The 115343-nt window shown below is 75.7% G+C and carries 9 protein-coding genes and 1 pseudogene (1 of these 10 running past the window's edge); all 10 read right to left on the bottom strand.

Annotated features, from left to right (window positions below):
- A pseudogene (locus tag GA0070560_RS17120) lies at positions 1-4526 on the bottom strand (type I polyketide synthase); its annotated part reaches 961 nt to the left of the window's first position; the annotation flags it as partial.
- A gap of 25 nt (positions 4527-4551) precedes the next feature.
- The gene (locus GA0070560_RS17115) at positions 4552-13989 is read right to left on the bottom strand and encodes a type I polyketide synthase (RefSeq protein ID WP_091298294.1); all 9438 of its coding nucleotides are present in this window, start codon (positions 13987-13989) and stop codon (positions 4552-4554) included.
- A gap of 46 nt (positions 13990-14035) precedes the next feature.
- On the bottom strand, positions 14036-19027 hold the full coding sequence (locus tag GA0070560_RS17110) for a type I polyketide synthase (protein WP_091298291.1): 4992 nt from the start codon (positions 19025-19027) through the stop codon (positions 14036-14038).
- A 36-nt stretch (positions 19028-19063) separates the two neighbouring features.
- Positions 19064-30007, bottom strand: coding sequence for a type I polyketide synthase (locus GA0070560_RS17105; RefSeq protein ID WP_091298287.1), 10944 nt, complete (start codon positions 30005-30007; stop codon positions 19064-19066).
- Positions 30008-30054: 47 nt separating this feature from the next.
- Positions 30055-44259, bottom strand: a complete 14205-nt coding sequence (locus tag GA0070560_RS17100; RefSeq protein ID WP_091298285.1) for a type I polyketide synthase — start codon at positions 44257-44259, stop codon at positions 30055-30057.
- A 46-nt stretch (positions 44260-44305) separates the two neighbouring features.
- On the bottom strand, positions 44306-55504 hold the full coding sequence (locus GA0070560_RS17095) for a type I polyketide synthase (RefSeq protein WP_425412662.1): 11199 nt from the start codon (positions 55502-55504) through the stop codon (positions 44306-44308).
- 20 nt (positions 55505-55524) lie between these two features.
- Entirely contained in the window at positions 55525-70329 is a 14805-nt protein-coding gene (locus GA0070560_RS17090; protein ID WP_091298279.1) for a type I polyketide synthase, read from the bottom strand.
- 43 nt (positions 70330-70372) lie between these two features.
- Positions 70373-80671: a type I polyketide synthase gene (locus GA0070560_RS17085; protein WP_091298275.1), complete on the bottom strand. Its 10299-nt coding sequence runs from the start codon at positions 80669-80671 to the stop codon at positions 70373-70375.
- A gap of 357 nt (positions 80672-81028) precedes the next feature.
- Positions 81029-110752, bottom strand: coding sequence for a type I polyketide synthase (locus tag GA0070560_RS17080; RefSeq protein WP_091298273.1), 29724 nt, complete (start codon positions 110750-110752; stop codon positions 81029-81031).
- A 26-nt stretch (positions 110753-110778) separates the two neighbouring features.
- Positions 110779-115343: type I polyketide synthase (locus GA0070560_RS17075; RefSeq protein WP_139131508.1), on the bottom strand; the 4565-nt coding region annotated here is incomplete at its 5' end.

Genomic DNA, 115343 nt, shown 5'->3' with positions numbered 1-115343 from the left:
CCGGTGTCCTGCCGCAGCGCGTCGCGCAGTTCCAGCGCGGTCAGCGAATCGAAGCCCAGCTCCAGGAAGTCCCGGTCGGCCTCGATCGCCCCGGGCGAGGCGTGCCCGAGCACGGTGGCCACGTGCGCCCGGACCAGGTCCAGCAGGATGCGGTGCCGGTCGGCGGCGACGCTGCCGGCCAGCCGGTCGCGCAGCGCCCGGGCCGGGTCGGCCGGCTCGCCGCCGTCGCGCCCGTCCGGGTCGGCGGCCGCCTCGGGCACGCCGCGCAGCAGCGCGCTGGGGCGTACCACGGTGAAGGCCGGCACGAACGTGGGCCAGTCGACGTCGGCGACGGCGACCTCGTCGTCACCGCGCCCGAGCGCCTGCTGCACCGCGGCGACGGCCAGGTCGGCGTCGAGCGGCCGGATCCCCCGGCGACGCAGCGGGGCCGGCTCGGCGACCTCGTCGGCCCAGGGCACCCAGGCGAGCACGGTCGCCGGCCGACCGACGGCCCGACGGCGGGCGGCCAGCGCCGCCAGGCCGGCGCCGGTGGCGGCGGCGACGGCCGCGCCACCGCTGCCCCAGGTGGCGGCGGTGGAGGTGAAGACGACGAACTCGTCGACCGGGCGGTCGGTGACGGCGGCGTCCAGCGCCGCCACGGCGGTGACCCGCTCGGCGACGGCGGCGGCCAGCCCGGCCGGGTCGGTCGCGGTGACCGGGTCACCGGCCCCGCCGGAGTCGGCGACGTGCACCACCGTGCGCACCGGCGTTCCGGCGGCGGCGAGCCGGTCCAGTGCCCCGGGCAGCGCGGCGGGGTCGTCGACCACGGTGACCTCGACGGACAGGTCGGCGGGGGCGTCGGGTCCGACCAGCAGCAGGTGGGGCGCGCCGCAGTCGGCCAGCCAGCGCAGCAGGTGCGGGGCGCGCACGGCCGCCGTCCCGTGCACCAGCACCGCACCCCGGGGTCGCCAGTCCTCGTCGGAGGCCGGACCGGTGGGGGCCCGCTCCAGCCGACGGGCGTACACCCCGCCGGCACGCACGGCGAGCTGGTCCTCGCCGCCGCCGACCGCGACGGCGCGGGCCAGCGCGGCGTACGCGGTGTCGTCCGGGTCGGCCGGCAGGTCCACCAGGCCTCCCCAGAGCCGCGGCGTCTCGAGCGCCAGCACCCGCCCGAGCCCCCAGACGGACGCCCCGGCGACGTCCGGCGCGGCGTCGTCGGCGTCGACGGCGACGGCACCGCGGGTCACGCACCAGACCGGCGCGGTGGACCCGGCGTCGGCGAGGGCCCGGATCAGGGCGGCGGTGCCGGCCAGCGGGCCCGAGGCCCAGGCCGCGACGTCCCCGACCGGCCCGTCGACCTCGACGTCGTGCGGGGCGGACACGTTCGCGGCGAGCAGCGAGACCACCAGGGCCGGAGGCGGGCCGGCGACGGCGGCGGGCAGGTCGTCCGGCGCGACGGGCACCGGGGACAGGCCGGTGGCGGCCAGCGCGGCCAGCAGCGCATCGGTGACGGTGCCCGGATCGGCGACGACCAGGCAGGGACCGGCCGGCGCGACGACGGGCGGCAGGTCGACGCGGGTCCAGGTGCTCCGGTACCGCAGCGCGTCCAACTCGTCGCGGCGACGCCGTCGTCCCCGGTACGCGGCGAGGGCGGGCAGCAGGTCGACGAGGGCGTCGCGCCGCTCGGCGTCGACACCGAGGACTGCGGCCAGGGCGGCCGGCTCGTCGGTCTCCACGGCAGCCCAGAACTCCCCGTCGGCGGCGTCGGCCACCGGCCGGGGGTCGAGGTCGAGCACCACCGGCTCGGGCCAGTACCGCTCGTGGTGGAAGGCGTAGGTGGGCAGCTCGACCCGGGCGGCGTCGGTACCGGCGAAGAGGGCGGCCCAGTCGACGCCGGCCCCGCGCAGGTCGACGGCGGCGAGGGCGGCGAGCAGGGTGGCGGCCTCCGGCTGGTCGCGGCGGCCGACCGGGACGAAGGCCGCCGGGTCGGCGTCGGGCAGGCACTCCCGGGCCAGCGCGGTGAGCGCGCCGTCCGGCCCCAGTTCCAGGAACGTGCCGGCCCCGGCGGCGGCGAGGGTGGCCATCCCGTCGTGGAAGCGGACCGTGTCGCGGACGTGGTCGACCCAGTATCCGGGGTCGGTGGCCTCGGCGGCGGTGAGCACGGCGCCGGTGCGGTCGGAGACCAGCGGCAGCGTCGGCGGGTGCCAGCTGACCTTCTCCGCGACGACCCGGAAGTCGGCCAGCACCGCGTCCATCCGGGCGGAGTGGAAGGCGTGGCTGACCCGTAGCCGGCGCACCTGCCGGCCCTGGGCGGTGAGCCGTTCCCCGGCCGCCAGCACCGCGTCGGTGTCGCCGGAGAGCACCACCGACGCCGGCCCGTTCACCGCGGCCAGCGCCACCCCGTCGCCGAGCAGCGGGGTCACCTCGGCCTCGGTGGCGCGTACCGCCAGCATCGCCCCGCCCTCGGGCAGGGCCTGCATGAGCCGGCCCCGGGCGGCCACCAGGGCGGCGGCGTCGGCCAGCGACAGCACCCCGGCGACGTGCGCGGCGGCCAGTTCGCCGATGGAGTGGCCGAGCAACTGCTGTGGACGCAGGCCCCACGCGGTGACCAGCCGGTACGCGGCCACCTCGTACGCGAACAACGCCGGCTGGGTGAACTCGGTGCGGTCCAGCAGGGCCGCCTGCGGCGTGCCGGCCGCGGCGAAGACCACCTCGCGCAGCGGGCGGGCCAGGTGCCGGTCGAGTTCGGCGGCCACCTCGTCGAAGGCGGCGGCGAACACCGGGAACCGGCGGTGCAGTTCGGCGCCCATGCCGGGGCGCTGCGCGCCCTGGCCGGTGAAGAGGAAGGCGAGCTTGCCGGCGGGGCGGGCCACCCCGCGCACCACGTGCGGGTTCGCGGCGTCCTCGGCGACGGCCCGCAGGCCGGCGCGCAGCGCGTCGGCGTCGTCGCCGGTCACCACGGCCCGGTGCGGCAGCGCCGCCCGGGTCGTGACCAGCGAGTACGCCACGTCGGCCGGACGCAGGTCGGGGTGGGCGGTCAGGTGCGCCAGCAGTCGGCGGGCCTGACCGGCCAGGGCCGGCGCGGAGCGGGCGGAGACGATCCACGGCGCCGGTGGGGCGGGCGCGCCGGCCGGCCGGGCGGGCCCGGCGTCGGCGGGGTCGGCCTGCTCGACGATGGTGTGCGCGTTGGTGCCGCTGACGCCGAACGCGGACACCCCGGCCCGGCGTGGCCGGCCGGTCTCCGGCCAGGGCGTGGCGCCGGTCAGCAGGGTCACCGCCCCGGCGGACCAGTCGACGTGCGGGGTGGGCTCGTCGACGTGCAGGGTGGGCGGCAGCACCCCGTGCCGCATCGCCAGAACCATCTTGATCACCCCGGCCACGCCGGCGGCGGCCTGGGTGTGCCCGATGTTCGACTTGACCGATCCGAGCAGCAGCGGCCGGTCCGCCGGCCGCTGCCGGCCGTACGTGGCCAGCAGCGCCTGCGCCTCGATCGGGTCGCCGAGGGTGGTGCCGGTGCCGTGCGCCTCGACCACGTCGATCTCGTCGGCGCTCAGTCCGGCGTTCGCCAGGGCCTGGGTGATGACCCGGCGCTGGGAGGGGCCGTTCGGGGCGGTGAGCCCACTGCTCGCCCCGTCCTGGTTGACCGCGCTGCCGCGGACCACGGCGAGGACCGGGTGGCCGTTGCGGCGGGCGTCGGAGAGCCGCTCCACGAGCAGCATGCCGACCCCCTCCGACCAGCCGGTGCCGTCGGCGGCGGCGGCGAACGACTTGCACCGCCCGTCGGTGGCCAGACCACGCTGGCGGGAGAACTCGACGAAGACCGTCGGGGTCGCCATCACCGACACCCCGCCGGCCAGCGCGAGGGTGCACTCGCCGAGCCGCAGCGCCTGGCAGGCCAGGTGCAGCGCGACCAGCGACGACGAGCAGGCGGTGTCCACGGTGACCGCCGGCCCCTCCAGGCCCAGCGCGTACGAGATCCGACCGCTGGCCACGGCGGCGGCGCTGCCGGTGCCGAGGTAGCCCTCGACGCCGCCGCCGACCCCGGTGAGCAGGGCCGCGTAGTCGCCCTGGCTGCTGGTGGCCGCGTACACCCCGGTGGGCGCGCCGCGCAACGTGGTCGGGTCGATCCCGGCCCGCTCGAACGCCTCCCAGGCCGTCTCCAGCAGCAGCCGCTGCTGCGGGTCCATGGCCAGCGCCTCGCGGGGGCTGATGCCGAAGAACGCGGGGTCGAAGTCCCCGGCATCGTGCAGGAACCCGCCCTCCCGCACGTACGAGGTGCCCCGGCTGGCCGGGTCGGTGTCGTAGAGCGCGTCGAGGTTCCAGCCCCGGTCGTCCGGGAACGGGGCCATCGCGTCCCCGCCCGCGGCGATGAGGTCCCACAGCTGCTCCGGCGAGCGGACCCCGCCGGGGAAGCGGCAGCTCATCCCGATGATCGCCACCGGTTCGGTGAGGGTGGCGGCGAGCTGCTGGTTCTGCTGCCGCAGTTTCTGGTTGTCGAGCAGGGACGCGCGCAGCGCGCTGACGACCTCGTCCAGTGAGACGCTCATCGGGGGCTCCTTGCGGCCGGCCGGGTCACGAGTCGGTGCCTTCGAGGGCCATCCGGACCAGGCCGGCGACGTCGAGTTCGCTGATCTCCGCCTCCGGCGCCGTGGTCGCGACGGCGGCCACCGGTGGGGTGGCCGGGCCGGTGACCGTGCCGGCCAGCTGGAGCAGCTGGTCGAGCAGGCCGGCCTGGCGCAGCTGGTCCAGCGGGATCGCGGCGAGGACCCGGCGGACCTGCTCCTCGTCGCCGTCGGCGACGTCGGCGTCGCCGAAGAGCTCCGTGTACAGGTGGTCGGCGAGACCGGCCGGGGTCGGGTAGTCGAAGACGACCGTGGTGGGCAGCTCGTGCCCGGTCGCCGCGGTGAGCAGGTTGCGCAGCTCCACGGCGGTCAGCGAGTCGAAGCCGAGGTCGAGGAAGCCCCGGTCGGTCTCGATCGCGTCGCCGGAGGAGTGCCCGAGCACCTTCGCCGCGTCCACCCGGACCATCTCCAGCACCGCGGCCCGCCGCTCCTCGCCGGGCAGCGCCCGCAGCCCGGCCAGCAGGTCCCGACCGGCCGGCGCGGACGGCTCCGGCGCCGCGACGGGGGCGGTCAGCGCCCGCACGGCCGGCAGGTCGGCCAGCAGCGGGCTGGGCCGCAGCGCGGTGAACAGCTGGTGGAAGGTGGCCCAGTCCACGTCGGCGACGGTGACGCAGGTGTCCTGAGCGGCGACGGCGTGCCGCAGTCCGGCCATCGCCACGCCCGGCGGCATCACCCGCAGGCCCCGGCGGCGCAGTTGCTCCGGCGCGCCGTCGGTGAACATGCCCGACTCGGTCCACGGCCCCCAGGCCACCGAGGTGGCCGGCAGACCCCGGCCGCGCCGCCACTGCGCGAACGCGTCCAGGTAGGCGTTGCCGGCGGCGTACGCGCCCTGCCCGCCGCTGCCCCACACCGCCGCGATCGACGAGAAGAGCACGAACGCGTCCAGCTCGACGCCGTCGAGCAGCTCGTCGAGCAGCTCCGCGCCGACCAGCTTCGGGGCGACGACGTACGCCAGGTCCTCCAGCGTCGTCTCGGCCAGCGGCACGACCTCGCTGACCCCGGCGGCGTGCACCACCGCACGCAGCGGCGGGCCCTCCCGTCGCAGCTCGGTGACCAGGTCGGCCATGGCGGCCCGGTCTGCGGCGTCGCACCGGGCGACGTGGCAGTCCACCCCGAGGGCGGTCAGCTCGGCCAGCAGCTCCGCCGCGCCGGGGGTGTCGGCGCCGCGCCGGCTGGTGAGCACCACCCGCTCGGCGCCGGCGCCGGCCACCCAGCGGGCGACATGCCCGCCGAGCGCCCCGGCCCCGCCGGTGATCAGCACGGTGCCCCGGGGCTGCCACGGCTCGGGCTCCCCGGTGGTCACGGCGGGGGCGAGCCGCCGGACCAGCACGCCGGACTCCCGGACGGCGACCTGGTCCTCCGCGCCGTCGCCGGTGACGACGCCACCGAGGCGCATCGCCGTCCAGCTCTCGATCGTGGCGGGCAGGTCGACCAGGCCGGCCCAGCGGGTGGGCTGCTCCAGGGCGGCCACCCGGCCCAGGCCCCAGAGCGCCGCCTGCCGGGGGTTGACCGGGGCGTCGTCCTCGTCGACGCCGACCGCGCCCTGGGTGACGCACCACAACCGGGCCGCCGCGTCGAGGTCGGCGAGTTCCTGCAGCAGCCGTACGGTCGCCGCGAGGCCCCGGGGCAGCGCCGGATGGTCGGCGTGCGGGGCGTCGTCCAGGCCGAGGAAGGACAGGATCGACAGTGGGCCGTCGCCCGCGTCCAGTGCCTCGCCGAGCACGTCGGCGAGTTGCCCGCCGAGCTCGTCGGGGTCGGCGGTGGTGTCGACCGGCACGGTGGTGACGTCCGTGCCGAGGGTCCAGGTGCAGGAGTCCAGGTCGGGGTCGTCGGCCCGGTCGGCGGGCAGCAGCACCAGCCAGCGGCCGGGCTCCTGGGCCGCCGGGGTGGCGGCGAGCGGTTCCCAGATCTCCCGGTACCGGCTGGCGTCCACCAGCGACCGTTCCCGGCCACGCCGCCGCCACGCGGACAGGGCCGGCAGCACCGTACCGAACGGCTGGTCGCGGTCCACCTCCAGCTCGTGCACGAGGGAGTCGAAGTCCTCGGCCTCGACGGCCGCCCAGAACCGGCGCTCGACCTCGGTGCGGTCGTCCTCGGCGGGGAGGGTGGCCCAGACCGGCGGCTCCGGCCAGTACCGCTGCCGGTCGAACACGTACGTGGGCAGGTCGACGCGCTGGGCCCCGGTGCCCTCGTACAGGGCGGACCAGTCCGGGCTGACGCCGTGCGTGTGCAGGGCGGCGACGGCCCGCAGCAGGGTGGCCGGCTCCGGCCGCTCGCGGCGCAGGGTGGGCACCACCAGCGGGGGCCGGGCACCGGCCGGGGCACCGTCGGCGAGGACGGCCTGGGCGAGGGCGGTGAGCACGCCGTCCGGGCCGATCTCGACGTACCCGGTGCAGCCCTGCTCGCGCAGGGCCGCGACGGCGTCGGCGAAGCGCACGGCGTCGCGGGCGTGGCGTACCCAGTACGTCGGGGCGCCGAGGTCGGCGGCGTCGACCGGCCCGCCGGTGACGGTGGAGACCATCGGCACGTCCGGGTCCCGGTGCTCGAGCCGGCCGGCGACGGCGGCGAGGTCGTCGAGGACCGGGTCCATCAGCGGACTGTGGAAGGCGTGGCTGACGGTCAGCCGCCGGACCCGCACGCCGCGGGCGGTCCACTCGGCGGCCAGTTCCTCGACGGCGTCGCCGGCTCCGGAGAGCACGACGGCGGTGGGGCCGTTGACGGCGGCGACGGAGACCCGGTCGGCCCGGTCGCCGAGCGAGGCGACGACGTCGGCCTCGGTCGCGGCGACGGCGAGCATCGCCCCGCCGTCGGGCAGGGCCTGCATGAGCCGGCCCCGGGCGGCGACCAGTTCGGCGGCGTCGGCCAGGGAGAGCATCCCGGCGGCGTGGGCGGCGGCGAACTCGCCGATGGAGTGCCCGGCGACGGCGTCGGGGCGCACCCCCCACGCCTGCAGCAACCGGAACAGCGCCACCTCGACGGCGAAGAGCGCGGGCTGGGTGAACTCGGTGCGGTCCAGCAGGGCGGCGTCGTCGGTGCCGGGCTCGGCGAAGAGCACCGGCTTCAGCGGGCGGGGCAGGTGCGCATCGAGGGCGGCGCAGACCTCGTCGAGGGCGGCGGCGAAGGCGGGGAACGCCCCGGCCAGCTCGCGGCCCATCCCGGCCCGCTGCGCGCCCTGCCCGGAGAACAGGTACGCCACCTTCGGGCGGGAGGCGACGGTGCCGGTGACCACCAGCGGCGAGTCCTCACCCGCGCCGAGGGCGCGCAGCCCGGTGCGCAGCGCGATCCGGTCGGTGGCGAGGACGACGGCGCGGTGCTCCAGGGCGGCCCGGGACACCACGGAGGACCAGCCGACGTCGACGGTCGGCGGAGCCTCCGGTCCGGTGAGCTGGTCGGCCCACGGGCCGGCCTGGGCGGCCAGCGCCGTCGCGGTACGCGCCGACAGCAGCACCGGCACCACCGGCAGCCGGCCCGGGTCCCCCGCCGGTGCGGCCGGCGCGGGCTCGTCGGGAGCCTGCTCCAGGATGGTGTGCGCGTTGGTGCCGCTGATCCCGAACGACGACACGGCGGCCCGGCGGGGACGCCCGGTCACCGGCCAGGGCCGGCCCTCGGTGAGCAGCTCGACCGCGCCGACGCTCCAGTCCACCTGGTCGGTCGGCTCGTCGACGTGCAGGGTCGGCGGGAGGTAGCCGTAGCGCAGGGCCAGGACCATCTTGATGATCCCGGCGACCCCGGCGGCGGCCTGGGTGTGGCCGATGTTGGACTTGACCGAGCCGAGCAGCAGCGGCGCGCCGTCCGCCCGGTCCTGTCCGTACGTGGCGAGCAGCGCCTGCGCCTCGATCGGGTCGCCGAGCCGGGTGCCGGTGCCGTGCGCCTCGACGGCGTCCACGTCGGCGGCGGTGAGGCCGGCGTTGGCGAGCGCCTGCCGGATCACCCGCTGCTGGGCGGGACCGTTGGGGGCGGTGAGGCCGTTGGACGCGCCGTCCTGGTTGAGGGCGCTGCCCCGGACCACGGCGAGTACGGGGTGGCCGTTGCGGCGGGCGTCGGAGAGCCGTTCGACAAGCAGCACACCGAGGCCCTCGCCCCAGCTCGTGCCGTCGGCGGCGGACGCGAACGCCTTGACCCGGCTGTCCGGGGCCAGCCCTCGCTGCCGGCTGAAGCCGACGAACACCCCGGGGGTGGACATCACGGTGACGCCGCCGACGAGGGCGAGGGAGCACTCCGCCCGGCGCAGCGCCTGGCAGGCCCAGTGCAGCGCCACCAGCGACGAGGAGCAGGCGGTGTCCACCGACACGGCGGGCCCTTCCAGCCCGAGCGTGTACGACACCCGACCGGAGAGCACGCTGCCGGCGTTGCCGGTCATCAGGTGCCCCTCGGCGCCTTCGGCGCTGAACATGAGGTTGCGGTAGTCCTGGTAGTTGGTGCCGACGAAGACACCGGTGGGGCTGCCGCGCAGCGCCTGCGGGTCGATTCCGGCCCGCTCGATCGCCTCCCAGGACGCCTCCAGCAGCAGCCGCTGCTGCGGGTCCATGGCCAGGGCCTCGCGCGGGCTGATGCCGAAGAAGCCGGGGTCGAAGTCGGCGACTCCGGTGACGAAGCCACCCTCCCGGGCGTAGCTGGTGCCCTCGTGCTCCGGGTCGGAGTCGAAGAGCCGGTCGAGGTCCCAGCCCCGGTCGGTGGGGAACTCACCCATTGCGTCGCCGCCGGCGGCGAGCAGCTGCCACAGCTGCTCCGGGTTGTCCGCGCCGCCGGGCAGGCGGCAGCTCATCGCGACGATGGCGATCGGCTCGTCGTCGACGACGGCGGGGGCCGGGGCGGGGGCGGCCGTGTCCGGGGCGGCGCCGGTGAGCAGTTCACCGAGGTGCGCGGCGAGCACCGTCGGGTTCGGGTAGTCGAACGCGAGGGTCGCCGGCAGCCGCAGGTCGGTGGCGGTGGCCAGGAAGTTGCGCATGTCCACGGCGGTGAGCGAGTCCAGCCCGAGGTCGCGGAACGGCCGGTCGGCCGGGACGTCGTCGGCCGCGCCGTAGCCGAGCGCGGTCGCCGCGCACTGGCGGACCAGCTCCAGCAGCGTCGCGGAGCGTTCCGCCGGGGAGAGCCCGACGAGCCGGCGGGCCAGCGCGGACGGAGTGTCCGCCTCCTGCTCGGCGGCCTCCTCGGCGACCTGACGGGCGGCCTCGCGTACCTCGGCGAGGTCGGCGAGGAGTGGGCTGGGCCGGACCAGGGTGAACGCGGGGGCGAACCGGGCCCAGTCGATGTCCGCGATCAGCGTGGTGGCCTCGCCCCGGCGCAGCGCCCGGGCGAGGGCCTCGACGGCCAGGTCCGGGTCCATGCCGACCATGCCGCCGCGGCGCAGCCGCTGCTGGGCGCGCTCGTTGTCGGCGGGCAGCCCGGCCCCGCGCCACGCGCCCCACGCCACGGACAGCGCCGGCAGGCCCTCGGCCCGGCGGCGCTCGGCGAGGGCGTCGAGGAAGGCGTTCGCCGCCCCGTACGCGCCCTGGCCGGCGTTGCCGGTGGTGCCGGCGACCGAGGAGAACAGCACGAAGGCGTCGAGGTCGAGGTCACGGGTCAGCTCGTCCAGGTGGACGGCGGCGGCGCACTTGGGGGCGGCGACGGTGTGCAGGCGCTGCGCGGTGGCGGTGTCCACGATGCCGTCGTCGAGGACGGCGGCGGTGTGCAGCACGGCGGTCACCGGCGCGTCGTCGGGCGCGGCGGCGAGCAGGGCGGCGACCTGCGTACGGTCAGTGACGTCGCAGCGCGCCACGGTGACCCGTACGCCGAGGTCGGTCAGCTCCGCCTCCAGCTCGGCGGCGCCGGGGGCGTCCGGGCCGCGCCGGCTGGCCAGCAGTACGTGCGCCGCGCCACGGCGGGCCGCCCAGCGGGCCAGGTGCCCGCCGAGGCCACCGGTGCCGCCGGTGATCAGGACGGTGCCGCGCATCCGCCAGCCGTCGTCGCCCTCGTCGTCGGACGGGGTCGGCTCGGGGTCGGTGATCCGGGTGAGCCGGCGGGCGTGGACGCCGGACTCTCGGACGGCGAGCTGGTCCTCGCCGCCGGTGTCGCCGAGCGCCGCGCAGAGCCGCATGCCGGTCCACGGGTCGAGGGTGTCGGGCAGGTCGACCAGGCCGCCCCAGCGGGCGGGGTGTTCCAGGGCGACGGCCCGGCCGAGGCCCCAGACCGCGGCGGCGGTCGGGGTGGGCGGCGGGTCCCCGGCGTCGACGGCGACAGCCCGCCGGGTGGCGCACCACAGCGGCGCCTCGACGCCGAGCGTGCCGAGTGCCTGCACGAGCAGGACGGTCCCGGTGACGCCGAGCGAGGTGGCCGGGTGGTCGGGGTGCGCCCGCTCGTCCAGGCCGAGCAGCGACAGCACCGTGGCGGGTCCGCCGTCGGCGGGGAGCGCGGCGCGCAGCAGCTCGGCCAGGGTCGCCGGGTCGGCCGTCGGGTCCATCTCGACGGGTACGACGTCCGCGCCGACGCTGCCGAGCGCGTCGAGCACCTCGGCGACCAGCGAGTCGTCGGCCAGGCCGGCGGGGACCGGGACCAGCCAGGTCCCGTCGAGTCCGTTCAGCGGCAGGTCGGGCAGGGCCGGCCAGGTGATCCGGTAGCGCCACCGGTCGATGTCCGGCTCGTCGTCGCCCTGGGTGAGGAACAGCGGCGGGGCGGGCCAGTACCGGTGGTGGTCGAAGGCGTAGGTGGGCAGGTCGACGGTCGGCGTGCGGGTCAGGACCGTGCTGAGGTCGACGGGCAGGCCGATGGTGTGCGCGGTGGCCAGGTTGGTCAACAACCGGGTCGCGTCGTCGTCACCCCGACGCAGACTGCCCAACGTGTGCCCGCTGGTGTCGGTGTCATCCAGGATCGCCGTCACCGGCATGGTGAGCACCGGGTGCGGGCTGATCTCCACGAACGTGGTGTGCCCGGCGGCGATCGCGGTGCGGACGGCCGCATCGAACTGCACGGTCTGACGCAGGTTGTCATACCAGTAGTCCGCGTTCATCGTGCCCGGATCCACCCAGTCCCCCGTCAGGGTGGAGACCAACCGGGTATGGCCCGACTGCGGAGTCACATCCGCCAGATCAGAGCGGAGCTGCTCGGCGACCTCCTGCACCGCCGCCGAATGCGAGGCATAGTCCACCGGGATCAGACGGGCGCGGATCCCGTCGGCCTGACAGGCCTCGACCAGATCCGCCACCGGCTGCGGCGGACCCGACACCACCACCGTCGACGGACCATTCACCGCCGCCACGCCGACACCGGCAAACGCCGACAACCGCTCAGTCACGGCGTCAACGGCAAGGTCGATCGAGGCCATCGTGCCGGTACCGCGCAGCACCGCCAACGCCCGCGACCGCAACGCCACCGTCTTCGCCGCGTCATCGAGGGTGAGGATCCCCGCCACGCAGGCAGCGCCGATCTCACCCTGCGAGTGACCGATCACCGCCTGCGGGGTCACACCAACGTGCCGCCAAACAGCGGCGAGAGCGACGCCGACGGCCCACAGGACCGGCTGCACCACCTCGACCCGCTCCAACCACGACTCGTCATCGCCGGTGAGCACCGAGACAAGATCCACGTCGAGGTACGGGGCGAGGGCCTGCTGACACTCGGCCAGCTTGGCGTCGAACACCGGAGTCCGACCGATCAGACCGGCCGCCATCCGCGCCGACTGCGCACCCTGACCCGGGAACACGAACACCGGACCGGCACCCTGCGCCGCAGCGACACCGGACACCACATTGCCCGCCGGCAGACCCGCCGCGACAGCGTCCAGGCCCGACAGCAACTCCTCCACGCTGGACCCAACCACCACCGCCCGCTGGTCGAACGCCGACCGCGTGGTCGCCAACGACCACCCGACCGCAGCCGGATCCACCTCGGCCTGCCCGCGCACATACACCGCCAGCCGAGCGGCCTGACCGGCAAGCGCACCCTTCGACCGCGCCGACACCGACCACACCGACACCGCCGCGTCGACCAGCCCCGGGGACCGCACCTCAGTCGGGGCGTCGTCGGGCTCCACCGGCTGCTCGATGATGACGTGGGCGTTGGTGCCGGAGATGCCGAAGGAAGAGACGGCGGCCCGCCGGGGACGTCCCGTCTCCGGCCACGGCCGCGCCTCGGTGGCCAGTTCCACCGCCCCGGCCGACCAGTCGATGTGCGGCGACGGCTCGTCCACGTGCAGCGTCGCCGGGACGACGCCCTCCCGCATGGCGAGCACCACCTTGATCACGCCGGCGACCCCGGCGGCGGCCTGGGCGTGGCCGATGTTCGACTTGATCGAGCCGAGCAGCAGCGGCTCGTGGCCGTCCCGGTCCTGCCCGTACGTGGCCAGCAGCGCCTGCGCCTCGATCGGGTCGCCCAGCGTCGTACCGGTCCCGTGCGCCTCGACCACGTCCACGTCCACCGTGGACAGCCGGGCCGAGGCGAGCGCCTGGCTGATGACGCGGCGCTGGGACGGACCGTTCGGGGCGGTCAGCCCGTTGGACGCGCCGTCCTGGTTGACGGCGGAGCCGCGTACCACGGCCAGGACCCGGTGGCCGTTGCGGCGGGCGTCGCTGAGTCGCTCGACGAGCAGCCAGCCGACGCCCTCGGAGAACCCGGCGCCGTCGGCGGCGGCGGCGAACGACCTGCACCGCCCGTCCGGCGAGAGGGCACGCTGCCGGCTCGACCCGATGTACAGCCCGGGGGTGGCCATCACGGTCACCCCACCGGCCAGGGCCAGGTCGCACTCCCCCGCCCGCAACGCCTGCACCGCCAGGTGCAACGCCACCAGCGACGAGGAGCAGGCCGTGTCGATGGACACCGCCGGCCCCTCCAGGCCGAGGGTGTACGACACCCGGCCCGACGCGACGGCCGCCGCGCCGCCGGTCATCGAGTGCCCCTCGTCGCCGTCCGGCGACATCATCAGCAGGGTGCCGTAGTCCTGCCCGTTGGTGCCGACGAACACCCCGGTCCGGCTGCCGCGCAGGGACGCCGGGTCGATGCCGGCGGCCTCGACCGCCTCCCAGGACGTCTCCAGCAGCAGCCGCTGCTGCGGGTCCATGGTCAGCGCCTCGCGGGGCGAGATGCCGAAGAACGCGGGGTCGAAGTCACCGGCCCCGTCGACGAATCCGCCCTCGCGGGCGTACGAGGTGCCGGGGTGGTCGGGGTCGGGGTGGTAGAGCCGCTCCAGGTCCCAACCCCGGTCGTCGGGGAACGGGGCGACGGCGTCGCGCCCGTCGCGCAGCAGCTCCCACAGGTCTCCCGGGTTGCGTACCCCGCCGGGCAGCCGGCAGCTCATCGCCACGATCGCGACCGGCTCCAGTTCCTGGGACTGCGCCTCGCTGAGCCGGCGGCGGGTGTCGTGGAGATCCGCCATGACCCGCTTGAGGTAGTCGCGGAGCTTGTCTTCATTGGCCATCAAAGTGCCGCTTCCTCGGGAGGGACGGGTGAGAGCCGGAGCGGGGTCAGGAGATGCCGAGGTCCTTGTCCACCATCGCGAACAACTCGTCGTCGGTGGCGTCGTCGAGGTGCCGGCCGATGGCGGCACCGCCGCTGTCCTGGCCGAGCCGGGAGAGCATCGCCTGCAGGCGTACGGTGGCCCGCACCCGCGCCGCCTCGTCCCGGGCCACCACGTCGAGGCTGTCGGCGATCCGGTCCAGGTCGTCGAGGAGGACCGTCGGCGTGACCACGTCGTCGTGGGCGACCTCGGCGAAGAGGTACTCCGCCAGGGTCGTCGGGGTCGGGTAGTCGAAGACCAGGGTGACGGGCAGGGCCACGCCGGTGGCCGAGCCGAGCCGGTTACGCAGCTCGACGGCGGTGACCGAGTCGAAGCCCAGTTCCCGGAACGCCCGGTGCTCGTCCACCGACTCGGCGGACGGGTAGTTGAGCACGGCGGCGACCTGGCCGCGGACGAGGCCGAGCAGCACGGCGAGCCGCTCGGCGGCGGGCAGCCCGGCCAGCCGCTCCTGCAACGTGTCCGGGCTGTCACCGGCGTCCGGGGCGGCGACCCGCTCGGTGGCGCGCAGCCGGCGGACGTCCGGCAGGTCGCTGATCAGCGGCCCGGGCCGGGTGGCGGTGAAGGCGACGTGGAACCTCTCCCAGGCGATGTCGGCGATGGTGAGGAACGCCTCGCCGTGGTCGACCGCCTGGTGCAGGGCGGTGATCGCCGCCTCGGGGGCCATCTCGGGTACGCCGTGGCGGTGCAGCAGCTCACCGAGGGGACCGTCCGCCATGCCGCCGCCGGCCCAGGCGCCCCAGGCGATGGAGGTGGCGGGCAGGCCGAGGCCGCGCCGGTGCTGGGCGAGCGCGTCGAGGAAGGCGTTGCTGGGGGCGTAGTTGCCGACACCGGAGCTGGCCACGCTGCCGGCGAAGGACGAGAACATGACGAACGCGGAGAGGTCCAGGTCGAGGGTCAGCTCGTGCAGGTGGTACGCGACGTCGACCTTGGCCTGGAGGACCCGTTCGATCTGCTCCAGCCGGATGTCGTTGATCATCGCGTCGTCGAGCACGGCGCAGGCGTGCACGACCGTGGTGAGCGGGTACTCGGCGGGGATCGCGTCGATCAGCTCGGCCAGGGCGTCCCGGTCGGAGGCGTCGCAGGCGACGACGGTGGCCTGCGCGCCCAGTTCGGTGAGCTCGTCGACGAGCTGCTGCGCGCCGGGGGCGGCCATGCCGCGCCGGCTGACGATGACGATGTTCTCCACCCCGCTGCGGGCCAGCCAGCGGGCGGCGTGCCCGCCGAGCGCGCCGGTGCCGCCGGTGACCAGCGCGGTGCCGAAGGGCTCCCACGGGTGCGCGGGCTGGCTGTCGCCGAGCGGTACCCGGGTGAGCCGGCGGGCCAGCAGGCCGCCGGGGCGTACCGCGATCTGGTCCTCCTCGCCGGCGGCGGTGAGGGCCGCGACCAGCAGGTCGGCGCAGCGCTCGTCGACGGCCTCGGGCAGGTCGACCAGGCCGCCCCAGCGCTGCGGGTGCTCCAGCGCGGCGACCCGGCCGAAGCCCCAGACGAGCGACTGGATCGGGGAGCGGAGCAGGTCGCTGCGGCCGACGGAGGCGGCGCCGGAGGTGACGCTCCACATCGGCGCGTGCAGTCCGACGTCGCCGAGGGCCTGGAAGAGCGCGACGGTGGCGGCGAAGCCCCCGGGCACGGACGGGTGCAGCGGGTGGACCAGTTCGTCGAAGGCGAGCAGGGACACCACGCCGGTCACCTCGGTGACCTCGTCGCCGTGGCCGGGCGCGGTGGCGACAGCTTCGCGCAGCAGCTTGCCGAGCAGCTCCCGGTCGGCGTCGGTGGTGGAGACGGGCACCGGGACGACGGTGGCGCCGGCGGCGGCGATCGCCGCCACGGCGGCGTCCTGCCAGGGCTCGACGATGTCGCCGGTCGGCATGACCACGAGCCAGGTGCCGCTCATGCCCCGGTTGGCCACCCCGGTGAGCGGCTTCCAGGTGTCCTGGTAGCGCCACCGGTCGATGTCGGACTGCCGGCGACGCTGCCGGCGCCACGAGGTGAGCAGCGGCAGCGCGGGGGCCAGCACGTCGAGGGCCCGGTCGGCTGGGGTGTCCTCGGTGGCGACGGTCTCGGCGAGGGCGGTCAGGTCGCCGCGTTCCACGGCGGCCCAGAAGGAGGCGTCGGTGGGTTCGGCCGCGGCCTGGAGCAGCGTCTCCAAATCGACGCCGCCGCTGCCGTCCAGCCAGAACCGCTGGTGGTCGAAGGCGTAGGTGGGCAGCGGCACGGTGTCGGTCGCGGCGAGCACGGCCGTGAGATCGACGGGCAGGCCGAGGGTGTGGGCGGTGGCCAGGTTGGTCAGCAGCCGGGTCGGGTCGTCGTCACCCCGGCGCAGGCTGCCCAGGGTGTGGCCGGAGATCCCGGCGTCGTCCAGGATCCCGGTCACCGGCATGGTCAGCACCGGGTGCGGGCTGATCTCGACGAACGTGCTGTGCCCGGCGGCGATCGCGGTACGGACGGCGGCGTCGAACTGCACGGTCCGGCGCAGGTTGTCGTACCAGTAGTCGGCGGTCATCGTGGCCGGGTCGACCCAGTCACCGGTCAGCGTGGAGACGAGCCGGACGTGGCCGTTCTGCGGGGTCACGCCGGCCAGGTCCGCGCGGAGCTGTTCGGCGACCTCCTGCACGGCGGCGGAGTGCGAGGCGTAGTCCACCGGGATCAGCCGGGCGCGGATCCCGTCGGCCTGGCAGGCGTCGACCAGGTCGGCCACCGGCTGCGGCGGCCCGGACACGACCACGGTCGACGGGCCGTTGACGGCGGCGACGCCCACGCCCTCGAAGGCGGGCAGCCGCTCGGCGACCGCGTCGGCGGGCAGGTCGATCGAGGCCATCGTGCCGGTGCCGCGCAGCACCGCCAGGGCCCGCGACCGCAGGGCCACCGTCTTCGCCGCGTCCTCCACGGTCAGGATCCCGGCGACGCAGGCCGCGCCGATCTCGCCCTGCGAGTGGCCGATCACCGCGTCCGGCACGACGCCGGCCGACCGCCAGACGGCCGCCAGGGCGACGCCGACGGCCCACAGCACCGGCTGCACGACCTCGACCCGTTCCAGCCACGACTCGTCGTCACCGGTGAGCACCGAGACGAGATCCACATCCAGGTACGGCGCGAGCGCCTGCTGGCACTCGGCCAGCTTCGCGTCGAACACCGGAGTCCGGCCGACCAGCCCGGCGGCCATCCGCGCCGACTGGGCGCCCTGGCCCGGGAAGACGAAGACGGGTCCGGCGGACGAGCCGGTGACCGTGCCGGTGACGAGGTTGCCGGCCGGGATGCCGGCGGCCAGGGCGTCCAGCCCGGCCAGCAGGTCCTCGGTGGTCCCACCCACCACGGCCGCCCGCTGGTCGAACGTCGACCGGGTGGTGGCCAGCGACCAGCCCACCGCCGCCGGCTCGACGTCGCCGTGCCCGCGCACGTGCCGGGCGAGCCGGTCGGCCTGCTGGGCGAGCGCGGCCTTCGACCGCGCCGACACCGGCCACACCGTCACGTCCGCGTCGACCAGGCCGGGCCGGTCGGTGGTCTCGACGGTGGCCTCGGGGACCTCCTCCCCGTCGACGGTCTCCGGGGCGGCGGTGCGCGGCTGGTACTCCTCCAGGATCACGTGGGCGTTGGTGCCGCTGACCCCGAACGAGGAGACGCCGCCGCGGCGGGGACGCCCAAGTTCCGGCCACGGCCGGGTCTCGGTGAGCAGGGACACCGCCCCCGCGGTCCAGTCCACGTGCGGGGAGGGCTCGTCGATGTGCAGGGTCTCCGGCATCACGCCGTTGCGCAGCGCCATCACCATCTTGACCAGGCCGGCGACGCCGGCGGCGCTCTGGGTGTGGCCGATGTTCGACTTCACCGAGCCGAGCCAGAGCGGCTGGTCGGCGGGCCGGTCCTGCCCGTACGTGGCGATCAGCGCCTGCGCCTCGATCGGGTCGCCGAGGGTGGTGCCGGTGCCGTGCGCCTCGACCATGTCGACGTCGGCGGTGCCGAGCCGGGCGTTGGCGAGGGCCTGCCGGATGACCCGCTGCTGGGAGGGGCCGTTCGGGGCGGTGAGCCCGTTGGACGCGCCGTCCTGGTTGAGGGCGCTGCCCCGGATGACGGCGAGGATCGGGTGGCCGTTGCGTTCGGCGTCGGCGAGCCGTTCGACGACGAGCACACCGCCGCCCTCGCCCCAGCCGGTGCCGTCCGCGCCGGCCGCGAACGCCTTGCACCGGCCGTCGACGGACATGCCGCGCTGCCGGGAGAAGACGACGAAGACACCGGGGGTGGCCATGACGGTGACGCCACCGGCGATCGCCAGGTCGCACTCGCCGCGGCGCAGCGCGTTCACCGCCAGGTGCAGCGCCACCAGCGAGGACGAGCAGGCGGTGTCGACGGTGACGGCCGGGCCGTTGAGGCCGAGGGTGAACGAGATCCGCCCGGACGCCACGCTGGTGGTGTTACCGGTGCCGAGGTACATGTCGACGCCCTCGGGCACGTGCGGCAGACCCATGCCGTAGTTGGAGGTGCTCAGCCCGACGAAGACGCCGGTGGAGCTGCCGCGCAGCGACAGCGGGTCGATGCCGGCCCGCTCGATGGCCTCCCAGGACGTCTCCAGCAGCAGCCGCTGCTGCGGGTCCATCGCCAGGGCCTCACGCGGCGAGATGCCGAACAGGGTCGGGTCGAACGCCCCGGCGTCGTCGAGGAACCCGCCGACGCGGGTGTAGCTCTTGCCCGGCTTGTTGGGGTCCGGGTCATAGAGCGACTCCAGGTCCCAGCCCCGGTCGGCCGGGAACTCGGTGAGGGCGTCGCGGCCGTCGGCGACGAGGTCCCACAGGTCCTCCGGGGACCGGACGCCGCCGGGGAAGCGGCAGCTCATCGAGACGATCGCGAGGGGTTCCTGGTCGCGCGCCTCGACGGTCTGCAGCTTGCGCCTGGTGTCGTGCAGGTCGGCGGTCACCCGCTTGAGGAAGTACCGCAGCTTGTCGTCGCTCATCGGGTCGCACCTGCCTCGATCCGGAAGTCGGTCATCTCAGGAGATTCCAAACTCTTTGCTGATGAAGTCGAAGATCTCGTCGTCGCTGGCCGATTCGAGATCGGGCCGGTCCTGGTCCGAGGCGGGGCCGGCGGCGAGGTCGGACGCCTTGGCGAGCAGATCCTGCATGCGGGCGGTGAACCGGTCCCGGGCCGCCGGATCGAGCGGGATGGTGGTGAGCAGGCTCTCCACCGTGTCGATGCCCTGGAAGAGCGGCTGGGTGGAGGGCGCCGCGTCGGCGGCGATCTCACCGGCCAGCCGTTCGGCGAGGGCGGTCGGGGTCGGGTAGTCGAAGACCAGCGTCGCCGGCAGCCGCAGCCCGGAGAGGGCGTTGAGCCGGTTGCGCAGGTCGACCGCCGTGAGCGAGTCGAAGCCCAGGTCGGTGAAGAGCCGGCCCGGGTCGACCGCGTCGGCGCCGGCGTGGCCGAGGACGGCGGCGATGTTGGCCCGGACCACGTCGAGCACCACCTTGAGCCGTTCGGGGCCGGCCAGGCCGGCGACCCGCTGGCCGAGCGGCACCCCGCCGGTGCGGGTGCCGGCGGCGTCGGCCGAACGGCGCAACGGCACCCGGACCAGGGCGCGCAGCATCGGGGCCAGGGCGCCGGACTCGGCCTGCGTGCGCAGCGTGCCGACGTCCAGTCGCATCGGGACGACGGCCGCCGCGTCGAGCCGCCACGCGGCATCGAACAGGTCCAGCGCCTGCCCGGTGGCCAGCCCGGCCGCACCCTGCTCGGCGATGCGCCGCACGTCGGCGTCGGCGAGGTGCCCGGTCATGCCGCTGGCCTGTTCCCACAGGCCCCAGGCGAGGGAGATGCCGGCGAGACCCCGGGCCCGCCGGTGCGCGGCGAGGGCGTCGAGGAAGGCGTTGGCCGCCGCGTAGTTGGACTGGCCGGCGCTGCCCAGCGTCGCCGCCGCCGAGGAGAACAGCACGAACGCGGCGAGGTCGTGTCCCTCGGTGAGCCGGTGCAGGTGCCACGCCGCGTCGATCTTCGGCACCGCCACCGCGTCGATCCGGTCGGGGGTCATCGACTCCAGCACCCCGTCGTCGAGGACGCCGGCCGCGTGCACCACGGCGGTCAGCGGGTGCGCCTCGGGCACCCCGGCGAGCAGCGCCGCCAGGGCATCCGGGTCGGCGGCGTCGCAGGCGGCGACGGTCACCTGCGTGCCGGCGTCGGCGAGTTCGGCCACCAGGTCGCCGATCCCGTCGGCCGCCGCGCCGCGTCGCCCGGCCAGCAGCAGGTGCCGCACGCCGTGGGCGGTGGCGAGGTGCCGGGCCAGGAGTCGACCGAGCACGCCGGTGCCGCCGGTGATCAGCACGGTGCCGTCCGGGTCGATGCCGCCGGGCAGCAGGTCCACGCCGGCCGGGACCCGCCCGAGGCGCGGGGTGCGCACCTGCCCGGCGCGGACCGCGAGCTGCGGTTCCCCCGAGCCGATCGCGGCGGCCAGTACGGCGGCGCTGTCCGGGGCGTCGTCGCAGTCGACGAGCTGCAACCGGCCCGGGTGTTCGAGCTGGGCGGTGCGCAGCAGGCCCCAGACCGGGGCCTGGCGCAGGTTGACCACCGGCTGCTCACCGGCCGCGACCGCGTCGCGGGTGACCAGCACCAGCCGGGACCCGGCGAACCGGTCGTCGGCGAGCCAGGTCCGCACCGCCGCGAGGGTACGGTGCGTCGTGGCGCGCGCCTGGACGGCGAGCGCCGGATCGGCGTCGTCCCCGCCGCCGCCGACTGCGACGATGACCGCCTCGGGCGCGGGTTCGCCGCCGGCCAGCAGGTCACCGAGGGAGTCCAGGTCGACGTCGGTACGCACCCGCGCGCCGGCCGACTCGCAGGCGCCGCTGAGGCTCAGATCGTCGCCGCCGAGGACCACCCAGCGGGTGGCCGCCGGCACCGGGCCGGTGGGCACCGGCAACGCCGGCCAGTCCACCTGGAACAGCGACTCGTGCCGGCCGGAGCGGGCCGCGCCGAGGGAGTCGCCGGAGACCCGGCGCATGATCAGCGAGTCGACGTGCAGCACGGGCGCACCGGTGGCGTCGGCCACCTGGAAGGAGACGCCGACCTCGCCGGCCGCGGCGACGCGGACCCGCAGGGCGGTGGCCCCGGCGGCGAGCAGGGAGACCCCGGTCCAGGCGAACGGGAGGCGGGGGACGGTGGCGTCGGCGCCGTCCCCCATCCGGCCGAGGAAGCCGCCGATCGACATGGCCTGCAACGCGCCGTCCAGCAGCGCCGGGTGCACGCCGAAGCGGCCCGCCTCGGCGTGGTGGTCGGCGGGCAGTTCCACCTCGGCGAAGACCTCGTCGCCCCGGGTCCACGCGGCGCGCAGGCCACGGAACGCCGGGCCGTAACCGAAGACGGTGGCCTCGATGCCGGAGTAGAAGTCGTCGGACTCGACGCGGGTCGCGCCGGGCGGCGGCCACACCCCGAGGTCGAAGGCGGGCGCGTCGGTCTGCTGCGGGGCGACCAGGCCGGTGGCGTGGCAGGTCCACGCGACGTCGGCGAGGATCTCGTCGGAGCCGTCCCGGTACGGGCGGGAGTAGAGCTGTACGGCGCGGCGGCCGTCGTCGTCGCGCTCGCCGACCGTGAGCTGGACCTGGAGGGAGCCGAGTTCGGGCAGGACGAGCGGGGCGAGCAGGGTCAGCTCCTCGACCTTCGGGCAGCCGGCCTGCTCGCCGGCGTACGTGGCCAGTTCCACGAAGGCGGTGCCGGGCAGCAGGATGTTGTCCATCACCCGGTGCTCGCCGAGCCACGGGTGGGTACGCACCGACAGCCGTCCGGTGAAGACCATCCGCTCGCTGTCGGCGAAGGTCAGTGTGGCGCTGAGCAGCGGGTGGCCGGCGTCCTGGAGGCCGGCGGAGGCGACGTCCCCGCTGCGGTGCACGGGCGGGTCGACCCAGTACCGCTGGTGCTCGAAGGCGTAGGTGGGCAGCGGCACGGTGTCGGTGCCGGCGAGCACCCGGGTGAGGTCGACGGGCAGGCCGATGGTGTGCGCGGTGGCCAGGTTGGTCAGCAACCGGGTCGCGTCGTCGTCACCCCGACGCAGACTGCCCAACGTGTGCCCACTGGTGTCGGTGTCATCCAGGATCGCCGTCACCGGCATCGTCAACACCGGATGCGGGCTGATCTCCACGAACGTACGATGCCCGGCGGCGACCGCCACGCGGACGGCCGGGTCGAACTGCACGGTCTGACGCAGGTTGTCGTACCAGTAGTCGGCGCTCATCGTGGCCGGGTCGACCCACTCCCCCGTCAGGGTGGAGACGAGACGGACGTGGCCGGGCTGCGGGCGCACGTCCGCAAGATCGGCGCGAAGCTGTTCGGCGACCTCCTGGACGGCGGCGGAGTGGGAGGCGTAGTCGACGGGGATCAACCTTGCGCGGATCCCGTCGGCCTGGCAGGCGTCCACCAGGTCCGCCACCGGCTGCGGCGGACCCGACACCACAACGGTCGACGGGCCGTTGACGGCGGCCACACCGACGCCCTCGAAGGCCGCGAGTCGCTCGGTGACGGCGTCGGCGGGCAGGTCGATCGAGGCCATCGTGCCCGTACCCCGCAACACCGCCAACGCCCGCGACCGCAACGCCACCGTCTTCGCCGCATCCTCCAAGGTCAGGATCCCGGCGACACACGCCGCTCCGATCTCACCCTGCGAATGCCCGATCACCACCTGCGGAGTGACGCCCACGTGCTGCCACACCTCAGCGAGAGCGATGCCGACAGCCCAGAGGACCGGCTGCACCACCTCGACGCGCTCCAGCCACGACTCGTCGTCACCCGTCAACACGGAGACGAGATCGACGTCCAGGTAGGGAGCCAGGGCCTGCTGACACTCGGCCAGCTTCGCGTCGAACACCGGAGTCCGACCGACCAGACCGGCGGCCATCCCCGCCGACTGCGCCCCCTGACCCGGGAACACGAACACGGGGCCGTGGCCGGAGGCCAGGCCGGTGACGACGGTGCCGGCCGGGGTGCCGGCGGCCAGGGCGTCCAGCCCGGTCAGCAGCTCCTCGACGGTCGACCCGACCACGGCCGCCCGCTGGTCGAACGTCGACCGGAGGGTGGCCAGCGACCACGCCACCGCCGCCGGCTCGACGTCGCCGTGCTCGCGCACGTACGCGGCCAGGCGGCCGGCCTGACCGGCGAGCGCGGCCTTCGACCGCGCGGACACCGGCCACACCGTCACGTCCGCCTCGACCAGGCCGGGGGGCAGGTCGGTGCGGGCCGGCACGGCCGGTTCCTCGGCCTGCTCGATGATGACGTGGGCGTTGGTGCCGGAGATGCCGAACGAGGAGACCGCTGCCCGACGCGGCCGGTCCACCTGCGGCCACGGCCGCGCCTCGGTGGCCAGTTCCACCGCCCCGGCCGACCAGTCGATGTGCGGCGACGGCTCGTCGACGTGCAGGGTCGCCGGGACGACCCCGTGCCGCATCGCCTGCACCATCTTGATCACGCCGGCCACACCGGCCGCCGCCTGCGCGTGCCCGATGTTCGACTTGATCGAGCCGAGCAGCAGCGGCCGGTCGGCGGGCCGGTCCTGTCCGTACGTGGCGAGCAGGGCCTGCGCCTCGATCGGGTCGCCGAGGGTGGTGCCGGTGCCGTGCGCCTCGACCACGTCGACGTCCATGGTGGACAGCCGCGCGGAGGCGAGGGCCTGCCGGATCACCCGCTGCTGGGAGGGACCGTTCGGGGCGGTCAGCCCGTTGGACGCGCCGTCGGAGTTGATCGCCGAGCCGCGGACCACCGCGAGGATCTGGCGACCCTGCCGGCGGGCGTCGCTGAGCCGCTGCACGAGCAGCATGCCCACTCCCTCGGACCAGCCGGTGCCGTCCGCCGAGGCGGCGAAGGACTTGCACCGGCCGTCGGAGGCGAGGCCACGCTGGCGGGAGAACTCGACGAAGGCCGTCGGGGTGGCCATCACCATCACGCCGCCGGCCAGGGCCATGTCGCACTCGCCGCGGCGCAGCGCCTGGCCGGCCCAGTGCAGGGCCACCAGGGACGACGAGCAGGCGGTGTCGAGGGAGACGGCCGGCCCTTCGAGGCCGAACGTGTACGCGACCCGCCCGGAGATCACGCTGCTGGTCATCCCGGTCAGCATGTATCCCTCGGCGGCCTCCGGCGAGTACGCCAGCAGGGAGCCGTAGTCCTGGCCGCTGGTGCCGACGAAGACGCCGGTGCTGCTGCCCCGTGCGGTGGCCGGGTCGATGCCGGCGGACTCGAAGGTCTCCCAGGTGGTCTCCAGCAGCAGCCGCTGCTGCGGGTCCATCGCCAGCGCCTCGCGCGGGCTGATGCCGAAGAACCCGGGGTCGAACCGGTCGACGCCGCGCAGGAAGCCACCGCCCCGGGCGTAGAAGGTGCCGCTGGCGTCGGGGTCGGGGCTGTACAGCGAGTCGAGGTCCCAGCCCCGGTCGGTGGGCAGGTCCGTGATCGCGTCGACGCCGTCGGCGACGAGCCGCCACAGGTCGTCCGGCGACCACACGCCGCCGGGCAGCCGGCAGGCCATGCCGATGATGGCGAGGGGTTCGTCGTCGCCGACGGCGACGGTGGTCGTCACGGGTCGGACCGGGACGGGGGCGCCGGCGATCTCGGTGCCGAGGAACGCGGCCAGGTCGTGCGGGGTCGGGTAGTCGAAGACGAGGGTGGCCGGCAGTTGCATCCCGAACGCGTTGTTGAGCCGGTTGCGCATCTCGACGGCGGTGAGCGAGTCGAAGCCGAACTCGCTGAACGCCCGGCGCGGCTCGATCGCGGCCGGGTCGGGGTAGCCGAGCACGGCGGCGGCCTGCCCGCGCACGATCTCCACCAGCGCGGCGAGCCGGTCGGCGTCGCCGAGCGCGGCGAGCTGCCCGACGAGGGACGCGCCGGTGGTCGCCGCCGCGGCGGCTGCCCGGGCGGGGGTCCGGATCAGCGCCCGGTACAGCGGTGGAATGCTGCCGCCGGCGAACTGCACCTTCATCGCGGCGAGGTCGAGGCGGGCCGGGACCAGCGCGGCGGCGGGGGTGCGGCAGGCGACGTCGAAGAGGGCCAGGCCCTCCTCGGCCTCCATGGCGGCGACGCCGGAGCGGGAGATCCGGTTGAGGTGGACGTCGTCCAGCTCGGTGGTCATGCCGCTGCGGTCGGCCCAGAGACCCCAGGCGAGGGTGAGGGCGGCGAGACCACGTGCGGTGCGGTGGTGGGCCAGGCCGTCGAGGAAGGCGTTCGCGGCGGCGTAGTTGCCCTGCCCGGGGCCGCCGGCGGTGGCGGCGAGCGACGAGTACGAGACGAACGCCTTCAGGTCGAGGTCGGCGGTCAGCTCGTGCAGGTTCCAGGCGGCGTCGACCTTCGGGCGCAGCACCCCGTCCATCCGCTCGGGGGTGAGCGAGGAGATGACGCCGTCGTCGCGGACACCGGCGGCGTGGATGACGGCGGTCAGCGGGTGCGCGGCGGGGATGCCGGCGAGCAGGTCGGCCAGGGCCTCCCGGTCAGCGACGTCGCAGGCGGCGACCGTGACGGTCGCGCCCAACGCCTCCAGGTCGGCGCAGAGTTCGGCGACTCCCCCGGCGGCGCGGCCACGCCGGCTGGTGAGGATCAGGTGGCGCACGCCGTGCACGGTCACCAGGTGCCGGCTCATGAGCTGGCCGAGGGTGCCGGTGGCGCCGGTGATCAGCACGGTCCCGTCGCCGTCGAACGGGGCGGCGGGCGGCTCGGCCAGGGCCGGCACCCGGGTGAGCCGGGAACCGGCGGCGACACCGGCGCGGATCACGATCTGCGGCTCGTCGGTGTCGACGGCCGGGACCAGCGCGGCGGCGCTGCCGGCCACGTCGTCGACGTCGACCAGCACGAACCGGTCGGGGTTCTCCGACTGGGCGGAACGGACCAGGCCGATGACCGCGGCTCCGGCCAGGTCGGTCAGGTCGGCGTCGGCGTCGGTGGCGACCGCGCCCCGGGTCAGCACGACCAGCCGGGAGGTCGCGTACCGGTCGTCGGCGAGGAAACCTTGGAGCACGGCGAGCGCCCGGTGGGTCACCTCGGCGACGACGCGGGGCACGTCGGCCGCCGCGGGCGGGTCGAGCAACGGCACGACCAGCGCGCCGGGCGGGTCCGTTCCCTCGTCCAGCGCGGTGCTCAGGGCCGCCAGGTCCGGGTACGCCGCGACGGCCGTCCCGGTGGCGGCGACGGCGTCGGTGAGGCCGGCGTCGTCCCCGACGACCGCCCAGCCGGCGGTCGAGGGGCCGGCGGGCAGGGCGAGCGGGGTCCACTCGATGCGGTACAGCGACTCGGCGCCACCGCCGGAGGCGACCCGGAGCTGGTCGGCGGAGACCGGCCGCAGCACGAGGGAGCCGACGGAGATGATCGGCGCGCCGGTGACGTCGGCGAGCAGCAGGGAGACGCTGTCGGTGCCGGTGTGCGAGACGCGGACCCGGGCCGCCGCCGCGCCGGCCGCGTGCAGGGCGACGTCGTTCCAGGAGAACGGCAGCCGGCCGTACCCGGGTGGGACGTCCGCGCCGGACGGTTCGCCGGTCGGGGTGGTCAGGCCGAGGGTGTGCAGGGCGGCGTCGAGCAGCGCCGGGTGCAGGCCGTACCCGCCGGCCTCGGCGGCCGGGGTCTCCGGCAGGGCCAGTTCGGCGAAGAGGTCGTCGCCGCGCCGCCAGGCGGAGCGCAGCGCGATGAAGGACGGGCCGTAGTCGTAGCCCTGGGCGGCGAGGTTCAGGTAGAGGTCGTCGGTGGGGACCTCGGTGGCGTCCGGGGGCGGCCAGGCGGTCAGGTCGGACCAGCCGGGCGGCCCGCCCGGGCTCGCCGGCCCACCGGCCAGCACGCCGCTGGCGTTGCGGATCCAGGCCCGCTCGCCCTCGGCGGGTTCACCGTCGGGTGCGGAGTGCAGGGAGACCGACCGGCAGCCGGTCTCGTCGGCCGGGCCGATCCAGAGCTGGATGTCGACGCCGCCGGTCTCGGGCAGGATCAGCGGCGATTCCAGGGTCAGTTCGCGGACGTGGTCCGCGCCGACGTGCGCGCCGGCCTGGAGGGCGAGTTCGACGAAGCCGGTGCCGGGCAGCAACACGGTGTCGAAGACGACATGGTCGGAGATCCACGGGTGGGTACGCCGGGCCAGCCGCCCGGTGAACAGGAACCCCTCCGCGTGCGCGACACCGACGGCGGCGCCGAGCAGGGGGTGCTGCGCGGGACGCAGGCCGACGGCGGTGACGTCGCCGGTCCACCCGGCGCCGGCCTCGGGCCAGTACCGCTGGTGCTGGAAGGCGTACGTGGGCAGGTCGACCCGCTGCGCGCCGGTGCCGGCGAACCACGACTGCCAGGTGACGGCGACACCGTGCACGTGCAGCTCGGCCAGGCCGGCGAGCAGGGCGGCGACCTCGGGACGGTCCTTGCGCTGGGCGGCGACGGAGAGCACACCCTCGTCGTCGGGCAGCACGTCGGCGGTCATCGCCGTCAGCACGCTCTGCGGACCGATCTCCAGGAACGTGTCGGCTCCCGCCGCCCGCAGCGCGGTGATCCCGTCGGCGTAGCGGACGGCCTCGCGGACGTGCCGCACCCAGTAGTCGGCAGTGCGGATCTCGTCGGCGTCGGCGAGCGCACCGGTCAGGTTGGACACCACCGGCAGCAGCGGCGCGGCGAAGGACAGCCCGTCGAGGACCACCCGGAACTCGTCGAGCATCGGCGCCATCAGCGGGCTGTGGAACGCGTGACTGACCGCCAGCCGGCGGGTACGCACACCCCGCCCCTTCCAGACCTGCGCGATCTCGTCCAGCGCCGCCACGTCGCCGGAGACGACGACGGACGTCGGCCCGTTGACGGCGGCGATGCCGACCCGGTCGGTCAGCCCGGTGATCGACTCGGCCACCTCGGCCTCCGGCGCGGCCACGGCGAGCATCCCGCCGCCGACCGGCAACGCCTGCATCAGCCGGCCCCGGGCCGCGACGAGGGCGCAGGCGTCGGCCAGGGACAGCACCCCGGCCACGTGCGCGGCGGTGATCTCCCCGACCGAGTGCCCGCCGACGAAGTCCGGGACCACGCCGAACGACTCGACGAGGCGGAACAGCGCCACCTCGACGGCGAACAGGCCGGCCTGGGTGAAGACGGTCTGGTCCAGCAGTTCGGCCTCGGGCGTGCCCTCGTCGGCGAAGAGCACCGACTTCAGCGGCTGCGGCAGCAGCGGGTCCAGGTGCGCGCAGACCTCGTCCAGCGCGGCGGCGAACCCTTCGAAGTACCCGTACAACTGCCGGCCCATGCCGGCACGCTGCGCGCCCTGACCGGAGAAGAGCACCGCGAGCGGACCCCGGTCGCCGGCCTGACCCGTGACCACCCCGGACGGCTCCCCCGCCGCCAGCGCCCGCAGCCCGGCCAGCAGGTCGTCACGGCCGGTGGCGGCCACGACCGCGCGGCTGTCCAGCATCGAGCGGGTGGTGACCGACGAGAACGCCACGTCGAGCGGGCGCAGGTCGGCGTCGGCGTCCAGCCGGTCCGCCCAGCGGCCGGCCTGGGCGGCGAGCGCGGCGGCGTCGCGTGCCGACACCGTCACGGGCAGGACCGGCCGCTCGACCGTCGGCGCGGCGGCGGCCGGGACGGGCTCGGGGGCGGGGGCCTGTTCGAGGATGGTGTGCGCGTTGGTGCCGGACACGCCGAACGACGACACCGCCGAACGACGCGGCCGGTCCACCGCCGGCCACGGCGTCGCCTCGGTGACCAGTTCGACCGCGCCCGCCTCCCAGTCGACCTGGGGCGTCGGGGCGTCCACGTGCAGGGTGGGCGGCACGACGCCGTGCCGCATCGCCATCACCATCTTGATCACACCGGCGACCCCGGCGGCGGCCTGCGCGTGCCCGAGGTTCGACTTGACCGAGCCGAGCAGCAGCGGCGCCGCCGACCCCCGGTCCTGCCCGTACGTGGCGAGCAGTGCCTGCGCCTCGATCGGGTCGCCGAGCCGGGTGCCGGTGCCGTGCGCCTCGACCACGTCCACGCCGCCGGCGGCGAGACCGGCATTGGCCAGGGCCTGCTGGATCACGCGCTGCTGCGACGGGCCGTTCGGGGCGCTCAGGCCGTTGGACGCGCCGTCCTGGTTGACGGCGCTGCCCCGGACCACGGCGAGGATCGGGTGGCCGTTGCGCTGGGCGTCGGAGAGCCGCTCCAGCAGCAGGACGCCGACGCCCTCGGACCAGCCGGTGCCGTCGGCGGCGGCGGCAAACGCCTTGCACCGGCCGTCGGCGGCGAGGCCCCGCTGCCGGGAGAACTCGACGAACGCGGCCGGGGTGCACATGGCGGTGACCCCGGCGACCACCGCCAGGGTGCACTCCCGCTGCCGCAGCGCCTGCCCGGCGAGGTGCAGGGCGACCAGCGACGACGAGCAGGCGGTGTCGACGGTGACCGCCGGGCCTTCCAGGCCGAAGGTGTAGGAGATGCGGCCGGAGACGACGCTGCCGGCGTTGCCGGTCATCAGGTGCCCCTCGAGGCCCTGCGCGGCGCCCATCAGCACGCCGCCGTAGTCCTGGCCGGTGCTGCCGGCGAAGACGCCGGTGCGGCTGCCGCGCAGCGAGTGCGGGTCGATGCCGGCCCGCTCGAAGGCCTCCCACGAGGTCTCCAGCAGCCACCGCTGCTGCGGGTCCATGGCGAGCGCCTCGCGGGGGGAGATCGCGAAGAACCCCGGGTCGAAGTCCGCCAGGTCGTGGACGAAACCGCCCTGCCGGGTGTACGACGTGCCGGCCTGCTCCGGATCGCTGTCGTACAGCGAGCCCAGGTCCCAGCCCCGGTCGTCCGGGAAGTCGGAGACCACGTCCCGGCCGGACGCGACCACCTCCCACAGGTCCTCCGGTGAGCGCACCCCGCCGGGGAAGCGGCAGCTCATGCTGACGATGGCGACCGGCTCCTGCTCACCGGCCTCGACCTCGCGCAGGCGCTGGCGCACCTGGTGCAGGTCGGCGGTGACCCGCTTGAGGTAGTCGAGAAGTTTCGCCTCGTCAGCCATGGACCGCCCACTCCTTGTGTTGACCCGTCGACCCAGCAGCGATCACGTCAGGACACCCCCAGCTCCCGGTCGATGAAGTCGAAGACCTCGTCCGGGGTGGCGTCCTGGAGCTTCTCGGCGACGGTGTCCCCGCCGCCGGCCGCGGCATCGTCCTCGTTGAGGGAGGCCAGCAGCGTCCGCAGCCGCTCGGTGATCCGAATCCGGGCGCTGCGGTCCGGCGCCGAGCCGGCGAGCGCCGCTTCCAACCTGTCCAGTTCGCCGAAGACCGGCGCGACACCGACCACTCCGCCGTCGACGATCGCCGCCCGGACGTACTCGGCGAGGCCGGCGGCGGTCGGGTAGTCGAAGACGACCGTGGCGGGCAGCCGGACGCCGGTCGCCGCAGTGAGCCGGTTACGCAGCTCCACGGCGGTCAGCGAGTCGAATCCGAGTTCCCGGAAGGCCCGGTCGGGTTCGACGGCGTCCATCGAGGCGTGCCCGAGCACGGCGGCGGCCTGGCCGCGTACGAGCTCCAGCAGGGTCTTGCGCCGCTCGGCGTCGGTCTGCCCGGCGAGCAGGGTGGCCAGCGACTCCGCCGACGCCACGGCGTCGTCGGCCCGCTCGGCGACGGCCCGCTCGGCCTCGGGGACGCCGGTGAGCAGCGGGCTGGGCCGCACGGCGACGAAGCCGGGCACGTACCGGGCCCAGTCGACGGCCGCCACCAGCGTCGCCGGCTCACGCCGCGCCACCGACCGCTCCAGCGCGGCGAACGCGGGCCCGGTGTCGAGGCGGGCCACCCCGGTACGGCGGCGGCGCTCCTCCACGGCCTGGTCGGCCGAGGCCATCCCGCCGACGGCCCACGGGCCCCAGGCGATCGAGGTGGCCGGCAGGCCTTGCCGGCACCGCTGTTCGGCGAGCGCGTCGAGGTACGCGTTCGCGGCGGCGTAGCTGCCCTGACCGGCGGCGCCGAGCTGGCCGGCCATGGCCGAGAACAGCACGAACGCGCGCAGCTCCCGGCCGATGGTCAGCTCGTGCAGGTGCAGCGCGCCGAGCACCTTGGGCCGCAGGACCCCGGCGATCCGGTCGGCGGTGAGCCCGTCGAGGACGCCGTCGTCCAGCACGCCCGCCGCGTGTACCACCGCGGTCAGCGGCACGTCGGCCGGCACCTCGTCGAGCAGTTTCGCCAGCGCCGCACGGTCGGCCACGTCACAGGCCGCGACGGTGACCCGGGTGCCCGCGTCGGTCAGCTCCCGGGCCAGCTCGGCGGCACCTGGCGCGTCCGCGCCCCGGCGGCTCACCAGCAGCAGGTGTTCGGCGCCGCGGCCGGCCAGCCAGCGGGCCACCTCCGCGCCGAGCGCCCCGGTGCCACCGGTGACCAGGGTGGTGCCCCGGTGGTCGGGCTCGTCGGCCGCGGCGTCGCCGCCGGGGGCCCGGACGAGCCGTCGGACGAGGATGGTGGCGCCGTCGATCGCGAGCTGGTCCTCGCCGTCGAGGCCGGCGAGGGCGGCGCAGAGCAGGTCCCAGCCGTGGTCGTCGAGGGTCGCCGGCACGTCGACCAGGCCGCCCCAGCGCTCGGGGTGCTCCAGGGCGACCACCCGGCCGAGGCCCCAGAGCAGGCTCTGTTCGGGCCGGTCGGCCGTCCCGCCCCGGGTGGTGCCGGCGGCGCCCCGGGTGACGCACCACAGGGGCGCGGCCACGTCGAGGTCGCCGAGGGCCTGGAGCAGGGCGAGGGACCGGGCGAGGAACGGCGGCACCGGCTGGGTGTCGTCGACCGCGCCGTCGGCGAGGGCGAGCAGCGACAGCACGCCGGCCGGCCCGCCGTCGGTGGTCACGGCGCTCAGGTGCGCGGCGACGGCGGCCCGGTCGGTCGTCTCCTCCGGCAGCAGCACCAGCCGGACGTCGGCGCCCCGGCGGGTCAGTTCGACGACCGCGTGCTCGCCCTCGTCGGCGTGGCGCTCGTCGGCGACGATCCACCAGGCGCCGGAGAGGAAACTGACGGGCGTTCCGGTGTACGGCTGCCAGACAGCGCGGTAGCGCAGGTCGTCCAGGGTGGAGCGGTCGCGCTGCTGCCGTCGCCAGGAGGCGAGCAGGGGCAGCGCCGCACCCAGCCGCTCCAGGGAGTCGGTGGCGTCCTGCGCGGTGAGTTCGGCGAGCGCGGCCAGGTCCTCCCGTTCGACGGCCGCCCAGAACGCGGAGTCGTCGCCGGTGCTCTCCGGCGCGCCGCCCTGCCCACTGGTCGCGGTGGGCCAGTACCGGTCCCGGTCGAAGGCGTAGGTGGGCAGCGGCACGGTGTCGGTGCCGGCGAGCACCCGGGTGAGGTCGACGGGCAGGCCGATGGTGTGCGCGGTGGCCAAGTTGGTCAGCAACCGGGTCGCGTCGTCGTCACCCCGACGCAGACTGCCCAGGGTGTGCCCGCTGGTGTCGGTGTCGTCCAGGATCGCCGTCACCGGCATCGTCAACACCGGATGCGGGCTGATCTCCACGAACGTACGATGCCCCGCGGCGACCGCCACCCGCACCGCCGCGTCGAACTGCACCGTCTGACGCAGGTTGTCGTACCAGTAGTCGGCGCTCATCGACGCCGGGTCGACCCACTCCCCCGTCAACGTGGACACCAGGCGGGTGTGGCCGGGCTGCGGGGCGACGTCCGCCAGATCTGAGCGGAGCTGTTCGGCGACGTCCTGCACGGCGGCGGAGTGCGAGGCGTAGTCGACGGGGATCAGCCGGGCGCGGATGCCGTCGGCCTGGCAGGCGTCCACCAGGTCGGCCACCGGCTGCGGCGGGCCGGAGACGACCACGGTCGACGGGCCGTTGACGGCGGCCACACCGACGCCCTCGAACGCCGGCAGCCGCTCGGCGACCGCGTCGGCGGGCAGGTCGATCGAGGCCATCGTGCCCGTACCCCGCAACACCGCCAGGGCCCGCGACCGCAGAGCCACCGTCTTCGCCGCATCCTCCAAGGTCAGGATCCCCGCGACACAGGCCGCGCCGATCTCACCCTGCGAATGACCGATCACCGCCTGCGGCACCACACCAACGTGCTGCCACACCGCGGCCAGAGCGATACCGACAGCCCACAGCACGGGCTGCACGACCTCCACCCGCTCCAGCCACGACTCGTCCTCACCGGTGAGCACCGAGACGAGATCCACATCCAGGTAGGGCGCCAGGGCCCGCTGGCAGTCGGCCAGCTTCGCGTCGAACACCGGAGTCCGACCGACCAGACCGGCCGCCATCCCCGCCGACTGCGCCCCCTGACCCGGGAACACGAACACCGGACCCGCACCCTGGTTCGATGCCACACCGGACACCACATTGCCCGCCGGCGCGCCGGCCGCGAGGGCGTCCAGGCCGGACAGCAGCTCGTCGACGTCGGCGCCGACGACGGCGGCCCGGTGGTCGAACGTCGACCGGGTGGTCAGCAGCGACCAGGCGACCACGGTCGGATCCAGGTCGCCGTGCTCCCGCAGGTGCCGCGCGAGCCGGGCGGCCTGGCCGGCGAGGGCGGCCTTCGACCGCGCCGACACCGGCCAGAGCGTCGCCGCGGAGGCGAGCAGGCCGGGGTTCCGGTCGTCCTCGGCCCCGGGGCGGGTGGGGGGTAGGTCGTCGGGCTGCTCGATGATGATGTGCGCGTTGGTGCCGGAGATGCCGAACGAGGAGATGGCCGCGCGTCGGCTCCGGTCGGTGCCGGGCCAGGGCCGCGCCTCGGTGGCCAGTTCCACCGCCCCGGCCGACCAGTCGATGTGCGGCGACGGCTCGTCGACGTGCAGGGTCGCCGGGACGACGCCCTCCTGCATGGCGAGCACCATCTTGATCACTCCGGCGACGCCGGCCGCGGCCTGGGTGTGCCCGATGTTCGACTTCACCGAGCCGAGCAGCAGCGGCTCCGTACGCTCCTGCCCGTAGGTGGCCAGGAGCGCCTGCGCCTCGATCGGGTCGCCGAGCGTGGTGCCGGTGCCGTGCGCCTCGACCACGTCGACGTCCGCCGCCGTAAGGCGGGCGCTCGCGAGGGCCTGCCGGATCACCCGCTGCTGGGAGGGGCCGTTCGGGGCGGTCAGCCCGTTGGACGCGCCGTCCTGGTTGACGGCGCTGCCCCGCACGATCGCCAGGACCTGGTGGCCGTTGCGGCGGGCGTCCGACAGCCGCTCGACGAGGAGCACGCCGGCGCCCTCGCCCCAGCCCGTGCCGTCGGCACCGGCCGCGAACGCCTTGCACCGGCCGTCGGCGGCCAGTCCCCGCTGCCGGGAGAACTCCACGAACAGTCCAGGTGTCGCCATCACCGTCACCCCACCGGCGAGGGCGAGGTCGCATTCGCCCCGCCGCAGCGACTGCACCGCCAGGTGCAACGCGACGAGGGAAGACGAACAGGCCGTGTCCACCGACACCGCAGGCCCCTCCAACCCCAACGCATACGACACCCGACCCGACACCACGCTCGCCGCGTTCCCCGTCCCGGCGAACCCCTCCACCTCATCGCCCGAGACCATCAACAAGGCCCCATAGTCCTGGCCGTTGGTGCCCACGAACACCCCTGTTCGCGAACCCCGCAACATCCCCGGGTCAACCCCTGCCCGCTCCACCGCTTCCCACGAGGTCTCCAGCAGCAACCGCTGCTGCGGGTCCATGGCGAGGGCCTCACGGGGGGAAATCCCGAAGAATCCGGCATCGAAGTCGGCGGCCTCGTAGAGGAAGGCGCCGCTGCGGACGTAGGAGGTGCCGGAGGAATAGGGGTCGGGGTCGTACAACCGGTCGATGTCCCAACCCCGGTCGCCGGGCAGGTCCGACACGGCGTCCCGGCCGGCGGCGAGCATCTGCCAGAACCGTTCGGGGTCGGTGGCGCCACCGGGGAACCGGCAGGCCATGGCGACGATGGCGACAGGCTCGTCGTCGCCGAGGGTGACGGGGGCGGCCTGCACCGCCGCCTCGGCCCCGCCGCCCAGTTCCTGGTGCAGGTGCCGGGCGAGGACGGTCGGGGTGGGGTAGTCGAAGACCAGGGTCACCGGCAGCCGCAGCCCGGTGGCGGTGGCGAGCCGGTTACGCAGTTCCACGGCGGTCACCGAGTCGAAGCCGAGGTCCCGGAACGCGTGGTGCGGGTCGACGGCCTGACCACCGGCGTACTTGAGGACGGTGGCCGCCTGGTCACGGACCAGGTCGAGCAGCGCCTGCTGCCGCTCGGCGGCGCTCATCCGGGCGAACCCGGCGGCGGGGCTCGACTCGTCGGTCTCCTCCGCCCGGTCGAGGCCCTTGGTGGCGGCGAGCCGCTGCGCCTCGGGGATCTCGGCGATCAGCGGCCCGGGGCGGGTGGCGGTGAACGCGACGTAGAACCGGTCCCAGGCGATGTGGGAGATGGTCAGGAACGTCTCGTCGTGCTCGACGGCCTGGTGCAGCGCGGTGACGGCGAGCCTCGGGTGCATCTCGGGCGCGCCGTGCCGGTGCAGCATCTGGCCGAACTCGCCCTCGGCCATGCCGCCGCCACCCCAGGCGCCCCAGCCGATGGAGGTGGCGGGCAGGCCCAGGTCGCGACGGTGCTCGGCGAGCGCGTTGAGGTACGCGTTGCCGGGGGCGTAGTTGCCGACGCCGGAGCTGCCGACGGTGCCGGCCATGGAGGAGAAGAGGACGAACGCGTCGAGGTCGTGGTCGCGGGTCAGCTCGTGCAGGTGCAGCGCGGCGGTGACCTTGGCGCCGAGGGCGTAGTCGACCTGGTCGAGGGTGAGCGAGTTGATCACCGAGTCGTCGAGGACCGCGGCGGTGTGCACGACGGCGGTGAGCGGGTGCTCGGCGGGCAGGTCGGCGATGACGGCGGCCAGCGCCGCCCGGTCGGCGGCGTCGCAGGCGGCCACGGTGACCCGCGCGCCGAGGCCGACGAGTTCGGCCTCCAGCTCGCCGATCCCCTCGGCCTGCCGACCCCGCCGGCTGAGCAGCACGAGGTGTGCCGCGCCGTTGGCGGCGAGCCAGCGGGCCATGTGCCCGCCGAGGGCGCCGGTGCCGCCGGTAACCAGGACGCTGCCGGAGGGCCGCCAGGTACGGGTGGCGGGGGCGTCGCCGAGCGGGGCACGCAGCAGCCGCCGGCCGAACGCCCCGGCCCGGCGCAGCGCCACCTGGTCCTCGGAGTCGGTGCCGGCGAGGACGCGGACGAGGCGGCGGCCGGCGACGTCGTCCAGGTCGTCGGGCAGGTCGACCAGGCCGCCCCAGCGGTCCGGGTGCTCCAGGGCGGCGACCCGGCCGAAGCCCCAGGCGAGCTGCTGCATCGGGTGCGGCAGCGGGTCGGCGGCGTCGGTGGAGACGGCGCCCCGGGTCAGCGTCCACAGCGGGGCGCGCAGCCCGGCGTCGCCGAGGGCCTGGACGAGGGTGACGGTGCCGGCGAAACCGACCGGCACGTGCCGGTGCTCCGGCGTGGGCGTCTCGTCGAGGGCGAGCAGGGACACGATCCCGGCGGCCGGTCCGGTCGCGGCGAGGTCGCGCAGCCGGGCCGCGAGGGCGTCCCGGTCCGTCCGCTCGGCGTCCAGCGCCACGGGTACGACGGTGGCGCCGTGCCGTTCGAGGGCGGCCCGGGTGAACGCGGCCTGGGCGGCGCCGGTGTCGTCGGGGCCGGTGACCAGCCACCAGGCGCCGGTGACGGCGGGCTCTTCGGCGCTGTCCGCGGCGACGGGCAGCCAGCCGTCGCGGTAGCGCCACGAGTCGACGGTGGCCTGGTCGCGGTGCCGGCGTCGCCAGGCGGCGAGGGCGGGCAGCACATCGGCGAACGCGGCCTCGGGCACGGTGTCGGCCGCGTCGGCCAGTTCGGCGGTGAGCGCGGTGAGGTCCTCGGCCTCGACGGCGGCCCAGAACCGGGCGTCGACCTCGTCGTCGGCGGCGGGTGCGGCGCTCGGGGCGGTCGGGGCGGCGGACGGCTGCGGCCAGTAGACCTGCCGCTGGAACGGGTACGTGGGCAGGTCACGGCGGTGCGCGGTGATGCCGGCGAACGCGGGCCGCCAGTCGACGGGCGTACCCCCGGTGTGCACCTCGGCGAGGGCGCGGTGGAACCGGCCGAGGCCGCCGTCGTCGCGGCGCAGCGTGCCGGTGACGGTGACCGTGCCCGGGTCGGCGGCGGCCAGCTCGACACTCTCCTGCACCGCCATCGTGAGCACCGGGTGGGCACTGACCTCGATGAACGTCTGGTAGCCGGCGGTGACGAGGCTGCGCACGGCGTCGTCGAAGCGAACCGTCTGCCGCAGGTTGCGGTACCAGTAGTCGGCGTCGAGGCCGGCGGTGTCGAGCCAGTCGCCCTCCACGGTGGACCGGAACCGGATCTCGCTGGTACGCGGGCGGAGCCCGGCGAGCAGTTCCCGCAGTTGGTCGGCCAGCGGCTCGACGTGGGCGGAGTGGGAGGCGTAGTCGACGGGGATCCGGCGCACCCGCACGTCGCGGGACTCGTAGTGGGCGACGAGTTCGTCGAGGGCGGCGCCGTCGCCGGAGACGACGACGGAGGTGGGGCCGTTGACGGCGGCGAGGGCGACCCGCCCGTCCCACCGGGCGATCGTGGCGGTGGCCTCGTCGGCGGTGGTGGCGACCGAGACCATGCCGCCGTCCCCGGCGATGTCGGCGATGATCCGGCTGCGCAGGGCGACCACGGCCGCCGCGTCGTCGAGGGTGAGCGCCCCGGCGACGTACGCGGCGGCGATCTCGCCCTGGGAGTGGCCGATGACGGCGGTCGGGCGCACCCCGTACGACTGCCAGAGCGCGGCGAGGGAGACCCCGACCGCGAACAGGGTGGGCTGTACGACGTCGACCCGTTCCAGGGAGGGCGCGTCGGGCACGCCGCGGACCACGTCGGTCGGCGACCAGTCGACGTACGGGCGCAGCGCCTCGGCGCAGGCGGCGAAGGTGTCGGCGAAGATCGGGGCGGTGTCGAGGAGTTCGGCGGCCATGCCGATCCACTGGGAACCCTGGCCGGGGAAGACGAACGCCACCTCACCGGCCGTACCGGCGGCGCCGGTGACGGTGTCGGGGGCGGGCCGGCCGTCGGCGAGCGCGTCCAGCGCGGCGGTCAGCCCGGCGCGGTCGGCGGCGAGGACGACGGCCCGGTGGTCGTGCGACGCCCGGGTGGCGACCAGCGACCAGCCGACGTCGGGCAGCCCGGCGTCGGTGACGGTGTCGAGGTGGGCGCGCAGGTCGCGGGCACGGGCGGCCAGCGCCCCGGCGGTACGTCCGGAGAGCACCCACGGCAGCTCGCCGACCGGCCCGTCGGCGGCCGGGGCGACCGGCTCCGGTTCGGCAACGTGTTCGAGGATGGTGTGCACGTTGGTGCCGCTGATGCCGAAGGAGGAGACTCCGGCGCGCCGGACACCGTCGACCGGCTCCCAGGGGCGGGCCTCGGTGAGCAGCGCGACGCTGCCGGCGGACCAGTCGACGTGCGGGGTGGGCTCGTCGACGTGCAGGGTGGGCGGCAGCACCCCGTGCCGCATGGCGAGGACCATCTTGATGATCCCGGCGACACCGGCGGCGGCCTGGGTGTGGCCGATGTTCGACTTGATCGACCCGAGCCAGAGCGGACGGTCGGCCGGCCGGTCCTGCCCGTACGTGGCGATGAGGGCCTGCGCCTCGATGGGGTCGCCGAGGGTGGTGCCGGTGCCGTGCGCCTCGACGGCGTCCACGTCGGCGGGGGTGAGCCGGGCGTTGGCGAGGGCTTGGCGGATGACCCGCTGCTGGGCGGGCCCGTTGGGGGCGGTGAGGCCGTTGGACGCGCCGTCCTGGTTGACGGCGCTGCCGCGCACGACGGCGAGGACGGGGTTGCCGTCGCGCCGGGCGTCGGAGAGGCGCTGGAGGACCAGCAGTCCGACGCCCTCGCCCCAGCCGGTGCCGTCGGCGGCCCCGGCGAACGGCTTGCACCGGCCGTCGGCGGCGAGACCGCGCTGGCGGGAGAAGCCGACGAAGATGCCGGGGGTGGCCATGACGGTGGCGCCGCCGGCGAGGGCGAGGTCGCACTCCCCCGCCTGCAGGGCCTGCGCGGCGAGGTGCAGCGCGACCAGCGACGACGAGCATGCGGTGTCGACGGTGACGGCCGGGCCGTGCAGCCCGAAGGTGTACGCCAGCCGCCCGGAGATGACGCTGGCGGAGGTGCCGGTGGCGAGGTAGTTCTCGTCGACGTCCCCGGCGGCCATCAGCAGCGAGCCGTAGTCCTGGCCGTTGGTGCCGACGTACACGCCGGTGCGGCTGCCGCGCAGCGCGGTCGGGTCGATCCGGGCCCGCTCGAACGCCTCCCAGGTGGCCTCCAGCAGCAGCCGCTGCTGCGGGTCCATGGCGAGGGCCTCGCGTGGGCTGATGCCGAAGAACGCGGGGTCGAACTCGCCGGCCCCGGCGACGAATCCGCCTTCCCGCACGTAGCTGGTGCCGAGGTGTTCGGGGTCGGGGTGGTACAGCTCGGCGATGTTCCAGCCGCGTTCGCCGGGCATCAGGGTCATCGCGTCGGTGCCCCCGGCGACGAGGTCCCACAGCTGCTCGGGCGAGGCGACACCGCCGGGGAAGCGGCAGCTCATCGCGACGATGGCGACGGGTTCACGGCGCAGGTCGGCACCGTCGGCGACGACCTCGCCGGTGGTGTGGCCGGCGGTGAGGCCGTGCAGGTGGGCGGCGAGTTCGGCGACCGTCGGGTGGTCGAAGGCGAGGGTGGCGGGCAGGGTCATGCCCGTCTCGGCGGCCAGCCGGTTGCGCAGCTCGACGGCGGTGAGCGAGTCGAAGCCGAGGTCGCGGAAGGTCCGCTCGGGCAGCGGCTGGCCGGCCGGGTAGCCGAGCACCACGGCGGCCTGGGTCCGGACCAGTTCGGTGAGCTGCGGCAGGGACCGCCCGACGACCACGGCGCGGACACCGCCGGCGGGCACCGCGGGCACCCCGGGCAGGGCGGCGATGAGCGGGTCCGTCCGGCCCCAGGAGGCGGCGAGGCGTCCCCAGTCGACATCGGCGACGGTGACCGCCGGCGCGGCGGTGTTGACGAGACGCCCGAGGGCGGTGACCGCCTCGGCGGCGGGCAGCGGGTTGATGCCGCCGCGGATCAGCCGGGCGGTCAGCGCGGCGGTGGCGGCGGCCATGCCGTCGGCGGCCCAGGCGCCCCAGGCGACGGCGGTGGCGGGCAGTCCCTGGCCACGCCGCCAGGTGGCGAACGCGTCGAGGTAGGCGTTGGCCGCCGCGTAGTTGCCCTGCCCGGCGCTGCCGACGACGCCGGCGAGGGAGGAGAAGAGCACGAACGCGTCGAGGTCCCGGCCGGCGGTGGCCTCGTGCAGCACCCGCGCGGCGCGGACCTTGCCGTCCAGGACGGCCTGCATCCGGGCGAGGTCGAGGCGGTCGAGCACGCCGTCGTCGACGATCCCGGCGGTGTGCACGACGGCGGTGAGCGCGGGCAGACCGGCGACCAGCGCGGCGACGGCCCCGGCGTCGGTGACGTCGCAGGCGACGATCCGGGCCGAGGAGCCCAACTCCCCGGCCAACTCCACCGCGCCCGGTGCGTCCGGGCCACGCCGCGAGACGAGCACCACCTCGGCGGCCCCGTTCGCCAGCAGCCAGCGGGCCACGTGCCCGCCCAACGCACCGGTACCACCGGTCACCAGCACCGTGCCCGACGGCCGCCAACCCGACCCGGCCGGCGGGACGGCGGCCACCAGACGGCGACCGAAGACGCCCTGCGGGCGGATCGCCACCTGGTCGTGGCCGCCGTCGGCGAGCACGGCGAGCAACGCGTCCCCGGTGACCCGGTCGAGCCGGGCCGTCCCGCCGGCGGCGACCGGCGCGACGGCCAGGTCGGCAGGCTCCGTGGTGGGGTCCGCCTGTGCGGCGGGCGATCCGGTGCCGGTGCCGGTGGCGTCGCCGGTGCGGGCGGGCAGGTCGATCAGGCCGCCCCAGCGGTCGGGCTGCTCGAGGGCGATCACCCGGCCGAGGCCCCAGGCCGCCGCCGACGAGGGATCGGTGAGGGTCTCGCCGCCGCCGACGCAGACGGCGCCCCGGGTGAGGCACCAGAGCCGGCCGGGCAGGCCGGTGTCGGCCAGCGCCTGGGTGAGGGTGAGCAGCAGGGCCGTGCCGGCGGGCACCGCGGGGGCGTCCGGCAGCGGCCGGTCCCGCTCGGGCAGGACGCAGAGCACCCCGGCCCAGCCCTGCTCCCCGTGCTGCCGCAGCGCCTCGGCCAGTTCGGACCGCCCGGTGTCGGGGCGGACGGCGAGGCGGTCGACCGGCACGCCCGCGCGGGTCAGCACCTCCGCCGGGTCGGGAGCGTCACCGCCGGTGGTGACGACCAGCCAGCGGCCGGTGAGGTTCGGCGCGGGAGCGGGGCGGACCGGTTCCCAGTCGATCCGGTACGACCAGCCGTCCACCACGGCGTCGCGCAGCCGGGCCCGACGCCACGAGGACAGCACGGGCACTGCGGGCGCGAGGGCCTCGACGGCGGCCGGGTCGTCCTGCACGGCGAGGTGGGCGGCGACCTCGGTCAGGTCGCCGCGTTCCACGGCGGCCCAGAAGTCACCCTCGGCGCCGTCCACCTGCGTGTCGGCCACGGTGGGACCGTCGGGCCAGTACCGCTGGTGCTGGAAGGCGTACGTGGGCAGGTCGACCCGCTGCGCGCCGGTGTCGGCGAACCAGGGCTGCCAGGTGACGGCGACACCGTGCACGTGCAGCCCGGCCAGGCCGGCGAGCAGCGCGACGGCCTCCGGCCGGTCCTTGCGCTGGACCGCGACCGCGAGCACACCCTCGTCGCCGGGCAGCACGTCGGCGGTCATCGCGGTCAGCACACTCTGCGGACCGATCTCCACGAACGTGTCCACCCCGGCCGCCCGCAACGCGCTGATCCCGTCGGCGTACCGGACGGCCTCGCGGACGTGCCGCACCCAGTAGCCGGCCGTGCGAATCTCGTCAGGGTCCGCGAGCGCACCGGTCAGGTTCGACACAACCGGCACCGTGGGCGCGGAGAAGGTCAGCCTCTCCACCACCGCCCGGAACTTGGCGAGCATCGGCTCCATCAGCGGACTGTGGAACGCGTGGCTGACCGCCAGCCGACGGGTCCGCACACCCCGGCCCCGCCAGACCCGCTCCACCTCGTCGAGGGCGTCGACCGCGCCGGACACCACCACCGAGGTCGGGCCGTTGACGGCCGCGACACCCACGTCGGCCAGCCCGTCGAGAACGGCCGCCACCTCGGACTCGGGCGCGTTGACCGCCAGCATCCCACCACCGGCCGGCAGCGCCTGCATCAGCCGACCCCGCGCCGCCACCAGGGCACACGCGTGCTCCAGCGACAACACCCCCGCCACATACGCAGCCGTGATCTCCCCGACCGAATGCCCACCGACGAAGTCCGGCACCACACCGAACGACTCCACCAGACGGAACAACGCCACCTCGACCGCGAACAGACCGGCCTGGGTGAACACCGTCTGATCCAGCAGCCCCGCCTCCGGCGAGCCCTCCGCAGCGAACAGCACCTCCCGCAACGGACGCGGCAACGCCTGGTCCAGCTGGGCACACACCTCGTCCAACGCGGCGGCGAACACCGGGAAGACGTCGTACAGCTCCCGGCCCATGCCGGCACGCTGCGCACCCTGACCGGAGAAGAGCACCGCGAGCTGGCCGTGCGTCGCGCCCGCACCGGCGTGGACGTTGCCCGCCGCAGCGCCGGTGGCCAGGGCGCGGAGCCCGGCCACCAGGTCGTCCCGGCCGGCGGCGGTCACCACGGCACGGCTGTCCAGGACGGCCCGGGAGGCGACCGAGGAGTACGCCACGTCGAGCGGGCGCAGGTCGGTGTCGGCGTCCAGCCAGGCCGCCCAGCGACCGGCCTGCGCGGCGAGCGCGGCGTCGGTACGGGCGGAGAGCAGCACCGGCACGACCGGGCGGTCGGCGGTGGGGGCCGGCGCGGCCTCGGCCTGCTCGGGGGTGGGCGCCTGCTCGATGATGGTGTGCGCGTTGGTGCCGGAGACACCGAACGACGACACCGCCGCCCGGCGGGGCCGGTCCACGGCCGGCCACGGCGTGGCCCCGGTGGCGAGGCGGACCGCGCCCGCGTCCCAGTCGATGTGCGGGGACGGCTGGTCCACGTGCAGCGTGGGCGGGACGATCCCGTGCCGGATCGCCTGCACCATCTTGATCACCCCGGCGACCCCGGCGGCGGCCTGGGTGTGGCCGATGTTCGACTTGACCGAGCCGAGCAGCAGCGGCGCGGCCTCGCCCCGCTCCTGCCCGTACGTGGCGAGCAGCGCCTGCGCCTCGATCGGGTCGCCGAGCCGGGTGCCGGTGCCGTGCGCCTCCACCACGTCGACCTGCTCAGGGGTGAGCCGGGCGTTGGCGAGCGCCTGCCGGATGACGCGGACCTGGGAGGGGCCGTGGGGGGCGCTGAGCCCGTTCGACGCGCCGTCCTGGTTGACGGCGCTGCCCCGTACGACGGCGAGGACCGGGTAGCCGTGGCGGTGGGCGTCGGAGAGGCGGGTGAGCAGCAGCATCCCGATCCCCTCGGACCAGGAGGTGCCGTCGGCGGCGGCGGCGAACGCCTTGCACCGGCCGTCAGCGGCGAGGCCGCGCTGGCGGCTGAAACCGACGAAGACCGCCGGGGTGGGCATCACCGTCACGCCACCGGCGAGGGCCAGCTCGCAGTCGCCGTTGCGCAGCGCCTGCGCGGCGAGGTGGATCGCGACCAGCGACGACGAGCAGGCGGTGTCCACGGTGACCGCCGGCCCCTCCAGACCGAGGGTGTACGCGACCCGGCCGGAGATGACACTGGTGGCGTTGCCGGTGAGCAGGTGACCCTCGCCGTTCTCGGCCTGGGCCATGACACCGTCGTAGCCGTGCGACGCCGCACCGACGAACACCCCGGTACGGCTGCCCCGCACGGTCGCCAGCGGCAGGCCGGCCCGTTCGAACGCCTCCCACGACGTCTCCAGCAGCAGCCGCTGCTGCGGGTCCATGGCCAGGGCCTCGCGCGGGCTGATCCCGAACAGGTCGGGGTCGAAGTCGGCGGCGTCGTAGACGAAGCCGCCTTCACGGACGTAGCTGGTGCCCGGGTGGTCGGGGTCGGGGTGGAACAGCCGGTCGAGGTCCCAGCCCCGGTCGGCGGGGAACGGGCCGATGCCGTCCCCGCCGTCACGCACCAGGTCCCACAGCTGCTCGGGGGAGGAGACCCCGCCCGGGTAGCGGCAGCTCATCGCCACGATGGCGACGGGCTCGACGTCCTTGGCCTCCAGCTCCCGCAGCCGTCGCCGGGTGCGCCGCAGCTCCGAGGTCGTACGCTTCAGGTACTCGACGTACTTCTCGTCCTCGTTGCTCACCGTGGACCCACCTCACTCGGCATGCCGTGGTCGTTGCGGCTGGCGGTCACGACGTCTCCAGCTCGCGGTCGATCAGGTCGAAGATGTTCTCGGCGGTGGCCGACTCGAGGTCGTCGTCGCCGCTGGCGTCGGACTGTCGCTCGTCCAGCCGGTCGAGCAGGCCGTGCAGCCGGTCGGTGATCCGGCGGAACGCGTCGTCGGCCGGGTCGAGGCCGGCGAGCGCCGCCTCCAGCCGGTCGAGTTCCCGGCCGGCCGCCGCCGACGGGTCGGCCCCGTCGGCGGGGCCGAACTGCCCGGCCAGGTGTGTGGCGAGCGCGGTCGGCGTCGGGTTGTCGAAGACCAGCGTGGCCGGCAGCCGCAGCCCGGTGGCCGCACCGAGCCGGTTGCGCAGCTCGACCGCGGTGAGCGAGTCGAAGCCGAGTTCCCGGAACGCGCGGGTGGGTTCGACGGCCGCCGGGTCGCCGTGGCCGAGGACGACGGCCACGTGCGACAGCACCAGGTCGCGCAGGGCGCGTACCCGCTTGTCGTCGCTCAGGCCGCGCAGCGTCTCGGCGAACGCCTGCCCGTCGGCGACCTCGCCGGCGGCGGCCCGACGGCCGGCGGGGCGGACCAGTCCGGACAGCAGCGGGTGCACCGGCGTGCCGGCCGCGGCCGTCCCGGTGCTGATCTTCGCGGGCACCAGTACCGCCCGTTCGGAGCGCCAGGCGGCGTCGAACAGGGCCAGCGCCTCGTCGGTGGAGAGGGCGGCCATGCCGCCCCGGTCGAGCCGGCGGATGTCGGCGGCGTCGAGGTGTCCGGTCATGCCGCTGGCCTGCGCCCACCGGCCCCACGCGAGGGAGACCGCCGGCAGGCCGAGGGCCCGACGCTGCTCGGCGAGGGCGTCGAGGAACGCGTTGCCGGCGGCGTAGTTGCCCTGCCCCGGGCCGCCGAACACGCCGGCGGCGGCGGAGAAGAGCACGAACGCGGTCAGCTCGTGGTCGAGTGTGGCCTGGTGCAGGTGCCAGGCCGCGTCGACCTTCGGCCGCAGCACCGCGTCGAGCCGGTCGGGGGTGAGCGACTCGACGGTGGCGTCGTCGAGGACGCCGGCGGCGTGCACGACGGCGCGCAGCGGGTGCCGGGCGTCCACCATGGACAGCACGTCGGCGACGGCGTCCGGGTCGGTCAGGTCGGCGGCGACGATCGACACCTCCGCGCCGAGCGCCTTGAGGTCGGCCAGCAGCGCGTCGGCGCCCTCGGCGTCCGGACCGCGCCGGCTGACCAGCAGCAGGTGCCGGGCATCGTGCGCGGTGACCAGGTGCCGGCAGAGCAGCGCGCCCAGGGTCCCGGTGGCGCCGGAGACCAGCACGGTGCCGTCGAGCCGGGGCGGTTGCGGGATGCTCAGGGCGAGCTTGCCGACGTGCCGGGCCTGGCTGAGGAAGCGGAACGCCTCCGGGGCCCGGCGCACGTCCCAGTCGCGGCGGGGCAGCGGGCGCAGCGCGCCCGCGGCGAAGAGCGCCATCAGCTCGGCGAGCATCCGGCCGATGGCGTCCTGGCCCGCCTCGATGAGGTCGAAGACCTGGTAGCTGACCCCGGGGTGGTCGGCGGCGACCCGCTCCGGGTCCCGCTTGTCGGTCTTGCCCATCTCGACGAACCGGCCGCCGGGGGCCAGCAGCCGCAGCGACGCGTCGACGAACTCCCCGCTGAGGGCGTTGAGCACCACGTCGACGCCGCGTCCGCCGGTGCGGTCGCGGAACTCGTCGACGAAGTCGAGGGTGCGGGAGGAGGCGACGTGCGCGTCGTCGAAGCCGGTGGCCCGCAACGCCGGCCACTTGCCGGGGCTGGCGGTGCCGTAGACCTCGGCGCCGAGGTGGCGGGCGATCTGCACGGCGGCCATGCCGACACCGCCGGCCGCCGCGTGCACCAGCACGGACTCCCCCGCCGTCAGCCGGGCCAGCTCGACCAGTCCGTACCAGGCGGTCAGGAACACCACGGGCACGGTGGCGGCCTCCGCGTACGACCAGCCGTCGGGGATCCGGGTGACCAGCCGGTGGTCGGTGACCGCGACCGTGGCGAAGGAGCCGGAGAACAGGCCCATCACCCGGTCGCCGGGTGCGACGCCGGTGACCCCGGGGCCCACCTCGAGCACCACACCGGCGCCCTCGTTGCCCAGCACCTCCTGGTCGGGGACCATGCCGAGGGTCAGCACCACGTCCCGGAAGTTGAGGCCGGAGGCGCGCATCGCGACCCGGACCTGACCTGCCGGCAGCGCCTCGGTGACCTCCGGGCAGGGCAGCACGGCCAGGTTCTCCAGGGTGCCCTTCTCGGTGACGTCCAGGCGCCACGGCACGGTGTCGCCGGGCAGCGGCAGCACCCCGGCGTCCCGGGCCCGGACCAGCCGGGGCGCGAGCGGAACGCCGTCGCGGACCGCGACCTGCGGCTCGCCGGCGGCGACGGCCGCCGGGAGGGCCGCGAGGGAGACGGCGGCGTCGTCGGTGTCGAGCAGCGTGAACCTGCCGGGATGCTCGGCCTGCGCCGACCGGACCAGCCCCCACAGGGCGGACCGGGCGAGGTCGCGGGGAGCTTCGCCGGGGGCCGCGCCGACCGCGCCGGTGGTGTGCAGGACCAGGCGGGCGCCCTCCAGCCGGGGCTCACCGAGCCAGTCCTGCACGAGCGTGAGGGCGTCCCGGGCGGCGTCGTGTGCGGCCTCGCCGGTCCGGGCCGCTGCGGCCTCGCCGGTCCGCGCCGGGTCCGAGCCGGTCCGCTGCGCGACGACCACGTCGGGTACGTCCCCGGTGTCCGCGATCGCGGCGACCAGCGTCGCCAGGTCGGCGTGGGTGCTCACGGGGTGTCCGGCGGCGGTCAGCGCGGCGGCGAGACCGAGGGTGTCGTCGCCGAGCACCGCCCAGCGGGCGGCCGGCGCCTCCGCGTCGGCCTGCTGCGGCAGCGGCGTCCAGTCCAGGTGGAACAGCGAGGTGCGGCGCAGGGCGGCGGCCTCGTCGGCCCGGCCGGCGGTGACCGGGCGGAAGGTCAGCGACTCGACGGTGGCGACCGGCTGACCGGCGGTGTCGGCGAGGGTGACCGCGACGGTGTCGGGGCCGAGCGGCCGCAGCCGTACCCGCAGCCGGGTGGCACCGTGGGCGTGCAGGCCGACGGAGCGGAACGCGAACGGCATCCAGCCCGTCCCGGTGGCGTCACCGTCGCCCAGCAGGGCGGTCAGCCCGCTGGCCTGAAGCGCCGCGTCGAAGAGCGCGGGGTGCAGCCCGAACCGGGACGCGTCGGCGGCCACCTCGTCGGGCAGGGCCACCTCGGCGTACACCTCGTCGGCGCCGCGCCACACCCGGCGCAGGCCCCGGAAGGCGGGGCCGTAGCCGAGGCCGCCGGCCGCCATCTCCGCATACCAGGCGTCCAGGTCGGCGTCGACCTCGACGGCGTCGGCGGGCGGCCACTCCCCCGGTACGACCAGCGGGGCGGGCAGTTGCGGCAGCAGCAGCCCTTCGGCGTGGCGGGTCCAGGTGTCGCCGTCTGCCTCGGGGCGGGAGTGCACGGTCACGGTCCGCTCGCCGGTGTCGCTGGGCGCGCCGACACGCACCTGCACCTGCACGGCCCCGCCCGGCGGCAGGACGAGCGGGCTGATCAGGGTGAGGTCGCCGACCTGGCCGGCGTCGACCTCGTCGCCGGCCCGGACCACCATGTCGACCAGGCCGGTGCCGGGGACGATCACCGCCCCACCGACCGCATGGTCGGCGAGCCACGGATGGGTACGCGCCGACAACCGCCCGGTGAGCACCACCGTCTGGTCGTCGGCGACCGCGATGGCGGCACTGAGCAGCGGGTGGCCGGCGTCCTGGAGGCCGGCGGAGCCGACGTCCCCGGCCCGGTGCGCGGGTGGCCGCAGCCAGTAGCTGCCCCGGTCGAAGGCGTAGGTGGGCAGGTCGACGGTCGGCGTGCGGGTCAGGACCGTGCTGAGGTCGACGGGCAGGCCGATGGTGTGCGCGGTGGCCAGGTTGGTCAGCAACCGGGTCGCGTCGTCGTCACCCCGACGCAGACTGCCCAACGTGTGCCCGCTGGTGTCGGTGTCATCCAGGATCGCCGTCACCGGCATGGTGAGCACCGGGTGCGGGCTGATCTCCACGAACGTGGTGTGCCCGGCGGCGATCGCGGTGCGGACGGCCGCGTCGAACTGCACGGTCTGACGCAGGTTGTCATACCAGTAATCGGCGCACATCGACGTCGGGTCCACCCAGTCACCCGTCAACGTCGACACCAGACGGGTATGGCCCGACTGCGGAGCCACGTCCGCCAGATCCGCACGCAACTGCTCGGCGACCTCCTGCACCGCCGCCGAGTGCGAGGCATAGTCCACGTGGGTGCATGCGACCAGATCCGCCACCGGCTGCGGCGGACCCGACACCACCACCGTCGACGGACCATTCACCGCCGCCACACCAACACCCTCGAACCCCGGCAGCCGCTCGACGACCGCGTCGGCGGGCAGGTCGATCGAGGCCATCGTGCCCGTACCCCGCAACACCGCCAACGCCCGCGACCGCAACGCCACCGTCTTCGCCGCGTCATCGAGGGAGAGGATCCCCGCCACACACGCCGCGCCGATCTCACCCTGCGAATGACCGATCACCGCCTGCGGCACCACACCAACGTGCTGCCACACCGCCGCCAGAGCGATACCGACAGCCCACAGGACGGGCTGCACGACCTCCACCCGCTCCAGCCACGACTCGTCCTCACCGGTGAGCACCGAGACGAGATCCACATCCAGGTAGGGAGCCAGGGCCCGCTGGCAGTCGGCCAGCTTCGCGTCGAACACCGGAGTCCGACCGACCAGACCGGCCGCCATCCCCGCCGACTGCGCCCCCTGACCCGGGAACACGAACACCGGACCCGCACCCTGCGCCGCAGCGACACCGGACACCACGCTGCCCGCCGGCGCGCCGGCCGCCACCGCGTCCAGACCGGACAACAACTCCTCGACCGTCGAACCGACCACCGCACAACGCTGGTCGAACGCCGACCGGGTGGTGGCCAGGGACCACGCCACCGCCGCCGGATCCAGACCGCCGCGCTCCCGCACATACACCGCCAGCCGAGCGGCCTGACCGGCAAGCGCACCCTTCGACCGCGCCGACACCGACCACACCGACACCGCCGCATCGACCAGCCCCGGGGCAGTCACGACGACCGGTTCGGCGGGCTCGTCGGCCTGCTCGATGATGACGTGGGCGTTGGTGCCGGACATGCCGAACGAGGAGACCGCCGCCCGGCGCGGCCGGTCCACCTGCGGCCACGGCCGCGCCTCGGTGGCCAGTTCCACCGCCCCGGCCGACCAGTCGATGTGGTGCGACGGCGCGTCGACGTGCAGGGTCGCCGGGACGAGACCGTGCCGCATCGCCTGCACCATCTTGATCACGCCGGCCACACCGGCCGCCGCCTGGGTGTGGCCGATGTTCGACTTGATCGAGCCGAGCAGCAGCGGCCGGTCGGCGGGCCGGTCCTGCCCGTACGTGGCCAGCAGCGCCTGCGCCTCGATCGGGTCGCCCAGCGTCGTACCGGTCCCGTGCGCCTCGACCACGTCCACGTCGGCGTTCGTCAGCCCGGCGGTGCCGAGGGCCTGCCGGATCACCCGCTGCTGCGACGGGCCGTTCGGCGCGGTCAGCCCGTTGGACGCGCCGTCGGAGTTCACCGCGCTGCCGCGCACGATCGCGAGGACCGGGTGTCCGTTGCGGCGGGCGTCGGAGAGGCGCTCGACGAGGAGCACCCCGACGCCCTCCCCCCAGCCGGTGCCGTCGGCGGCGGCGGCGAAGGGCTTGCAGCGGCCGTCGGCGGCGAGGGCGCGCTGGCGGGAGAACTCGGCGAACGTGCCGGGGGTGGCCATCACCGTGACGCCGCCGGCCAGGGCGAGGTCGCACTCGCCGCGCCGCAGCGCCTGCACCGCCAGGTGCAACGCCACCAGCGACGACGAACACGCCGTGTCCACCGACACCGCCGGCCCCTCCAACCCCAACGCGTACGCCACCCGACCCGACACGACACTCGCGGCGTTCCCGGTACCGGCGAATCCCTCCACCTCGTCGGCGGCGACCATCAACAGGGCCCCATAGTCCTGGCCGTTGGTGCCCACGAACACCCCTGTTCGCGAACCCCGCAACCCCGCAGGGTCAACCCCTGCCCGCTCCACCGCCTCCCACGAGGCCTCCAGCAGCAGCCGCTGCTGCGGGTCCATGGCGAGGGCCTCGCGCGGGGAGATGCCGAAGAACCCGGCGTCGAAGTCCGGGGCCTGGTGGAGGAATCCGCCCTGGTCGGCGTAGCTGGTGCCGGGGTTGTCGGGGTCGGGGTCGAAGAGGCGGTCGAGGTCCCAGCCACGGTTGGTGGGGAAGTCGCCTACGGCGTCGGTCCCGTCGGCGACGAGCCGCCACAGCTGCTCGGGGTCGTCGATGCCGCCCGGGTAGCGGCAGGACATGGCGACGATGGCGACGGGCTCGTCGCGGTCCATGGTGGACACGACGGTGGCCGGGGTGTCCCCGGTGGCGCCGCCGAACATCCCGGTGAGCAGGAAGCGGGCCAGCACGACCGGGTTGGGGTGGTCGAAGACGAGGGTGGTGGGCAGGGCCTGCCCGGTGGCGGCGACGAGCCGGTTGCGCAGTTCCACGGCGGTCAGGGAGTCGAAGCCGAGGTCCCGGAACGCGGTGCCGGCCGGGACGGCGGCGGCCCCACCGTCGTGGCCGAGCACGTCGGCGGCGAGCTCGCGGATCAGGTCGGTGACCTGCTCCTCCCGCCGGGCCGGGGTCAGCTCGGCCAGCCGGCGGCGCAGGGTCGCGGCGGGGCCCTCGTCACCGTCGTCGGCGGGTACGCCACCGTCGAGGGCGGCCTTCGCCTCGGGTACGCCCTCCAGCAGCGGCCGCCGCCGGGCGGAGGCGTACGCGGGGGCGAACCGGCTCCAGTCGACGTCGGCGACGGTGAGGGTGACGTCGTCGTGGTCGAGGGCCTGCCGCAGCGCGTCCATGGCCACGGTGGGGTCCATCGCGGGGACGCCCCGGCGGCGCAGCTGCCGGTCGGAGTCCGCGCCGTGCATCCCGCCGTCGGCCCAGGGGCCCCAGGCGATGGCGGTGCCGGCCCGCCCGTCGGCGCGGCGCTGCTGCACGAGCGCGTCGAGGTACGCGTTGCCGGCGGCGTACCCGACCTGGCCGGCGCTGCCCCAGGTGGCGGCGATGGACGAGTAGACGACGAAGGCGTCCAGCTCCCGGTCGGCGAGCAGGTCGTGCAGGTGGGCGGCGCCGGCCGTCTTGCCGGCGGTCACCTCGGCCAGTTCGGCGGGGGTGACCTCCATGAGGGGGGTGGTCTGGGCGACGCCCGCGGTGTGCACGACGATGCGGACCGGCGGACCGTCGGCCTCGACGCGCTCGAGCAGAGCGGCGAGCGCGGCCCGGTCGGCGATGTCGCAGGCGGCAACGGTGACCCGGGCACCGAGGCCGGTCAGCTCGGCCTCCAGCTCGGCCGCACCGGGGGCGTCGGGGCCGCGCCGGCTGACCAGCACGACGTGTGCGGCCCCGGCGGCGGCGAGCCAGCGGGCGGCGCGGGCGCCGAGACCGCCGGTGCCGCCGGTGACCAGGGCGGTCCCGGTGGGCGTGAAGCGGCGTACCGGGGGGCGGTCGCCGAGGCCGGCGCGGACCAGGCGGCGGACGAAGACGCCGGGCCCGCGTACCGCGAACTGGTCCTCGCCGCCCCCGCCGGTGAGGATCGCGGCGAGCCGGCCGGCGGCGCGGGCGTCGGGCTGGGTGGGCAGGTCGACGAGCCCGCCCCAGCGGTGCGGGGCCTCGACGCCCACCACCCGGCCGAGCCCCCAGTGCGCGCCCTGCGCGGGGTCGGCGAGCCGGTCGTAGGAGGCGGCGGCGACCGCGCCCCGGGTGACCAGCCACAGAGGCGCGGCGAGCCCGGCGTCTCCGGCGGCCTGGGCGAGGGCGAGGGTGGCGGTGAGGCCGGGCAGCGCGGCGGTGTCGGCGGTGGGTGGCTCCCAGGCGAGCAGGGAGACGATCCCGGCGGTGTCCGTCCCGGTGAGGATGGCGGCGAGGGCGGCCCGGTCGACGTCGGGGGCGACCGGCAGCGACGTCACGTCGGCGCCGGCGTCGGTGAGCGCGGCGTGCACGGCGCGGACGGCGGGGTCGTCGTCGAGGCCGGCGGGGACGGCCAGCAGCCAGGCGCCGGCGAGGCGGCCGGCAGCGGGTTCCGCGGTGACCTGCCACTCGGCCCGGTACCGCCAGCCGTCGAGCAGGGAATGCGCCTGCCGCTGCCGGCGCCAGTCGGCGAGGACGGGCAGCAGGGTACGCAGCGACTCTGCGGCGGTCTCGTCGTCGACGGCGAGGGTGTCGCGCAGCGCGTCGAGGTCGGCGCGTTCGACGGCCTCCCAGAACCGCCGGTCGAGCAGGCCCGAGCCGGCGGTGGTGCCGGCCGGGTCGGCGGGGGCCTCGGCGGGCACCCAGTAGTGCTGCCGCTCGAACGGGTAGGTGGGCAGGTCGACGAGGCGGCCGGGCCGGTCGGCGAAGAGGTCCGCCCAGCGGACCGGGGTGCCGGCGACGTGCAGGTGGGCGAGCGCGGCGAGCAGGACGCGGCGTTCCGGGCGGTCGCGGCGCAGCACGGGCACCACGACGGCGGGGGCGACGTCGGGCGCGGACCCGACGGTGGCGAGGGTCTCCTCGGTGGGGGCGGCGAGGACCGCGTCGGGGCCGACCTCGACGAAGGTGCCGACGCCGTGGGCGCGCAGGGTGCGGACGCCGTCGGCGTAGCGGACGGCCTCGCGGACGTGCCGCACCCAGTACTCGGGCGTGCACAGCTGCGCCGGGTCGGCCAGCTCACCGGTCAGGTTGGACACCACGGGCAGGGTGGGTGCGCGCAGGTCGAGGCCGGCGGCGACGGCGGCGAACTCAGTGAGCATCGGCTCCATCAGCGGACTGTGGAAGGCGTGGCTGACCCGCAGCCGGCGGACCTTGACCCCCCGCCCGGTCCAGAGTTCGGCCAGCTCGTCGATGGCGGCGGCGGCACCGGAGACGACGACGGAGCCGGGCCCGTTGACGGCGGCGACGGCGACCCGGTCGGTCAGCCCGGCCAGCGACGCGGCCACGTCGGCCTCGGTCGCGGCGACCGCGAGCATCGCCCCGCCGGCGGGCAGCGCCTGCATGAGCCGGCCCCGGGCGGCGACGAGCGCGCAGGCGTCGTCGAGGGTGAGCACGCCGGCCACGTGGGCGGCGGTGAGTTCGCCGATGGAGTGCCCGGCGACGAGGTCGGGCGTGATCCCCCAGGAGTCGAGGAGCCGGTGCAGGGCGACCTCGATGGCGAAGAGACCGGCCTGGGTGAACACGGTCTGGTCCAGCAGCGCCGCGTCGTCGGTGCCGGCCTCGGCGAAGAGCACCGTCCGCAGCGGCTTCGGCAGCCGGTGGTCGAGGTGGGCGCAGACCTCGTCGAGGGCCTGCGCGAAGACGGGATACGCGGCATACAGCTCGCGGCCCATGCCGGCGCGCTGCGCGCCCTGCCCGGAGTACAGGAACGCGACGGCGCCACGGTCGGCGGCGACGCCGGTGACCAGTCCGGGGGCGGGCCGGTCGTCGGCGAGGGCGGTCAGGGCGGCCAGCGCGCCGTCGCTGTCGTCGGCGAGGACGACGGCGCGGTGCTCCAGCGGCGACCGGGAGATCGCGGAGGTCCAGGCGACGTCGGCGGGACGCAGGCCGGGGTCGGCGGCGAGGTGGGCGGACCAACGCTCGGCCTGGCGGCGCAACGCGGCCCGGGTGCGGCCGGTGAGCAGCACCGGCACCGGCGCGGGCAGGTCCGGCCGGTCGGCCTCGGCGGGGACCGGCTCGGGCTGTTCGAGGATGAGGTGGGTGTTGGTGCCGCTCATCCCGAACGAGGAGACGGCGGCGCGGCGCGGCCGGTCCACGGCGGGCCACGGGGTGGGCTCGGTGACCAGGGTGACCGCGCCGGCGGTCCAGTCGACGTGCGGGGTGGGCGCGTCGACGTGCAGGGTGGCGGGCACGGTGCCGTGCCGCATCGCCATCACCATCTTGATGATCCCGGCGATACCGGCGGCGGCCTGGCTGTGGCCGATGTTGGACTTGATCGAGCCGAGCAGCAGCGGCGCGGCGTCGCCCCGGTCCTGCCCGTACGTGGCGAGCAGCGCCTGCGCCTCGATCGGGTCGCCGAGGGTGGTGCCGGTGCCGTGCGCCTCGACCACGTCGACCAGGTCGGGGGTGAGCTTCGCGCCGGCCAGCGCCTGCCGGATCACCCGCTGCTGGGCGGGGCCGTTGGGCGCGGTCAGCCCGTTGGAGGCGCCGTCCTGGTTGACGGCGGAGCTGCGGATGATCCCGAGGACGGGGTGGCCGTTGCGGCGGGCGTCGCTGAGCCGTTCGAGCAGCAGCATGCCGACGCCCTCGGACCAGCCGGTGCCGTCGGCGGCGGCGGCGAACGACTTGCACCGGCCGTCGGCGGCGAGGCCGCGTTGCCGGGAGAACTCGACGAACGGCCCGGGGGTGGCCAGCACGGTGGCCCCGCCGGCCAGGGCGAGGGAGCACTCGCGCTGGCGCAGCGCCTGGCAGGCGAGGTGCACGGCGACCGACGACGACGAGCAGGCGGTGTCCACGGTGACCGTGGGCCCTTCGAGGCCGAAGGTGTAGGCGAGCCGGCCGGAGACCACGCTGGCGGCGGTGCCGGTCAGGACGTAGCCCTCGACGCCGGGGGCCCGGTGCAGCACGGCGGCGTAGTCCTGCCCGGAGGTGCCGACGAAGACGCCGGAGCGGCTGCCGCGCAGCGACAGCGGGGCGATGCCGGCCCGTTCGAAGGCCTCCCAGGTGACCTCCAGCAGCAGCCGCTGCTGCGGGTCCATGGCCAGCGCCTCGCGCGGGGAGATGCCGAACAGGGCGGCGTCGAAGCGCCCGGCGTCGTAGAGGAACCCGCCGGCGGCGGTGTACGAGGTGCCGGGGTTGTCGGGGTCGGGGTGGTGCAGCCGGTCGAGGTCCCAGCCCCGGTCGGTGGGGAACTCGCCGACGGCGTCCCCGCCGGCCGACACGAACGACCACAGGTCCTCGGGTGAGGCGATGCCGCCCGGGTAGCGGCAGCTCATCGCGACGATGGCGACCGGCTCGGACTCCTCGGCGGTGACCTCACGCAGCCGTTGGCGGGTCTGGTGCAGCTCGGCGATGACCCGCGTCAGGTACTCGCGCAGCCTCTCTTCGTCCGCCATGGTTGATCTCGCTCCCTCGTTCTCCACCGGTACGTGACGCGCGTGACTCAGGAAAGCCCGAGGTCCCTGTCCACAAGATCGAAAAGCTCCTGGTTGCTGGCCACCCGCAGCCGGTCGGCCACCTCGGCTGTCTCCTCGGGCCGCTCGGTGCCGCCCCGTTCGGCGGCGCCGAGTCGTTCCAGCAGCCGGTGCAGCCGCATGGTGACCCGAACCCGGCCCAGGTCGTCCTGCTCGCGCCCGACGAGGGCGGCCTCCAGCTGGTCCAGCTCCTCGACGGTCGGCAGCGTCTGCCCCGACGCCTCGCTGACCAGTTCGGCGCGCAGGTGCTCGGCGAGAGCCTGCGGGGTCGGGTAGTCGAACACCACCGAGCTGGCCGGGTGCAGGCCGGTCGCCGCCGCCAGGCGGCCGCGCAGCTCCACGGCGGTCAGCGAGTCGAAGCCGAGGTCGCGGAACGGCCGGTCGGCCTCCAGCGCGTACGGGCTGTCGTGGCCGATGACCTCGGCGGCGGCGGTCCGGACCAGGTCGACCAGCAGCCGGTTCTGCTCGGCGGCGGTGAGGTCGGCCAGCCGCTTGCGCAGGCCGGTGCGGACCTCGTCGCCGCCGTCGGCGGCCGGGTCGGGGCCGGTGCGCAGCGCCGCCACCTCGGGCAGGTCGCTGATCAGCGGGCGCGGCCGGGCGGAGGCGAAGACCGGGGCGAAGCGGGCCCAGTCGACGTCGGCGACGGTGAGCACCGTGCCGTCGCCCTCCACGGCGGCGCGCAGCGCGGCCATCGCGGGTTCCCGCTCCAGCAGGGAGACGCCGCGCCGGCTCATCGCCACCGCGTGCTCGTCGCTGACCATGCCGCCGCCGGCCCACGGTCCCCAGTTGACGGAGACCACCCGGGCCCGGCCGGCGGGCCGGGACTGCGCCCACGCGTCGAGGAAGGCGTTGCCGGCGGCGTACGCGCCGTGGTCGCCGACGCCCCACGCGGCGGCGATGGAGGAGAAGTAGACGACCAGCTCCAGCTCGCCCGGGTCGAGGAACTCGTCGAGGTGGCGGGCTCCGGCGGTCTTGCCGGCGACCACGTCGGCGAGTTCGTCGGTGTCGACCACGCTGACCGGGTTGAGCCGGCCGACACCGGCGGCGTGCACGACCGCCTGCACGGTCTCGCCGTCGCGGCGCAGCCCGTCGACGAGGGCGGCGACGGCGTCCCGGTCGGCCAGGTCGCAGGCGACGACGCGGGCCTGCGCGCCGAGGTCGGCCAGTTCGGCCAGGGTGTCGGCGACGCCGGGGGCGTCCGCGCCGCGCCGGCTGACCAGGATGAGCCGCCGGGCGCCGTGCCGGGCGAACCAGGCGGCGGCGTACCGGCCGATGGCACCGGTGCCGCCGGTGACCAGCACGGTGCCGGGCGGCTGCCAGGCCGGGGCGTCGGGCAGTTCGGCGCGGGCGGCGCGGGCGAGTCGCCGCAGGTGCACCCCGAGCGGACGGACGGCGAGCTGGTCCTCGGCGTCGGCGTTGGTCAGCGCCCGCAGCAGGTGCTCCCCGGCGGCCGGGTCGACCTCGGCCGGCAGGTCGAGCAGACCACCCCAGTGGGCGGGGTGTTCGAGGGCGGTGACCAGGCCGAGACCCCAGGTGGTGGCCTGCGCGGGGTGGGCGACCGGGTCGCCGGGGCCGGTACTGACGGCCTGTCGGGTGAGCAGCCATAGCGGCCCGGCCGGGGCGGCGTCGGTGACGGCCTGGATCAGGGCGAGGTTGCCGGTGAGACCGGCCGGCACGGCCGGATGGTCGGGGTGCGGCCGCTCGTCGAGGGCGAGCAGCGAGACGATCCGGGTGCCGGGGTCCACGGCCAGCTGCCCGGCCAGGCCGGCCCGGGTGACCGTCGCCGGGTCGACGGCGAGGGTGCGGACGCTGCCGCCGTGCCCGCCGAGCAGCGCGGCGAGCCGGTCGCCGATGTCGGTGCCGGGGCCGTCGGTGCCGGTGGCGGGGACGACCAGCAGCCAGTCGCCGGTGGCGGGACCGGCCGTGAGCTGTCGCTGCGGCCAGGTGATCCGGTAGCGCCAGCCGTTGACCAGCGCGTCGGTCTGCCGCTGCCGGTGCCACTTCGCGAGAGTGGGCAGCTGGGCGCGGAGCGGCCGGTCCGGGTCGACGCCGAAGCGGGCGGCCAGCCCGTCGCCGTCCTCGTCGGCCACGGCCTGCCAGAACGCCTCGTCGGCGGTGCCGGCGACCGGGGCGGTCGGCTCGGCGGTGCGCACCACGTCGCCGTCGCCGACCGGCCAGAACCGCTGGTGCCGGAAGGCGTACGTGGGCAGGGCGACCGGCTCGGCGGCGGGCAGCAGCGCCGCCCAGTCGACCCGTACGCCGTGGCAGTGCAGCCGGGCCAGCGCGCCGAGCAGGGCCGCCGCCTCACCCCGGCCGGGCCGTTGCACCCCGGTGACCAGGGTCCGCCCGCCGTCGGGCAGCGCGTCGGCGGCCAGGGCGGTGAGCACGGTGTCGGGGCCCACCTCCAGCAGCGCGGACACGCCGAGGGAGTGCAGCTGGGTGACGGTGTCGGCGAACCGGACGGCCTCCCGGACGTGCCGCACCCAGTAGTCGGGGGTGCAGAGCAGCTCGGGTTCGGCGATCCGGCCGGTCACGTTCGACACCACCGGGACGGTCGGCGGCGCGTAGTCGAGGGTGGCGGCGACGGCGGCGAACTCGGCCAGCATCGGCTCCATCAGCGGGCTGTGGAACGCGTGGCTGACGTTGAGCCGCTTGGTGCGTACGCCGAGGGCGGTGAAGTGCTCGGCCAGGTCGGCGAGCGCGTCGGCGGCACCGGAGACCACGACGGCGGTGGGGCCGTTGACGGCGGCGACGGCGACCCGGTCGGCGTACGGGGTGAGGGTGTCGGCGACCTCGGCCTCGCCGGCGGCGACGGCGAGCATCCCGCCGCCGTCCGGCAGCGCCTGCATGAGCCGGCCCCGGTTGCCGACCAGCGTGCACGCGTCCGGCAGGGTGAGCACGCCGGCTACGTGGGCGGCGGTGAGCTCCCCGACGGAGTGCCCGGCGACCAGGTCGGGGACGATCCCCCAGCTCTCCAGGAGCCGGTGCAGCGCCACCTCGACGGCGAACAGTCCGGCCTGGGTGAAGACGGTCTGGTCCAGCAGCGCGGCCTCGGCGCTGCCCTCGGCGGCGAAGAGCACCTGCTTCAGCGGCCGGGGCAGGTGGGCGTCGAGGTGCTGGCAGGTCTCGTCGAGCGCCTCGGCGAAGGCGGGGAACGTCCGGTACAGCTCCCGGCCCATCCCGGCGTGCTGGGCGCCCTGACCGGAGAAGAGCACGGCGAGGGTGCCGGGTTCGGCGACGTCCCGGGTGAGGACGGGGTGGCTCTGCCCGGCGGCGAGCGCCCGCAGCCCGGCCACGTACGCCTCGCGGTCGGCGGCCAGCAGCACGGCCCGGTGCCGCAGCGGCGAGCGTGCGGTGGTCAGCGCCCGGGCGACGGCGACGTCGGTGTCGGGTGCGGCCGACGCCCAGTCGGCGAGCCGGGCGGCCTGGGCACGCAGCCCGTCCTCGTCGTTGCCGGAGACCACCCAGGGCAGCAGCGGCGGCGCCGCGACCGGGTCCGTCGCGGCCGGGTCCTGCGGCTCGTCGGCGTCGTCGGGGGCCTGTTCGAGGATGACGTGGGCGTTGGTGCCGCTGACTCCGAACGCGGACACCGCGGCTCGGCGCGGGCGGCCCGCCTCGGGCCACGGGGTCGGCTCGGCGAGCAGCGCCACGGCGCCCTCGGTCCAGTCGACGTGCGGGGTCGGCTCGTCGACGTGCAGGGTGGGCGGCAGCAGGTCGTGCTGCAGCGCCATCACCATCTTGATGACGCCGGACACTCCGGCGGCGGCCTGGGTGTGGCCGATGTTGGACTTGATCGAGCCGAGCAGCAGCGGCCGGTCGGCGGGGCGGTCCTGCCCGTACGTGGCGAGCAGGGCCTGCGCCTCGATCGGGTCGCCGAGCCGGGTGCCGGTGCCGTGCCCGTCGACGGCGTCGACGTCGGCGGGGGTGAGCTGGGCGTTGGCCAGCGCCTGCCGGATGACCCGCTGCTGGGCGGGCCCGTTGGGGGCGGTGAGGCCGTTGGACGCGCCGTCCTGATTGGTGGCCGAGCCGCGGACCACGGCGAGCACGCGCCGGCCGTCGCGTCGGGCGTCGGAGAGGCGTTGCAGGAGCACCAGGCCGGCGCCCTCGCCCCAGCCGGTGCCGTCGGCGGCCCCGGCGAACGACTTGCACCGGCCGTCGGAGGCGAGGCCGCGCTGGCGGGCGAACTCCAGGAACGGGCCGGGGGTGGCCATCACGGTCACCCCGCCGGCGACGGCCATGTCGCACTCGCCGGCCCGCAGCGACTGTACGGCCAGGTGCAGCGCGACCAGCGACGACGAGCACGCGGTGTCGACGGTGACCGCCGGACCCTGCAGGCCGAAGGTGTAGGACAGCCGGCCGGAGACCACCGCCGCCGCGTTGCCGGTCGCCTGGTAGCCCTCGGTCTCGGCCTTCGCGGCCATCAGCAGGGTGGCGTAGTCCTGGCCGTTGGTGCCGACGAAGACGCCGGTGCTGCTCTCCCGCATGTCGACGGGGGCGATGCCGGCCCGCTCGAACAGCTCCCACCCGGTCTCCAGCAGCAACCGCTGCTGCGGGTCCATCACCAGCGCCTCGCGCGGCGAGATGCCGAACAGGCCGGCGTCGAAGCCGCCGACGTCGGCGACGAAGCCGCCCTCACGCACGTACGAGGTGCCGGGGGTGTCGGGGTCGGGGTCGTAGATGGCGTCGAGGTCCCAGCCCCGGTCGGCCGGGAACCCGGCGATCGCGTCGCGTCCCTCGGCGACCAGCCGCCACAGGTCCTCCGGGCTGGCGACCCCGCCGGGGTAGCGGCAGCTCATCGCGACGACGGCGATGGGTTCGTCGAGGGCGGCTGCGGCCCGGGTGGGCGCGGCGGTCTGCTCGGCGACGCCGAGGATGCGGTCGGCCAGCCAGGCGGCGAGCAGCGCCGGGGTGGGCCGGTCGAAGACGAGGGTCGCGGGCAGCCGCAGCCCGACGGCCTCACCGATCCGGTTGCGCATCTCGACGGCGCTGAGCGAGTCGAAACCGATCTCCCGGAACGGGCGGTCGGCGCCGACGGCCTCGGCGGAGGCGTGTCCGAGCACCGCGGCGGCGTGCACCCGGACCAGTTCCAGCAGGGTGCGACGGCGTTCCGGCTCGGCGAGGCCGGCGAGCCGGCCGCGTAGCGGGGACGCCTCGGCGGGCTCGTCGTCGTCCCGGGTCCGGGCGGCGGCGACGATCCGGGCCACCTCGGGAATGTCCTCGATCAGCGGCCGGGGGCGGGTCAGCGCGAAGGTCTGGTGGAACCGGTCCCAGGCGATGTCGGCGACGGTGAGGGTGGCCTCGTCGTGGGCGAGGGCCTGGGCGAGCACGGAGACGGCCAGGTCGGGGCGCATCGGGCGGACGCCGGAGCGGAACATCTGGTCGGCGGCGCCGTCGGTCTCCAGCATCCCGCCGCCGTCCCACGCGCCCCAGGCCACGGCGGTGGCGGCGAGGCCACGGCGGCGGCGGTCCTCGGCGAGGGCGTCGAGGAAGGCGTTGCCGGCGGCGTAGCCGCCCTGGAGGCCGCCGCCCCAGACGCCCGCGCCGGAGGAGAAGAGCACGAACGCGGCGGCGTCGCCGAAGAGCGCGTCGAGGTTCGCCGCACCGGCGACCTTGGCGTGCAGGCCGTCGGCCAGCTCGGCGAGGTCGGTGTCGGCGAGCGGGCCGGCGTGGGCGACACCGGCGGCGTGGAACACCGCGTCGACCCGGACGCCGTCGGCGGCGAGACGGTCGGCGAGGGCCCGCAGCGAGGCCACGTCGGCCACGTCGCAGGCGGCCATGGTGACCCTCGCGCCGAGCCCGGTCAGCTCGGCCTCCAGCTCGGCGGCGCCGGCCGCGGCGGGACCCTGCCGGCTGGTCAGCACCAGGTGGGACGCGCCCTCGCGGGCCAGCCAGCGGGCCACGTGCGCGCCGAGCGAGCCGAGACCGCCGGTGACCAGGGCGGTGCCGGTGGGCCGCCAGCCGGTGCCGTCCGGGGCGCTGTCCACGGCGGCACGGACCAGCCGCCGGGCGAACAGGCCGGAGGGGCGTACGGCGACCTGGTCCTCGTGGCCGGCGCCGGTGAGTGCGGCGGCGAGCCGGCCGCGCGAGCGCCGGTCCAGGATGGGCGGCAGGTCGACCAGGCCACCCCAGCGGTCGGCGTGTTCCAGGGCGGCGACCCGGCCGAGCCCCCAGACCAGGGCCTGCCGGGGATGGTCGAGCGGGTCGGCGCGGCCGGTGGAGACGGCGCCACGGGTGGCACACCAGAGCGGGGCGGTGATCCCGACGTCGCCGAGGGCCTGCACCAGGGCGAGGGTGCCGGCGAGGCCGGCGGGGACGACGGGCCGGTCCGGGTGGTCGGCCTCGTCGAGGGCGAGCAGGGACAGCACGCCGGTGACGGCGTCGGGGTCGACGTCGGTGAGCTGCCCGGCCAGCGCCCGGCGGTCGAAGTCGGCGACGGTCACCGGGAGCACGTCGGCCCCCGCCTCACCGAGGGTCTGCACGACCTGCCCGACCAGCGGGTGACCGGCGTACGCGGCGGGCGCGACGAGCAGCCACGTCCCACCGGTCGAGGTGGTGGCGGCGGTCAGCGGCTTCCACCGCACCCGGTAGCGCCAGGCGTCCACGGTGGACTCGTCGCGTCGCCGCTGCCGCCAGGAGGAGAGCACCGGCAGCGCGTCGCCGAGCGTACGGGCCTCGGCCTCGTCGACGCGCATCGTGGCGGCGAGCGCCTCGGCGTCGGCGCGCTCGACGGCGTCCCAGAACTGCCGGTCGAGCGGGTCCTCGGCAGCCGTCGCCGGGCCGGTCCGTACGGGCGCCTCCGGCCAGTACCGCTGGCGGTGGAAGGCGTAGGTGGGCAGCGACACGGCCGGGCCGCTGCGTACCCCGCAGACGGCGTTCCAGTCGGCCTCGACGCCGTGCACGTGCAGCTCGGCCAGGGCGGTGAGCAGCCGGGGCCAGCCGCCGGCGCCTCGGCGCAGCGTGTTGACCACGGCCGCGTCGTGCTCGCCGACGTCGATCGTCTCCTGCATGCCGAAGCTGAGCACCGGGTGCGGGCCGACCTCCAGGAAGACCTGGTGACCGTCGTCGAGCAGGCTCCGTACGGCCCGTTCGAAGTTCACCGTCTCGCGCAGGTTGCGGTACCAGTAGCCGGCGTCGAGAGTGGCGGTGTCGGTCGGCTCGCCGGTCAGCGCGGAGTAGAAGGGCAGTTCGGCGGGGCGGGCGGTGATCCCGGCGAGGCTGTCGAGCAGCCGGTCGGCGACGGCCTCGACCTGCGGCGAGTGGGAGGCGTAGTCCACGTCGATCGGGCGGGTCCGCACGTCGTCGGCGGCGCAGACGGCGAGCAGTTCGGCGAGGGCGTCGTGGTCGCCGGCGACCACCACCGACCCGGGGCCGTTGATCACGGCGACGCAGAGCCGGCCCGGCCAGCGGGTCAGCAGCTCGCGGGCCCGCTCGGCGGGCAGGGCCACGGAGACCATGCCGCCGGCGCCGGCGATGTCGACGAGCACCTGGCTGCGCAGGGCGACGATCTTGGCGGCGTCCTCCAGGGAGAGCGCGCCGGCCACGCAGGCGGCGGCGATCTCGCCCTGCGAGTGCCCGACCACCGCGCCGGGGCGTACGCCGAGCGAGCGCCACAGCCGGGCCAGGGAGACCATCACCGCCCAGAGGGCGGGCTGGACCACGCCGGAGGCGACCAGCGGCGGGGCGCCCTCGGCGCCGCGCAGCACGTCGGTGAGGGACCAGTCGACCCAGGGCGCGAGGACGGCCTCGCACTCGGCGATGGACGCGGCGAACACCGGGGAGGTGTCCAGCAGTTCCACGGCCATGCCGGGCCACTGGGAGCCGTGACCGGAGAAGACGAAGACCGGGGCCGTGTTGCGCAGCGCCGTCCCGGTCACCACGGCGGGGACGGATTCGCCGTCGGCCAGCGCGGTGAGGCCCTGGGCCAGCTCGGCGTGGTCCTGGCCGAGCACGACGGCCCGGTGCGGGAACGACGCCCGGGTGGTGGCGAGGGCGTACGACACCTCGGCCGGCTCGATCTCGGGGTGCGCGGCGAGGTGGGTGCGCAACCGGACGGACTGCTCCCGCAGCGCGATCCGGTCGGTGGCGGAGAGCACCAGCGGCACGACCCCGGCGTCGGCGGCGGCACCGGGTCGGGATTCGGCGACGACGGCCGGCTCGGGCGCCTGCTCCAGGACGATGTGGGCGTTGGTGCCGGAGATGCCGAACGACGACACGGCCGCCCGGCGGGGCCGGTCCACCGCCGGCCACGGGGTCGGCTCGGTGGCCAGGGTGACCGCGCCGGCCGTCCAGTCGATGTGCGGGGACGGCTCGTCGACGTGCAGGGTGGGCGGCACCAGGCCGTGCCGCAGTGCCTGGACCATTTTGATGACTCCGGCGACACCGGCCGCGGCCTGGGTGTGCCCGAGGTTGGACTTGATGGAGCCGAGCAGCAGCGGACGGTCTGCCGGCCGGTCCTGCCCGTACGTCGCCAGCAGCGCCTGCGCCTCGATCGGGTCACCCAGCGTCGTCCCGGTACCGTGCGCCTCGACCGCGTCCACGTCGGCGGTGGAAAGCCGGGCGTTGGCCAGGGCCTGCCGGATCACCCGCTGCTGGGAGGGGCCGTTCGGAGCGGTGAGTCCGTTGGACGCGCCGTCCTGGTTGACCGCCGTGCCACGCACCACGGCCAGGATCCGCCGGCCGTCGCGCCGGGCGTCCGACAGCCGCTGCACGAGCAGCATGCCGACGCCTTCACCCCAGCCGGTGCCGTCGGCGGCAGCCGCGAACGACTTGCACCGCCCGTCGCGGGACAGACCCCGCTGCCGGGAGAACTCGATGAAGGTGCCGGGGGTGGCCATCACCGTCACACCGCCGGCGAGGGCGAGGTCACACTCGCCTGAGCGCAGCGCCTGCGCGGCCAGGTGCAGCGCCACCAGCGACGACGAACACGCCGTGTCCACCGTCACCGCCGGGCCCTCGAGACCGAAGGTGTACGCCACCCGCCCGGACAGCACGCTGCCCGAGGTGCCGGTGCCGATGTAGCCCTCCACCTCGGCCGGCATGTCCATCAACCGGGAGGCGTAGTCGTGGTACATGACACCGGCGAAGACACCGGTACGGCTGCCGCGCAGCCGCTGCGGGTCGAGACCGGCGGACTCGAACGTCTCCCACGAGGTCTCCAGCAGCAGCCGCTGCTGCGGATCCATCGCGAGGGCCTCACGCGGACTGATCCCGAAGAAGCCGGGGTCGAACTCGGCCGCGCCGTACAGGAAACCACCGTGCCGGGCGTACGAGGTGCCGCTGGTGGCGGGGTCCGGGTCGAAGAGGGTGTCCAGGTCCCAACCCCGGTCGGCGGGGAACTCGCTGATGCCGTCCCCGCCGGTGGCCAGCAGTTCCCAGAGCTGGTCGGGGTTGTCCGCCCCACCAGGGAACCGGCAGGCCATGCCGACGATGGCGATCGGCTCGTCGAGGCCGGTGGTGGTCGCCGTGTCGGTGGGGGTGACCGTGGCGGAACGCACACCGGTCAGCTCGGCGTACACCTGGCCGGCGAGGATCTGCGGGGTCGGGTAGTCGAAGACCAGCGTGGAGGCCAGCCGCAGCCCGGTCGCCGCGTTGATCCGGTTACGCAGGTCCACCGCGGTCAACGAGTCGAAACCCAACTCCCGGAACGCCCGATCGGCGGGCACCGCGTCGGCGCCGCCGTGCCCGAGGACCTGTGCGACGAGACCACGGACCAGGGCGTCGACCTGGTCGCGGGCGTCCTGCGGGTCCAGCCCGGCGAGCCGGTCGGCCCAGTTGCCGGTGCCGGCCTGACGGCGGGTGGAGATCGGTCCGAGCAGCACCCGCAGCATCGACGGCACCCGGCCGGCGACCACCTGCGCCCGCATGGTCGGCACGTCGATCGCGGCCGGCACCGGGGTCGGCCGCCCGGTGGCGAGGGCGGCGTCGAAGAGTGCCAGGCCGGTGGCGACGCTCATCGGGGTGATGCCGGCCCGGGTGGACCGGGCCCGGTCGGTGTCGCTGACCGTCGCGGCCATGCCGGCGGTGTCCCACATCCCCCAGGCCAGGCTGACCGCCGGGAGACCGGCCTGCCTGCGGTGCACGGCGAGCGCGTCGAGGAACGTGTTCGCGGCCGCATACGCGGCCTGCCCGGGCGAGCCGAGCACACCGGCGACCGACGAGAAGACCACGAACAGGTCGAGGTCGCGGTCCCGGGTGGCCTCGTGCAGCAACCAGGCGGCGGTCGCCTTCGGGGCCAGCACCCCGGCCAGCCGTTCCGCGCTGATGGCCGTGACCACCCCGTCGTCGAGCACGCCGGCGGTGTGCACGACGCCGGCCAGCCGGCCGGGCACGTTCGCGACCAGCGCGGCGACCCGGTCCGGGTCGGTGACGTCGGCGGCGGCGATCTCCACCCGGGCGCCCAGGCCGGTCAGCCGCCCGGTCAGCTCGGTCGCGCCAGGAGCGTCGGGTCCCTGCCGGGACACCAGCAACAGCGACCGCGCCCCGTGAGCGGTGACCAGATGCTCGGCCACCAGCGCGCCGAGCGCGCCGGTGCCGCCGGTGACCAGGACGGTGCCGTCGTCGAGGACCGGCGGACGCACGCCGTCCGCCGGGGCCGGGACACGGACCAGGCGCGGGGTGAGCACCTCGCCCTCGCGCAACGCCACCTGCCCGCCGGTCCCGGCAGAATCGTCGGCGACGCCGGCCAGCACGGCGAGGGCGGCGGCGTCGGGATCCCGGTCGAGGTCGGCCAGGACGAGGCGGTCCGGATGTTCGGACTGCGCGGAACGCAGCAGCCCCCACACGGCGGCGCCGGCCAGGTCGGTGAGCGGGTCGGTGTCACGGGCCGGCACCGCGCCCCGGGTGAGCACCACCAGGCGGGAGTCGGCCAGCGCGTCGGCGGCCAGCCACGCCTGGACCACACCGAGCACGTCGGCGGTGACGGCGGGCACGGCCTCGGGCAGGTCCGCCTCGGCCGGGCCGGCCACCGGCAGCACCAGGGTGCGTGGCGGGTCCTCCCCCGCGTCGACGGCGGCGAGCACGGCCGCGATGTCCGGGTAGGCGGTCAGCTCGGCCGGGTTCGGCCGGTCCGGCCCGGCGAGCAGCGCCCAACCGGTCAGGTCCTCGACGGACCCGACGTCCTCCGGCTGCCAGCTGACCTCGAACAGCGAACGGGTCGCGACACCGGCGGCGGTCAGGCCGGTCAGCTCCCGCAGCGCGAGGGAGTCCACCGACACCACCGGCGCACCCGCCGGGTCGGTGGCGACCAGCCGCACCGTCGCACCGTCGCGGGTCAGCCGCACCCGCAGCGCCGCCGCCCCACCGGCGTGCACCTGCACTCCGGAGAACGCGAACGGCACCCGGGGGCCGCCGTCCTCGCCGGCCAGCAGCAGCCCGACCGGGTGCAGCGCGGCGTCCAGCAGCGCGGGGTGCACCCCGAACGTGCCGGCCTGCCCGGCCGCCTCCTCGTCCAGGGCGACCTCGGCGTACACCTCGCCGTCGCCGGTCCACAACCGGCGCAGGCCCCGGAACGCCGGACCGTACCCGAGGCCGCGCCCGGCGAGGGCGTCGTACCACTCGGCGAGGTCCACCTCGGTGGCCGCGACGGGCGGCCACGCGCCGAGACCGGGTTCGTCGCCGTCGGCGGACTCCAGCACGCCCTCGGCGTGCCGGACCCAGCCGGCGTCGGGGTCGTCCTCCGACTGGGCGTGCACGGTCACCGCGCGCAGTCCCGCGTCGTCGGCCGCGCCCACGCGCACCTGCACCCGGACGCCGCCGGTCTCGGGCAGGGTCAGCGGCGCGACGACGGTCAGCTCCCGTACCCGGGACGCGCCGACCTCGTCGCCGGCCCGGACGACCAGCTCGACCAACGCGGTGCCGGGCAGCACCACCACGCCGGCGACCGCGTGGTCGGCGAGCCACGGGTGGGTGGCCAGGGACAGCCGTCCGGTGAGCAGCACCATGTCCTCGCCGGCCACGGAGACCGCCGCGCCGAGCAGCGGGTGCCCGGCCGCGCCGAGCCCGGCACCGGAGACGTCGGCGATCCGGCCCACCGGCTCCAGCCAGTACCGCTCGTGCTGGAACGCGTACGTGGGCAGGTCCACCCGGCGGGCGCCGACGCCGTCGAGCAGGGCGTCCCAGTCGACGGGCAGGCCATCGGCGTGCAGCCGGGCCAGCGCCTCCAGCAGGGCCCGGGACTCGGGCCGGTCCTTGCGTGACAGCGGCACCAGCACGGTGGACGGGTCGGCGAGGCAGCTCTGGGCCATGGCGGTGAGCACGCCGTTGGGGCCCAGCTCGACGTACGTGCCGACGCCGGCCTCGGCGAGCCGGTCGACGGCGTCGGCGAAGCGGACGGCCTCCCGTACGTGCCGCACCCAGTAGTCGGGGGTGCACAGCTGCTCCGGCTCGGCGATCCGGCCGGTCAGGTTCGACACGATCGGCACGGTGGGCGGCCGGAAGTCGAGCCCGGAGGCGACGGCGGCGAACTCGGCGAGCATCGGGTCCATCAGCGCGCTGTGGAAGGCGTGGCTGACCCGCAGCCGGTGGGTGGGGGTGCCCCGGTCCCGCCAGATACGTCCCACCTCGTCGACCGCTGCGGCGTCGCCGGAGACGACCACGGCGCTCGGGCCGTTGACGGCGGCGATGCCGATCCGGCCGGGGACGCCGGCCAGCGACTCGACCACGGACGCCTCGTCGGCGGCGACGGCGAGCATCGCGCCACCGGACGGCAGCGCCTGCATGAGCCGTCCCCGCGCGGCGACCAGCGTGGCCGCGTCGGCGAGGGAGAGCACCCCGGCGACGTGCGCGGCGGCCAGCTCACCGATGGAGTGCCCGACCAGGAAGTCGGGACGCAGGCCGAACGATCCGGCGAGGCGGAACAGGGCGACCTCGACGGCGAAGAGGCCGGCCTGGGTGAAGACGGTCTGGTGCAGCAGCTCGGCCTCGTCGGTGCCGGCCTCGGCGTGCATCACCTCGCGCAACGGCCGTGGCAGGTGCGCATCGAGCGCGGCGCAGACCTCGTCGAGTGCGGCGGCGAAGACGGGGTACGCCTCGGCGAGTTCGCGGCCCATGCCGGCGCGCTGGGCGCCCTGACCGGAGAAGAGGAACGCGACCCGGCCCCGGGGCGTGGCGACGCCGGTGACCACGGAGGCGGCCGGCTCACCGTCGGCCAGGGACCGCAGCCCGGCGAGCAGGTCGGCGCGGTCGGCGGCGAGCACCACGGCACGCCGGTCCAGCCCGGCCCGGCTGCGCGAGGACGCGGCGACGTCGACCGGACGGGCGGATTCGCGGGTGGCGAGGTGCTCGGCCCAGCGGCCGGCCTGCGCGGCGAGGGACTCCGCGCTGCGGGCCGAGAGCAGGACGGGGACCAGCGGCGGCACGGCGGCGGGCGCCGACGGCTCGGGTTCCTCGACGGCGGGGGCCTGTTCGAGGATGACGTGGGCGTTGGTGCCGGAGATGCCGAACGACGACACGGCGGCCCGGCGGGCCCGGTCGGCCGCCGGCCAGGGCCGGGCCTCGGTGAGCAGTTCGACCGCCCCGGCGGTCCAGTCGATGTGCGGCGACGGGGCGTCGACGTGCAGGGTGGCCGGCAGCACGCCGTGCCGGATCGCCATGACCATCTTGATGATGCCGGCGATGCCGGCGGCGGCCTGGGTGTGGCCGAGGTTGGACTTGACCGAGCCGAGCCACAGCGGCTGCGTGCCGTCGCGGTCCTGGCCGTACGTGGCGAGCAGGGCCTGCGCCTCGATCGGGTCGCCGAGGGTGGTGCCGGTGCCGTGCGCCTCGACGGCGTCCACGTCGGCGGGAGCGAGCCGGGCGTTGGCCAGCGCCTGCCGGATCACCCGTTCCTGGCTGGGACCGTTGGGGGTGGTCAGGCCGCTGCTCGCGCCGTCCTGGTTGACGGCGCTGCCCCGGATCACCGCGTAGATGCGCCGGCCGTCGCGCTGGGCGTCGGAGAGTCGTTGCAGCAGCAGCACGCCGACGCCCTCGGCCCAGCCGGTGCCGTCGGCCGCCGCGGCGAACGACTTGCACCGCCCGTCGGGGGCGAGTCCGCGCTGCCGGGAGAACTCGGCGAAGACGCCGGGGGTGGACAGCACGGTGACGCCGCCGGCCAGGGCGAAGTCGCAGTCGCGCTGGCGCAGGGCCTGCACCGCCAGGTGCACTGCGACCAGGGAGGACGAACAGGCGGTGTCGACGGTGACCGCCGGCCCTTCGAGCCCGTACGTGTAGGCGACCCGGCCGGAGACGAGGCTGCCGGAGTTGCCGGTGCCGAGGTACCCCTCGACGCCCTCGGGCAGGTCCAGCACCCGGGAGGCGTAGTCGTGGTACATCACCCCGGCGAACACGCCGGTGCGGCTGCCGCGCAGCCGTTGCGGGTCCAGGTCGGCGGACTCGAACGCCTCCCAGGCGCTCTCCAGCAGCAGCCGCTGCTGCGGGTCCATCGCCAGCGCCTCGCGCGGGCTGATGCCGAAAAAGCCGGGGTCGAACCCGGTGGCGTCGTAGAGGAAGCCACCCTGGTCGGTGTACGAGGTGCCCGGGTTGTCGGGGTCGACGTGGAACAGCCGTTCCAGGTCCCAGCCCCGGTCGGTCGGGAAGTCGCCCCGCCCTTCGCGGCCCGCGGCGACGAGGTCCCACAGGTCGTCGGGGCCGCGTACCCCGCCGGGGAACCGGCAGGCCATGCCGACGACGGCCATCGGCTCGCGGTCCTTCGCCTCCACCTCGCGCACCCGCCGCCGTGCCTCGCGCAGGTCGGCCGTGGCGCGCCGGAGGTAGTCGAGGAACTCTTCCTCAGTGGGCATCGGGCCACTCCGTATCGGGATCAGAGGTCCGGGGCATCCGCGGTCAGGCCGTTCCGAGCTCGTCGTCGAGCAGGTGGAAGATCTCCTCGGCGGTGGCGGAGGCGAGGTTGCCGTCAGCCTTGGCGGCATCGTCGGCGTCGGGCTCGGCGTACGTCCACAGGGTCAGCAGTTCCCGCAGCCGGGCGGCGACGGCGGTGCGGTCGGTGTCGTCGTCGGCGACCGCCCGCATCGCGGTCTCCAGCTTGTTCAGCTCGCCGAGCACCGACAGCGCGGAGGTGGTCTGTTCGGCCAGCAGCGCGCCGCGCAGGTAGCCGACCAGCGCGGTGGTGGTGGGCCGGTCGTAGATCAGGGTGGACGGCAGGCGCAGCCCGGTGGCGGCGGTGAGCCGGTTGCGGAACTCCACCGCGGTCAGCGAGTCGAAGCCGAGTTCGACGAAGCCCTTGTCCTCGGCGACGGCGCGCATCGAGGCGTACCCGAGGACCGCCGCCGCGTGGGTGCGGACCAGGTCGGACAGCACCCGGTCCCGCTCCGCCTCGGGGGTGCCGGCGAGGGTGTCGCGCAGCGCCGCCGCGGCGTCGGCGGCCGGGGCCGCCGGGGCGGCGGCCGACCGCACCAGGCCGTGCAGCAGGCGGGGCAGCGCGGGCCCGAGCCGGCCGAGCACCCCGAGGTCCAGGCTGACCGGTACGACCACCGGGTCGGGGTAACGCAGCGCGGCGTCGAACAGGGCCATGCCCTCGTCGGCGTCGAGCGGGTGGAAGCCGCCACGGCTCATCCGGTGCTCGTCGACGTGGCCGGGCTGTCCGCCGGGCAGGTCGGGGTTGGCCCACGGTCCCCACGCCATGGAGGTGACGGTGAGCCCGCGCGCACGGCGGTGCTGGGCGAGGGCGTCGAGGAAGGCGTTCGCGGCAGCGTGGTTGGCCTGCCCGGGCCCACCGAACAGCCCGGACGCGGAGGAGAAGAGCACGAACGCGGCCAGGTCCAGCTTCTCGGTCAACTCGTGCAGGTGCCACCCGGCGTCGACCTTCGGCGCGAGGACGGCGTCGAAGCGGGCAGGGGTGAGCGCCGGTAGGACCCCGTCGTCGAGCACCCCGGCGGCGTGCACCACGCCGACGAGCGGCCGGTCGGCGGGGATCTCGTCGAGGAGCACGGCGAGGGCGTCGCGGTCGGTGACGTCGGCGGCCACCACCTGGGCGGTGGCGCCGAGGCCGGCCAGCTCGGCGGCGAGCGCGTCCGCGCCGGGGGCGTCCGGGCCGCTGCGGCTGACCAGCAGCAGCCGGCGTACCGCGTGCCGGGTGACCAGGTGCCGGGCGACGAGCCGGCCCAGCGCACCGGTGGCGCCGGTGACCAGGACGGTGCCGGTGGAGAGGTCGGGGGTGTCCGACGGGGGCGGGCCGAGCCGGGCCAACCGGGGTGCCCGCAGCCGGCCGGCACGGACGGCGAGCTGGGGCTCACCGCAGGCCAGGGCGGCGGGCAGCGCGGCGGCGGAGCGGGGGTCGTCGTCGACGTCGAGCAGCACGATCCGGCCCGGGTTCTCCGACTGGGCGGAGCGCACGAGGCCCCACACGGGGGCTGCGGGCAGGTCGGTGAGCCGGTCGTCGGCGTCGACGGCGACCGCGCCCCGGGTCATCACGACGAGCCGGGCCGTCTCCAGTTCCGGCCGGGTGAGCCAGTCCTGCACCAGGGCGAGGGTCTCGTGGCTGACCAGGTGCGCCGCCCGCGCCGGGTTCGGCTCGTCGGCACGCTGCCCGAAGCACGCGGCGAGCACCGCGTCGGGGACGGCCGCACCGCTGGTCACGGCCGCGACCAGGGCGTCCAGGTCCGGGTACGCGTCAACGCCCGGCCAGGCGTCGCCGAGCGCGACGAGTCGCGGCGGGGCCCCGGCCGGCGCGGCGGTCGGCTCGGTCCAGTCGAGCCGGTGCAGCGACCGCTGCGCCGTACGTCGGGCGGCGCCGAGCTGGTCGGCGGTGACCGGTCGCAGCACCAGGGCGTCGAGCGAGGCGACGGGCACGCCGCCGGTGTCGGTGACGGTGGCGGCGACGGAGCCCTCACCGGCGGTGAGCCGGACGCGCAGTTCCCGGGCCCGGGTCGGCTGGATCGCCACCCCGGTCCAGGAGAACGGCAGTCCGGGCTGTGTGTCGCCGTCGGTCGGCGCGGTGTCGGCGCGGTCGAGTGCGCTCGCGCCGATGGCGTGCAGGGCGGCGTCGAGCAGCGCGGGGTGCACGGAGAACGCGGCGGTGTCGGTGGCCGTGTCGGAGTCGAGGGACACCTCGGCGAGGATGTCGTCGCCGTGCCGCCAGGCGGCGCGCAGCGCCTGGAAGACCGGGCCGTAGTGGTAGCCGCCGGCGGCGAGGTGCGGGTAGAGCGCGTCGAGGGCGATCGGCTCGGCGTCGGCCGGGGGCCAGGCGCCGGCCGGGCCGGCGGTGACCGGTCGGGTGGGGGCGAGCAGGCCGTGGGCGTGCCGCCGCCACTGCCGGGCCGTCCCGGACCGGTCGCCGTCGTCGTCGGCGTACGAGTGGACGGAGACCGGCCGGAGGCCGTCGTCGTCGGCCGCGCCGACCCGGACCCGCAGGTCCACGGCACCGGAGTCCGGGATGGCGAGCGGGGCTTCCAGGACGAGTTCGGTGACGTGGGCGGCGTCGACGTGCCGGCCGCTCCAGGAGGCCAGCTCGACCAGTGCGGTGCCGGGCAGCAGGACGGTGCCGAGGACGGCGTGGTCGGCGAGCCACGGGTGGGTGGCGAGGCTGATCCTGCCGGTGAGCAGCAGCCCTTCGTCGCCGGGCAGGTCGGCCACGGCGCTGAGCAGCGGGTGGTCGACGGCGTCCAGGCCGACCGACGGCAGCCCGGCCCTGCTCACGCCGGTGTTCTGCAACCAGTAGCGGTCCCGGGCGAACGGGTAGGTGGGCAGGTCGACGGTCGGCGTGCGGGTCAGGACCGTGCTGAGGTCGACGGGCAGGCCGATGGTGTGCGCGGTGGCCAGGTTGGTCAACAACCGGGTCGCGTCGTCGTCGCCTCGACGCAGACTGCCCAGGGTGTGCCCACTGGTGTCGGTGTCGTCCAGGATCGCGGTGACCGGCATCGTGAGCACGGGGTGCGGGCTGATCTCGACGAACGTGCGGTGCCCGGCCGCGATCGCCACCCGCACCGCCGCGTCGAACTGCACGGTCTGACGCAGGTTGTCGTACCAGTAGTCGGCGCTCATCGTGGCCGGGTCGACCCACCCCCCGGTCAGGGTGGACACCAGGCGGGTGTGGCCGGGCTGCGGGGTGATGTCGGCCAGGTCCGCGCGCAGTTGCTCGGCGACCTCCTGCACGGCGGCGGAGTGCGAGGCGTAGTCGACGGGGATCAACCTTGCCCGGATCCCGTCGGCCTGACAGGCCTCGACCAGATCCGCCACCGGCTGCGGCGGGCCGGAGACGACCACGGTCGACGGGCCGTTGACGGCGGCCACACCGACACCCTCGAACGCGGGCAGCCGCTCGGTGACGGCGTCGGCGGGCAGGTCGATCGAGGCCATCGTGCCCGTGCCCCGCAACACCGCCAACGCCCGGGACCGCAACGCCACCGTCTTCGCCGCATCCTCCAAGGTCAGGATCCCGGCGACACACGCCGCTCCGATCTCACCCTGCGAATGCCCGATCACCACCTGCGGAGTGACGCCCACGTGCTGCCACACCTCAGCGAGAGCGATGCCGACAGCCCAGAGGACCGGCTGCACCACCTCGACGCGCTCCAGCCACGACTCGTCGTCACCCGTCAACACGGAGACGAGATCGACGTCCAGGTAGGGAGCCAGGGCCTGCTGACACTCAGCCAGCTTCGCGTCGAACACCGGAGTCCGACCGACCAGACCGGCCGCCATCCCCGCCGACTGCGCCCCCTGACCCGGGAACACGAACACCGGACCCGCGCCGTGGCCCGACACCGTCCCGGACACCACGTTGGCCGCCGGCAGACCGGCCGCGACGGCGTCCAGACCGGACAGCAGCTCGTCGGCGGTGGACCCGATCACCACGGCCCGCTGGTCGAGGGTGGCGCGGGTGGTGGCCAGGGACCAGCCGACGGCGGCGGGATCCACCTCGGCCTGCTCGCGCAGGTGCGCGGCCAGCCGGGCGGCCTGGGTGGCGAGGCTCGCGGTCGATCGGGCCGACACCGGCCAGGCGACGACGTCGGAAGCGATCAGCCCGGGGCCGACGACCGGCTCGGAACTTCCGGTGGCGTCGTCGGACTCGTCGGGCTGCTCGATGATCAGGTGGGCGTTGGTGCCGGACATGCCGAACGAGGAGACCGCCGCCCGACGCGGCCGGTCCACCTGCGGCCACGGCCGCGCCTCGGTCACCAGCTCCACCGCCCCGGCCGACCAGTCGATGTGCGGCGACGGCTCGTCCACGTGCAGCGTCGCCGGCACCAGACCGTGCCGCATCGCCTGCACCATCTTGATCACGCCGGCCACACCGGCCGCCGCCTGCGCGTGCCCGATGTTCGACTTGATCGAGCCGAGCAGCAGCGGCTCGTGGCCGTCCCGGTCCTGCCCGTACGTGACCAGCAGCGCCTGCGCCTCGATCGGGTCGCCCAGCGTCGTACCGGTCCCGTGCGCCTCGACCACGTCCACGTCGGCGTTCGTCAGCCCGGCGGTGCCGAGGGCCTGCCGGATCACCCGCTGCTGCGACGGGCCGTTCGGCGCGGTCAGCCCGTTGGACGCGCCGTCCTGGTTGACCGCCGAGCCCCGCACGACGGCCAGCACCCGGTGACCGTTGCGGCGGGCGTCGGAGAGCCGCTCGACGAGGAGCATGCCGACGCCCTCGGACCAGCCGGTCCCGTCCGCCGCGGCCGCGAACGACTTGCACCGGCCGTCGGCGGCCAGGCCCTGCTGGCGGGAGAACTCGGCGAACGTGCCGGGGGTGGCCATCACCGTGACGCCGCCGGCCAGGGCGAGGTCGCACTCGCCGCGCCGCAGCGCCTCGCCGGCCAGGTGCAGCGCCACCAGCGACGACGAACAGGCGGTGTCGACGGTGACCGCCGGCCCCTCCAGCCCGAGGGTGTACGACACCCGGCCGGAGATGATGCTGTGCGCGGCACCTGTCATCAGGTAGCCCTCGGTGCCCTCCGGCACCTCGGTCAGCCCGGTGCCGTAACCGGAGGTGGACGCGCCGACGAACACGCCGGTACGGCTGCCCTTCAGCGAGGTGGGATCGAGCCCGGCCCGTTCCAGGACCTCCCAGGACGCCTCCAGGGTGAGTCGTTGCTGCGGGTCCATGGCCAGGGCCTCGCGGGGCGAGATGCCGAAGAAGGCCGGGTCGAAGCCGGTGACGTCGTACAGGAAGCCGCCGGCCGGGGCGTAGCCACTGTCCGGGGTGGGGGTGTCCCAGCCCCGGTCGGTCGGGAAGTCGCCGATCGCGTCGACGCCGTCGACGACGAGCCGCCACAACTCCTCCGGGCCCCGGGCGTCACCGGGGTACCGGCAGGCCATGCCGACGATGGCGATCGGTTCGTCGGCCCCCGTCGCCACGGCCGGCTCGGCGGGGTGGGCGGAGTCGGCGCCGAACACCGTCTCGCGCAGGTGCCGGGCCAGCTCGGCCGGGGTGGGGTGGTCGAAGACCAGGGTGGACGGCAGCCGCAGCCCGGTCGCCTCGTTGAGCCGGGTACGGAAGTCCACGGCGGTGAGCGAGTCGAAGCCGAGGTCCTTGAACGGCCGGCCGCGCAGATCGTCGGGGGTGGCGTGGCCGAGCACCCGGGCGGTCTGCTCGTTGACGATCCGGAGCAGTTCCCGCTCCTGCTCCGCCTCGGGCAGGTCGGTCAGGTGGCGCAGCGCGTCGGCGACGCCGGCCGGCGCGGCGGCGCTCTCCGCCTCGGCCTCGACGAGCGCGCGCACCTGCGGCAGCTCCGACAGGAACGGGCTGGGCCGGGTGAGGGTGAACGCCGGGTGGAAACGGCTCCAGTCGACGTCGGCGACGGTGACGCAGGCGGTGGGCCGCTGCACCGCCCGGTCGAGGGCGACCAGGGCCCGCTGCGGATCGATGGTGGGCAGGCCCATCCGGTGCAGTTGCTCGGTGGCGGCGTTCTTGGCGGCCATGCCGTCGGCACCGCCCCACGCGGTCCAGGAGACGGCGGTCGCGGTCAGGCCCCGGTCCCGGCGGTGCACGGCGAGCGCGTCGAGCAGTGAGTTGCCGGCCCCGTACGCGCACTGGCCGGCGCTGCCCCACACCCCGGAGATGGACGAGAAGAGCAGGAACGCGGCGAGCGGCCGGTCGGCGAGGCACTCGTCGAGGTGCAGCGCGCCGAGCACCTTGCCGGCGACGACGTGGGAGAACTCGTCGAGGGTGGTGCCGGTGAGCGGGGTGAGCTGGTCGGTGCCGGCGGCGTGCACCACTGCGGTCAGCTCGGGCAGCGAGTCCAGCAGCGCGGCGACGGCCTGCCGGTCGGTCATGTCGCAGGCGGCGGCAGTGACCCGCCCGTCGTCGGCGTAGGAGTCGAGCAGGCCCGGGGTGGCGGCGCCGCGCCGGCCGACGAGGACGACCCGGTGGGCGCCCCGGTCGAGCAGCCAGCGGGTGACGTGGCCGCCGAGCGCGCCGGTGCCGCCGGTGACCAGGACGGTGCCGTCGGCCCACCAGTCCCCCCGGTCCGGGGCGGGGGCGGGGGCCGGGGCGAGTCGGCGGCCCCAGACACCGCCGGAGCGGACGGCGACCTGGTCCTCCCCGCTGCCGCCGGCGAGGACGGCGGCGAGCCGGCGCAGCACGCCGTCGTCGACGGCGGCCGGCAGGTCGACCAGGCCGCCCCAGCGGTGCGGCTGCTCGACGGCGGCGGCCCGGCCGAGGCCCCAGACCAGGGTCTGGAGGGGATGGTCGACCGTGTCGGCGGGGCCGGCCTTGACCGCGCCGCTGGTGACGCACCAGACCGGCGCGTCGAGGTCGACGTCGGTCAGCGCCTGCAGCAGCACGAGGGTGGTCGCGGCCGCGACGCTCATCCCGGGGTGCGCGGGCAGCAGCCGGTCCTGGCCGGCGACGAGGTGCAGCACCCCGGCGACCGGCCGGTCGCCGGTGGCGGCGCGCAGCCGGTCGGCGAGCGCCGCCCGGTCCAGGTCGTCCGCGCCGACGCGCAGCGTCACCGGCTCGTCGCCGCCGGCGTGGAGCAGGCCGGCCAGGTCGTCCGCCCAGTCCGGTGCGGCGTCGGCGGGCAGGGTCAGCAGCCAGCGCCCCGTCGGCCGGTCCCCCTCCGGGACCGGCACGGGCTTCCACACCACCTGGTACGACCAGCCGTCGGCCACGGAGCGCTCGTGCCGGTTGCGCCGCCAGGAGGCGAGCACGGGCAGCGCCGGCAGCAGGGTGTCCACCGGGTCGGCGGCACCGGCCGGGTCACCGCCGAGCTGGTCGCGCAGCGCGTCGACGTCGGCCTGTTCGACCGCCGCCCAGAACTCGGCGTCCATGCCTGACTCCGCGCCGGCCGGGGCGGGCGGGGGCGGCTCGGGCCAGAACCGTTCGCGGTGGAACGCGTACCCGGGCAGCCGGACCCGGCGGGGGTCGGCGCCGGTGAAGAGGTCCCGCCAGCCGACCGGCGCCCCGGCGACGTGCAGCTCGGCGAGGGCGGTGAGCAGGGACGCCGGTTCGGGGCGGTCCCGGCGCAGCAGCGCCACGGCGGTCGTCGGGTCGGCGTCCGGGCCGAGGATCTCCCGGGTCAGCGCGGTGAGCACGCCGCTCGGGCCGACCTCCAGGTACGTGCCGACGCCGAGGGCGCGCAGCCGCTCGACACCGTCGGCGAAGCGCACGGTGTCCCGGACGTGCCGCACCCAGTGCGCGGTGCTACGGATCTCCTCCGCCTCGACGGGTTCGCCGGTCAGGTTGGAGACGATGGGCAGGGTGGGGGCGCGCAGCTCCAGCCGGTCCACCACAGCGGCGAACTCGGCCAGCATCGGCTCCATCAGCGGGCTGTGGAAGGCGTGGCTGACCCGCAGCCGCCGGGTGCGCGTCCCCCGGTCGGTGAAGACGCGCTCCACCTCGGCGACCGCGTCGGCGGCGCCGGAGACGACCACGGCGGTGGGGCCGTTGACGGCGGCGACACCGAGCGGGCCGTCGATCCCGGCGAGGACGGCGTCCACCTCGTCCTCCCCGGCCTCGACGGAGAGCATGGCCCCGCCGGCGGGCAGCGCCTGCATCAGCCGGCCCCGGGCGGCGACCAGCGCGGCGGCGTCGGGCAGGGAGAGCACCCCGGCGACGTGGGCGGCGACCACCTCACCGATGGAGTGACCCATCAGCACGTCGGGGGTGACCTGCCAGGACTCCAGCAGCCGGTACAGCGCCACCTCGACGGCGAAGAGCCCGGCCTGGGTGAACACGGTCTGGTCGAGCAGGTCGGCCTCGGCGGTGCCCGGCTCGGCGGCCAGCACCGGCGCCAGCGGCCGGGGCAGGTGCTCATCGAGCGCGGCGCATGCCTCGGTGAGCGCGCGGGCGAAGGCGGGGAACGCGGCGGCCAGTTCCCGGCCCATGCCGGGGCGCTGGGCGCCCTGGCCGGAGAAGAGGAAGGCGAGCTGCCCGCCGCGCGGTCCGGCCCCGGCGACGAGGCCGGACGCGGTCCCGCCGTCGGCGAGGGTACGCAGGCCGCGCAGCAGGTCGGCACGGTCGGCGGCGAGGACGACGGCCCGGTGCTCCAGGGCGCCCCGGGTGGTGACCGAGGACCAGCCGACATCGGTCAGCCCGGCGTCGGCGGCGTCGGGGTCGGTGTCGAGCCAGTCGGCCCAGCGCCCGGCCTGGGCGGCGAGCCCGGCGGCGTCACGGGCGGAGACCAGCACGGGCACCAGTCCGGCGGCGGTCACCGGGGCCGGGCCGTCCACCCGGGCGTCGGCGTCGGCGCTACCGGCCGTGCTCGCGGCCGCACCGGCGGCCGGAGTACCGCCGGCCGTGCCGGCCTGCGCGCTGCCGGCCGGGGAGCCGGACGCCACCGGGGCGGTGGTGGCGTCCGGGGTCTCCGCCGGGGCCTCTTCGATGATCACGTGGGCGTTGGTGCCGCTCATGCCGAACGAGGAGACGCCCGCGCGGCGGGGCTGCTCCCCCGCCGGCCAGGGCTGCGCCTCGGTGAGCAGCGACACCGCGCCGGCCGTCCAGTCCACGTGCGGGGTGGGCTCGTCGACGTGCAGGGTGGCCGGCAGCGTCCCGTGCCGCAGCGCCATCACCATCTTGATCACGCCGGCGACGCCGGCCGCCGCCTGGGTGTGGCCGATGTTCGACTTGACCGAGCCGAGCCGCAGCGGCCGGTCCGCCGGCCGGCCCTGCCCGTACGTGGCGAGCAGGGCGGTCGCCTCGATCGGGTCGCCGAGGCTGGTGCCGGTGCCGTGCGCCTCGACCGCGTCGACCTGTTCCGGGGAGAGCCGGGCGCTGGCGAGGGCCTGGAGCACGACCCGCTGCTGGGAGGGCCCGTTGGGGGCGGTGAGCCCGTTCGACGCGCCGTCCTGGTTGACCGCGCTGCCCCGTACCACGGCGAGGACCGGGTGGCCGTTACGGCGGGCGTCACTGAGCCGCTCGACGAGCAGGACGCCGACGCCCTCGCCCCAGGCGGTGCCGTCGGCGGCCCCGGCGAACGCCTTGACCCGGCCGTCGGCGGCGAGGCCGCGCTGCCGGGAGAAGCCGATGAAGGCGGCCGGGGTGGACATGACGGTGGCGCCGCCGGCCAGCGCCAGGGTGCACTCCCCCTGACGCAGGGCGTGGCAGGCCAGGTGCAGCGCGACCAGCGACGACGAGCAGGCGGTGTCGACGGAGACGGCGGGGCCCTCGACGCCGAGCACGTAGGAGATCCGGCCGGAGACGACGCTGGCGGCGGTGCCGGTGAGGACGTACCCCTCGACGCCGGGCGGGGGTGCCTGCAGCAGCGCCGCGTAGTCCTGGCCGGTGGTGCTGGCGAAGACGCCGACCTGGTGGCCGCGGAGCGTCGCGGGGTCGATGCCGGCGTGCTCGAACGCCTCCCAGGAGGTTTCCAGCAGCAGCCGCTGCTGCGGGTCCATGCCCAGCGCCTCGCGCGGCGAGATGCCGAAGAAGCCGGCGTCGAACTCGGTGGCGGAGTCCAGGAAGCCGCCCTGCCCGACGTACGAGGTGCCGGGGTGGTCGGGGTCGGGGTGGACCAGCCGTTCCAGGTCCCAGCCCCGGTCGGCGGGGAAGTCGGCGATGGCGTCGCCGCCGGTGGCGACCAGCCGCCACAGGTCCTCGGGGGACCGCACGCCGCCCGGGAACCGGCAGCCGATGCCGACGATGGCGATGGGCTCCCGGTGTGCCGCCTCCAGCTCCCCGAGTTTCCTCTTCGTCTGGTGGAGGTCCGCGGTCACCCATTTCAGGTATTCCCGGAGAGTGTCTTCAGTCGCCATTAGTGCCACCTTTTCGGGCCGGAGGAACCAGGCGACCCAATACCGTCCACAACAGCCTCGGACCGCGACACCACAGCCCGTCGAACCCGACCATGAATTGCAATTGACAACAGCTCTTCAGCGCCCACCGCGTCTTACTTACCGGAGGAAGGTAATTGTCGGCCGACGGCGGTCACAACCCCTACGGTGCCCCTACGGCCGCCCCTACCTGGGCGTTGGCGCAACCGGCCGCAGGCTGGGCCGGGGCCGCCCCGGTCCGGTCCGGTACGGCGATCCGGCGGGGCCGGTCGCGACGGGCGTGACAGCCCTGGGCGACCGGCCCCGCCGGCCCGTCCGACAATGGTCGGACGGCCGATTTCAGAAAACGCCGTTGACGTCACCACCGGGCCCGCCGAGCTCCCGGTGGATGAATTCGAATATCTCGGCGTCGCTGGCCCCGTCGAGGGTCGGTGCCACCGGCGCCTCGACGGGCCGGTCGTCGCCCCAGCGGGCGAGGAACGCCTGCATCTGCACCAGCAGTTTCTGCCGGGTGAGCGGATCCGGCGCGCTGGCGGCGAAGAGGCCGTCGAGCTTCTCCAGTTCCGACAGCAGGCCGGCGGTGGCGACCCCGTCGGACACCACCAGGGTGCGCAGGTGGCGGGCGAGCGCCAGCGGGGTCGGGTAGTCGAAGACCACGCTGGCCGGCAGGGTGACCCCGGTGGCCGCCCGCAGCCGGTTGCGCAGTTGGACGGCGGTCATCGAGTCGAAGCCGACCTCCCGGAACGCGCGCGCCGGGCCGAGGTCCCCGGTGCCGGGGTGGCCGAGCACCGCTGCGGCGTGGGTGGTGACGAGGTCGACCAGGGCGGCGTCGCGGTCCGCGTCCGACAGTGGCCGGAGCCGTTCGCGCAGCGCGTCCGCCGCCCCGTCGTCGGCCGGCTCGGCGTCGTGCAGGGTGCGCAGCGCCTCCCGCGCCTCGGAGATCTCGGCGAACAGCGGTCGGGCCCGGACGGCGGCGACCGCCGGCACGAACCGGTCCCACCGTACGTCGGCCACCACGACCTGGACGCCGTCCGCCACGGCCTGCCGCAGTGCGGCGGTGGCCAGGTCGGGCGCCATGCCGGGCAGCCCGCGCCGGCTGAGCTGGTCCAGATCGGCGTCGGCGAGGCCGTCGGCCCAGGGGCCGAAGGCCACCGACGCGACCGGCAGACCGGCTCGCCGCCGGTTCGCGGCGAGGACCTGGAGCAGGGCGTCGCCGGCCGCCTGGCCGGACCGCCCGCCGGAGCCCCACACCCCGGAGGTGGAGGAGCAGAGCACCAGCGCCGGTAGGGACCGGGTCTCCAGTTCGTCGGCGTACCGGGGGATGTCGCCGACGGTGGCGAGCAGGTCGGCGGCGAGGCCCGCGAGGGTCAGCTCCGCCAGCGGTACGGTGCCGGTGTCCGCCGGCACGTGCAGCAGCGCGGTGACCGGCCGGCCGTCGGCGGCGAGCTGTTCCATCCGGTCGGTGAGCTTGCCTCCGGCCGGTTGGTCCAGCGGCACCACGGACGCGCCCTCCCGGTCCAGCCAGGCGGTGGCGTGCCCGGTGAGCGCGCCCGTCCCGCCGGTGACCAGGACGGCGCCCTGCGGGGTCCAGCCGGTGCCCTCGGCCGGGCCGGCGCCCCGGACCAGCCGCCGCGCGTACGCCCCGGTGACGCGGACCGCGAGCTGGTCCTCCCCCTCGGTGTTGGTCAGCGCGGTGACCAGTGTGACGCCGAGGTCCCCGGTCACCGTGCCGGGCAGGTCGACGAGACCGCCGACGTGGCGGGGGTGTTCCAGTGCGGCGGCCAGGCCGAGGCCCCAGCTGGTGGCCTGCCACGGCCGGGTGGCCGGTTCGTCGTCGGTGGCGACGGCCCCGGTGGTGGCCAGCCAGAGCGGCAGCGGCGTGGCTTCCTCCCGGCCGGTGTGTGCCTGCAGGAGCAGCAGGTTCGCCGCGAGTCCGGACGGCAGTGCGTCCTGGCCCGGGTGCGGCGCCTCGTCCAGGGCGAGCAGGGAGAGCAGTCCGGTCGGTTGGTGCGCGGCGCAGGCCCGGGCGAGGTCGGCGGCGAGCCCGTCCCGGTCGGCGGTCGCCGGGTCCACGGTCAGCAGGTGCACGGTGGCCCCGCCGGCGCGCAGCGCGTCGGCGACCGTCGTGGCGGCCTCCCGGCGCGGCGCGACGAGCAGCCAGCTGCCCGGGTCGCCGGCGGTGAGCCGTTGGGGTCGCCAGGTGATCCGGTACCGCCAGCCGTGGAGGGTGCCGTCCTGGTGCTGCCGGCGCCGCCACGACTCCAGTTCCGGGAGCAGGTCCTTGAGCGGCTGGCTGGTGTCGATGCCGAGCCGGTCGAGGTCGCCGTCGGTGACCGCGCGCCAGAACTCGGTGTCGGCCCGGTCCGCGCCGCCGATCAGCGGGGCGGTCAGGGTGGGCCAGTACCGCTGCGGCTGGAACGCGTACGTGGGCAGCTCGGGCAGGTCGCGCGGGGCGGGCCGGGGCCCGGCGAGCGGGGTGAGCAGGGCCGCCCAGTCGACGTCGCGTCCGGCCGCGTACCGGGTGGTGAGCGCGGTGAGCAGCGCGGTCACCTCCGGCACGCCGGCCTGCAGGGTCGCCGTGGCGACGACGTGGTCGGGGAGCAGGTCGGCGTTCATCGCGGTGAGCACGGCGGCGGGGCCGATCTCCAGGAAGGTGTCGACGCCGGCGGCGTGCAGGGCGGCGATCCCGTCGGCGAACCGGACGGCCTCGCGGACGTGCCGCACCCAGTAGTCGGGGCGGGTCAGCTCCTGCGGGTCCGCCAGGGCCCCGGTCAGGTTCGACACCACCGGAACCAACGGCGCGGCGAAGCTCAGCCCGGCCAGGACCGCCCGGAACTCGTCGAGCATCGGCTCCATCAACGGACTGTGGAACGCATGGCTCACCGTCAACCGACGAGTACGCACACCCCGCTCCCGCCAGACCCGCTCCACCTCATCGAGGACGTCGAGCGCGCCGGACACCACCACCGAGGACGGCCCGTTGACCGCCGCGATCCCGACCCGATCGGTGAACCCGTCCAGCGTCGGCAGCACATCCGACTCGGGCGCATTGACGGCGAGCATCCCGCCACCGGCCGGCAACTCCTGCATCAACCGACCACGCGCCGCCACCAGCGCACACGCATGCTCCAGCGACAACACCCCCGCCACATACGCAGCCGTGATCTCCCCGACCGAATGCCCACCCACGAAGTCCGGCACCACACCGAACGACTCCACCAGACGGAACAACGCCACCTCGACCGCGAACAGCCCAGCCTGGGTGAACACCGTCTGATCCAACAGCCCCGCCTCGTCGGCGAACAGCACCGACTTCAACGGCTGCGGCAACAGCCGGTCCAGATGCGCACACACCTCGTCCAACGCGACAGCGAACACCGGGAAGACGCCGTACAACTCCCGACCCATGCCGACACGCTGCGCACCCTGACCGGAAAAGAGGACGGCGGTGCCGCCCGTCACGGCGGGCACGGCCGGGACGAGCGCCGGGTGCGTGCCGCCGGTGGCGAGGGCGCGCAGCGCCGCGAGCCGGGTCTGCGGGTCGGCGGCGACGACCGCCGCCCGGTGGGCCAGGTGCGCCCGCCCCTCGGCCAGCGCCCAGGCCACCGCCCCGGCGTCGGGCCGGTCGCCCGTGCTCCCCGGGTCGAGCCGGCGGACCAGCCGGTCGGCCTGGGCGCGCAGCCCGGCGGTCGTGGCCGCGGAGACCGGCCACGGCAGCGCCGCGACGACGGGTACGGGCGGCTCGGCGGGGTCGTCGGCCGGCGCCTGTTCGAGGATCACGTGGGCGTTGGTGCCGCTGATGCCGAACGAGGAGACACCGGCCCGGCGGGGACGACCGTCGGCATCCCACGGCCGCGCCCGGGTGAGCAGCGCCAGCGGACCGGACGCCCAGTCGACGTGCGGGGACGGCTCGTCGGCGTGCAGGGTCGCCGGGAGCGTCCCGTGCCGCAGCGCGAGGATCATCTTGATCAGGCTGGCCACGCCGGCCGCGGCCTGGGTGTGGCCGATGTTCGACTTGACCGAGCCGAGCCAGAGCGGCCGGTCGGCGGGCCGGTCCGGCCCGTACGCGGCGATCAGCGCCTGCGCCTCGATCGGGTCGCCGAGGGTGGTGCCGGTGCCGTGCGCCTCGATCGCGTCGATGTCGGCCGGGGTCAGGCCGGCGTTGGCCAGGGCGTGCCGGATGACCCGCTGCTGTGCCGGTCCGTTCGGGGCGGTGAGCCCGTTGGACGCGCCGTCCTGGTTGACCGCGCTGCCGGCGACGACGGCCAGGATCCGCCGGCCGTCCCGCCGTGCGTCGGAGAGGCGTTGCAGCAGCAGGACGCCGACGCCCTCACCCCAGCCGGTGCCGTCCGCGTCCGCGCCGAACGCCTTGACCCGCCCGTCGGCGGCGAGGCCGCGCTGGCGGGAGAACTCCAGGAACGCCCCCGGCGTGGACATCACGGTCACACCACCGGCCAGCGCCAGGTCGCACTCCCCGGACCGTAGGGCCTGGGCGGCGAGGTGCAGCGCGACCAGCGACGAGGAGCACGCGGTGTCGACGGTGACCGCCGGCCCGTGCAGCCCGAACGAGTACGCCAGCCGGCCGGAGACCACCGAGGCGCTGTTGCCGGTCGCCTGGTAGCCCTCGACCTCGGACCGGGCGCCCAGCAGCAGGGTGGCGTAATCCTGCCCGTTGGTGCCCATGAACACGCCGGTGGCGGAGCCGCGTACCCGCTGCGGGTCGAGGCCGGCCCGTTCGAACGCCTCCCAGGTGGTGTGCAGCAGCAGCCGCTGCTGCGGGTCCATGGCCAGCGCCTCGCGGGGGTTGATGCCGAAGAACGCGGCGTCGAAGTCGGCCACCCCGTCGAGGAAGCCACCGCTGCGGGTGTAGCTGGTGCCCACCCGCTCCGGGTCGGTGTCGAAGAGGGCGTCGAGGTCCCAGCCCCGGTCGGTGGGCATCGGGGTCACCGCGTCCACGCCGTCGACCAGCAACTGCCACAGCTCCTGCGGGGAGGACACCCCACCGGGGAAGCGGCAGGCCATCGAGACGATGGCGATCGGCTCGTCGACCGGCGGCCGGACCACGGTCGCGCCGGTCGCCGGGCCGTTGTCGGCCGCGCCCGCCACCAGTTCGGTACGCAGGAAGCGGGCCAGTTCCGCCGCCGAGGGGTGGTCGAAGACCACGGTGGACGGCAGGGTCAGCCCGGTGCTCCGGCCCAGCCGGTCGCGCAGCTGCACGGCGGCGAGGGAGTCGAAGCCGAGTTCCCGGAACGCCCGGCCGGCTGGCACCTGGTCGGTGGAGCTGTGGCCGAGCACCGCTGCCGCCTCCGCGCGTACCAGGTCGACCAGGAGGGTCTCCTGGCCGGTCACCGGCAGCGCGGCGAGTCGGGCGCGCAGCCCGTCGGTGGCGGCGTCGGTCTCCGGCTGCTGCGGTTCGGCGACGGCCGGGGCCACCCGGTCGAAGAGGTGGCTGGGCCGGGCCGCGGTGAAGGCCGCGACGAACCGGGTCCAGTCCACGTCGGTGACGACCGGGGCCGCCTCGGGGGCGTTGACCCAGCGGCCCAGTGCCGCGAGGGCGGCGTCGGGCGCGAGCGGGGTGAAGCCGCGGCGGCGCAGGCCCTCGGCGGTCTCCCCGGCGGCCATGCCGTCGTCGGCCCACGGGCCGTAGGCCAGGGCGGTGGCGGGCAGGCCGGCGGCCCGGCGGGCGGCGACGAGGGCGTCGAGCAGGGCGTTGCCGGCCGCGTAGCCGGCCTGCCCGCCGCCGCCCCAGACCCCGGCCACGGAGGAGAAGACGACGAACGCGTCGAGATCCCGGTCCCGGCAGGCGGCGTCCAGGTGTACGGCGCCGAGCACCTTGCCGGCCATCGTCTCCGACAGGTCGGTGTCGGTCGTCTGGTACGCCGGGGCGGTCCCGCCGGACGTGCCGGCGGTGTGCACGACGGCGGTGAGCGCGGGCAGACCGGCGACCAGCGCGGCGACGGCCCCGGCGTCGGTGACGTCGCAGGCGACGATCCGGGCCGAGGAGCCCAACTCCCCGGCCAACTCCACCGCGCCCGGCGCATCCGGGCCACGCCGCGAGACGAGCACCACCTCGGCGGCCCCGTTCGCCAGCAACCAGCGGGCCACATGCCCACCCAACGCACCGGTACCACCGGTCACCAGCACCGTGCCCGACGGCCGCCAACCCGACGCCACAGGCGGCACGGCCGCCACCAGACGGCGACCGAAGACGCCGTTGCGGCGGACGGCCACCTGATCCAGGGTGCCGTCGGCCAGCACGGCGACGAGCGCGGCGCGGGTGCTCCGGTCGGCGCGGGCCGGCAGGTCGACCAGGCCGCCCCAGCGGTCCGGCTGTTCCAGGGCGACGGCACGGCCCAGACCCCAGGCCGACGCGGCCCAGAGGTCACCGGCCCGCTCGTCGGGCGTGACCGGCAGGGCGGCCCGGCTGAGCGCCCACACCCGGCCCGGCAGGCCGGTGTCGGTGAGCGCCTGGGTGAGGGTGAGCAGCACCGCCGTGCCGGCGGGGACACCCGGCGCGTGCGGGAGCGGCCGGTCCTGCCGGGGCAGGACGCAGAGCACACCCGCCCAGCCCTCGGCGCCGGTACGCTGCAGCCGCTCGCCCAGCTCCGTCCGGCCGGCGGTGGGGTTGACGGTGAGGGTGTCGACCTTGGCGCCGGCTTCGGTGAGCGTCTTCGCGACGCCCGCGTCGGCGCCGCCGCCCACGGTGACCACCAGCCACCGGCCGGTCAGTCCGGAGGCCGGGGCCGGCCGGACCGACTCCCATCCGATCCGGTACGACCAGTTGTCCAGGGCGGTGTCCCGGGTGCGGGCGCGGCGCCAGGTGGTCAGGGCGGGCAGGGCCGGGGTGAGAGCGTGCACGGCGTCGTCACCGAGCTGCCCGGCGAGGGCGCTCAGGTCACCGCTCTCCACAGCGGCCCAGAACTCGACATCCCCACCGTCCACACTCGTCGTGTCCGGGACACGGGGAACCGACTCAGGCCAGAACCGCTGATGCTGGAACGCGTACGTCGGCAGATCCACCCGCCGCGCACCGGCATCGACGAACCACTGCCGCCAGACAACCCGCACACCGTGGACGTGCAGCTCCGCCAGGCCGGCAAGCAACGCCTGCACCTCGGTACGGTCCCGACGCTGGGCGGCCACGGCGAGCACACCCTCGTCACCGGGCAGAATGTCCGCGGTCATCGCCGTCAGCACACTCTGCGGACCGATCTCGAGGAACGTGTCGGCTCCGGCGACGCGCAGGGCACTGATCCCGTCGGCGAAGCGGACGGCTTCGCGGACGTGCCGCACCCAGTAGTCGGGGCGGGTCAGCTCCTGCGGGTCGGCGAGCGCACCGGTCAGGTTCGACACCACGGGCAGCAGCGGGACGGAGAAGGACAGCCGCTCCAGCACCGCCCGGAACTCGGCCAGCATCGGCTCCATCAGCGGACTGTGGAACGCATGACTCACGGCCAGCCGACGGGTCCGCACGCCCCGGCCCTGCCACACCTGCTCGATCTCGTCGAGCACGTCGACCGCGCCGGAGACGACGACCGAGGTCGGCCCGTTGACGGCGGCGATCCCGACCCGGTCGGTGCGCCCGTCGAGCGTCGGCAGCACGTCCGCTTCGGCGGCGGCGACCGCGAGCATCCCGCCACCGGCGGGCAGCGCCTGCATCAGGCGGCCACGGGCCGCCACCAGCGCGCACGCGTCGGCCAGCGACAGCACCCCGGCCACGTACGCCGCCGTGATCTCACCGATGGAGTGGCCGCCGACGAAGTCCGGCACCACCCCGAACGACTCGACGAGACGGAACAGCGCCACCTCGACGGCGAACAGGCCGGCCTGGGTGAACACGGTCTGATCCAGCAACTCGGCCTCGGCCGTGCCCTCGTCGGCGAAGAGCACCGACTTCAGCGGCTGCGGCAGCAGCGGGTCCAGGTGGGCGCAGACCTCGTCCAACGCCGTCGCGAACACCGGGAAGGTGTCGGACAGCTCCCGGCCCATGCGGGCACGCTGCGCGCCCTGACCGGAGAAGAGGACGGCGAGCTGGCCGCGTTCGGCGGCGCTGCCGGTGACCACGGCGCCGGAGGGGTCGCCGGTGCCGAGGGCGCTCAGCGCGGCGAGCAGGTCGTCGCGGTCGGCGGCGGTCACCACGGCCCGCTGCTCCAGCGCGGGTCGGGTCGTCACCGACGACCACGCCACGTCCACCGGACGCAACGACTCGTCACCGGCCAACCACCGCGCCCACCGACCCGCCTGCAACGCGAGAGCGGCATCGGTACGCGCGGAGAGCAACACCGGCACGACCGGCGCCTGCCGCTCGACCACCTCGCCGTCGACCACGGTCGGCACCGGCGGCTGCTCGATGATCACATGCGCGTTGGTGCCGGAGATGCCGAACGACGACACGGCCGCCCGGCGGGGCCGGTCCACCACCGGCCACGGGGTCGCCTCGGTGGCCAGCGCCACCGCACCGGTCGTCCAGTCGATGTGCGGGGACGGCTCGTCGACGTGCAGGGTGGGCGGCACCAGCCCGTGCCGCATCGCGAGCACCATCTTGATCACCCCGGCGACACCGGCCGCGGCCTGGGTGTGCCCGAGGTTGGACTTGATCGAACCGAGCAGCAGCGGACGGTCTGCCGGCCGGTCCTGCCCGTACGTCGCCAGCAGCGCCTGCGCCTCGATCGGGTCACCGAGGGTGGTGCCGGTGCCGTGGGCCTCCACGACGTCGACCTGTGTCGGGCTGAGTCGGGCGTTGGCGAGGGCCTGCCGGATCACCCGCTGCTGCGACGGCCCGTTCGGGGCGGTGAGGCCGTTCGACGCGCCGTCCTGGTTGACCGCCGTGCCACGCACCACGGCCAGGATCCGCCGGCCGTCCCGCCGGGCGTCCGACAGCCGCTGCACGAGCAGCATGCCGACGCCTTCACCCCAGCCGGTGCCGTCGGCGGCAGCCGCGAACGACTTGCACCGCCCGTCGCGGGACAGACCCCGCTGCCGGGAGAACTCGATGAAGGTGCCGGGGGTGGCCATCACCGTCACACCGCCCGCGAGGGCGAGGTCACACTCGCCGCTGCGCAGCGCCTGCGCGGCCAGGTGCAGCGCCACCAGCGACGACGAGCACGCCGTGTCCACCGTCACCGCCGGGCCCTCCAGGCCGAAGGTGTAGGCGACCCGCCCGGACAGCACGCTGCCCGAGGTGCCGGTGCCGATGTAGCCCTCCACCTCGGCCGGCATGTCCATCAACCGGGAGGCGTAGTCGTGGTACATGACACCGGCGAAGACACCGGTACGGCTGCCGCGCAGCCGCTGCGGGTCGAGACCGGCGGACTCGAACGTCTCCCACGAGGTCTCCAGCAGCAGCCGCTGCTGCGGATCCATCGCCAGGGCCTCACGCGGACCGATCCCGAAGAATCCCGGGTCGAACTCGGCCGCGCCGTACAGGAAACCACCGTGCCGGGCGTACGACGTCCCGCTGCGGTTGGGGTCCGGGTCGAAGAGGGACTCCAGGTCCCAGCCCCGGTCGGCGGGGAACTCACCGACGCCGTCCCCGCCGCCGGCCAGCAACTCCCAGAGCTGGTCGGGGTTGTCCACCCCGCCCGGGTAGCGGCAGGCCATGCCGACGATCGCGATCGGCTCGTCGGTGCCGGTGGTGGCACTGACGGCCGGTTCCGCCGCCGATCCGGGTACGCCGGCCAACTCGGACCACAGGTGGTCGGCGAGCACGGCCGGGGTCGGGTAGTCGAAGACCAGCGTGGAGGCCAGCCGCAGCCCGGTCGCCGCGTTGATCCGGTTACGCAGGTCCACCGCGGTCAACGAGTCGAAACCCAACTCCCGGAACGCCCGGTCCGCCGGCACCGCCTCCGCGCCACCGTGCCCGAGCACCTGCGCGACGAGACCACGGACCAGGAGCGCGAGCTGTGCCCGGCCGTCGTCCTCGGTGAGCCCGGCGAGCCGGTCGGCCCACCCGCCCCCGCCCTGTCCCGCCTGACGTCGCACGCTCGTGCCGACCAGGGCCCGCAGCATCGGCGGTACGACAGCCCCGGAGGCGGCGGCCCGCAGCGCGGTCACGTCGATGGTGGCCGGCACCAGGACCGGCCGCCCCGCCGCGAGGGCGGCGTCGAAGAGCGTGAGCCCGGTCTCGGCGCTCATCGGGGTCAGACCCGCGCGCGCCGAGCGGGCCCGGTCTGCCTCCCCGATCGACGCGGCCATCCCGGCGGTGTCCCACATCCCCCACGCCATCGACACCGCCGGCAGACCCGCCTGCCGCCGATACACCGCCAACGCGTCCAGGAACGTGTTACCCGCCGCGTACGCCCCCTGACCCGGCGAGCCCAACACACCCGCCACCGACGAGAACACCACGAACAGATCCAGATCCAGACCCGCCGTCGCCTCATGCAGATGCCACGCGGCATCCACCTTCGGCGCGAGCACCCGGGCCAGCCCGTCCGCAGTGATGCCGGTGACGACACCGTCGTCGAGCACACCCGCCGTGTGCACCACACCCGCCAGCCGACCAGCAGCAGCAATCCGACCGACCAGGGACCGCACCGCATCCCCATCAGTCACATCACACGCCACCACCTCCACCGACGCGCCCAGCCCCGACAACCGATCCACCAGCGCATCCGCACCCGCTGCGCCACGCCGGGACGCCAGCACCAGGGACCGCACCCCGTAGGCCGACACCAGATGCTCCGCCACCAACGCGCCCAGAGCACCCGTACCACCGGTCACCAGCACCGCACCGGCACCGACGGTGACCTCCGCCCCGGAGCCCGGGGCGCGCACCAGACGCGGCACCCACACCCCACCGGAACGGACGGCCACCTGGCCGCCGACGGTGGTGTCGTCGAGGGTGCCGGCGAGCACGCTCAGCGTTTCGGGCGTCAGGTCGCCGGTCTGCGCGTCGGCGTCCAGGTCCACCAGGACGACGCGGCCGGGGTGTTCCGACTGGGCCGACCGGAGCAGACCCCACACGGCGGCACCGGCGAGGTCGGCCATCCGGTCGCCGTCGCGGGCGACGACCGCGCCCCGGGTCACCGCGACGAGGGTCGTGCCGGCGAGCGCGTCGGCGGTCAGCCAGGCCCGCACGACACCGAGGACGTCCGAGGTCACCGACCGGGCGTACCCGGGCAGGTCGTCGACCTGCTCCGGCGTGGCGGGGACCGGCAGCACGAGGGCACGCGGGGCGTCGGCTCCGGCGGCGACCGCGGCCAGCACCGCCGCCACGTCCGGGTACGCCGTCAGCCCGGCCGGGAGCTCCGGCCGGCGCTCGGCGTCCTGGGCCAGCAGCGCCCAGCCGGTCACCGACGCGGTCTGCGTGATCTGGGCCGCCTGCCAGGACACCTCGAACATCGACCGGGCGGCGGCGCTCGGGGCGGCCACGCCGGTCAGCTCGCGCAGCACGAGGGAGTCCACCGACACCACCGGCGCACCCGACTCGTCCACCGCGACCAGGCGGACCGACGTGCCGGAACGGGTCAGCCGCACCCGCAGCGTCCGCGCACCCGAGGCGTGCACCTGCACACCCTCGAACGCGAACGGCACCCGCGCACCGGACGCCTCTTCCGCCGACAACAACCCGATCGGATGCAGGGCGGCGTCCAGCAACGCCGGATGCACCCCGAACCGGCCGGCGCTCTCCGCGGCCTCGTCGGGCAGAGCCACCTCGGCGTACACCTCACCGTCACCGGTCCACGCCCGGCGCAGCCCCTGGAACACCGGCCCGTACGACAGACCGTGTCCGGCGAGGACGTCGTACCAGCCGGACAGGTCCACTTCGGACGCCCCGGCCGGCGGCCACGCGCCCACCACCGGCTCGTCGAGCGACGCCGCTTCGAGCACCCCGTCGGCGTGCCGGACCCAGCCCGCCTCGGGGTCGTCCTCGGGTCGGGAGTGGATGGTCACGGCGCGTTGCGGGGAGTCGGCGGGGCCGTCGACCCGTACCTGGATGCGTACGCCCCCGGTGTCGGGGAGGACCAGCGGCGTGGCGACGGTCAGCTCCCGGAGCCGGGAGAGGCCGGCCTCGTCGCCGGCCCGCACGGCCAGTTCGACGAGCGCGGCGCCCGGGACCAGGGTCAGGCCGGCGACCGTGTGGTCGGCGAGCCAGGGGTGCGTGGCCAGGCAGAGGCGGCCGGTCAGCACCACCTCGTCGTCGCCGGCCAGGTCGACCGCCGCGCCGAGCAGCGGGTGGCCGGCGTCGCCGAGCCCTGCCCCCGACACGTCGCCGATGCGGGGGCGGGGGGTCGCGGGCCAGTACCGCTGGTGCGCGAAGGCGTACGTGGGCAGGTCGACCCGCCGCGCCCCGGTGTCGGCGAACCACTGCCGCCAGGTGACGGGCACACCGGCGACGTGCAGCTCGGCCAGTGCGGCGAGCAGCGCGACGGCCTCGGTGCGGTCCTTGCGCTGGGCGGCGACCGCGAGCACGCTCTCGTCGTCGGGCAGCACGTCGGCGGTCATCGCGGTCAGGACGCTCTGCGGGCCGATCTCCAGGAAGGTGTCCACCCCGGCCGCCCGCAGGGCGGTGACGCCGTCGGCGAAGCGGACGGCCTCCCGGACATGCCGCACCCAGTAGTCGGCGGTACGGATCTCGTCAGGGTCGGCGAGCGCACCGGTCAGGTTCGACACGACCGGCAGCAGCGGCGCGGCGAAGGTCAACTGCTCCAGGACCGTCCGGAACTCGGCCAGCATCGGCTCCATCAGCGGGCTGTGGAAGGCGTGGCTGACCGTCAGCCGGCGGGTGCGCACACCTCGCTCCCGCCAGGTCCGATCCACCTCGTCGAGCACGTCGACGGGGCCGGCCACCACGATCGAGGTCGGGCCGTTGACGGCGGCGACGCCTACGCCGGTCAGGCCGGCGATCGAGGCGTTCACCTCGGCCTCGCCGGCCGCCACCGCGAGCATCCCGCCACCGGCGGGCAGCGCCTGCATCAGCCGGCCCCGCGCCGCCACCAGGGCACACGCGTGCTCCAGCGACAGCACACCGGCGACGTACGCGGCGGTGATCTCCCCGATCGAGTGGCCGCCGACGAGGTCCGGCACGACGCCGAAGGACTCGACGAGACGGAACAGCGCCACCTCGACCGCGAACAGGCCGGCCTGGGTGAACACGGTCTGGTCCAGCAGTCCTGCCTCGTCGGCGAAGAGCACCGACTTCAGCGGCTGCGGCAACAGCGGGTCCAGGTGGGCACAAACCTCGTCCAGCGCGGCAGCGAAGACCGGGAACGTCGCGGCCAGCTCCCGGCCCATGCCGGCACGCTGGGCGCCCTGACCGGAGAAGAGCAGGGCCAGCTGCCCGCGCGGTGCCACGGTGCCGGTGACGGCTGCCCGGGTGGGCTCCCCGGCCGCGAGGGCGGTGAGCGCGGCGAGCAGGTCGTCGCGGTCGGCGGCGGTCACCACGGCCCGCTGCTCCAGCGCGGGTCGGGTCGTCACCGACGACCACGCCACGTCCACCGGACGCAACGACTCGTCACCGGCCAACCACCGCGCCCACCGACCCGCCTGCAACGCGAGAGCGGCATCGGTACGCGCGGAGAGCAGCACCGGCACGGTGGCGGTCGGCGTCGACCCGGCATCGGGCCGGGCCGGCTGCACGATCTCGCCTTCGAGCACGTCGGCGGGCGGCTGCTCGATGATCACATGCGCGTTGGTGCCGGAGATGCCGAACGAGGACACGGCCGCCCGGCGGGGCCGGTCCACCGCCGGCCACGGCACGGGCGCGGTGGCCAGGGCCACCGCACCGGCGGTCCAGTCGACGTGCGGGGACTGCTCGTCGACGTGCAGGGTGGGCGGGACGACGCCGTGCCGCATGGCGAGGACCATCTTGATCACCCCGGCGACACCGGCGGCGGCCTGGGTGTGGCCGATGTTCGACTTCACCGACCCGAGCCACAGCGGACGGTCGGCCGGCCGGTCCTGCCCGTAGGTGGCCAGCAGCGCCTGCGCCTCGATCGGGTCACCGAGGGTGGTGCCGGTGCCGTGCGCCTCGACCGCGTCCACGTCGGCGGTGGAAAGCCGGGCGTTGGCGAGGGCCTGCCGGATGACCCGCTGCTGGGAGGGTCCGTTCGGAGCGGTGAGCCCGTTGGACGCGCCGTCCTGGTTGACGGCGGTGCCGCGCACGATCGCGTACACCCGCCGACCCTCGCGCCGGGCGTCCGACAGCCGCTGCACGAGCAGCATGCCCACACCCTCGGACCAGCCGGTCCCGTCCGCCGACGCGGCGAACGACTTGCACCGCCCGTCCGGCGACAGACCCCGCTGCCGGGAGAACTCCACGAACGTCCCCGGCGTAGCCATCACCGTCACACCGCCCGCGAGGGCGAGGTCGCACTCGCCGCTGCGCAGCGCCTGGGCGGCCAGGTGCAGCGCCACCAGCGACGACGAGCACGCCGTGTCCACCGTCACCGCCGGGCCCTCCAGGCCGAAGGTGTAGGCGACCCGCCCGGACAGCACGCTGCCCGAGGTGCCGGTGCCGACGTAGCCCTCGGCGTCCGGCGGCAGGTCGGCCAGCCGGGAGGCGTAGTCGTGGTACATCACACCGGCGAAGACGCCGGTACGGCTGCCGCGCAGCCGCGCCGGGTCGAGACCGGCGGACTCGAACGTCTCCCACGAGGTCTCCAGCAGCAGCCGCTGCTGCGGGTCCATGGCGATCGCCTCGCGGGGCGAGATGCCGAAGAACGCCGGGTCGAAGTCCGCCGCGCCGTGCAGGAACCCGCCGTGCCGGGTGTACGAGGTCCCGCTGCGGTCCGGGTCCGGGTCGAAGAGGGACTCCAGGTCCCAGCCCCGGTCGGCGGGGAACTCGGAGATGCCGTCCCCGCCGGCGGCCAGCAGCGTCCAGAGCTGGTCGGGGCTCTCCACCCCGCCCGGGTAGCGGCAGGCCATGCCGACGATCGCGATCGGCTCATCGGTGGTGACGGCGCGCGCCGTCGACCGCCGGGCGGTGAGCTGGCCGGAGACCTGCGCGTAGAGGTGCTCGGCGAGCACGGCCGGGGTCGGGTAGTCGAAGACCAGCGTGGAGGCCAGCCGCAGCCCGGTCGCCGCGTTGATCCGGTTACGCAGGTCCACCGCGGTCAGCGAGTCGAAACCCAACTCCCGGAACGCCCGGTCCGCCGGCACCGCCTCCGCGCCACCGTGCCCGAGCACCTGCGCCACCAGGCCACGGACCAGCTGGTCGATCTGGGCGCGGGCCTCGTCGGGGGCGAGGCCGGCGAGCTGGTCGGCCCAGTCGCCGCCCTGCCCGGCCTGCCTGCGGGCGACGGTGGCACCGACCAGGGCACGCAGCACGGTCGGCGCCGGGCCGGCGCCGAGGGCGGCCCGCATGGCCGGTACGTCGAGCACGGCCGGCACCGCCACCGGGAGCCCTGCCGTGAGGGCGGCGTCGAACAGCGCGAGCCCGGTCTCGGCGCTCATCGCCGTGATGCCGGCCCGGGCCGAACGGGCCCGGTCGCCGTCGGAGACCGACGCGGCCATGCCGGCGGTGTCCCACATCCCCCACGCCATCGACACCGCCGGCAGACCCGCCTGCCGCCGATACACCGCCAACGCGTCCAGGAACGTGTTACCCGCCGCGTACGCCCCCTGACCCGGCGAGCCCAACACACCCGCCACCGACGAGAACACCACGAACAGATCCAGATCCAGACCCGCCGTCGCCTCATGCAGATGCCACGCGGCATCCACCTTCGGCGCGAGCACCCGGGCCAGCCCGTCCGCAGTGATACCGGTGACGACACCGTCGTCGAGCACACCCGCCGTGTGCACCACACCGGCAAGCCGACCAGCGGTGGTGACGCCATCGACCAGGGACCGCACCGCGTCCCCATCGGTCACGTCACACGCCACCACCCGCACCGACGCCCCGAGCCCGGACAGCCGATCCACCAACGCCTCGGCGCCGGCGGCAGCCATCCCCCGCCGCGACACCAGCACCAGGGACCGCACCCCGTAGGCCGACACCAGATGCTCCGCCACCAACGCGCCCAGAGCACCCGTACCACCGGTCACCACCACCGTGCCGGCGCCCACGGGGGCCTCCGCCGCCGTAGCCGACGCCCGCACCAGACGGGGCACCCACACCCCACCGGAACGGACGGCCACCTGGCCGCCCGTCGGGTCGTCGGCGGCGCGGGCGAGCAGACCCAGCACGTCCGGGTCCAGGTCGCCGTCGACGTCGGCCAGGACGATCCGGCCCGGGTGCTCGGACTGCGCCGCGCGCAGCAGGCCCCACACGGCCGCCGCCGCCAGGTCGTCGACCCGGTCGGCGGGGTGCGCCGCCACGGCGCCCCGGGTGACCACGACGAGTCGCGTGTCGGCGAGCGCGTCGGCGGCCAGCCACGCCTGGGTGACCGCGAGGACGTCGGCGGTGACGGCCCGGGTGGTGCCCGGCACGGCGGCGTCGCGGGGGGCGGGCAGCGGTAGGAGCAGCGCCCGGGGCGCGGTGGCCCGGCCGGTCCCGACCGCCTCCGTCAGTGCCGCGACGTCCGGGTACGCCGGCAGGTCCGGCAGGCCGGCCGGACGGTCGGCCAGCAGCGCCCAGCCGGACGGCTCGGCGGGAGTGAGGTCCTCGGGCTGCCAGGCGAGGGTGAACAGCGACCGGGCCGCCGCGCCGGGCGCGACGACGCCGGTCAGCTCGCGCAGGGCGAGGGAGTCCACCGACACCACCGGCGCACCCGACTCGTCCACCGCGACCAGGCGGACCGACGTGCCGGAACGGGTCAGCCGCACCCGCAGCGTCCGCGCACCCGACGCGTGCACCTGCACACCCTCGAACGCGAACGGCACCTGCGGGGCGGCCGACTCGTCGGCCGGCAGCAGCGCGATCGGGTGCAGGGCGGCGTCCAGCAACGCCGGATGCACGCCGAAGCGCGCCGCCTCACCGGCCGCCTCGTCCGACAGTGCCACCTCGGCGTACACCTCGCCGCCGCCGGTCCAGGCCCGGCGCAGCCCCTGGAACACCGGCCCGTACGACAGACCATGCCCGGCGAGCGCGTCGTACCAGCCGGACAGGTCCACCTCGGACACGCCGACCGGCGGCCACTCCCCCACCACCGGCTCGTCGACCGACGCCACGTCGAGCACACCGTCGGCGTGCCGGATCCACTCGGGGTCGCCGTCGGACTGCGAGTGCACCGCGACGGCCCGGGCGCCGCTCCCGTCGGGCGGGCCGACGCGGACCTGGACGCGGACCGCGCCGGTGTCGGGCAGCACGAGCGGAGCGGCGATGGTCAGCTCCCGCAGCCGGGGGACGCCCGCCTCGTCGCCGGCCCGGACGGCCAGTTCGACCAGGGCGGTGCCGGGGACGAGCACGACACCGGCGACCGTGTGGTCGGCGAGCCACGGGTGGGTGGCGACCGACAGCCGGCCGGTGAGCACCACCATGTCCTCGCCGGCGACGGTGACCGCCGCCCCGAGCAGCGGGTGCCCGGCCGCGCCGAGCCCGGCGCCGGTCACGTCGCCCGCCCTCGCCCGGCCGATGCCGAGCCAGTAGCGCTCGTGCTGGAACGCGTACGTGGGCAGGTCGACGCGCTGCGGGTCCGCCCCGGCGTACCACTGTGCCCAGGTGACTCCGACGCCGTGCACGTGCAGGTCGGCCAGCGCGGCGAGCAGCGCTCGCGGCTCCGGCCGGTCCCGGCGCTGCACCGCCACGGTGAGGGTGGACCCGTCGCCGGGCAGTACGTCGGCGGTCATCGCGGTCAGCACGCTCTGCGGGCCGATCTCGAGGAACGTGTCGGCTCCGGCGGCGCGCAGGGCGGTGACGCCGTCGGCGTACCGGACGGCCTCCCGGACGTGCCGTACCCAGTAGTCGACCCGGGTCAGCTCCTGCGGGTCGGCGAGGGCGCCGGTCAGGTTGGACACGACCGGCACGAGCGGCGCCCGGAACACCAGCCGGTCGAGGACGGTGCGGAACTCGTCGAGCATCGGCTCCATCAGCGGGCTGTGGAACGCGTGGCTGACCGTGAGCCGGCGGGTGCGCACTCCCCGGCCCTGCCAGGTCCGTTCGATGTCGTTCAGGGCGTCGGCCGCGCCGGAGACGACGACGGCGGACGGTCCGTTGACGGCGGCGATCCCGACCCGGTCGGTCAGCCCGTCCAGCGTAGGCAGGACGTCGGCCTCCGGCGCGGCCACGGCGAGCATCCCGCCACCGGCCGGCAACGCCTGCATCAACCGGCCCCGCGCCGCCACCAGGGCACACGCGTGCTCCAGCGACAGCACACCGGCCACATGCGCGGCGGTGATCTCCCCGACCGAGTGCCCACCGACGAGGTCCGGCACCACGCCGAAGGACTCCACGAGGCGGAACAACGCCACCTCGACCGCGAACAGCCCGGCCTGGGTGAAGACGGTCTGGTCCAGCAGCCCCGTCTCGTCGGCGAAGAGCACCGACTTCAGCGGCTGCGGCAGCAGCGGATCCAGGTGGGCGCACACCTCTTCCAACGCGGCGGCGAACACCGGGAAGACGTCGTACAGTTCCCGACCCATGCCGGCACGCTGCGCACCCTGACCGGAGAAGAGCACCGCGAGCTGGCCCCGGGTCCCGCCGGAGCCGGTGACGACGGTGCCGGCCGGGGTGCCGGTGGCGAGGGCACGCAGGCCGGCCAGCAGCTCGTCCCGGTCCGCCGCCGCGACGACCGCGCGGTGTTCCAGGACGGCCCGGCCGACCACGGACGACCAGCCCACGTCGATCGGGCGCAGTTCCTCGTCGGTGGCGAGCCAGTCGGACCAGCGCTGCGCCTGGGCGGCGAGGGCGGCCTCGGTGCGCGCCGACAGCAGCACCGCCGCCGGGGTGGCCGGTGCGGGCGGCTCCGGGGACGGCGGGCGGGTACCCGCGGGCGGCTGCTCGATGATCACGTGGGCGTTGGTGCCGCTGACGCCGAACGAGGAGACCGCGGCGCGTCGCGGCCGGCCCGTCTGCGGCCAGGGCCGCGCCTCGGTGAGCAGTTCGACCGCGCCGGCCGTCCAGTCGATGTGCGGGGACGGTTCGTCGACGTGCAGGGTGCGCGGCATGGTCCCGTGCCGCATCGCCATGATCATCTTGATGATGCCGGCCACCCCGGCGGCGGCCTGGGTGTGCCCGATGTTCGACTTGATCGAGCCGAGCCACAGCGGCCGGTCGGCCGGCCGGTCCTGGCCATACGTCGCCAGCAGCGCCTGCGCCTCGATCGGGTCACCGAGGGTGGTGCCGGTGCCGTGCGCCTCGACCGCGTCCACGTCGATGGTGGTCAGCCGGGCGTTGGCCAGGGCCTGGCGGATCACCCGCTGCTGCGACGGCCCGTTCGGGGCGGTCAGCCCGTTGGACGCGCCGTCCTGATTCACCGCAGTGCCCCGCACCACGGCCAGGATCCGCCGACCGTCGCGCCGGGCGTCCGACAGCCGCTGCACGAGCAGCATGCCCACACCCTCGGACCAGCCGGTCCCGTCCGCCGACGCGGCGAACGACTTGCACCGCCCGTCCGGCGACAGACCCCGCTGCCGGGAGAACTCCACGAACGTCCCCGGCGTAGCCATCACCGTCACACCGCCGGCGAGGGCGAGATCGCACTCCCCCGACCGCAGCGCCTGCACCGCCAGGTGCAGCGCCACCAGCGACGACGAACACGCCGTGTCCACGGTGACCGCCGGGCCCTCCAGGCCGAAGGTGTACGCCACCCGCCCGGAGACCACGCTGCCGGAGTTGCCGGTGCCGATGTAGCCCTCCAGCCCGTCCGGCAGCTCCTGCACCTGCGAGGCGTAGTCGTGGTACATCAGCCCGGCGAACACACCGGTGCGGCTGCCGCGTACCCGCGCCGGGTCGAGGCCGGCGGACTCGAACGTCTCCCAGGACGCCTCCAGCAGCAGCCGCTGCTGCGGGTCCATCGCGACGGCCTCCCGGGGCGAGATACCGAAGAAGGCGGGGTCGAACGCGGCCGCCCCGGTGAGGAAGCCGCCGTGCCGGGCGTACGAGGTGCCGGGGTGGTCGGGGTCCGGGTGGAACAGGGACTCCAGGTCCCAGCCCCGGTCGGCGGGGAACTCGCCGATGCCGTCGCCCCCGGCGACCAGCAGCTGCCAGAGCTGCTCGGGATTGTCCACCCCGCCCGGGTAGCGGCAGGCCATGCCGACGATCGCGATCGGCTCGTCGACACCGGTGGCGGCGACCACGTCGGGCCGGGCGGCGACCGCGCCGGTGAGCTGCTCGTGCACGTGGGCGGCGAGGGCGCCCGGGGTCGGGTAGTCGAAGACCAGCGTGGAGGCGAGCCGCAGCCCGGTCGTCGCGTTGATCCGGTTACGCAGGTCCACCGCGGTCAACGAGTCGAAACCCAACTCCCGGAACGCCCGGTCCGCCGGCACCGCCTCCGCGCCACCGTGCCCGAGCACCTGCGCGACGAGGCCACGGACCAGGACGTCGACCTGGGCGCGGGCCTCGTCGGGGGCGAGCGTGGCGAGGCGCTGCGCCCAGCCGCCGGCCGCGCCGCCACCGGCCTGCCGCCGGGCGGTCACCGTCCCGACCAGGGCACGCCACATCGGCGGTACGCCGGTGGTGGTGGCCGCCGCGCGCAGGGCCGGCACGTCGACGACGGCCGGGACGAGGGCGGGCGTGTCGGTGGCGACGGCCGCGTCGAGCAGCGCGACGCCGACGGGCTCGGTGATCAGGCCGAGGCCGGAGCGGGTGACCCGGGACCGGTCGGCGGCGCTGAGGCTGGCTGCCATGCCGTCGGTGTCCCACATGCCCCAGGCCAGGGAGTGCGCGGGCAGGCCGTGTCCCCGGCGGTGGGCGGCGAGGGCGTCCAGGAAGCTGTTGGCCGCCGCGTACGCGCCCTGGCCCGGGGAGCCGAGGACCCCGGCGATGGAGGAGAAGACGACGAACAGGTCGAGGTCCAGGTCGGCGGTGGCCTCGTGCAGCCACCAGGCGGCGTCGACCTTCGGGGCGAGCACCCGGGCGAGGCGGTCCGGGTCGATACCGGTGACGACGGCGTCGTCGAGGACACCGGCGGTGTGCACCACGCCGGCGAGCCGGTCGCCGTCGGTGAGCTGCCCGACGAGGACGCGCACGGCGGCGGGGTCGGTGACGTCGCAGGCGAGCACCCGGACCCGGGCGCCGTGGGCGGTCAACTCGGCGGCCAGTTCGGCCGCGCCGGGGGCGTCGGGGCCGCGCCGGCTGACCAGGGCGAGGGAGTCCACGCCCCACTCGGTGACGAGGTGCCGGGCGAGCAGGGCGCCGAGGGCGCCGGTGCCGCCGGTGACCAGGACGGTTCCGCCGCGCAGCCGGGGGGTGGCCGCGGGCGGGGCGTCGGCGCGTACCAGCCGGGGGGTGAGGGCCGCGTCGCCGCGGACCGCGAACTGCGCCGCGGCCGGGTCGTCGGCGGCGGCCGCGAGCAGCGCGACGGCGGGCGCGTCGAGGTCCCGGTCGAGGTCGGCCAGGACGATCCGACCGGGGTGCTCGGACTGGGCGGAGCGGAGCAGGCCCCAGACGGCCGCGCCGGCCAGTTCCTCGGCCGGGTCGGCGTCGGTGGCCCGCACCGCCTGGCGGGTGACCACGGCGAGGCGGGTGTCGGTGAGGTCGTCGGCGGCCAGCCACGCCTGCACGGCGGCGAGCACGTCGGTGGTGACGGCCCGGACCACCGCCGGTAGCTCCCCCGCCGGCAGACCGGCCGGCGTCGCGGGCACGGGCAGCAGGACCAGTCGGGGTACGTCGCCGGCCGCGACCAGTTCGGCGGCCCCCGGGTACGCGGGGGTGCCGGGCAGGGCCGGGCTGGGCGCCCCGAGCAGGGCGGTCGCGGGCTGCTCGACGGGGGTGAGCGGCTCGGCGTGCCAGGCGACCCGGAACAGCGAGCGGGCGGCGAGGGTGGCCGCCGACGGGTCGACGCCGGTCATCTCGCGCAGCACGAGAGAGTCGACGGACACCACCGGGCGGTCGGTGTCGTCGACGGCGAGCAGCCGCACGGCCGACCCGGCGCGGGTGAGCCGGACGCGGAGGGTGTCCGCCCCGACGGCGTGCACCTGGACGCCCTCGAACGCGAACGGCGCCTTCGGTCCGCTGGTGCCGTCGCCGGGCAGCAGGGCGGTGGGGTGCAGGGCGGCGTCGAGCAGGGCGGGGTGGACGCCGAAGCCGGCGCCGCCGTCCACGGTGGCGGCGGGCAGGGTCACCTCGGCGTAGACGGTGTCGTCGCCGGCCGTCCAGGCCCGGCGCAGGCCCTGGAACACCGGCCCGTACGTCATGCCGTGCCCGGCGAGGGCCGGGTACCAACCGGCGAGGTCGACCTCGTCGGCGTGCGCCGGGGGCCACGCGCCGAGACCGGTGTCGTCGGTCGGGTCGACGGCGGTGAGCACGCCCTCGGCGTGCCGCACCCAGTCGCCGTCAGGGTCGTGGTCGGGCTGCGAGTGGACGGTGACGGCCCGCCAGCCGGCGTGGTCGCGGGGGCCGACGCGGACCTGGACCCGCACCGCTCCCCGGTCGGGCAGCACGAGCGGGGCGGCGATGGTCAGCTCCCGCACCTGGCAGGGGCCGAACTCGTCACCGGCGCGCAGCACCAGTTCGACCAGCGCGGTGCCGGGGACGACCACCGCGCCGGCCACCACGTGGTCGGCCAGCCACGGCTGGGCGGCCACAGACAGCCGGCCGGTGAGCACGGCGGCGTCCTCGCCGGCCAGCCGGACGGCGGCGGCGAGCAGCGGGTGCCCGGCCGCGCCGAGGCCGGCGCCGGAGACGTCGGAGGCGCGGCCGGCGGGGCGCAGCCAGAACCGCTCCTGCGCGAAGGCGTATGTGGGCAGGTCGACCCGGGCCGGGGCGGCGTCGGCGAACAGCGGGGCCCAGTCCACGGCGCCACCGGCGGCGTACAGCTCGGCCAGGCCGGCGAGCAGGGCGCGCGGCTCGGCGCGGTCACGACGCTGGGTGGGCACGGCGAGGACGCCGTCGGCATCCCCGGTCAGGGTCTCGCGGACCAGGGCGGTGAGCACCGCGCCGGGCCCGATCTCGACGAACGTGTCGACGCCGGCGACGCGCAGGGCGGCGATCCCGTCGGCGAACCGGACGGCCTCGCGGACGTGCCGCACCCAGTAGTCGGGGCGGGTCAGCTCCTGCGGGTCCGCCAGGGCCCCGGTCAGGTTCGACACCACCGGAACCAACGGCGCGGCGAAGCTCAGCCCGGCCAGGACCGCCCGGAACTCGTCGAGCATCGGCTCCATCAGCGGGCTGTGGAACGCGTGGCTGACGGTCAGCCGGCGGGTGCGCACACCCCGGCCCTGCCAGGCCCGCTCCACCTCGTCGAGGACGTCGAGCGCGCCGGACACCACCACCGAGGACGGCCCGTTGACGGCCGCGATCCCCAGGTCGGTCAGCCCGTCGAGGCCGGCTGCCACCTCGGCCTCGGGCGCGTTGACGGCGAGCATCCCGCCGCCGGCGGGCAGTGCCTGCATCAGGCGGCCCCGCGCTGCCACCAGGGCGCACGCATCGGCGAGGGACAGCACCCCGGCCACGTGCGCGGCGGTGATCTCCCCGATGGAGTGCCCACCGACGAAGTCCGGCACCACACCGAACGACTCCACCAGCCGGAACAAGGCCACCTCGACGGCGAACAGGCCTGCCTGGGTGAACACGGTCTGATCCAGCAGCCCCGCCTCCGGCGAGCCCTCCGCGGCGAACAGCACCTCCCGCAGCGGCTGCGGCAGCAACGGATCCAGATGGGCACACACCTCGTCCAGCGCGGCGGCGAACACCGGGAAGGTCGCGTACAACTCCCGACCCATGCCGACACGCTGCGCACCCTGACCGGAAAAGAGCAGGGCGACCGGGCCCCGGTCGGTGGCACGGCCGGTGAGCACGGCGTCGCTGGGCTCGTCGGCGGCGAGGGCGGCCAGCCCGGCGGTCAGCTCGGCGTGGTCGGCGGCGAGCAGCACCGCGCGGTGCTCCAGCGCCGTACGGGTGGTCAGCGAGGTCCAGCCGACGTCGACCAGGCGGGGCAGGCCGTCCACGCCGAACCGGTCGGACCAGTGCCGGGCCTGCCGGGCCAGACCGCCCTCACCGCGGGCGGAGAGCAGCACCGGCACCAGCGGCGGCGCGGCGGACTCGACCACCTCGCCGGACACGACCTCGGCGGGTGGCTGCTCGATGACGACGTGGGCGTTGGTGCCGCTGACCCCGAACGACGACACGGCGGCCCGGCGCGGCCGGTCCGTCTCGGGCCACGGCCGCGCCTCGGTCAGCAGTTCCACCGCGCCGGCCGACCAGTCGACGTGCGGGGTGGGCTCGTCGACGTGCAGGGTGCGGGGCAGGACGCCGTGCCGCAGCGCCTGCACCATCTTGATCACTCCGGCGACGCCGGCAGCGGCCTGGGTGTGCCCGATGTTCGACTTGATCGAGCCGAGCCACAGCGGCCGGTCGGCGGGCCGGTCCTGGCCGTACGTCGCCAGCAGGGCCTGCGCCTCGATCGGGTCGCCGAGGGTGGTGGCGGTGCCGTGCGCCTCGACCACGTCGACGTCGGCGGTGGTGAGCCCGGCGTTGGTCAGCGCCTGCCGGATCACCCGCTGCTGTGACGGACCGTTCGGCGCGGTCAGCCCGTTGGACGCGCCGTCCTGGTTGACCGCGGAGCCGCGTACCACGGCGAGGATCCGGTGGCCGTTGCGCCGGGCGTCGGAGAGCCGCTCGACGAGCAGCACACCGACGCCTTCGCCCCAGCCGGTGCCGTCGGCGGCGGCGGCGAAGGAGCGGCACCGGCCGTCGGCGGCGAGCCCGCCCTGCCGGGTGAACTCGAGGAACGCGCCGGGGGTGACCATCACGGTCACACCGCCGGCGACGGCGAGGTCGCACTCGCCCTGCCGCAGCGACTGCACGGCCAGGTGCAGCGCCACCAGCGACGAGGAGCAGGCGGTGTCCACGGTGACCGCCGGCCCTTCCAGGCCGAACGTGTAGGCGACCCGGCCGGAGATGACGCTGTGCGCGCCGCCGGTGAGCCGGAAACCGTCCAGGTCGGGGGTCTCGTCGCCGGTGCCGTAGCCGGACGGGGACGCCCCGACGAACACCCCGGTCGGGGTGCCGTGCAGCGCGTCCGGGGTGACTCCGGCCTGCTCGAACGCCTCCCAGGTGGCCTCCAGCAGCAGCCGCTGCTGCGGATCCATGGCCAGGGCTTCGCGTGGGCTGATGCCGAAGAAGACCGGGTCGAAGTCGGTGGCGGTGTCGATGAACCCGCCGTGGCGGGTGTACGAGCGGCCGGGCGCGTCGGGGTCGGCGGCGAGCAGCCGGTCCAGGTCCCAGTGCCGGTCGGTGCGGAACTCGGTGATGCCGTCGCGTCCGGAGGCGACCAGGTCCCACAGCCCGTCGGGGTCGCTGACCCCGCCCGGGTAGCGGCAACTCATCCCGACGATGGCGATCGGCTCGTCGGCGGCGACCGGGCCGCCCGCGCCGGCCGGCGTACCGGCTTCGGCGGCGTCGTCGAGGCGCAGCAGGGCCGCCAGGTGCCCGGCGAGGGTGGCCGGGTTGGGATAGTCGAAGATCAGCGTGGTGGGCAGGGTCAGCCCGGTCGCGGCGGTGAGCTGGTTGCGCAGCTCCACGGCGGTCAGCGAGTCGAAGCCCAGGTCCTTGAACGCCCGCTTCGGCTTGACCGCGTCGGTGCCGGCGTGGCCGAGGACGGCGGCGGCGTGGTCGCGGACCAGGTCGGTCAGGTGCCGGTCCCGCTCGGCGCGGGTCAGGGCGGTCAGCTGTCCGCGCAGCGCGGTGACCTGGTCGGTGGTCGCGTCGGCGGGGCGCGCGGCGAGGGCGTCGCGGGCCTCGACGATGTCGTCGAGCAGCGGGCGCGGGCGGGCCGACGCGTACGCGGGGGCGAACTGTTCCCAGTCGATGTCGGCGACGGTCAGGCAGGTCTCGCCGTGCTCGACGGCGCGGCGCAGGGCGAGCAGCGCGGCGGCCGGCTGCATCGGGTTGAGGCCACGGCGGCTGAGCAGCCGCTGCGCCTCCTCGGTGGTGGCCATGCCGCCCTCGGCCCAGGCGCCCCAGGAGATGGAGGTGGCGGTGAGCCCTCGGGCGCGGCGCTGCTCGGCGAGCGCGTCGAGGTACGCGTTCGCGGCCGCGTACGCGCCCTGCCCGCCGCTGCCCCAGACGCCGGAGATGGAGGCGAAGGTGACGAACGCGTCGAGCGGCCGGTCACCGAGCAGTTCGTCGAGGTACGCCGCACCGGCGACCTTGCCGGCCATGACGTGGTCGAGCACGTCGAGGTCGGTGTCGACCAGCGCGGTGAGCCGGGTGACCCCGGCGGCGTGCAGCACGGCGGTCAGCGGGGCGACCTCGTCCAGGCCGGCGACCAGCGCGGCGACCTGGTCCCGGTCGGCCATGTCGCAGGCGACGACGCTGACCCGTACCCCGGTGGCGGTCAGCTCGTCGGCCAGCTCGCGGGCGCCGGCGGCGTCGAGGCCGCGCCGGCTGGTGAGGACCAGGTGCGCGGCGCCGTTGGCGGCGAGCCAGCGGGCGGCCTGGGCGCCGATCGCGCCGGTGCCACCGGTGACCAGGACGGTGCCGCGCGGCTGCCACGCGGTGACCTGCCGGGCGGTGCGGGCGGTGGTACGGGCGAGCCGGCGCACGAAGGTGCCGTACGGGCGGACGGCGAACTGGTCCTCGTCGCCGCTGGTGGTGAGCAGCCGGGTGACCTCGGCCCAGGTCGTGTCGTCGGGCTCGGCGGGCAGGTCGACCAGGCCGCCCCAGCGGCGCGGGTGTTCCAGGCCGACCACCCGGGCCAGGCCCCAGAGCGCGTGCTGGGCGGCGCTGGCCACCGGCTCGGCCGGGTCGGTGCCGACGCCGCCGACGGTGAGACACCACAGCGGGGCGGCGACGTCGGCGTCCTGGAGCGCCTGCACGAGGCGGGTGGTGGCGACCAGCCCGGTGGGGATGCCGGGGTGTCCCGGGTACTGCGCGTCGGCGAGGCCGAGCAGGGAGACCACCGCGGCCAGGTCGGCGTCGCGGTGCCCGGCCAGCGCCTCGGCCAGCTCCTCGCGGGTCGTCCCGGCCGGGTCGACGGTGATCCGCCGCACCGGGCGGCCCCCGGCGGCGGCGAGCCGGTCCACCCAGCCGTGCACGGTGGCGTCACCGTCGGGCAGTACCACGAGCAGGTCGCCGTCGACGGGCGTGCCGCCGGTCGACCCGGCCGGCTTCCACACCACCCGGTACGACCAGCCGTCCAGCACGGCCCGCTGCAACCGGGCCCGGCGCCAGGACGACAGCACGGGCAGCGCGGGGGCGAGCACCTCCAGGTCGGCCGGTGCGTCGAGCTGGGCGGCGAGCGCGGCCACGTCGGAGCGTTCCACCGCCGACCAGAACTCGACGTCGACCACGTCCGGGCTGACCGGCCCGGCGGCGGTGGCCGCGGCCAGCCGCTCCGGCCAGTAGCGCTGCCGCTGGAAGGCGTAGGTGGGCAGGTCGGTGAGGATCGGGGCGGGGGCGAGGATCCGCCGGTGGTCCACCGGCAGGCCGTGGGCGTGGGCGGCGGCGAGGCTGGTCAGCAGCCGTACCGTGGGGTCCTCGCCGCGGCGCAGGGTGGCCAGGGCGCGGCCGGTGACGCCGGTGTCGTCGAGGATTGCCGTCAGCGACATGCTCAGCACCGGGTGCGGGGAGACCTCGACGAAGTCGGTGTGCCCGGCGTCGAGCGCGGTCCGCACGGCGGTGTCGAACAGCACCGGCCGGCGCAGGTTGTCGGCCCAGTAGTCGGCGTCGAGGTCGGCGCCGTCGATCCAGTCGCCGGTGACGGTGGAGATGATCCGCACGTCCCCGTCGCGGGGCGTGACGTCGGCCAGGTCGGTAAGCATCCGGTCGGCGACCGGCTGGACGGCGGGCGAGTGCGAGGCGTAGTCGATGTCGATGGTCCGCACCCGGACGCCGTCGGCGGTGTACGCCGCGGCCAGGTCGGCGACGGCCTGCGTCGGGCCGGAGACCACCGTGGTGTTGGGGCCGTTGACGACGGACACGCTGACCCCGTCGGGGAGCCGGCCGGTGACCGCGTCGACGGGCAGGTCGATGGCGGCCATCGCGCCGGTGCCGGCGATGCCGGCGAGGGCGCGGGCCCGCAGGGCGAGGATCTTCACCGCGTCGGCCAGGGACAGCACCCCGGCGACGTGGGCGGCGACGATCTCGCCCTGGGAGTGGCCGATGACCGCGCGCGGGGTCAGGCCGGCGTGCCGCCACACCCGGGCCAGGCCCACCGCGACGGCGAACAGGGCCGGCTGGACGATCTCGGTGCGGGTCAGCCAGGAGTCGTCGGCGTCGGTGAGCACGGCGACGAGGTCGAGGTCGAGCCAGCGGTCGAACTCGGCCTGGCACTCGGCCAGCGCCTCGTCGAAGACGGGACAGACGCCGATCAGCCCGGCGGCCATCGACACGTACTGGGCGCCCTGGCCGGGGAAGACCCAGACCGGGCCCTCGCCGGGCTCGCCGGCGACCCCGGTGACCACGGTGCCGGCGGGCGTGCCGGCGGCGAGGGCGTCGAGGCCGGCGAGCAGCTGCGCCGGGTCGGCGGCGACGACCGCCGCGCGGTGCTCGAACACCGACCGGGTGGCGGCCAGCGACCAGGCCAGCCGGGCCGGGTCGAGGTCGTCGCGGTCACGGACGTAGCGGGCGAGCCGGGCGGCCTGCTCGCGCAGCGCCGGGGTGGACCGCGCGGAGAGCGTCCAGACGGTGGCGGGCGTGGTGAGCAGGCCGGGCTGCTCCGCCGGTACGGGGGCCGGGGCGGGCGCCGGGTCGGCCTGTTCGAGGATGATGTGGGCGTTGGTGCCGGAGATGCCGAACGACGACACGGCGGCGCGGCGGGGCCGCTGCACCTGCGGCCAGGACCGGGCCTCGGTGAGCAGTTCGACCGCCCCGGCGGTCCAGTCGATGTGCGGCGACGGGGCGTCGACGTGCAGGGTGGCCGGCAGCACGCCGTGCCGGATCGCCATGACCATCTTGATGATGCCGGCGATGCCGGCGGCGGCCTGGGTGTGGCCGAGGTTGGACTTGACCGAGCCGAGCCAGAGCGGGTCGCCCCCGTCGCGGTCCTGGCCGTACGTGGCGAGCAGGGCCTGCGCCTCGATCGGGTCGCCGAGGGTGGTGCCGGTGCCGTGCGCCTCGACGGCGTCCACGTCGGCGGGAGCGAGCCGGGCGTTGCTCAGCGCCTGCCGGATGACGCGCTGCTGGGCGGGCCCGTTGGGGGCGGTGAGGCCGTTGGACGCGCCGTCCTGGTTGATCGCGGAGCCGCGTACCACGGCGAGGATCCGGTGGCCGTTGCGCTGGGCGTCGGAGAGCCGCTCGACGAGGAGCAGGCCGACGCCCTCGGCCCAGCCGGTGCCGTCGGCGGACGCGGCGAACGACTTGCACCGACCGTCGGAGGCGAGGCCGCGCTGCCGGGAGAAGCCGACGAACGCGCTGGGGGTGGCCATCACGGTGACGCCACCGGCCAGGGCCAGGTCGAACTCGCCGGAGCGCAGCGCCTGGCAGGCCAGGTGCAGCGCGACCAGCGACGACGAGCAGGCGGTGTCCACGGTGACCGCCGGCCCCTCCAGGCCCAGCGCGTACGCGATGCGGCCGGAGACGACGCTGGTGGCGGTGCCGGTGAGCAGGTAGCCCTCGTCGGCACCGTCCGCGCCGCCGTCCTGCCCGACGCCGTAGCCGTTGGCGGCGGTGCCGACGAACACGCCGACCTTCTGTCCACGCATCGCGGAGGGGGCGATGCCGGCGCTCTCGAACGCCTCCCACGAGGTCTCCAGCAGCAGCCGCTGCTGCGGGTCCATCGCCAGTGCCTCGCGCGGGCTGACACCGAAGAAGTCGGCGTCGAACTCGGCCGCGTCGTACAGGAAGCCGCCCTGCCGGGTGGTGGACCGCCCGACCCGGTCGGCGGACGGGTCGTACAGGTTGTCCAGGTCCCAGCCCCGGTCGGTGGGGAAGCCACCGATGGCGTCGCCACCGGAGGCGACCAGGTCCCACAGCTGGTCGGGGCTGGACACCCCGCCCGGGTAGCGGCAGGACATCGCCACGATGGCGACCGGTTCCCGGGCCGCCGCGGTCAGCTGCTGGTTGAGCTGCTTGAGCCGGCTGGTCTCCTTGAGCGAAGCCCGAAGCGCCTCGACGGCCTTATCTGCAGACGTGGACATCATGTACTCCGTACGTGGGACAAGGGTCAGGACTCGGAGCCGTCGAGCGCCAGCCTGATGAGGGTGTCGGCGTCCATCTCGTCGATGTCGACGTTCTCGTCGGTGGAGGCGGGGTCGGTGTCTTCGCCGTCGGTGAGCTTCAGCAGCAGGTCCAGCAGCCCGGCCTCGCGGATGCGGGCCAGCGGGATGGTGGCGAGCGCCTGGCGCACCGCCGTCTCGGCGGGGTCGGCCGCGGCCTGCTGCTGCGCCTCGGGGACGAGTGCGGTGAGCAGGTGGTCGGCGAGGGTGACCGGGTCGGGGTAGTCGAAGACCAGCGTGGTGGGCAGGGACAGGCCGGTGGCCCGGGTGAGCCGGTTGCGCAGCTCGACCGCGGTGAGCGAGTCGAAGCCGAGTTCCTTGAACGCCCGCCGTGGCTTGACCCGTTCGGGGCCGGGGTGGCCGAGCACGGCGGCGGCCTCGGCGCGGACCAGGTCGGTGAGGTGGCGGTCCTGCTCGTCGCGCGGCAGGGCGAGCAGCCGGTCCCTCAGCGACCGTCCACCGTCGGCCGGCATGGTGTCGTCGTCGACGGGGCGGGCGGTCGGCCGGGCCTCGGGCAGGTCGGCGAGGAGCGGTCGCGGCCGGGCCGACGTGTACGCCGGGGCGAAGGTCGCCCAGTCGACGTCGACGACGGTGAGGCAGGGCCGACCACGTCCGACGGCGATCCGCAGGGCGTGCACGGCGTCGGCCGGCTCCATGGCCCGCAGCCCGCGCCGGGACAGCTCCCGCCGCGCCTCGTCGGTGGCCATTCCGCCGTCGGCCCAGGGCCCCCACGCCACGGAGGTGGCGGCGAGGCCGCGGGCGCGTCGCCGCTCGGCCAGCGCGTCGAGGTAGGCGTTGCCGGCCGCGTATCCGGCCTGCCCACCGCTGCCCCAGATCCCGGCGATCGAGGCGAAGAGCACGAACGCGTCGAGCGGCCGGTCACCGAGCAGCTCGTCGAGGTGCACCGCGCCGGCGATCTTGCCGGTCATCACCCCGGCGAGCCGGTCGGTGTCCGTGTCGAGCAGCGGGGCGACGTCGTTGAGCCCGGCGGCGTGCACCACCGCGGTCAGCGGGGCGGGATCGTCGTCGATCCGGGCGAGCAGCGCGGCGACCGCGTCCCGGTCGGCGACGTCGCAGGCGGCCACGGTGACCCGGACGCCGAGGGCGGTCAGCTCGTCGCGCAGCTCGGCCGCGCCGGGAGCGGTGTCCCCGCGCCGGCTGGTCAGCACGAGGTGCGCGGCACCGTTGCCGGCCGCCCAGCGGGCCACGTGCGCGCCGAGCGCGCCGGTTCCGCCGGTGACCAGCACGGTGCCGGTGGGCCGCCACCGGTCGGCCGCCGCCGGGTCGGCAGCGGTGGCCCGGGTCAGCCGGCGCGCGTACACGCCGGTCGACCGGAGCGCGAGCTGGTCCTCGTCGCCGGCGGCGGTGAGCGCCGCCGCCAGCCGGGTCGGGTCGACGTCCGGTTCGGGCAGGTCGAGCAGGCCGATCCGGAGCTGCGGCAGTTCGAGGCCGGCGACCCGGCCGAGGCCCCACAGCCCGCCCTGGGCGGCGCTGCGCACGGGGTCGTCGTCGCCGGTGCCGACCGCGCCCCGGGTGACGCACCACAGCGGGACCGTAGGGGCGGTGTCGTGCAGCGCCTGGATCAGCAGCAGCGTGGCGGCGGTGCCAGCCGGCACCGCCGGGTGCCGGGGGTGCGGGTCGTCGTGCAGTCCGAGCAGGGACACGACGCCGGTGACCGGGCCGTCGGCGAGCGCGGCGGCCAGTCGCCGGGCGAGGCCGGCGCGGGTGGCGGTGGCCGGCGCGGCGGTCACCTGTCGCACGTCCCCGCCGGCCGCGGTGAGCGCGGCGGTGACCTGCGCGGCCACCGGGTCGCCGGCGGGCGCGACGAGCAGCCATCCGCCGGCCGCCGTCGGTCCGTCGCCCAGGTCGATCCGCCGCCATCCCACCTGGTACGACCAACCGTTGACCGCGGCGTCGCGGGTGCGGGCGCGGCGCCAGGTGGTGAGGGCGGGCAGGGCCGGGGTGAGAGCGTGCACGGCGTCGTCACCGAGCTGCCCGGCGAGGGCGCTCAGGTCACCGCTCTCCACGGCCGCCCAGAACTCGCCGTCCCCACCGTCCACCATGGTGGTGTCCGGGGTGCGGGGCGCCGACTCGGGCCAGAACCGCTGATGCTGGAACGCGTACGTCGGCAGGTCGATCCGCTGCGCGCCGGTGTCGGCGAACCAGGGCTGCCACGTGACCGGCACACCGGCGACGTGCAGCTCGGCCAGGGCGGCGAGCAGCGCCTGCGCCTCGGTGCGGTCCTTGCGTTGGGTGGCCACGGCGAGCACGCCTGCGTCGCCGGGCAGCACGTCGGCGGTCATCGCCGTCAGGACGCTCTGCGGGCCGACCTCCAGGAACGTGTCGACACCGGCCTTGCGCAGCACGGTGACGCCGTCGGCGAACCGGACCGCCTCGCGCACGTGCCGCACCCAGTAGTCGACCGTCCGGATCTCGTCGGGGTCGGCGAGGGCGCCGGACAGGTTCGACACGACCGGCAGCAGCGGCACGGCGAAGGTCAACTGCTCCAGGACCGCCCGGAACTCGGCCAGCATCGGCTCCATCAGCGGACTGTGGAACGCGTGACTCACGGCCAGCCGACGGGTCCGCACACCCCGGCCCTGCCACACCTGCTCGATCTCGTCGAGCACGTCGACCGCGCCGGAGACGACGACCGAGGTCGGCCCGTTGACGGCGGCGATGCCTACGTCGGTCAGACCCGCGATCGACTCCGCGACGGCCTCCTCGGTGGCGGCGACCGCGAGCATCCCGCCACCGGCGGGCAACGCCTGCATCAACCGACCCCGCGCCGCCACCAGCGCGCACGCGTCAGCCAGCGACAGCACCCCGGCCACGTGCGCGGCGGTGATCTCCCCGACCGAGTGCCCACCGACGAAGTCCGGCACCACACCGAACGACTCCACCAGACGGAACAACGCCACCTCGACCGCGAACAGACCGGCCTGGGTGAACACCGTCTGATCCAGCAGCCCCGCCTCCGGCGAGCCCTCCGCAGCGAACAGCACCTCCCGCAACGGACGCGGCAACGCCTGGTCCAGCTGGGCACACACCTCGTCCAACGCGGCGGCGAACACCGGGAAGACGTCGTACAGCTCCCGGCCCATGCCGGCACGCTGCGCACCCTGACCGGAGAAGAGCAGGGCGAGTTGTCCCCGCTGCTCCGGGACGCCGGTCAGCACGGCTGCGGACGGCTCACCGGCGGCGAGGGCGCGCAGGCCGGCGAGCAGGTCGTCGCGGTCGGCGGCGGTCACCACGGCCCGCTGCTCCAGCGCGGGTCGGGTGGTCACCGACGACCACGCCACGTCCACCGGACGCAACGACTCGTCACCGGCCAACCACCGCGCCCACCGACCCGCCTGCAACGCGAGAGCGGCATCGGTACGCGCGGAGAGCAACACCGGCACGACCCGGTCCACCGCGACCGGCTCCGGGTCGGCCTGCGGCGGCACCACGTCCGCCGGCGGCTGCTCGACGATCACATGCGCGTTGGTGCCGGAGATGCCGAACGACGACACGGCCGCCCGGCGGGGCCGGTCCACCACCGGCCACGGAGTCGGCTCGGTGGCCAGCGCCACCGCACCGGCCGTCCAGTCGATGTGCGGGGACGGCTCGTCGACGTGCAAGGTGGGCGGCACCAGCCCGTGCCGCATCGCGAGCACCATCTTGATCACCCCGGCGACACCGGCCGCGGCCTGAGTGTGGCCCATGTTCGACTTGATCGAACCGAGCAGCAGCGGACGGTCGACCGGCCGATCCTGCCCGTACGTCGCCAGCAACGCCTGCGCCTCGATCGGGTCACCCAACGTCGTCCCGGTACCGTGCGCCTCGACCACGTCCACGTCGGCGGTGGAAAGCCGGGCGTTGGCCAGGGCCTGCCGGATCACCCGCTGCTGCGACGGCCCGTTCGGAGCGGTGAGCCCGTTCGACGCGCCGTCCTGGTTGACCGCGCTGCCACTCAGCACGGCGAGGACGCGGTGGCCGTGGCGGCGGGCGTCGGAGAGCCGTTCGACGAGGAGCATGCCGACGCCCTCGGACCAGCCGGTGCCGTCGGCCGAGGCGGCGAAGGACCGGCACCGACCGTCGGGCGACAGGCCGCGCTGGCGGGAGAAGCCGACGAACGCGCTGGGGGTGGCCATCACCGTCACACCGCCCGCCAAAGCGAGGTCACACTCCCCCGACCGCAGCGCCTGCGCGGCCAGGTGCAGCGCCACCAGCGACGACGAACACGCCGTGTCCACGGTGACCGCCGGGCCCTCGAGGCCGAAGACGTACGCGACGCGACCGGAGGCGACGCTGCCGGCGGTGCCGTTGACGAGGTACCCCTCCAGTTCCGCCGAGGCGTCGAGCCGGCCGGCGTAATCATGGTGGATCAGGCCGGCGAAGACGCCGGTGGTGGCCTTCGTGTCGCGCGGGTCGAGGCCGGCGTGTTCGAAGGCCTCCCACGAGGTCTCCAGCAGCAGCCGCTGCTGCGGATCCATGGCCAGGGCCTCACGCGGACTGATACCGAAGAAGC

Origin of the sequence: Micromonospora halophytica (genome assembly GCF_900090245.1) — a bacterium.
Classification (GTDB): Bacteria; Actinomycetota; Actinomycetes; order Mycobacteriales; family Micromonosporaceae; genus Micromonospora; species Micromonospora halophytica.
This window is presented reverse-complemented; position numbering and strand designations above follow the sequence as displayed.

Excerpts from the sequence above, each read along its gene's own strand:
- GA0070560_RS17115 (WP_091298294.1), bottom strand. The coding sequence starts at position 13,989 with ATGGCCAATGAAGACAAGCTCCGCGACTACCTCAAGCGGGTCATGGCG.
- GA0070560_RS17110 (WP_091298291.1), bottom strand. The coding sequence starts at position 19,027 with ATGAGCGACGACAAGCTGCGGTACTTCCTCAAGCGGGTGACCGCCGAC.
- GA0070560_RS17105 (WP_091298287.1), bottom strand. The coding sequence starts at position 30,007 with ATGGCTGACGAGGCGAAACTTCTCGACTACCTCAAGCGGGTCACCGCC.
- GA0070560_RS17090 (WP_091298279.1), bottom strand. The coding sequence starts at position 70,329 with ATGCCCACTGAGGAAGAGTTCCTCGACTACCTCCGGCGCGCCACGGCC.
- GA0070560_RS17085 (WP_091298275.1), bottom strand. The coding sequence starts at position 80,671 with ATGGCGACTGAAGACACTCTCCGGGAATACCTGAAATGGGTGACCGCG.
- GA0070560_RS17080 (WP_091298273.1), bottom strand. The coding sequence starts at position 110,752 with ATGTCCACGTCTGCAGATAAGGCCGTCGAGGCGCTTCGGGCTTCGCTC.